This window comes from Streptomyces sp. NPDC002092 (assembly GCF_053593775.1).
In genome coordinates this window covers 336,994-420,272 of record NZ_JBSFDG010000007.1, presented here as the reverse complement: position 1 = coordinate 420,272, position 83,279 = coordinate 336,994, and the positions used below count along the sequence as shown (strand labels likewise).

Here is an 83,279-nt window from a genome sequence, read left to right as displayed (position 1 = left end):
GCAGTGATGACCTCACCGCCGGGAGGTGCCGTGTCCGAACCTGGGGGCGGCCCGTCGTGGCGAGTACGGCGGCATGCCGACGGTCTCCGCGGTCCTCACCGTCTCGCCCGACCTCACCGATCACCCGGTCCTCTGCCCGCCGCGGCCGCAGTGATGACCTCACCGCCGGGAGGTGCCGTGTCCGAACCTGGGGGCGGCCCGTCGTGGCGAGTACGGCGGCATGCCGACGGTCTCCGCGGTCCTGACCGCCTTGCCCGACCTCACCGATCACCCGGTCCTTCGCCTCCCCGGCCGTAACTGATCACCGCACGCCGGAGCGGTCCACAATGGCCGCATGACGTGGATCTCCGGCGTGGCCGGCGGGCTGCTGCTTGCGGTCATGGCCGGCAGCGTGGTGCGGACCCTGGTGGTGCCGCGCGGGCTCTACTCGATGCTGGTGTACCGGCTGTGGTGGGTGCTGCGCCGCCTGCTGCGGCTGGCCGCGGTACGCGGCGGCTACGGCGCCGTCGATCGCGCACAGACCTGGCTCGCCCCGCTGATCCTGATCGGCATGCTCGCGACCTGGCTCGGCGGAGCACTGGCCGGCTTCGGGCTGCTGCTGCACGCCGTGTCCGGGCTGTCCTGGGGCAGTTCCTTCCGGGAGGCGGGCTCCAGCCTGCTCACCCTCGGTTTCGCCAGTGGCGACCGGCTGCGGCTGTCCGTGCTCGACTTCGTCGCTGCGGCCACAGGACCGGTGCTGATCGCCCTGCAGATCGCCTACCTGCCCACGCTCTACGCCGCCTACAACCGACGCGAGCTGGAGGTGACCCTGCTGCAGTCCCGGGCCGGCGAGCCCGCCTGGGGCCCGGAGATCCTGGCCAGGCAGTGGCTGGTCGACACCGAGACCGCGCTGCCGGAGCTGTACCGGGCCTGGGAGCGGCTGGCCTCCGACATCGGCGAGAGCCACTCCACGTACCCGGTCCTGATGGCGTTCCGCTCGCCCCGGCCCTACCGGCACTGGCTGGTGGGCCTGGTCGCGGTGATGGACGCGGCGGCCGTACAGCTGGCGCTCACCCCGCGCACCGCCCCGCCGGAGGCCCGCCTGGTGCTGCGGGCCGGCTTCACCGCGCTGCGTGACATCGCCCGCGTCCAGCGCTTCCCCTTCGACCCTGATCCCCCTCCGGACGCCGCCCTGCGTCTCACCTACGCCGAGTTCGAGGCCGCCGTCGCGATGCTGGAGGCGGCGGGCTTCCATGCCGAACGCAGCGTCGCCGACGCCTGGCCGCACTTCCACGGCTGGCGGGTCAACTACGAGGCGATCGCCTACGAGATGTGCCACCGCTGCGATGCGGTACCCGCCCTGTGGACGGGGCCGCGCGCCTTCGCGTCGACGCCGATCCCGCCCCGCAGACCGGCGGATCGCAGACCCGGCGAGGACCGGCCGGGGCACCCGGACCCGTCAGCCGGCAGCGGTCCCTGAGCACGGGCCGTCCGGAGCGCTTGCTAGCGTGCGGCCGTGCCCACAGAGATCACCCGGCTCGTCGACGAACTCGTCGCCCAGATGAGGTCCCGCTCCGGCCCCGGATACCGCGAGGCCATGCGCCGACTCGGCGAGGCCGCCCGTGCCGGCGGCCCCGGGAGCGCGACCGCGGTGATCGAGGCCCTTGCCCCGTGGCTGCGCGGCCTGCAGGGCGACTACGCCAAGGCGGCCGTGCTGGCGGGGGCCTGTGTGGAATGGGGCGGATCGCCCATGGCCCTGGTCGACGTCCTGCCGCAACGGGCCTCGGAAGCCATGATGCTCAATGCGGCGCTGCCGGAGTTCTGGGCCAGGGCGACCCGCTGGCGACCGCTGCCGGAGCCGGTGAGCGAGAGCACCGACCGGCTGGTGAAGACCCTCGGCAAGCTGGCCCGGCAGGGCGCCGACGAAGGGTTCCTGACCCGCATGGCCATGTCCTGGTTCGACATGGAGGACTGGCTCAAGGCACTGATCACACTCCTCGCCCGCGGCCCTTTCCGGACGGCCGTCGCCGCCCCGGTCAAGGCCGGACTGCGCGAGCACGCCGCCGCAGTCGCAGACCGTTCACAACGCGCTGCCTGGGCGGGGCAGTTGGCCGCGGTCCTCGACGACGAGCCGCTGCTCGCCCTGGACCCCCGCACCCGCAGGGGGTACGCCCTGACGATGGGCGGCATCGGGGACAACTTCCAGTTGCACACCCTCCTCGCCGACCGGTTGATCGGCGATCCCGAGCAGGGGTTGGTGGCGGGGGAGCGCCCGGCACGCACGTGGGTCGAGGCGGCAACCGCGGGGGATCCCGGCCTGGGCGCGGGCGACCCCGCGATACGGCGCTTCCGACTCTTCGACGGCCATGGCGCGTACGTGTACCCCGAGGGCATCCCCGCCGACATCGAACCGCTCGACGGCACCCGCGTGCTCGTCCTGCACCCGCCCAACGGCACCTTCGGCATGGGAGTAGGCCGCGTCTTCGAGCACATGACGCCCACGCTGGAACTGGACCGCGTACTCGAACCGGCGCAGACGCAGCTCTGGTTCGACCGGGTGGCGCCCGCCGTCGAGAACGACCTGATGGCGGGCTAGGCCGGGACCGAGGCCGGCTGCGGGAAGGCCACCCCGGTGAGTTCCTCGGAGACCGTCCACAGACGGCGGGCGGTCGCCGGGTCACTGGCCGCCGGCGAGCGGCCGACCAGGGTCGGGGCGCCGCGCATCTCGCCGAGGCCGTCCGGGCCGACGTAGCTCGCACCGGGCAGGTCCTGCACGGCGGCGTACAGCGTGGGCAGTGCGCCGGCCCTGCTGTCCTGGGCCATGAAACGGTTGCCGACCCGCATGAGGGCGCGGCGCAGTGCACTGCCGTCATGGCTCTGGAGATTCGTCGCGGCATAGCCGGGGTGCGCGGCCAGGGCACGTACGGACGAGCCCGACTCGGCCAGGCGGCGCTGCAGTTCGAGGGTGAAGAGCAGGTTGGCCAGCTTGGACTGGCTGTACGCCGTCATGGGCGCGTACTCGCCGGTGAGGTTGAGGTTGTCGAAGTGGATGCGCGGGCTGCCCGGCATCCTGTGTGCACCGGACGACACGGTCACCACCCGGTCGGTGATGTGCGGCAGCAGCAGGTTCGTCAGGGCGAAGTGGCCCAGGTGATTGGTGCCGAACTGCATCTCGAAGCCGTCCTTGGTGGCGGACTCCGGGATGTTCATGACACCCGCGTTGTTGATCAGCAGATCGAGGCCGCCCTGCCAGCCGGCGGCGAACTCGCGCACCGAGGCGAGATCGGCGAGGTCGAGCCGGCGCACCTCCACGCTCCCTCGCACACCCGCGGCGGCGGCTTCTCCGCGCTTCACGTCCCGTACGGCGAGCACCACATGCGCGCCGGCACCGGCGAGTGCCTCGACGGTGGCGATGCCGAGTCCGCTGTTGGCGCCGGTCACGACGGCGGTGTGGCCGGTCTGGTCGGGGATGTCGGTCACGTTCCACTTGCTGGGTGAAGTAGTCATGACCGCCAATGTAGGCGGCGCCAACAATGCTGTCAATGACAACAATAGTGACGGCGACAACAATGTAGGCGCCACAAACATGACCGATACACTGGCGCCCATGCACACCCGCAACCGCCGCTATCACCACGGAGACCTCCGCGCCGCCCTGCTGACCCGTGCCGAGGACACGCTCCGGGAGAAGGGGCCGACCGCGCTGTCCCTGCGCGAACTCGCCCGTGACCTCGGCGTCAGCCATGCCGCGCCGAGCCGTCACTTCAAGGACAAGCAGGCACTGCTGGACGCGCTCGCGCTGACCGGATTCGAGCGGCTCACCGCCGTCCTCGGGGCCTCGCAGGACGGCGTCGGCGAGACGTTCGCGAAGCGGCTCGACGCGATGGTCCGTGCGTATGTGGGTTTCGCCCGGGACAACGCCGAGCTGCTCGACCTGATGTACTCGATCAAGCACGATCCGGAGGCCTCCGACGCGCTGCGCGAGGCCGAGCAGCGCTGGTCGGACCTGGTGGTCCGGCTGATCGGCGAGGGACAGGCCCAGGGTGAGGTGCGGGAGGGCCCGATGGAGCGCGTCGGCCTTCCGGTGTTCGCGGCCCTGCACGGCTACGCCGACCTCGCGGTGACCGGCATGCTGCCCCCCGAGGCGGACGAGCACGGGCTGGACGACGTGATCGCGTTCATGCTGCGAGGCGCCGCGCCGGCGTGACATGGATCACTAAAGATCTGCCCGCCTGATGCAACTGCCGCCCGTGTCGTAACTGTCTGACAGGGAAGCAGGCCCCTCGGGGCCGAGGAGCGAGAGAGCGGGGCAGGTCGTGGGACGGCGCAAGGGCATAGGGATCGCACTCGTCACAGTCGCGGTGCTGGCGGGTACGAGTGCCTGCGGTGGAGCCGGCAGCAGCAAGGCGAGCGCGGACGACGGGAAGGCGGGCAAGGCGAGCGCGAGTGCCTCGCCGTCACCGACGAAGCCCGCGGGGCCGCCGATGCTGCTGGACACGATCACCCCGCAGACGGGAACCACGGTCGGTGTGGCCATGCCGATCTCGGTGATCTTCACCAACCCGGTGGCGGCCAAGGCGCGGGCCACCGTCGAGAAGCACATGAAGGTGAGCGCCTCGCAGCCGGTGGCCGGTGCCTGGCACTGGATGGGCGACCGGCGCGCCGACTGGCGGCCGAAGACGTACTGGCCCTCCGGTACGAAGGTGAAGATCGACGCCGACCTGAAGGGCATCAGCAACGGCAACGGGCGCTACGGCGTGCACGGGTACACGCACACCTTCACCATCGGCGACGACGTGCGCGCGGACGTCTCGGTGACCGGCCACACCATGAAGGTGACCCGGAACGGCAAGCTGGTGCGCACCCTGTCGATCAATGCGGGCAGCGCCCAGTACCCGACGTGGGACGGCACGATGGCCGTCATCGACAAGCAGGAGAAGGTCCACATGACCTCCTGCAGCGTCGGCATCAGCTGCGACAAGAGCAGCCCGAACTTCTATGACCTGACGCTGCCCTGGGACGTCCACCTGACCCAGTCCGGCACCTACGTGCACTACTCGACCGGCGACCCCAACCCGGGCAGCGGCAGCGCCCGCGGCTCGCACGGCTGCGTCCATCTGTCCATGTCGGACGCCAAGTGGTTCTACGGCCAGGTCAAGCAGGGCGACCCGGTCACCGTCACCGGCTCGCCCCGTGGCAAGGCCTCGGCCGACAACGGCTACGCCGCGTTCAACCTGAGCTGGTCCCAGTGGCTCGCAGGGAGCGCGGCCGGGGAGCAGACGGCCGCACAGCTGTGAGGCCGAGAGCTCGGCAGGAGCTCTAGGGAGAACCGTGGGATGTGGCCCGGCCGCCCAGCAGCCGGGCCAGCACCTCGCGCTGCAGCGGCAGCACCTCGGTGTGCAGGTCGCGGCCCTTGCCCGTGAGGGCGACATACACCCCGCGCCGGTCCTCCGCGCAGACGGAACGCCGCACCAGGCCGTCCTTCTCCAGCCGGCCGATGAGCCGGGACAGCGCGCTCTGGCTGAGATGGACCCGTCCCGCGAGGTTCTGCACCCGGCACTGGTCGCCCTCGCCGGGCGCCTCGGACGCGAGGATGTCGAGCACCTCGAAATCGCTCGCGCCCAGGCCGTGCGGGTGGAGGACCCGGTCGATCTCGCACATCGTGCGGGCATGCACGGAGAGGATGTCGCGCCATCTCTCCTCGAGCCGGGACTCGGCCGTCTTCACTGCCATACCTGCACGGTAACACCGAATCAGCCATTAGTTGACTGTGCAATGAATGCGGGTGCATGCAGCCTGGCGGTGGTCAGGCGGGCGGGTCCTGGAGCAGTCCGACCAGATTGCCGTCGGCGTCCTTCAGCGAGGCGATCAGGCGGCCGTTGCCGACGTCCTGAACGTCCTGCACCACCTCCGCACCCGCGTCCACCAGGGCGGCGAGCCGGCCCCGGATGTCGTCGACGTGCCAGTACGGCACCGGTCCGGTGAGGCCCTTCGCGTGTCCGTTGGGGTCGAGGCCGACGTCCTGTCCGGCGTCCTTGAAGCCGACGTAGTACGGCGCATCCGCGTACGGCTCCGTCTGCAGCAGGGCGCTGAAGAGGGCCTTCGCCCGGGCGATGTCCTTGACGGGGTAGATGATCGTCTTGAGACCGGCGGTCATGGTGTGCTCCTCCGCAGTGGTGGGCCGACGGTTTTCGTCGGTGCTCTCACGCTAGGGCGGGGGAGGGGGAATCGGCTTCTTCGATCCTGACCGGTCGACCGGGCCGGCCGGGGGCGAGGGCGCGCCGGTCGCCGTGTCGCCGACCGGCGCGCCCCCTGCGGAGTCCTTACGTCGAGTCCCGCTTCACCAGCTCCGTCGGCAGAATCACCGCCGCCGGGTCCTCGCCGCCGATCTGCGCGAGCAGCACCCGAACCATCTCGGAGCTGATGCGGTCGTAGGGCTGGCGGATCGTGGTGAGGGCGGGGACGGCCTCCGTCGCCGCGATGGAGTCGTCGAAGCCGCCCACGGACACGTCCTCGGGCACCCGGCGGCCCGCGCGGCGCAGCGCCGCCAGGGCGCCCTGTGCCATCAGGTCGGAGGCCACGAACACGGCGTCCATGTCCGGGGCCTGCGCCAGCAGCCGTTCGCAGCCCGCCTCGCCGCTGGCCCGGCTGTAGTCGCCGGAGACGATGAGCCGCTCGTCGATCTCGACGCCGGCCTCCGTGAGCACCTCCTTGTAACCGGCTAGGCGATCGACACCGCCCGGGGTGTCCAGCGGCCCGCTCACCATGCCGATCCGGCGGCGCCCCCGCGACAGCAGGTGGCGCACCATGTCACGGGCGCCGTCCCGGTCATCGGCGGCCACATAACTCACCTTGGAGCCGAGTCCCATGGGCTTGCCGCACTGGACGAGGGGCACCCCCGCCTCGCGCAGCTGCTCCGCGACCGGGTCCCCGGAGTGGCTGGACACCAGCAGCACCCCGTCGACGTGCCCCGCGGTGATGTACCGCGTGATGCGCCGCCGTTCGTCCTCGGTGCCCGCCAGCATCAGCAGCAGCGGGATGTCGTGCGCGGCCAGCGCCTGGGTGCAGGCGCTCAGCAGGACATTGAAGTTGGGGTCCTCGAAGAACCGCTCCTGAGGTTCCGTCAGCAGGAAGCCGACCGAGTCCGAACGCCCGGTGATCAGCGAACGGGCGTGCCGGTTCACCACGTAACCCGTCTTGCGGATCGCGGCGTTGACCGCCTCCTGGGCGGACGGGCTGACGTAGTGCCCGCCGTTGAGCACCCGCGAGACGGTGCCCCGCGAGACACCCGCCTCGCGGGCCACGTCGTGGATCGTCGGCGGTCTGCGTCGGCCCCCCGAGTTGCTCATGGTCATGACTTTACGGCCCCGGAGAGCAGATCGAGGCTCCAGAAGCGCTGGATGACCAGGAACAGCGCGATCAGCGGGAGCACCGCGAGGAACGCACCCGTGATCACCAGGGTGTACAGCGCCGGCTGGTTGGAACCCTGCTCCAAGAGCGTGTACAGGCCGAGCGTGATCGGGAACTTCTCGTCGTCGCTGAGCATGATGTACGGCAGCAGGAAGTTGTTCCAGATCGCCACGAACTGGAACAGGAACACCGTCACCAGGCCGGGCACCATCATCGGCAGCGCGACCCGGGTGAAGATCCGCCACTCGCTCGCCCCGTCCATCCGCCCGGCCTCCACCACATCGCCCGGGACGGCCGCGGCCGCGTAGATGCGGGCGAGGTAGACGCCGTAGGGGGAGAGGATCTGCGGCAGCATCACGGACAGGTAGGAGTCCGTGAGGTCGGCCTTCGCCAGCAGCAGGTACTGCGGGATGGCGAGGATGATCGGCGGCATCAGCACACCCGCGAGCAGGATGTTGAACATTGTCTCGCGGCCGCGGAAGCGGTAGGTCGCGAGCGCGTAGCCGCTGAAGGACGACACGACCGTGGACAGCAGCGCGCCGAGACCGGCGTACAGGGCGGAGTTGCCCATCCACTTCCAGTACACGCCGTCGCGGTAGGCGTTCAGCTGCTTGATGTTGTCGGCGAAGCCGGTGCCCGGCAGGAACGTGAACGTGGAGAACAGCTCACGGCCCGACTTGGTGGACGCGATGATCACCCACGCCACCGGCAGCAGCGTGTAGACCGCGCCGAGCACCAGCGTGATCGTCGGGACCAGCGCGATACGGCGGCGCAGCGGCGGACGGCCCTGGGCGGCACCGGTGGTGCCTGCCGCCGACGGGGCCTTGTGTACGGCAAGAGAACTCATCGTGCCGCCTCCTGCTTCTGACGACGGTTCGCGGCCCGCAGGAAGCCGAAGGACAGAACGAGCGTGGCGAGGGCGATGATCACGGCCTCGGCGGCCGCCTGGTAGATGTCACCCTTGCGGAACGCGTCCTGGTACACGTTCATCAGCGGACTCCACGTCAGCGGCAGGGAGTTGGTCAGCGGCTTGAGGGTGGTCGGCTCGTTGAACACCTGCAGCGTCGCGATGATCGAGAAGAAGAAGGTCAGCACCAGCGAGGGCGCCACCATCGGAATCTTGATCCGCAGGGCGATCTGCAGCGGCGTGGCGCCGTCCAGCTTCGCCGCCTCGTACACCTCGGCCGGGATGGACCGCAGCGAGGTGTAGATGACGATCATGTTGAAGCCGGTGCCGCCCCATACCGCGATGTTCGCCATGGCGAGATACAGCGGACCGCCGTCGAGCAGATTGGGCTGCGGCACGTGCAGCTTCTCGAGCAGGTAGTAGAAGGGGCTGACGTCGGGCAGATACAGGAAGCCCCACATCAGGGCCGCCACCACGCCGGGGATGGCGTACGGCAGGAAGATCGCGAGCCGGGTGAACGGCGCGAACCGCACCTTGTCCGAGTCGAGCATCAGCGCGAACAGCAGGGCCAGGCCGAGCATCACCGGCACCACGATGCAGCCGTAGCCGAGGACGCGCAGCGCCCCGTCCAGCAACTCGTTGTCGGTGAGGGCGTCGGTGTAGTTCTGCAGGCCGGCCCAGACTTCCTTCCGGGCATTCGCGCCCAGGCCCAGCCCGGAGACATGCACCTTGCGGAAGCTGAGGTAGACCGCGTAGCCGATGGGCAGCGCGAAGAACAGGGCGAAGAGGAGCGAGGCGGGGACAAGGAAGGCGTACGGGGCCCCCTTGACCCCGTACGACCTGCGGCGTGCGGTGGTCACTCGGAGACCTCGAAGCCCTGCTTCTTGAGGTCGGCGACCGTGGCCTCCTGCATCTTGGCCAGGGCCGCGGTGAAGTCCGACTTGTTCTTCGCGGCGGCGCCGAAGGCGTCGTTGAAGGTCGTGTAGGCGACGTTCACGTTCGGGCCCCAGGCGGAGGGCGCCGTCGTCTTCGCGATCGCGGCGGCCTTGGTGTAGAAGTCCGCCTGGTTGGAGAAGTACGCCGGTGGCTGCGCGAAGGCGCCGCTGGTCTGGGCGTTCGTCGCGGCCGGGTAGATGCCGCTGTCCTTGGCCAGCGCCTGCAGCGCACCGCCGTCGGTGTTCAGCCAGGCCGCGAACTTGGCGGCGGCCGCCTGATGGGCGGAGTCCGTGGTGACGGCGGTGGAGGAACCGCCCCAGCTGCCGGTGACGTTCTCGCCCGCGGACCACTGGGGGAGCGGGGCCATGGCCCACTTGCCCCTGGTGTCGGGCGCGGCGGTGGTCAGCGTGCCCGGCGCCCACACGGCGGAGACCCAGGCGATCTGCTTGCCGGTGTCGAGCGCCTTGTTCCAGGCCGGGGTGTACATCGGCTGGTTGTCGATGGCGCCCTCCTTGACCAGGCCGCCCCAGAAGCCGGCGACCTTCTTGGTGGCCGCGTCGTCGATGCCGACCTTCCACTTGCTGCCGGAGGTCGTCCACCACTTGGCGCCGGCCTGCTGGGCGAGGCCCGCGAAGAGTCCGGAGTCGTTGGCGGAGAAGGTGGTGAGGTCCTTGTCCGGGGCCTTCTTCTTCAGCGCGCGGGCCGTCTGGGCGAACTGCTCCCAGGTGGTGGGGACCGTCAGGCCGTACTTCTTGAACAGGTCGGCGCGGTAGTAGAACATCATCGGCCCGATGTCCTGCGGGATCGCATAGACCGCGTCCGTGCCCAGCGTGGTCTGCTGCCACACGCCGTCGGCGAAGTTGCTCCTGGTGTCGCCGACGTCCTTCGATATGTCGGCCAGCGCGTCATTGCTGACCAGGGTCGGCAGCGCCTGGTACTCGGCCTGGACCAGGTCGGGCGCCTTCTTCGCCTTGTGCGCCGTGAGGATCTTGGTGATCAGCGAGTCGCCGGACGCCTGCTTCTTCACCGTGACCGTGATCTGGTCCTTCTTGCCCGGACCCTTGTTCCACAGGTCCACGACCTTGTCCATGCCGGGCGTCCAGGTCCAGTACGTCAGCGAGACCGGACCCGACTCGGTCTTGCTGTCCGAGCCGGACGAGCCACAGGCGGCGAGGGCGGTGGCGCCGAGGGCGACGGCGATGGTGGATGCTGCCACTCGACTGAGCCGGCTGCGCTTCGTGTTGGGCATGGATCTCTCCCCTGACCTGGGTCCCCGCCTGGTGCGGAAACCTGCCATGCGAATCACAAGGAGCCCGGCCCCCGCGCGTCGCGGAGGCCTGAGACGCTCTCTGTGAGCGTTCACAGTAGAGAAACATCCCGGACACTTGTCAATGGTTGTTGCTGTGCGGTTATGTTGGGCTTGCACCGCTGCTCCTGTGTGTGCACGTTCCCAAATGATCGATGAAACGGGAGAGATCCATGCCGGAGACCAGCCCCAGGGGCCTCACCAGGCTCGCCTTCGGCGGGGACTACAACCCCGAGCAGTGGCCGGAAAGCGTCTGGCACGAGGACGTGCGGCTGATGCGCGAGGCCGGCGTCACCATGGTGAGTGTCGGGATCTTCTCCTGGGCGCTGCTGGAGCCCTCACCCGGGGTGTACGACTTCGGCTGGCTGGACCGCCTGCTGGACCTGCTGCACGAGAACGGCATCCGCGCCGACCTGGGCACCCCCACCGTCTGCCCGCCGGTCTGGTTCTACCGGGCCCACCCCGAGGCCCTCCCCGTGACCCCCGAGGGCGTGCGTCACGAGTTCGGCTCCCGCGCCGCCATCTGTCACAGCAACGCCGACTACCGCGCGGCCGCCGCCGGCATCACCACCCGGCTCGCCGAGCGCTACGGCAACCACCCGGCCCTGGCGCTGTGGCACGTGCACAACGAGTACGGCGTCCCCGTCTCGGCCTGCTACTGCGACTCCTGCGCCGCCCACTTCCGCCGCTGGCTCGGGGCCACGTACGGGAGCGTGGCAGCCGTCAACGAGGCCTGGGGCACGGCCTTCTGGGGCCAGCGGTACACGGACCTCGAGCAGATCAACCCGCCGCGCGCCACCCCGACCGCCGTCAACCCGGCCCAGGCGCTCGACTACAAGCGCTTCGCCGACGCCACCATGCGCGAGAACTTCCGCATGGAGCGGGACATCCTGCACCGCCTCTCACCCGGCATCCCGGTCACGACGAACTTCATGACCGCCCTCAGCCAGTGCGACTCCGTCGACTACTGGGCCTGGGGCCGCGAGGTCGACCTCGTCACCAACGACCACTATCTGATCACCGACGGCCGCCGCACCCACGTCAACCTCGCGATGGCCGCCGACCTCACCCGCTCCGTCGCCGCCGGCGCACCCTGGCTGCTGCTCGAACACTCCACCTCGGGCGTCAACTGGCAGCCCCGCAACCCCGCCAAGGCCCCAGGCCAGATGGCCCGCAACTCCCTCGCCCACGTGGCCCGCGGCTCCGACGGCGCGATGTTCTTCCAGTGGCGCCAGTCCCGGCGCGGCGCCGAGAAGTTTCACTCGGCGATGCTCCCGCACGGCGGCACGGAGACCCGGGTGTGGCGCGAGGTCGTCGAACTGGGCGCCTCTCTCGACTCGTTGAGCCAGATCCGCACCACCCGCACCCGGGCCGATGTCGCCGTCCTGTGGGACTGGCACTCCTGGTGGGCGCAGACCCTCCAGTGGCACCCCAGCGAGGACCACGACCCGCGCGAACGCGCCGACGCCTTCTACGAGACCCTCTACGACCGTCACCTCACGGTCGACTTCGCCCACCCGGAAGCCGACTTGTCGGCTTATCCCCTTGTCGTCGTGCCCGCCCTGTATCTGATGACGGAGGCGGCCGGCAACAACCTCAAGGAGTACGTCGAAGGCGGCGGCACTCTCGTCGTGTCGTACTTCTCGGGCATCGTCGACGAGCACGACGCCGTGCACGAGGGCCCCTACCCGGGTGCGCTCAGGGACGCGCTCGGCCTGACGGTCGAGGAGTTCTCGCCGCTGCTGCAGGGCCAGGCGGTGCGCATCAGCGGCCCGGACGGCTCCGAACTCAGCGGCGATGTGTGGACGGAGTTCGTCGTCCCGCGGGGCGCCGAGACCGTGTGGACCTACGCCGACGGCCTGACCGCGGGCCACCCCGCCGTCACCCGCCACCGCCTCGGCGAGGGCACCGCCTGGTACGTCTCCACCCGCCTCGGCGCGCAGGGCCTGGACGCCCTGCTCGGCTGGGCGATCGAGGACGCCCGCATCGCCCCGCGCGCCGACCTGCCCCGGGACGTCGAAGTGGTGCTGCGCACCGGCGAGTCGGGCAGCTACCTGTTCGCCATCAACCACACCGCCTCGGACGCCAAGGTGCCGCTGGAGTCGCACGGCACCGAGCTGCTGACCGGCGAACGCGCCGCGGGCCGCCTCGAAGTCCCCGCGGGAGCCGTCCGGGTCGTCCGGCTCGACGGCTGAACCGACTCCCCTCCGCCCGCGTGTGCCACGAGAGCCGCGGGCGGAGGGGCCCTCCCTCCGCACCCACCGGAGGGACACCCCCATCCCCGGGGACCTCCCCATCCCCATTCGTCGAAGGGACGACGGACGACGATGTTCCATCCCAGACGCACCCTCAGGGCCCTGCTGCTGCCGCTGGTGGCCGCGCTCGCCCTGGTCGCCCTGCCCGCACCCAGCGCGCAGGCGGCCGGCACACTGACCAACGGCGGCTTCGAGTCCGACGGCACCGGCACCGCGACGCCGGCCGGCTGGTCGACGTACTCGGCAGCCGGCCAGAACTCCGCCTCGTACACCGAGTCCGGTGGCCACAGCGGCAGCTACCGTCTGTCCCACTACTCCGCCTCCGCCTACAAGGTCGAGACGTACCAGTACCTGTCGGGGCTGACCAACGGCACCTACACCCTCACCGCCTGGGTCCGCTCCAGCGGCGGGCAGATCTCCGCCTACATGGCCCTGAAGAACTGCGGCAGCTCGGACCAGCGCACCGACCTTCCGGTGTCCACCAGCAGCTGGGTCCGCATCGTCACGTCGATCAATGTGACCGACAACCAGTGCACGATCAGCATCAACAGTGACGCGAACGCGGGCAACTGGATCAATGTTGACGACCTGACCTTCGCGTCCGGCTCGACGGGCCTGTCGATCAAGGGTGCCGACATCTCCTCCCTCGCCAAGAGCGAGGCCCTCGGCGGCGTCTACAGGACCAGCTCCGGCACCACCGGGGACGCGGTCACCATCCTCAAGAACACCGGCATGAACTACGCGCGCCTTAAGGTGTGGGTCAACCCCGCCGACGGCTACAACAACAAGACGCGCGTGCTGGCCATGGCCAAGCGCATCAAGGCGGCCGGCATGAAGCTGCTGGTCGACTTCCACTACTCGGACACCTGGGCCGACCCGGGTGCCCAGAGCAAGCCCGCCGTGTGGTCGGGGCACTCGTACAGTCAACTCAAGACGGACGTGTACAACCACACGTACGACGTGCTGAACGCGCTCAAGGCCCAGGGCACCACCGCCGACATGGTCCAGGTCGGCAACGAGATCAACGCCGGCATGCTCTGGTCGGAGGGTTCCACGGACAACTGGTCGCAGCTCGCCGGCCTGATCAACTCCGGCTACAGCGCCGTCAAGGCCGTCTCCTCCGGCACCCAGGTCGCGCTGCACCTGGCCAACGCCGGGGACGACTCCACGGTCCGCTGGTGGTTCGACAACGCCAAGACGTACGGCATCCACTACGACGTGATCGGTCTGTCCTACTACGGCTACTGGCACGGCTCACTCGCCGCCGCGCAGACCACCCTGGACGACGTGGTCTCCCGCTACGGCAAGCCGGTGTTCATCGCCGAGACGGCCTACCCGTTCCGGCTGGACAGCAAGGACTCACTCACCAACCAGATCGACACCACCGGCGAACTGGTCTCCGGCTATCCGGCCACCCAGGCGGGCCAGCTGGCCTGGATGAACGCCGTCGCGAACATCGTGGAGGCCGTCCCCGGCAACAAGGGCCTCGGCGTCTTCTACTGGGAGGCGACCTGGACCGCGGTCACCGGAAACGGCTGGGACCCGACCGACTCCACCTCCGGCAACGGCTGGGAGAACCAGGCCCTCTTCGACTACGACAACAAGGCCACCTCGGCCACGAGCTGGTTCAGCCACCGCTGAACCTGTGTGGAGAGGGCCCGGTCGCAGGGGAGCGGCCGGGCCCTCGCCCATGTCCCGCCCTAGGAGCGCAGGGCCGACGGCCCCTGCCCGCTGTCCGTCGGTGCCCGTGCCGTCCGGCCGGGCGGGTCCGGCGGCTCGTCGAGATGTCCGAGCCACTCGCAGATGAGCCGCCCCAGCAGTGCACCGCCGTAGACGACGAACCCCACCCCGACCAGCCAGGACTCCACCACCAGGACCGTGCCGACCGGGCCGTAGCTGATCGCGTTGGTGACCAGGAGCGGGGTGAAGACCAGGTAGGAGAAGCCGCGCAGGCCCACCAGGCCCGCCATCGTGGCGAGCGCACCCGGCAGCAGATACCGCCAGGGCACCCGGCGGCCGAGCAGGAAGTGCGGCCCCCACCAGAAGAACAGCACGCCCACCCCCATGCTGAGCAGGATGCGGGACGGTCCCTCCAGCACGGTCCGGGTCTCGACCTGGGCGTACAGGTACGCCATCAGCATGATCAGCCAGACCGCGTGCCGCCAGAGGTGGTGCCACGGAGCGGCGGCCGTCCTCCAGATCCGTTCGTAGCCGTTCTGCACGCTGGAGGCGAAGGACATGCCGAAGAACGCGAGCAGCGCGAGGCTCAGCGCGCTGGTGGTGCTGATCACCTTGCGGGTCGGGCCGAAGACATGCGCGAGCGCGTCGGCGGACCGGCCGTTCAGGGCCATGCCGTCCACCAGCCACAGCGCGAAGCCGCCGTGCCCGAACGGATCCGCCGCGGCCACGACGATCAGCAGCGGCGCCAGCGTGACCAGGGCGAGCGTCGCGAACCCCATCGACCGGTGCATCAACTCCAGCTCATTGCCGCGCCGGTGCAGCTCGGCAAGCCCCAGCCGGTGCCAGGCGGCCAGCCGTGACATGGGGACCACCCCTTCCTCCGGCCGGGACTACCGGTGGTGATGTGCTGAGTGGCCAGAACGCATCCCGGTAAACCTGATCGGGTGACGCGGCACCCGATGGGCATCCCTACACATGCCAGCATGAACTGTCCCGACCTCGACAAGGAGGTTTTCATGGACCGTCCCAGTGAACTCGTCCCGCTCCGGTACGTCGCCATCGGCGGCCGTGGCCCCGAGGACGTCGTCGCCGACGCCCATGGCAGGGTGCTGACCGGAGTGGAGGACGGCCGCATCCTGCGCATCGACGGACTGACCGAGCCCTCGGCCGCCCGTGTCGAGGTGCTCGCCGAGACCGGCGGCCGGCCGCTCGGCCTCGAACTTCTCCCGGACGACGCCCTGTTGGTGTGCGACGCCGAACTCGGTCTGCTGCGCGTCGACCTCCGTGAGGGCATCGTGCGGATCCTCGCCGACTCGGTGGCGGGGGAGAGGCTGCGGTTCTGCAGCAATGCGGTCGCCCTGTCCGACGGCAGTGTCTGCTTCAGCGTCTCCAGCCGCCGCTACCCGCTGGACCAGTGGATCGGCGACATCGTCGAACACACCGGAACCGGCCGCCTGCTGCGCCTCGCCCCGGGCAGTGAGAGTCCCGAAGTACTGCTGGAAGGGCTCCAGTTCGCCAACGGCCTGGCGCTGAGCGCCGATGAATCGTTCCTGGTCGTCGCTGAGACCGGCGCCCGCAGGCTGACCCGCTACTGGCTCACCGGCGAGAAGGCCGGCCAGAGCGAACCCTTCGTGGAGAACCTCCCGGGCATGCCCGACAACCTCTGGCGGGCCGCCGCCGACGGGCCGGTCTGGGTCTCCCTGGCCGGGCCCCGCGTCCCCCCGCTCGACCTGCTGCACCGCACCGCCCCCGCCGTCCGCGCCGCCGCCGCCCGCATCGCCGTCCGCGCCCCCTACCGCCCCACCGGCACCATCGGCGCCCTCGCGGTCGACGACCAGGGGACGATCGTCCACCACCTCGCCCGCCGGCAGTCCGGATACCGCATGGTCACCAGCGTCTGCGAGGCCGCCGGGCAGCTGGTCCTGGGCAGCCTCTGGGAGCGGGGCATCGCCGTGTGCGAGCGACCGGCCCCGAAGTGACCCGGGCCTGGGCCGGGCGCTACCCTGTTGCCCGGCCGCGAGCACCCCTTGCGGCGCGGCGGTGGGGCCCGCCGTACCCGAACCGCGGCAGTGCTGCCGCCAACGGTCCCTACTTGCGAAGGAGCGGCGCCCGCATGCCCAGGGCCCCGGCGAGTAGGAGACGTACGACCATGACAGCCCCGGAAGCCGCGAGCGTCCGCGCCCGCCCCCACACCCCGCGACCGCCTGCCTGGCGCACCCAGGCCCCCGTCGTCGCGGTGGTCGCGCTCGGCGGAGCCCTCGGCGCCACCGGCCGCTACGCCCTGTCCCTGTGGTGGCCCGCCCCGCCCGGCGGATTCCCCTGGGCGACCTTCTGGACCAACGTCGCCGGCTGTGCCGTGATCGGCGTGTTCATGGTCGTCCTCACCGACGTGTGGGCCGCCCACCGCCTGGTACGCCCCTTCTTCGGCACCGGCGTGCTCGGCGGCTTCACCACCTTCTCCACCTACGCCGTCGACATCCAGAAGCTGGTCGACGCCGGCCACCCGCGCACCGGGCTGGCCTACCTCGCCGCGACCCTGCTCGCGGCGCTCACGGCGGTGTGGCTCGCGGTCACCGCGGCCCGCCGCGTCCTGAAGTGGAGGCAGCCATGACGAGGCTGACCGGCAGTGCGCTGCGCGTGACCGTCTTCATCGGCGAGAACGACACCTGGCACCACAAGCCCCTCTACTCGGAGATCGTCCACCGCGCCCACGCGGCCGGGCTCGCCGGCGCCAGCGTCTTCCGCGGGATCGAGGGTTTCGGTGCCTCCTCCCTGATCCACACCTCACGGCTGCTGTCGCTCAGCGAGGACCTGCCCGTCGCGATCGTCATCGTCGACACCGAGGAGCGTGTCCGCGCGTTCCTGCCGCAGCTCGACGAACTCGTCGACGAGGGCCTCGTCATCCTCGACGACTGCCAGGTCATCCGGTACGGAGGCCGCGAGGACGGCTCCGACGAAGCGGGCATGAAGGGTAAGAGATCGTTGTGAACTGGCTGTTGGTCGTCGCGGGCGCCACGGTCGGCGCCCCGTTGCGCTACCTCACCGACCGCGCGGTGCAGTCCCGCCACGACTCGGTCTTCCCCTGGGGTACCTTCGCGGTGAACGTCACCGGCTGCCTGATCCTCGGTCTCCTCACCGGCGCGGTGGCGGAGGGGGCCGCCGGTCCCCATCTGCAGCTGCTCCTCGGCACCGGCCTGTGCGGGGCCCTGACGACGTACTCGACCTTCTCCTACGAGACCCTGCGGCTGACCGAGACCGGGGCGGGGCTCTACGCTGCCGCCAACGTCGTCGGGAGTGTGGCGGCAGGCCTCGGTGCGGCATTCGCCGGGGTGTCGGTCGCCCAGGCCCTGTGGGGGTAGGCCACCGGCCCGACTTCCGCACGTAGTAAGACTGTCTACAGCACTGTCGACCAACTCCTCAGAACTGGATCCCATGAGCGTCATCAACGTCGGTCAGGCCGCCGTCCTCGGAGTCGTGGAAGGGCTGACCGAGTTCCTTCCCGTCTCCTCCACCGGACATCTGAAGATCACCGAAGGGCTCATGAGCATCCCGGTCGACGACAAGGCCGTCGTCGGCTTCTCGGCCGTCATCCAGGTCGGCGCGATCGCCGCCGTGCTCCTGTACTTCTTCAAGGACATCGTGCGCATCGTCTCCGCCTGGGGCCGTGGCCTGCGCAACAAGGAGGAGCGCTACCACCACGACTACAAGTTCGCCTGGTGGGTGATCTACGCGACCATCCCGATCGTGGTCGTGGGTCTGGCCGCCAAGCCGCTCATCGACGGCCCGCTCGCCTCGCTGTGGGTGGTCGCCGCCTCGCTGATCGTCGGCAGTGGCGTGATGTGGGCCGCGGACCAGATGGGCCGGCACAAGCGCGGTGAGGACGACACCACCTTCAAGGACGCGATGCTGGTCGGCTGCTCGCAGATCCTCGCCCTCCTCTTCCCCGGCTTCTCCCGCTCCGGCGCCACCATGTCCACGGCCCTGATCCTCGACCTGGACCGCGTCGCCGCCACCCGCCTCTCCTTCTTCCTCGGCATCCCGGCCCTGACCGGCGCCGGCCTGTACGAGCTCAAGGACGCCCTGGGCGCGGGCGTGGGCGCCGCCCCGCTGGCCGTCGGCACGATCGTCTCCTTCGTCGTCGCCTACGCCTCCATCGCCTGGCTGCTGAAGTTCGTCGCCAAGCACTCCTTCAACGCCTTCGTCGTCTACCGGATCGTCGTCGGCGTGCTGCTGCTGGGTCTGCTCAGCACGGGCGGCCTCAGCAGCTGACCGCGGTCGCGGAGACGGGCGCCGCTCGGGAGCCGACCATCGTTGCGGACGAGTCCTTCGTGCGCGGCGATGCCGAGCAGGCGCCGGATCCGCCGACTTCTTGAGGCGCTGCCCCGGAAAAACGCGCGTGCGTACGGGATCTCCGCCGTGCCACGATGGCGCGGGGAAGCGAGGTCTCGTGGACGAGATGAGGCGATTTCGCCGGGCGCTGATCGCGTGGGCGGCCGGGGGAGCGGGGGCGAGTGCGGCCGCCGAAGCGGCGCGGCAGCTGGCCGGCGGCGGTGTGCGGACGGTCGTGCTCGTCGAGGGAAGCAGTGATCAGGTCGCGCTCGAAGCGCTGGCCGCGCGCCACGGCCGCGACCTCGCCGCGCAGGGCGTTGCGGTGGTGCCGCTCGGAGGCGCGACGAACATCGGGCGTTTCCTGGACGTGTGCGGCCCTGAGGGGCTCGGCCTCCCGCTGTCCGGTCTCTGCGACATCGGCGAGGAGCGGCACTTCCGGCGACATCTGGAGAGGGTCGGGCTCGGGTCCGCTCTCACCCGCGCCGGACTGGAGGCACTCGGATTCCACCTGTGCGTCGCCGACCTGGAGGACGAGCTGATCCGTGCGCTCGGGCCCGAAGGTGTGCAGCAGGTGATCGAGGCCCAGGGCGAGACGCGCCCCTTCCACACCTTCCAGGGCCAGCCGGCACAGCGCGACCGGCCCGTGGAGCACCAGCTGCGGCGCTTCATGGGCACCCACAGCGGCCGCAAGGCGCTCTACGCGCAGGCGATGGTCGAGCACCTGGATCTCGCGCGCGTCCCCCGGCCGCTGGAACGGCTCCTCGCGCACGTGTGACAACAGCTCGGATGCGTGAGGGTCGCCTGGCTGGGGACTTGGGGGTGAGGCCGGGTTGTGCGGCGTTCCCCTGGGGGGCCGGCCCGGCCAGGCTCCTCTGGTTCAGACAACGAGCCGGGGGAGCCGCCGCGTGGTCAGGACACGGTGCCCTGCTCGCAGACCCGTCGGGCGACCTCGTGGAGTTTGATGTTGTTCTCCTGTGAGAAGCGCCGAAGCGTGTCGAAGGCCTGCTCCTCGGTGAGGTGGTGGGCGCCCATGAGGATGCCCATGGCCTCGCCGATGATGTGGCGGGTGGAGACGGCCCGTTCCATCTGGGCGTGCGTTCGGGCGCTGGAGAAGGCGACCGCTGCGTGGGAGGCCAGCAGCCAGCCGGCCAGTTCGCTGGCCTCGGTGAAGACGCCGGGCTTGCGGGAGTAGAGATTCAGCGCCCCGAGCTCCTCGTCCTCGGTGAACAGCAGGAATCCCATCATGCTGCCCACGCCGAGGGCGCGCGCCTGCGGGGCGTACGCGGGCCACTGCGGCTGTTCCCGGGTGAAGTCGGCGATACGGAAGACCCGCTCCCCCTCCACCGTGCGGGCGGCATCGAAGCACGGCCCTTCGCCCAGCCGCTCCTGCAACTGGTCACTCTCGACGACCAGTTTCTCCGTGGGCGCCAGCGTCTCCACCGTTGTGCCGTGCAGCATCAGAATGCCGGCGGCGTCGCAGCCCTCCACCAGCTCGGTCGCCGAGTGGGTGATCCGTTCCAGGGTGGCACGGACCGAATCCTGGGCGAGGAGATCCCGGGCCATCGACGCCATCTGCTGCGCGAACCGACCCCAGTCCATACGGTCCTCCGCGTGTCGGCTCGTTCTCGTCAAGAAGGCGTCTACCCAGCTTCTCCCTCGCATCCCTTGACAGTGCCCGCCCGTCACCCGCAGGATCGCTCCCGTGAACCTGTCAGACAGCAAGACAGCCAGTCAGGGTCCGCGGCGCATCAGCGCCATGGAAGCGGTCCTGGCCCACCTGCGCACCGCCATCGAGAACGGCGAGTACGCCGTGGGGGACAAGCTGCCCTCCGAGGCGGAGCTGTGTCGCACCCTCGAGGTCAGCCGGCCCGTGCTGCGCGAGGCCCTCAGGGCGCTGCAGACGATGGGCCTGACCGTCTCCAAGACGGGCAAGGGCACCTTCGTCGTGGCCAACACCGTCGAGGACCCCACCTTCGGCGACTACGCGGCCAGCGACCTGCTGGAGGTGCGCCGCCACGTGGAGATCCCGGTGGCGGGCTACGCGGCCGTGCGGCGCACGCCCGAGGACCTCGACCACCTGACGCGTCTGCTGGAGCGCATGGAGCGGGAGACCGACACCACCTCGTGGGTCGCCCTCGACACGTTGTTCCACCTCGCTGTCGCCCAGGCCGCCCAGAACCCGGTCTTCCGCCGGGTCATCGAGGAGATCCGAGACGCACTGGCGCGTCAGTCGGCCTTCCTCAACGAGCTGGGCGGACGCCGCGAGCAGTCCAACCGCGAGCACCGGGCGATCGTCGAGGCGCTGATGGACGGTTCCGAACTCGACGCGGTGGACGCCATGGCGCACCACCTCGACCGCGTCGAGACGACCCTCACCGACATCGTGCGCCCCGCGCGCACGGACATCCCCACGGAAGGCGGACCCGAGGCGTGAGCGAGCACCTCAAAGAAGAGACGCGCACACCGGCCGCACATGTCGACGCAGGCGACGCCGGCTACAGCAAGTCGCTGAAGTCCCGGCACGTCAACATGATCGCCATCGGCGGCGCGATCGGCACCGGTCTCTTCCTCGGCGCGGGCGGCCGCCTCGCCGACGCCGGCCCGTCCCTGTTCATCGCGTACGCGGTCTGCGGCATCTTCGCCTTCCTGGTGGTGCGCGCCCTCGGCGAACTCGTCCTGTACCGGCCCTCGTCCGGCGCCTTCGTCTCCTACGCCCGGGAGTTCCTGGGCGAGAAGGGTGCCTACACCGCGGGCTGGATGTACTTCCTGAACTGGGCGACCACCGGCATCGCCGACATCACCGCGGTGGCCACCTACACGCACTACTGGGGCATGTTCTCCGACATCCCTCAATGGTTGATCGCATTGATCGCCCTCGCGGTCGTCCTGACAGTCAACCTGATCTCGGTCAAGATCTTCGGTGAGCTGGAGTTCTGGTTCGCCATCGTCAAGGTCAGCGCCCTCGTGATCTTCATGTGCATCGGCATCTTCCTGCTGGTCACCCAGCACCCCGTCGACGGCGCCCACCCCGGCCCGGCCCTGATCACCGACAACGGCGGCGTCTTTCCCAACGGCCTGCTGCCCATGCTGCTGATCATCCAGGGCGTCGTCTTCGCCTACGCCTCCGTCGAGCTGGTGGGCGTCGCCGCGGGTGAGACCCAGAACCCCGAGAAGATCATGCCGAAGGCGATCAACTCGATCATGTGGCGCGTCGGCCTCTTCTACGTCGGCTCGGTCGTCCTGCTCTCGATGCTGCTGCCCTGGAACAAGTACAGCGCCGCCGAGAGCCCCTTCGTGACCGTGCTGTCCCACATCGGCATACCGGCGGCCGGCGGCGTGATGAACCTCGTCGTCCTCACCGCGGCCATGTCCTCGCTCAACTCCGGCCTGTACTCCACCGGCCGCATCCTGCGCTCCATGGCGATGTCCGGTTCCGCACCCAAGTTCACCTCGGTGATGAGCCGCAGCCAGGTCCCGTACGGCGGCATCCTGCTCACCAGCGGTATCTGTGTGCTGGGCGTCGGCCTCAACTTCGTGGTCCCGGCGGACGCCTTCGAGATCGTCCTGAACTTCGCGGCGATCGGCATCCTCTCCACCTGGGGCATGATCATGATCTGTCACCTCCTCTTCTGGAAGAAGACCCAGAGGGGCGAGCTGACCCGCCCCGGCTACCGACTGCCGGGCTCCCCCTGGACCGAACTCGTGACGCTGGCCTTCCTCGCCTCCGTCCTGGTCCTCATGTACGCCGACGGAGGCGCCGGCCGCACCACCGTGCTGTGCCTGCCGCTGATCGTCGGAGCGCTCGTCGCAGGCTGGTACGCCATCCGCGGCCGCATGCAGCGCACCCAAGCCAAGGCCGACGCGTAACCCGGCGCCGGCTCCAGACAACCCAGAAGTGAACAGGCAGTGATGTACAGCAGCTCCCACGCGGACGCCCCCGCGATCCGCGAACCCCTCCACGCGCCCGTCGCGCACGTCGTCCGCGGCGGAGTGACCGAGGGCGTCCACTACGGCTCCGTGGTCGTCCTGGGGGCGGACGGTGAGGTCGAGTTCCAGCTCGGCGACATCGAGGCCGCCTTCTACCCGCGCTCCTCGCTCAAGCCCGTCCAGGCCGCCGCCATGGTGCGGGCGGGGCTGCCGCTGGAGGGGGAACTGCTCTCGCTCGCCGCCGCCAGCCACTCCGGCGAGGAACGCCACCTCGCCGGGGCCCGGCGGATCCTGGAGCTGGCCGGCGTCACGGTGGACGACCTGCGCAACGTCAAGGACATGCCGTACGACCCGGCGGTCCGCGACACCTGGATACGCGAGGGCCGCGAGCCCTCCCGGCTGGCCCAGAACTGCTCCGGCAAGCACGCGGCCATGCTGTACACCTGCAAGCTCAACGCCTGGCCCCTCGACGGCTACCTCGACCCGGAGCACCCGCTCCAGCAGGCGATCGCCGAGATCGTCGAGGACCTCACCGGTCAGCGGATCGCCCGGGTCACCGTCGACGGATGCGGCGCCCCCCTCTTCTCCATCTCCCTGCACGGCCTCGCCCGGGCCGCCGCCCGGATCACCACGGCGGCGCAGGGCACTCCGGAGGCCCGGGTCGCGGACGCCATGCGCGAGCATGCCGAGATGGCCTCCGGCTCCGGCCGTGATGTCGCCGCCCTGATGCGGACCGTCCCCGGGCTTCTCGCCAAGGACGGTTTCGAGGGCGTGGAGGTCGCCGCGCTGCCCGACGGCAGGGCGGTCGCCGTCAAGATCTCCGACGGCGCGAACCGGGCCCGGATCCCCGTCACCGCAGCCGCCCTCGCCCGGGCCGGCGTCGACCCCGCCCTCCTCACCCGGTTCGCGGGCGAACCCCTCCTCGGCGGAGGCGAACCGGTCGGCGAGATCCGCCCGGTCCGCGCCCTGGAGCCCCTCACGGTCCGGGCCTGCGCCTGAGAGCCGGTGTCACATCCCCGCCCCGGGGCGCCTCGCCGGCACACATGCCTGGTGGCCCTCCACTCTCGACTTCGCGCGAGCGGGCGACCCAGCCGGCCTGCGCTGATCCGACCCGGGATGTGACACAGGCCCTGACGGCTCCGGTGGCCACCGAGTGTGCGCGGTGGCCACCGGCGGACCACCGGATCCGGTCGGGGGACGGCCGGATCCATCAAGCCGGCACACCAACCGCCGGCCCCCGAACCACCGGCCCCGTCACCACCGGGCCGGTGCCTCGACCGGCTCGGGCGGGCGTCACCCCGTACCGCCCGAGCCGGCTCCACCCCACCCCCGACGTCGCCGGCCACCCAACCCTCACCACCCTCAGAAAGAGGACCCGCACCTCATGACCGCCGCCACCCGCAGCGAACACGACCTGCTCGGAGACCGCGACGTCCCCGCCGACGCCTACTGGGGTGTTCACACCCTGCGCGCCACGGAGAACTTCCCCATCACGGGCACCCCGATCTCCGCCTACCCGCACCTGATCGACGCGCTCGCCGCCGTCAAGGAGGCCGCCGCCCTCGCCAACGAGGAACTCGGCCTGCTGGAGCCGAAGAAGGCCGCCGCCATCGTCGAGGCCTGCCGCGAGATCCGCGAAGGCAAGCTGCACGACCAGTTCGTCGTCGACGTCATCCAGGGCGGCGCGGGCACCTCGACCAACATGAACGCCAACGAGGTCGTCGCCAACCGGGCGCTGGAGCTGCTGGGCTTCGAGAAGGGCCAGTACCAGCACCTGCACCCCAATGAGGACGTCAACCTCGGCCAGTCGACCAATGACGTCTACCCGACCGCCGTCAAGATAGCGACGGTCTTCGCGGTGCGTGGACTGCTCAAGGCGATGTCCGTACTGCAGGACGCTTTCGCCCGCAAGGCCGTCGAGTTCCGCAAGGTGCTCAAGATGGGCCGTACACAGTTGCAGGACGCGGTGCCGATGACGCTCGGTCAAGAGTTCTCCGCGTATGCCGTCATGATTGACGAGGACCGCAACCGTCTTGACGAGGCAGTCCAGTTGATCCATGAGATCAACCTGGGTGCCACGGCCATCGGCACCGGACTCAATGCCCCCGCCGGATACGCCGAGTCGGCCCGCCGCCATCTCGCCGACATCACCGGACTGCCCCTGGTCACCGCCGCCAACCTGGTCGAAGCCACGCAGGACTGCGGCGCGTTCGTGCAGATGTCCGGCGTGCTCAAGCGGATCGCCGTCAAGCTCTCCAAGAGCTGCAACGACCTGCGGCTGCTGTCCTCGGGGCCGCGCGCGGGCCTCGGTGAGATCAACCTGCCGCCGGTGCAGGCCGGTTCGTCCATCATGCCCGGCAAGGTCAACCCGGTGATCCCCGAGGTCGTCAACCAGGTCGCCTTCGAGGTCATCGGCAACGACGTCACCATCACCATGGCCGCCGAGGCCGGACAGCTCCAGCTCAACGCCTTCGAGCCGATCATCCTGCACTCCCTGTCGGAGTCCATCACCCACCTGCAGAGCGCCTGCCTCACGCTCGCCGAGCGCTGCGTGGACGGCATCACCGCCAACACCGAGGTGCTGCGCCGGACCGTCGAGAACTCCATCGGCCTGGTCACCGCCCTCAACCCGCACATCGGCTACACGGCCGCCACCGACATCGCCAAGGAGGCCCTCGCCACCGGCCGAGGCGTAGCCGAACTCGTCCTGGAGAAGGGCCTGTTGCCCGCAGAGCGGCTCGCCGACCTGCTGCGGCCCGAGGTCCTCGCGGGCAGCGGCCCCGCCCTTACCTGAGCCACGGCCGCGCACCAGGACCGACCCGGAGGCACAATAGTGATCATGACAACGACGTCGTCCTACGCCTTCCAGCCGGTCCTGGAGCGCATCGCCGAGGAGATCGGGCGCACCCCCGGCCGCGGCCGCCCCGCGGACTACATCCCGGCACTCGCGGCCTGCGACCCGCGCCGCTTCGGCATGGCCGTCGCGGAACTGGACGGCACGGTGTACGGCGTGGGGGACTGGCGCGAGCCGTTCTCCACGCAGTCCCTCACCAAGGTCTTCACCCTCGCCCTCGACCTGGCCCGCGAGGGCGACGAACTGTGGGAGCACGTCGGCCGCGAACCTTCCGGCAATCCCTTCAACTCCCTGATCCAGCTGGAGTACGAGAACGGCATCCCGCGCAACCCGTTCATCAACGCGGGCGCCCTCGTCGTCACGGACCGCCTGCAGACCCGTACCGGAGACGCTGCGGGCGAACTGCTGGCCTTCCTGCGCAGCGAGAGCGGCAACCCGGCCCTGGACTTCGACAAGGACGTCGCCGCCTCCGAGTCCGCACACGGCGACCGCAACGCCGCCCTCGCCCATTTCATGGCGTCGTACGGCAACATCGACAACCCGATCCCGGTGCTGCTCGACCAGTACTTCCGTCAGTGCTCCCTCACCGCGTCCTGTGCGGACCTCGCCCTCGCCACCGGCTTCCTGGCCCGCCACGGCATCCGCGCCGACGGCAGCCGGCTGCTTTCCCAGAGCCAGGCCAAGCAGGTCAACGCGGTGATGCTGACCTGCGGGACCTACGACGCGGCGGGCGATTTCGCCTACCGCGTGGGCCTGCCCGGCAAGAGCGGCGTGGGCGGCGGCATCATCGCGGTCGTCCCAGGACGCTGCACCCTGTGCGTGTGGAGCCCCGGCCTCGACGAGCGCGGCAACTCGGTGGCGGGCGTCGCGGCGCTGGACCGCTTCACGACCCTGACCGGTCTGTCGGTGTTCTGAACCGGCGGCTCGGGCCTGGGCCGAACCGGCGCTTCCGCCCAGGACTTCGGTCGGCGGTGGCACCGGCAGGGACGCGCCGCCGTCTCGGCCGAGTGCTCCCCACGTGGTTCGGCACGGTCATCACCTCCGCACTGCGGCCGGCAAGGGGCGGACATCTCGGATGCGGACGAGACCGGCGGGCTGCGAAGAAGAAGACCTCGCTGTGCCCGTGCGATCACGTGCCGGTCACACGCAGGCCCCCGCCCCGAAGGCGGCGCGTCAACTTCCGGCCACCCGGCGTTGACACGCTTCCCGAGTGTTGGCCATGGCTTTCCCCGTCGATCTCCGCCGCTGCCAGGTGCTGGGCCTGGCCGGCACCGCCTTCCTCGCGCTCGGAGGTGAGACGGCCGGCGCCCTGCCCGTGCGGGATCTCCTGGCCCCGGCGACCGCCCGCGCGGCCCTGGGCCTGGTCGGCGTGTACTTCGGCGTCGTGCTGCTGATCGCCGCCTGGGTGCTGCTCGGACGGCTCGTGCGCAGCGCCGATGCGCCCACTCCGCGCGAACTCCTGCTCGTGCTCGCCGTCTGGGCGGCCCCGCTGCTGCTGGCCCCGCCGCTGTTCAGCCGGGACGTCTACAGCTACCTCGCGCAGGGCGCCATGGTCGACGCCCACATGGATGTCTACGCCTACGGCCCCGCCCAGCTCGGCGGCCCCCTCGCCGACGAGGTCGCCCCGCTGTGGCAGCACACCGGTGCCCCCTACGGCCCGGTGTTCCTCGCCGTCGCCTCCGCGCTGTCCGGCCTGACCCGCGGCGAAATACCCGCCGGGCTGGTCGGGATGCGGCTGGTCGCGCTGCTCGGCGTGGCACTGATGGCGGCCGCGCTGCCCCGGCTCGCCCGGCACAGCGGCGCCGATCCGGCAGCCGCCCTCTGGCTCGGCGCCCTCAACCCGCTGGTGCTGCTCCACCTGGTCGCCGGCGCCCACAACGACGCCATCATGCTCGGCCTGCTCGGCGTCGGCCTGGTCGCGGCGCTCGGCCGGTGGCCGGTCCTCGGCGCCGTGCTCGTCACCCTCGCGGCCCTGGTCAAGGCTCCCGCCGTGCTCGGGCTCGCCGCGGTCGTCGTCCTCCAGGTGCGGGCCGGGCGCCGTCCGGCGAAGGCCGTCCTGTCGACCGCCCTTGCCGCCGCGACCACCACGGTCGTCGCAACGGCCCTCGCCGGCACGGGATACGGCTGGATAGGCGCCCTCGACACCCCCGTCTCACCGCACAACTGGGCCCTGACGAGCCTCCTCGGCCGCGCCACCGGAGCCATGCTGGAACGCCTCGGCAGCGACCTCGCCCCCCTCGCCCTGCCGGTCTGGCACCTGCTCGGCCTGGCGATCACCGCGCTCGTGATAGCGGCCATCTGGTGGCGGCTGCGTCCCCGCCCGGTCTACGCGCTCGGCCTGAGCCTCGCCGCCGTGGCCGCCTTCGGCCCGGCGATCCGCCCCTGGTACGCCCTGTGGGGGCTGTTCCTGATCGCCGCCGCAGCCCCCACCACCTCGGTACGGCACCGGGTGGCGGCCGTGACGGGTGTGCTCGCGCTCGCCGCCCTGCCGAGCGGCGGGCCGGTCGACAGCGGGCAGTTGATGCTGGCCGTCTCCGGCGGGGCGCTGGCCGTGGTGGTGCTCTGGCAGGTCCACCAGGCGGCCCACGCGCCCGCCCTGGGAGAGACCGCATGACCCTGCCCCGCACCGACCGCGGCCGACTGCTCCTGGCCCTCGCCCTCGGCGCGGCCGTCACCGCCTTCACCGCGACCGTGCCGCTGCTGCGCGACTGGTTCGACCTGCGCGTGTACTACGGCGCCGTCAACAGCTGGATCCACCACGGCGGCCGGCTCTACGACTACCAGGTGCCGGGCACGGCATACGGCTTCACCTACCCGCCGTTCGCCGCCGTCAGCATGCTGCCCATGGCCCTTGTCGGCCTGCGCACGGCGATCGCCGGATCCTTGCTGCTCAACCTCGCGGCCCTGGCCTGGGTCCTGCACATCCTCACCGAGGGCGCCTGGCGCCGCTACGGCTGGTTCGGCTGCGCCCTGGGCGCGTGCCTGCTCGCCCTGTTCGAACCGCTCCGCGACACCTTCAGCTTCGGCCAGGTCAACCTCCTGCTGCTGGCGCTGGTCCTCACCGACGCCTGGCTGCTGACCACCGGGCGGGCGCGCTGGGCGGGCATCGGCATCGGCCTGGCGGCCGCGGTCAAACTCACGCCCGCCCTCTTCATCGGCCTGCTCCTGCTCGCCGGCCGCCGACGTGCCGCCGCGGTCGCGACGGCCGTCACCGCGGCGGCGACAGGCCTCGCCGCCTGCGTTGCCCCGGACGCCTCCCGCTTCTACTGGACCGAGGCCCTGTGGGACACGAACCGGGTGGGCCGCCTCGACTACGTCTCCAACCAGTCGCTGCAGGGCATCCTGGCCCGGCTCGGCGTGGCGGACCGCGCGGTGTGGGCCGCGGCGGTCCTGGTGGTCCTCGGCATCTGGGCCTGGCGCACCCGCCGGGCCGTCACCGCCGCCGACTGGCAGGCCGCCTTCGCCCTCACCGGACTGACCGCCTGCCTCGTCAGCCCCATCACCTGGGTGCACCACCTGGTGTGGCTGCTGCCGTCCTTCGCCGTACTGGTCCGCGCCGGGCACCCGCGCGTGACGGGCGCCCTGTACGCGGTGCTGTGCACCAGCGTGGTGTGGCTCTGGTTCCACGACGCGTCCGGCGTCGACGGTTTCCTCGGCAGCAACACCTACACCTGGATCACCCTGGGACTGCTGCTGTGGCTGCCGGTGGGTCAACTCCGCGCCGACAGTACGCCCTTGCGCCGCAGCACCAGCACCACCGCCCCCGCGCCGAGCACGACGGCACCCGAGACGACACCCGCCGTCGGCCACCCCGACCCGCCGTCCGGCGCGACGGCCACTGGCGTGGCACGCGGCCCCGGCCGCGGTCTTTCCAGCAACGCGTCCAGCGAGCCCACCGGTTCGACCCGCCCCGCGGCCTCGAACCCCCAGTCCAGCAGTTCGCGCGCCTCCTCGTAGACGGTGAAACCGCCGCCCGCCTGCGGGTTCATCACGGTGACCACGAGCGTGCGCCCGCCCCGGCGGGCGGCGGCGACGAGCGTGTTGCCCGCGTTGCTGGTGTAGCCGTTCTTGACGCCGATCAGCCCCGGATACGGCTCCACACCGTCCGCCCCGGTCAGCAGCCGATTGGTGTTCTCGATCTCGTACGACCAGCCGCCCCCGCCCGGGAACCTCGCCACCGCCGTACCGCAGTACCTGGCGAAGTCCGGAATGCGCAGCCCCGCCCGGCCGAACACCGCCAGGTCGTACGCCGACGACACCTGGCCCGGCGTGTCGTACCCGTCGGGCGACCGCACCTGCGTGTCGAGGGCGCCCAGCGAACGGGCCCTGGCCTGCATCTGCTCGGCCGTCGTCCGCCAGCCGCCGTTCAGCGAGGCCAGCACGTCCACGGCGTCGTTCCCGGAGTTGAGGAAGACACCGCGCCACAGATCGGCAATCCGATACGTCCGCCCCTCGGCGACCCCGACCCTGCTGCTGCCCTCACCGATGTCCTCCAGCTCCTCCTCCCGCACCGTGTGCCGGGCGCTCGCAGGCAGCGACGGCAGCACGGTCAGCGCGAAGAGGGTCTTCAGTGTGCTGGCGGGCGGCAGCTTGCGATGGGCGTCGTGCGCGGCAAGCACGTCCCCGCTCCGGGCGTCCGCCACCACCCACGACAACGCGGACACGTCCGGAACCCGAGGCGCCCCGTGATGGGGCCGCACCTGAGTGCCCTCGCGATACAGGAACGACGGATCCGGCAGCGCCGCCCGCGGCACGCCGGGCGGGGTGGGCTCCGCGCCGGCGGCGACGCCGACGGGCGTCAACGCCAGGACGCCCGCCGCACAGAGCGCGCAGGCGGTGAGGGCCGTCCGGGACGAGAAGTGGATGATCACACGATCAACGTAGGAATCGGCCCGGCATACGGGACGGTGACCGGGCCGGGGGCGGCACTCCAGCACCCGGATGCCGCAGTGCAGGACCCGCACAGCGGCCGGACCGCCTGCCGCGGCCGGACGGAGCCCACGAACGCGGACACCCACGGTGGCCACGTGGTACCGCGGTACTACGCGCTCCGCACGGGTCAGCCTCCCGGTACCACGGGATCGGGCGGATCGGCTCCTAGCGTTGCCGGTGAGGCGTCGGAAGCGACGGACGCCGTAAGCCGACAGAGAGAACGCGAATGATCGACGCACGGCAGCTGACCAAGAGGTACGGCGACAAGACGGCCGTGGACGGGCTGGACTTCGTCGTGAAGCCGGGTACGGTGACCGGCTTCCTGGGACCCAACGGCGCGGGAAAGTCCACCACCATGCGCATGATCGTCGGGCTCGACGCCCCGACGAGCGGCTCCGTCACCGTGAACGGCCGGCACTACGCCCGCCACCGGGCCCCGCTCCAGGAGGTCGGGGCGCTGCTGGAGGCGAAGTCGATCCACCCGGGCCGCTCGGCGTACAACCACCTCCGGGCCCTCGCGCTCACCCACGGCATTCCGCGCCGCCGGGTCGACGAGGTCATCGAACTCTCCGGCCTCGCCAGTGTGGCGAAGAAGCGTGCCGGTGCCTTCTCCCTCGGGATGGGCCAGCGGCTGGGCATCGCGGCCGCGCTGCTGGGCGACCCGCAGACGGTGATGCTGGACGAGCCGGTCAACGGACTGGACCCGGAAGGCGTCCTCTGGATCCGCAACCTGCTCAAGGCGCTCGCCGACGAGGGCCGCACGGTGTTCGTCTCCTCGCATCTGATGAGCGAGATGGCGCTGGTGGCGGACCATCTCATCATCGTGGGCCGGGGACGCCTGCTGGCCGACACCACCGTGGGGGACCTGATCCGCGAGGCGGGCGGCGACACGGTGAAGGTCGCCACCGAGGACCCGGCGCGGCTGCGGGACGTCCTGGCGGGGCCGGGCGTCGACATCACGGGGCGCGTGGGCTCCGAGGAACTGCAGGTCACCGGGCTGAGCGCCCGCAGCATCGGCCTGAAGGCGGCCGAGCACGGGATACCCCTGTTCGAGCTGAGCGCGAGGACGGTGTCGCTGGAGGAGGCATTCATGGACCTGACCAGGGAGGCCGTGGAGTACCACGGATCCACCACCGGGATCGAGACCCTCGGGAGGCCGGCATGAGCACCCTCACCGCAACCGTCGAAGAACCCCGCACCGCCCCGGCCCGCCCCGCCTACCGGGTGACCGGACGGCGGGTGCTGTCCTCGGAGTGGGCCAAGCTGTGGTCCCTGCGCTCCACCTGGATCACTCTGGGCCTCGGCCTGCTGTTCCTGGTGGCGTTCGGGCTGATCGCCGCGAGCCGGTACAAGTCCGGTATCAACTCCGGCCACATGGACCGCGACTTCGCCACCTCGACGGCCGTGAGCCTGTCCCTCTTCGGTACGAACTTCGCCCAGCTGGCCCTCGGAGTCCTCGGCGTGCTGGTCACGGCGGGGGAGTACTCGACCGGCATGATCCGCTCCACGCTCGCGGCGGTGCCCCGCAGACTGCCCGTGCTGTGGTCCAAGGCGACGGTGTTCGGGCTGGTCGCGCTGGTGGTGGGGACGCTGGGCGCATTCGTCGCCTTCCTGTTCGGCAGCGGTATCGTCTCGGGTACGCCCGCGGCCATGGGCCTCTCGCACGCGGGTGTCCTGCGCAGTCTGCTGGGCGCCGGGCTGTATCTCGGCCTGGTCGCGGTGATCGGCACCGCGCTGGGTGCGCTGCTGCGGTCGGTGGCCGGCGGGATCTCGGTGCTGGTGGCGAGCTTCATGCTGGTCCCGGGACTGATCTCGCTGCTGCCGAGCTCCTGGCAGGACAACATCAGCCCCTACCTGCCGTCCAACGCCGGAGAGTCGATGTTCGCCCTGACCCATGACTCGACGACCCTGTCGCCGGGCGCCGGGCTGCTGGTCTTCCTCTGCTGGACGGCGCTCGCGCTGGGCGGCGCGGCCTACCGGCTCGCGCGCAGCGACGTCTGACGCACCATGGACAGGTGACGTCCGTGACCACCGATGACATCAGCGGGATGGGACCGCTGGTCGCCCGTATGTCCCGGGGCGGCCAGCGGCTCAGGCAGGCCGACCGGAACCGTCCGTGGGTGCTGGACACCGCGGTCGTGGTCCTGGTCTTCCTGATGTTCTGCCTGGCCGACCTGCTGCACGACGGGGGCGGCGACGGCGACGGCCCGCGCCGCTTCCGGCTCGTCTTCACCCAGCTGCCCCTCGCCGGGATGCTGGCACTGCAGGCCGGACTGGTGCTGCCCCTGCTGTGGCGGCGGCGCAGGCCCCTGGCGGCCTTCGGTGTCATCGCCGCGGTGTTCGTCCTGCAGTGGTCCCTGAACGCGGTGCTGCGCGCGGACATCGCCCTCTTCATCGCCCTGTACAGCCTGGCCCTGCACGGGCGGCTGAAGCAGCTGCCGTGGGCCTGCGCCGCCATGGCCGGTGCCATGGTGCTGGTCGCCGTACGGGTGTCCGCGGCCATGTCCGTCTGGGACGCGCTGTTCTTCCTGCTGAGCACCACGACGGCGGCCCTCGCGCTCGGACTGATGGTCCGCATCCGCCGGGCTCAGCTGGCCGGACTGCGGGAGCGGGCCGCCCGCTTGGAGATCGAGCGGGACCAGCGCAGCAGGCTGGCCACGGCCACCGAACGCACCCGGGTCGCCCGCGAGATGCACGACATCGTCGGCCACAACCTCTCCGTCATCATCACCCTTGCGGACGCCGGCGCCTACGCCAGCGACCTCGCTCCCGAACGCGGCAAGGAGGCCCTCCAGCTCATCGGCGACACCGGCCGCCAGGCCCTCGGCGAGCTGCGGCGCGTACTCGGTGTGCTGCGCGAGGCGGCGGACGGTCCGCCGGCCGGGCCCGAACTCAGCCCGCAGCCCGGCATCGCGGACGTCGACGCCCTGTGCGCCAAGGTGCGCGCCGCAGGACTGGAGGTCGTCTACCGGACCTCAGGCGACGTGGACGCGCTCGACAGCGGGGTGCAGCTGACGGCGTATCGCATCGTCCAGGAAGCCCTCACCAACACCCTCAAACACGCCGACGCCGACACCCGGGTACACCTGGCGATCATCGAGGCGGGCACCCGGCTGACCATCCGGGTCCAGGACACCGGCCCGGCGACACCGCCGGGCCCGCACGAGGAAGGACACGGACTGGTGGGCATGCGGGAGAGGGCGGCGCTCTACGGCGGGACCGTCAGCGCGGGACCGGCGGGCGGCGGAGGATGGAGCGTCGAGGCCGTCCTCGACCTCACACCCCAGGGCGGTGTCCGGTGACCACGGTGCTCGTCGTCGACGACCAGCCGCTGCAACGCTACGGCTTCCGCATCCTCCTGGACTCCGTCGCCGAGACCGAGGTCGTCGGCGAGGCGGCCCATGGCGCCGAGGCCGTCCGCAAGGCCGCCGAACTGCGTCCGGACGTCGTGCTCATGGACATCCGGATGCCCGGCATGGACGGCATCGAGGCCACCCGCCGCATCGTCGCCGCAGGCGAGCGTTCGCGCGTCCTCGTGCTCACCACCTTCGACCTCGACGAGTACGTCCACGCCGCCCTGCGCGCCGGGGCCAGCGGCTTCCTCCTCAAGGACGCACGCCCCGAGGAACTCCTCGCGGGCATCCGTGCCGTCTCGATCGGCGACGCGGTGATCGCGCCCGCGCTGACCCGCCGCCTCCTGGACGAGTTCGCCCAGTACGTCCCCGCGCACCGGGGCGACCTCGCCGAGGACCCGAGGCTGAGCTCCCTCACCGAGCGCGAGCGCGAGATCCTCGTCGCTGTCGGCAAGGGCTGGACCAACGGCGAGATCGCCGGGCATTTCGTGCTGTCCGAGTCCACGGTCAAGACCCATGTGGGCCGCGTCCTCGCCAAGATCGGTGCCCGGGACCGCATCCAGGCCGTGATCTTCGCCTACGACCTCGGACTCGCGCGGCCGAGCACGGACTGAACGGCCCGGGGCCGCCCGGACGACGCTCGTCCGGGCGGCCCCGTGAATGCTGCGGGCTCAGCCGTTCGCCCCGGCCGGGGTCGTGGTGGTCTTGAAGCCCTCGGTCTTGTTGGCCTTGAGGGCGAACTCATTGGTGAAGGTCGTGCCGAGGTTCACCTTCGACGTCGCGTGGCCGACGAGTTCCTCGGAGGCCAGAACGGTCTTCGGGCCGCCGGCCGGCATGATGCCGTCCGGGAGGAACTGTCCCTTGTCCTGGTCCAGCGCCTTGATGTAGTCGGCCTTCGTCACCAGCTGGTTCGAGACGTACGACTGCGGCAGCTTGTTGGCGATGTCGGCCGCGCTGTGCGTGTTGATCCAGTGCATGGTGGCGACGAGCGCGTCGACGACCTTCTGCGCCGTGTCCTTGTGCGAGTTGACCCAGCTGGTCTGGGCGAGGACGGTCGCGGCCGGCCAGGTGCCGCCCAACGCCGCCTTGGCGCCCGCCGTGGTGGCCAGGTCGATCGCCGAGGTGCCGATGCCCTTCTTCTCGATCGCGGCGACCGTCGGCTGCGTCGTCATGACACAGGCGGTCTTGCCGTTCTGCAGCGCGGCGATGGCAGTGGCGCCCTGGCCGATGCCGATCCGGCTGAACTGGCTGGCCTTGACGCCCTTCTGCGCGCCCATGAACTGGGTGAGCATGTCGGTGCCGGACCCGATGTCGGTGACGCCGAGCGTCTTCCCCTTGAAGTCCGCGCCGGAGTGGACGCCGCTCTTCGGGACACACATCTCCCGCTCGCCCGGCGCCCCGGACAGCTGGACGAGGCCCTCGACCGCCTTGCCCTTCACCTGGAAGTCGATGGTGTGGACGTACCAGGCGCCCGCCATGTCCACCTGCCCGGAGGCCATGGCGTCCTCAGCGCCGAGACCGCCCTGGCTCTCGGTGCTCAGCGAGACGTTGACGCCGTACTTCTTGTAGAAGCCGAGGTTCTGGGCGAGCTCGTAGGGGAGGTAGATCTGCTTGTCGATGCCGCCGACCATGAGCTTGACGGTCGGCGTGCCGCTGGAGCTGCTGGAGCTGCCCGAGCTGCTGGAACAGGCGGTGGCGGCACCGAGGGTGAGGACGGTGAGGAGAGACGCGGCAACGGCGGCGGGTCGTCTGGACATGGGAGGCCACTTTCCTTGAGGGGAGGATCAGAAGAGGGGGAAACAGAGGGGGGTGACACAGACGGAGTCAGAGGGAGCTGACTTCGGACGGGGCCGGCGGACGCCAGGCGAGCAGCCGGTGTTCGAGCTTGCCGATCAGCCACTCCGCGCCGAGCACGATCACCGCGATGACGACCATGGTCGCGAACACGCCATTGGGGTCGAAGTTGTCCTGCGCGGTCTTGATGACCAGGCCGAGGCCCTTCTGCGCGCCGAGCACCTCGCCGACCAGTGCGCCGACGATGGCGAAGCCGAAGGCGCTGTGCAGGCTGGCGATGATCCAGGTGAGCGCGGACGGCACCGTGACGTGCCGGATGATCTGCAGCTCCGAGGCGCCGAGCACCTTGGCGTTGGCGAGGATGTTGGGGTCGACCTCACGTACGCCCTGGAAGGCGTTGAAGAAGACGATGAAGAACACCAGGACCGCGGCGAGCAGGACCTTCGGCAGCGTACCGATACCGAACGCGATCATGAAGATCGAGCCGAGGACGATACGCGGGATCGCGTTGACCACCTTGATATAGGGACCGAGCACCCCGGAGAGGTAGCGGCTCTGGCCCAGAGCGATCCCGAAGATCACTCCGGAGACGGTCCCGAGGACGAAGCCGATCAGCGCCTCCTGGACGGTGGTCCAGATGTCCGCGTAATAGGACCCGTTCTCGGTGCCCTTCTGGAAGAGTTCGATCAGCCGCTTGGCGATTCCGGTCGGCTGCCCGAAGAAGAACTTGTCGACGATTCCCCAGGTGGTGAACGCCTGCCAGCCGCCGATGACGATGGCCGCGAGGACGATGCGGCCCACCCACTGCAGCGCGATGCCCTTGCGGACCTTGCGCCTGGCGGCGGCTGCCGCGGCCGAGGGCTGTGCGCCGTCCTTGGCCCGAGCGGCGGAAACGGTGGACGTCGTACTCATGCCGTACCTCCTGCGGTGCGTGCGTAGGCGCGCTCCACCTCCTCGCGCAGCGAGTCCCAGATCTGGTGCTGAAGTTCGATGAAGCGGGGCTGGAAACGGATCTCCTGGACCGAGCCGCGCGGGCGCGGCAGATCGATGTCGAAGACCGCCTTGACCGAGCCGGGGCCGGACGTCATGACGACGACCCGGTCGGCGAGCGCCACGGCCTCGTCGAGATCGTGGGTGATGAAGATGACCGACGGCCGGATCTGCTCCCACAGACCGAGCAGCTCGTTCGACATGATCGCCTTGGTCTGCACGTCCAGGGCGCCGAACGGCTCGTCCATGATCAGGATCCGGGGTTCGTTGATCAGCGCCGCGGCCATCGCCACGCGCTTGCGCATACCGCCGGAGAGCTGGTGCGGATAGCGGTCCTCGAACCCGGTGAGGCCCACCCGGCGCAGCCAGTCGCGCGCCGAGGCCTGGGCCTCCTGCTTGGGCACACCGCGGAAGACGGGACCCATCAGCACATTGCCGAGGACGGTCTTCCAGGGCAGCAGCGCGTCGGCCTGGAACATGAAGCTGACGCCGTCGGTGACGCCGTCCACCTCACGGCCGCCCACCTTGACGGAACCCTCGCTGGGCCGGTCGAGCCCGGACACCATGCTCAGGGTCGTCGACTTGCCGCAGCCGGTCGGGCCCACCACCGCACAGAACTGGCCGGGCTCCACGGTGAACGAAACGTCCTGCAGTGCCGTGAACACCTCACCCGCAGGAGTCAGAAATCGTTTGGTGAGCCCGGATATCTCGACTCGTGCGCTGTCCTGGCCGACCTTCTCGGCGACCGGGCTCACCGCCGCATCGTCTCGTGAAGCCATCTGAGGCCTCTCCTTCCTAACCTCGGAGGTCGAGGAAGGCAGACGCTAGAGGCCGCGGAGTATTACGTCGCTGTTTCATCTGTATCTCGCGTTAGCCGTGTTCCCTTGAGTTCTGCGCGTTCTGCTCAACGGACCGGGGGTGGGCATAAGCTCGGTGTCGGGGGCACAATCACGCCACCACGGGTGCGGCGCAGGGGCTGCGCCCGGGTCTCGTACGACAGGCAGAGACACCCGTGACACCCATCCGTATCCCGTTCGGCCGCGGCGGGAAGGGGCGGCTCTCGGCGAGGATCCTGGCCAACCAGCTGGCGATCCTGACCCTCACCGGAGTCATCGGCTTCGTCCTGTTCGCGTTCGCCCAGCGGGCCGAGATCGACGGCGCCTACGAGAAAAGGGCGCTGGCCATCGCGAAGACCACGGCCGCCGAGCCGCAGATCCGGCAGGCCATGGCGCACGGCGGCGGCTACGGCATCGTGCAGACCGTCGCCGAACGGATCCGGAAGGCGTCCGGCGCGTCCTACGTGGTCGTGCTCGACCTGCACGGCGTGCGCCACTCCCACCCCGACCCGGCGCTGATCGGCGTACCGACGGGCGACAAGATCGTGGTCCTCGACGGCCAGTCGCACGTCGGCACCGACCCGGGCGGCCTCGGACGCTCCGCCAACGGCAAGGCCCCGCTGCGCGGGCCCGACGGCAAGCTGGTCGGCGAGGTGTCCGCGGGCATCCCCGAGCACTATGTGCTGGGCGAGCTGTGGCGTGAGCTGCCCACCTTCGCCCTGTACTCGGCGATCGCCGTCGCCCTCGGCTCGGCCGCCGCGTTCCTGCTGGCCAGGCGGCTGAAGCGGACGACGTTCGGACTGGAACTCGAGGAGATCGCCGGACTGCTGCAGGACCGTGAGGCGATGCTGCACGGCATCCGCGAGGGCGTCATCGCCTTCAACCCCGACGGCAGGATCACCGTCGTCAACGACGAGGCCCGGCGGCTGCTCGGTCTCGGCACGGCGCTCGGCAGCACGATCGAGGAGGTGCTGCCCGACGGTCGGCTGCGCCGCGCCCTGGACGGCACCCTGACCGGCGCCGACCTCAATGTGCTGACCGACGACCACTGCCTGGTGGTCAACCGGATGCCGGTGACACTGCACGGCCGTGAACTGGGCGCGGTGGTCACCGTGCGCGACCGCACCGAGCTGATCGGGCTGCTGCGCGAACTGGACTCCGTACGCGGCCTGACCGACGCCCTGCGCGCCCAGCAGCACGAGTTCACCAACCGTATGCACACCCTGGCCGGGCTGCTGGACATCGGAGACCACGACGCCGCCTACGAGTTCGCCGTCGAGTCGGCCGGCGCCGACCAGGCGCTGACCGAGTCCGTACGCGAACGGATCGGCAACCCGCTGCTCGTCGGACTGATCGTCGCCAAGACCACGGTGGCCGCGGAACGCGGTGTACACATGGAACTCAGCGACGACTCGGCGCTCGGCGAGGACCCGCCGCAGCTGCGCCGGCTACTGACCATCGTCGGCAATCTGCTGGACAACGCGATCGACGCGGCGGCCGGCGGACCGCCTCCGGCGGGCGGCCGCGAGGTGCGGCTCTCGCTGGTCGAAGCCGTCGACCAGGTGCTGGTGCGGGTCGCCGACAGCGGCCCGGGCATCCCGCCGGGCGCCGCCGACTCGATCTTCGAGGACGGCTGGTCGACCCGCCCCGACCGGGGCACCGCCCGACGCGGCCTCGGCCTGGCCCTGGTCCACCGGCTGGCCGCGCGGCACGGCGGGACCATCACGGTCAGCGAGGGCCCGGGCGCCGTCTTCACCGTCGTACTGCCGCTGCAGGACGCCACTCCCGTACGACGAGATGCACAGTTCACGACGGCCTCGCCGACCGGAGGTGACCGCGGATGATCAGGATCCTGGTGGTGGACGACGACTTCCGGGTCAGCGACATCCACCGCGACTACGCCTCGCGCGTCGAGGGCTTCGAAGTGGTCGGCCGGGCGGCGACGGTGGCCGAGACCCTGGACGCCGTGCGCACCCTGCACCCCGATCTGCTGCTGCTCGACATCTTCCTGCCGGACGGCAGCGGACTGGATGTGCTGCGGCAGCTCAGTGGGGACGCGGGCGGCGCCCGGCCCGACGCGATCATGATCACCGCCGACCGGGACATCACCTCGGTGCGGACCGCCATGAAGCTCGGTGCCGTGGGCTACCTGGTCAAGCCGTTCGGCGCCGCCGACCTGGCCGAGCGGCTCACCGCCTACCGCGAACTCCAGCACCGCGTGGACGCCCTGGGCCTCGCCCCGCGAACCGACCAGGCCGACGTGGACGCCCTCTTCAGCGCCGCCCGCCCGCCGGCCGTGCCCCGGGTTCCGGCCAAGGGGCACTCCGCGCCCACCCTGGCCCTCCTCCACCAGGTCCTGCGCACCGCCCGGGAGTCCCTGTCCGCGGCCCAGGCCGCCGAACTCACCGGCGTCTCCCGCGCCACGGCCCAGCGTTATCTCTCGTACCTCGTGCGGGAGGGAATGGTCCGGCTCGAACTTCGCTACGGAACCACCGGCCGTCCCGAACACCTCTACCGGATCGTCCGCTGAGCCGGGCGGCCCGGCCTCCTCACGTCCCGGGCAGCGGCCTGACCGTGAGGATCTGCTGGGCGTGTCCGACCGGGCCGTCGATGTCGTGCAGGACGGTGCTGGTCAGGCCCTGGCCGGACGGGCCGAAGGTGACGGTGGTGTCCAGTCCGGTCCAGGGGCCTCGCGGCCCGCGGTGCAGATGGACGGTCAGGTCGACGTTGGGGAACATCCACGCGGTGGGCGGCTGCCGGACGGCGATGCCGTTGGCGGTGTCGACCAGGGCGAGGTACGACGGCATCCGGGGCTACCGGGCCGTGATCGACACGGCTTCCGTGGGCCGTTCCTTCGAGGTCCTGATCGACCTCAGCCTCGAAGCGCAGGACGCGGAGACGGTCGAGCGCTTCGAGGAGACCCTGGCGCAGGCCGAGGAAGTACGGGAGCTACGGAGGCTGTTCGGCAGCCCCGACTATTTCGTCCGCGTGGCCGTCGCCGATCTGCCCGGCTACGAGGCCTTCCTCAGCCGGCGGGTCATGACCATCCCCCGGATCAAGAACGTGACGTCGCATTTCACGATGAAGACCGTCAAGCCCGGACCGTAGTGGGGGCCGGCACCCGTGGAGGGGGACCCTGGGTCCACACCACTCGCAGGCTCGATGCGGAGATCCGCCAGCCCTCGGCCGTCCTGACCAGTTCGGCGTCGGCATGGCCGGCAGAGATGAAGACGCTGTCTGTGCCGTCCGCAAGGACGTGGGTGCTCAGCTGCACGCCACGGGTGGTGGCCCGGTCACCGTCGATCTCGATGACAGGGTTGGTGCCCAGATGCACGGTTCGGTCGAACAATGCCATGCCCTGCCGGACGCGGGTCAGCAGAGCATCGCGACCGTGGACCGTGCCGATGGGCATCTCCGCGGTGACGTCTTCGGTGTGGAACGCGCGCGCCCATTCCTCGTCGAAGACCCCCTCGTCCAGGGAACGCAGGTAGCGGTCCAGCAGATCGGTGATCTCGGCGCGGTCGGTCAGGGTCTGCAACTGCCGCTGCATCTCTTCGATGTCCATGCCTGAAGGCTCGTCCCTCAAGCGCAGTTGAGGTCAAGTGGTCGGACGGGATGCCGTGATGCCGATGAGTCCACATGGACTACCACCTGGGACCCGGGCGGCACCGTCCCAGGCACCACGCTCCGAGGCGGGTCTGCGTAAGATCACGAAGGTCTGATTTCCGGTTGATGAGGAGGCCCGACGGCCATGACGGACAAGCGTGTTGTGGTGGTCACCGGCGGCGGCACCGGCATCGGCGCCGCAACCGCCCGGCTGCTGCGGGCCGGCGGACACGAGGTCGTCATCGCCGGCCGACGGCCCGAGCCGCTGCAGCGCGTCGCCGACGAGACCGGCGCCCTGCCGCACCCCGCTGATCTCACGGACGCGACCGCCGTGGATGAGCTCGTCGAGGCCACGGTCTCCCGCTACGGCAGGCTCGACGGAGTGGTCCTCAACGCGGGCGTCGGACGCAGCGGCGCGGTGGGAGATCTCTCGGACGAGACATGGGAGTTGGTGATGCGCACCAACCTGACGGGCCCCTTCCTGCTGCTGCGCGCCGCACTCCCGCACCTGCTCGAGACCCGCGGTTCGGTCGTTGCCGTCGCCTCCGTCGCGGCGTTGCGCAACGGCGTCGGCAACGCCGCGTACGCCACCTCCAAGGCCGCGCTGCTTCAGCTGTGCAGCTCGCTGGCCGTCGACTACGGCAGCCAGGGGCTGCGCGCCAACACGGTGTGCCCCACCTGGGTACGGACCGAGATGGCTGATCGTCGTATGGCCCGCTTCGCCGAGGAATCCGGACTGGGCGACGGTGTGGACGAGGCCTATGAGGAGGCGACGAAGCTGGTGCCCGCGGGGCGCCCCGGCGACCCGTCCGAGGTCGCCGAGGCGATCGCCTGGCTGCTCTCGCCCGCCGCGTCCTTCGTCAACGGCGCGGTCCTCACGGTGGACGGCGGGGTCTCGGTACGCGACGCGGGGACCCTGGCGTTCGACTTCAGCGTCGAGCGCCGCGACGCCGGTCGATGACCGGCAGCTCTCTCGCGCCGGCGATCGCGTGAGCGGGACGATCAGAGGAGGAGGGCGCGTGAGCACTCAGGACAACGCGCCGGACGCACGGTCCGGCGTACTCGGCGGAGCCACGCAGGGCGCGCTGGCGGGTCTGCGCATCGCCGACTTCTCCCGGGTCCTCGCGGGGCCCTACGCCACCATGCTGCTCGCCGATCTCGGCGCCGACGTGGTGAAGGTGGAGCGGCCGGGCACGGGGGACGACACCCGGGCCTGGCTGCCCCCGGCGGACCGGGACGGAACGTCGACGTACTTCCTGAGCGTCAACCGCAACAAGAGGTCCGTCACCCTGGACCTCGCGACCGAGGCCGGCCTGGAGCAGGCCCGTGCCCTGGTCGCCGAGTCCGACGTCCTGGTGGAGAACTTCCGTCCCGGCACGATGGAACGGCTGGGGCTCGGCCACCGCGAACTCCTCGCCCATTCCACCCGCTCGGTCTCCTTCGCCGTCCGGCGTGCGTCGTCGAGAATCTCCTTTGCCGTATCGCGCGCGTCTTTCAGGACCCCCGCGGCCTCCTCGGCGGCTTCTGCAGCCGCCTTCTCGCGCAGGGCGGCGGCCTCTGCCTCGACCTGCCGTACGAGGCCGGCGACCCGTTCGGCATCCAGCCCCTGAGTCCTGGTGATCCACGCCCGCAGCTCTTCGGCCTCGGACACGGCATCCGCACGACGCCGCCCGAACAGCCCGCCCTTTCGCGGTGCCGGCACCGCCGTCGTGCTTCCGGGAAGGGTCGCGTCCGGCACCGGGAAGGCGCCGGTGGCGATTGCATCGGCGGAGGGTTCGGACTCCGGAACCCACAACTGCCAACCGTCCGGCATCGGGGGCCACGACGGATCGGGCCGCCAGTCCGGCGGCGGCATCCATCCCGCAGGCGGCACGGGCCAACCCGGCGGCGGATCGAAGCGGTATGCAGTCATTCCCCATCCCCCCTTGCTCCTGGGGCGTCCCCAGCACCCAGGCCGCCGGACAAGTCCGGCAAAAAACGGAGAGCGACATTCTGTTCATGAGCCGTCACTGGGGGCACCCGCATATTCCACCTCGTGACCCGTTTGTGACCATCGGTCAGGTCGCCCTTGCGGTCAAGTGCACTCCAAGTCCTAGAGTCACGCTTCCGACCCGCCCCCACCTGCGACGGAGCACCGCAATGCGCTATCGAGTACTCGGCAAGACCGGCATCGAGGTCAGCACGCACTGCCTCGGCACGATGATGTTCGGGGCCGTCGGCAATCCCGACCACGAGGACAGCGCCCGCATCATCCATGCGGCCCTCGATGCGGGCATCAACTTCGTGGACACCGCCGACATGTACTCGGCCGGCGAATGCGAGGAGATCGTCGGCAAGGCTCTCAAGGGCAGGCGCGACGATGTCGTGCTCGCCACGAAGGTGCACTTTCCGCTCGGGGAGGGACGCAACCGCAGCGGCAATTCACGCCGCTGGATCCTCAAGGCCGTCGAGGACAGCCTGCGGCGGCTGGACACGGACTGGATCGACCTCTACCAGGTGCACCGCCCCGACCACACCACCGACATCGAGGAAACGCTGTCCGTTCTCACCGACCTGGTGAGGGCGGGCAAGATCCGGACTTTTGGCTGTTCCACCTTCCCGGCCGAGGACCTCGTCGAGGCTCATCATGTGGCGGAGCGGCGCGGGCTGATGCGGATGCGCACGGAGCAGCCGCCGTACTCGATTCTCGCGCGCGGCGTCGAACGTGCCGTGCTGCCCACCACCCAGCACCTGGGCATGGGCGTGCTGACCTGGTCGCCGCTGGCCTCGGGATTCCTTTCCGGGGCCTACCGCGCGGGCAGGCCCGTCGACCTCACCACCGGCCGCGCAAGACTCACCCCGCACCGCTTCGACCCCGAAGCCCCGGGCAACCCGGCGAAGTTCGCGGCCGTCGAGCAACTCCTCGCGCTCGCCGAGGAGATGGGCCGCACCCTGCCGGAACTGGCCGTCGCCTTCCCGCTGGTGCACCCGGCCGTCACGTCGGTGATCATCGGTCCGCGCACCATGGACCAACTCACCTCATTGATCGAGGGAGCCGACCTGCTGCTCGACGACGCGGTGCTCGACCGTATCGACGAGATCGTGGCCCCCGGCACCGATCTGTACCGGGCCGACGGTGTCTGGCAGCCGCGGTCGCTCACCGAGCCCGCATTGCGCAGGCGCCCCGCCGGGGAGCGGGCGGCCGCGGATTGAGAGGGCCGGACGTGAGCCTTGGGTCCGTCGGCGACGGCCGGGAGTGGTCGGTCCATGCCGAGGCCCTGGTCGACGGCTTCCGCGTGATCGTCCCTGATCTGCGCGGTCACGGCCGCTTCGAAGTGCCGGGACAGGGCAACACACCGCTGGACACGGGCGGAGGACCTGGCCGCCCTGGTCGAGGCCCTCGGCCACGGCCCGGCGACCGCAGCCGGCACTGACGGTGTGGACATCGGCGGAAGCCCCGACTGGGAGCGAAGCACGCTGCATGTGTCCGGTTCGCGTGTGGAGCACTGGCCCGGAGTCGGGCACTACCCGCATGAGGAGTGCCCCGAGCACGCCACACGGCTCATCCGGCAGTGGTCACGACGACTGCTGAGCGCCGGGAAGTCGAATCATGACGACAAGGCCGCCGGTGGGGCGGGGGGTGAGGTCGAGGGCGCCGTCGTGTGCCCGGACGATGCTGTGCACGATGGCCAGGCCGAGGCCGACGCCGGCGTGTTCGTCGGTGCGTACGCGTTCCGTTCCGCGCTGGAAGGGTTCGGTGAGGGTCGGTACCAGCTCCGAGGGGAGCAGCGGGCCCGTGTTCTCGACCCGCAACACGCCGGCATCGTCCTGCGGTTCGGTGTGGACCGTCACGGTGCCGCCGACCGGCAGATTGTGCACGATGGCGTTCTGGACGAGGTTCGTCACCATCCGCAGGATGAGCGCCGCGGAGCCCATGGTCCGGGTCGGCTCGCCGGTGACGTCGAGCGTGATCCGGCGCTTCTCGGCGAGAGGAAGCAGCGTTTCGGCGGCTTCTTCGGCCATGAGGGAGAGATCGACGGGTTCGCGGGTGAAGCTCCTGGCGTCGGCGCGGCTGAGCAGCAGGAGGGACTCGGTGAGGTTGATCGCCCGCGTGTTGACGGTGTGGAGGCGCTCGATGAGTTCGCCCTGATCCCGCGAGGGGTCGTTGCGGGCGGCGTCGAGGAGTGTCTGGGAGATCGCCAGCGGGGTGCGCAGTTCGTGGGAGGCGTTCGCGGCGAATCTCTGTTGTTCGGCGACGTGGGACTCGAGTTGTTCGAGCATGGTGTCGAAGGCGTCGGCGAGTTCGCGGAACTCGTCCTCGCGGCCTTCCATGCGGATCCGGTGGGACAGCGATCCGTTCGCGGCCGTCCGTGCCGCGTCCGCGATCCGGGTGAGCGGTACGAGCATCCGGCCGGCGAGGATCCATCCTCCCACCAGGCCGAAGACGAGGAGGAAGGCCAGTGCCACGGCCGCGGCGGGGACGAAGCCGCGCAGGGCGTCGGAGCGGTTGAACCCGGTGATGATGACGACGCCGACCCTGTGCTGGATGGCTTTGGGGTCGTCGGTCCGGAGCCAGCGCAGCACGAACACCCACATCACGGTCAGCAGCAGAGCGCCGGCGAGGAGGAGGAATCCGGCGTAGCTGAGGGTGAGTTTGAGTCGGGCGCTGAGCCCTGGGCGTCTATTCATGAGTACCGCCGGGTGGGCTGCCGGTGTCGATGCGGTAGCCGACGCCCGGCACCGTGGCGATGAGCCATGGTTCGCCGAGTCGTTTGCGCAGGGCGGAGACGGTGATGCGGACGGCGTTGGTGAAGGGGTCGGCGTTGTTGTCCCAGGCCCGCTCCAGCAGCTCTTCGGCGCTGACGACACCGCCTTCGGCGGCGACGAGGACCTCGAGCACGGCGAACTGTTTGCGGGTGAGTGCGACATAGCGTCCGTCGCGGAAGACCTCCCGGCGGAAGGGGTCAAGGCGTAGGCCCGCGATCTCGCGGACGGGGGGCCGGGCGTGCGCGCGTCTGCGGTCGAGCGCCCGCAGCCGCATGACGAGCTCGCGCAGCTCGAACGGTTTGGTGAGGTAGTCGTCGGCGCCGAGCTCGAATCCGGAGGCCTTGTCGTCGATCCGGTCGGCAGCGGTGAGCATGAGGATCGGGATACCGCTGCCGGAAGCGACGATGCACCGGGCGACCTCGTCGCCGGACGGGCCGGGGATGTCCCGGTCCAGGACCGCGAGGTCGTAGGAGTTGACGCTGAGCAGTTCCAGGGCGGAGTCCCCGTCGCCGGCGATGTCGGCGGCGATCGCCTCCAGCCGCAGACCGTCACGGACGGCTTCGGCCAGGTAGGGCTCGTCCTCCACGATCAGCACACGCATGCGTGCAGCCTAAGCAGCGGAACATATCGCCGACGTATGCAAAGCCGTGTGCACACGGGTCGCACGCCCAGGGCTGTCAGGTGAGTTCCAGCAGGCTCAGCCGGACCGCCTCGGCGACCGCCGCCCTGTTGTCGACGCCGAGTTTCGGGAACGGCGCCTCACCGCCGAGGGTTGCAGTCGTAGAGCGCGAAGGCGCCGGAGGTGCGGCGTCCGTAGGCGCTGGGCCGGATGCGGGTGCAGTGGGACTTCACCCAGGTGGTGGCGGGAGTGGTGGGGCGCTGGGTGGTGAGCAGCGCATAGCGCAGTTGGTCGGTGGTGACGAGGCTGCCGAGCTGCTGGGCGGTGGGGAAGGGGGTGCTGCCGGTGAAGCCGCCCATGACGAGAATGGGCTCGGACTTCGCGCGGAGCAGGGGCTCGGCGGTGTAGGCGGCCTGGGTGGCGAGCAGGTACTTCTCGCCGTGGCGGTGCGTGGTGAGGTAGTCGAGCAGAGCGGTGTCGCGGGCGTTGGGCTCACCGAGCCCTCTCCTTCGCGGAGCGTGGCGGGGATGCGCGGCGTACGACTTGCCGACCGGACCGGCCATCGGCGAGGTGGCTGCGCCCGCGTAGAGCGGGTTGAGGCCCGAGACGGCCCAGCCGGCCGGTACGACCAGGGTGGCCGCGATCCCGGCGGTGAGGGCGGCGTGGACCATCCGCGGGGAGGTGCGCGGCCCGCGGCTCCACAGGCCCACCACACCGCACAGTGCGAGCATCACGGCCACCGGCAACAGCCAGGAGACGAAACGGCTCGGCCAGTCGAGCACCAGCGCCCACACCGCCGTCAGAGTGATCGCCGCCGGGAGCGCCAGGTGCCTGCGGTCGCCCGCCTCGTACTTCGCCGCCAGGCCCAGTTCGTGCTCCACCCCCAGCCCGGGTTCGTACTGTTCGTACTTTGCCTCCGGCGGCGGCTCGTATTTCAGCTGCAGCGTCAGTTCGTACCTCGCCTCCTCCAGTGCCGTCTCATATTTCGCCTCCAGCTCCGCATCGTGCTCCGCCTCCACCCCCGCCTCGTACTTCGCCTCGTACTCCGCTCGGAAGAGCGCGAGCCCGCCTCCGGCCAGCGCGGCGAGCGCCGGGGCGATGACGGCGGTGTAGTAGGCGTGGTTGCCGTTGGAGGTGCTGAACACCAGGGTGTGTACGGCCAGCCAGCCGCCCCACATCACAAATCCCGCGCGCAGCAGGTCGGTTCGCGGTTGACCGGCGCGCCAGACGACGCCCAGGACCGCGGCGAGGACGGCGACCGGCAGGAACCAGGCGACCTGCGGGCCGACGGTGTGGTTGATCAGCATGTTCCAGCCGGTGTTGCCCGTGGTGCGGCTGGCGGCGGTGCCCGCGACGGCACCGAAGGCGGTGGCATCGCTGCTGAACCGGCTCAGGCCGTTGTAGCCGAAGACCAGGGTGAACGGATCGTTGTTGGACGTGCCGTCGAGGTAGGGGCGGCTCGCGGCCGGCGTCACCCAGGCGATCAGCACCCAGGAGCAGGAGACCGCCAGGGAGACGGCACCGGCCAGCAGGACGCGCAGGGCCCGGTTCAACCGGGTTCCGGGCGCGGCGAGTTGGTACACGGCGGCGAAGACCGGCAGCACCAGCCACGCCTGCAGCATCTTCGCCTGGAAGGCGAGCCCGACCCAGATCCCGCAGGTGATCAGCGGCAGCAGCCGCTCGGTGCGCACCGCCTTCTGCAGGGCGCCGGCGGCCGCCACCAGGAGCAGGGTGAGGGCGGTGTCCGGGATGGTGGCACGGTTGAGGACCACGGTGACCGGGGTGAGGGTGAGCGCCAGCGCGGCGATCAGCGCGGCGAGGGGACCGGCCCAGGCCCGTACGATCCGGTGCAGCAGCCATACGGTGAGCACGCCCTCGACGACCTGCGGAAGCGCGGCCGCCCAGGTGTGCGGGCCGAAGAGCCAGACGGAGACGGCGTCGGGCCAGAAGGCACCGGGCAGCTTGTCGATGCTGATGGAACCGCTCGCGTCGAGCCCGCCGAAGAAGAAGGCACGCCAGCTCTCGGACATCGACCGTATCGCCGCGCCGTAGAAGGGGTGGAGGGCGGCGTTCCCGATGCCCCAGGCGTACAGGACCGTGGCGACGACCAGTACCGCGGCGAGCGCCGGGCGCTCCCAGCGCGGGGCGTCTTCCGGCGGGCCGGAGCGGCGGCCGGCCGTCCGGCGGCCTCGGTGTGCTCCGGTGGGCCGGGCGTCGGGGATGGCGGTCATGGCAGTGGTCCTCGGATCAGCTGGTCAGGTGAGGCGGCGGTGCACAGGCGGCGGGATCGAAGCCGCAGGATCAAAGGCGGCGGGCCGCCCGGAAGCCGCGGGCGTAGAAGTCGGTGCCGTCCAGCAGCGCGTGGCCCGACATGTCGCCCATGGTCGGGCCGTTGGCCGCCGAGCGGCTGGAGTAGAAGCGGTGCCGGCCCTGGTTGTCGAGGCCCATGTACATGCCGCAGTGGTCGATGAAGTCCGGCCGGTCCTTGATGATGGCGAAGAAGACCAGATCGCCGGGTTGCAGGACGCTCAGGTCGGTGGCCTGCTGCTTCCCGGTGTGGGGGATCACCAGACGGCCGGGACCGTCGGCGGCGATGGCGTACGCGCGGCGCGGGAGGCCGGCGCCCTTGGTGTTGGTGTTGTGCAGGGGGATGCCCATCCGGTAGCCCCACACCAGCCGCTGGAAGCCGGAGCAGTCGGCATCGCCGTAGCGGGCCTTCTCCGGCTGCACGCGCGTGCCGTCCGGGAAGGTCCAGGGCAGCCCCAGGTAGTCGTAGAAGTCGGACTGTTCGTCGTGGAAGGCGAAGTCCAGCGGGTTGTTCACCGCGGCGTTGCGCGGGCCGAAGTGTGCGGTGCCCGCGTAGCGCACGCCGGAGGCGTTGTGCTTGTCGGGCGCCCCGGCGCTGCTGTACTGGAACGCCACCGCGAAGACGTCCGGGCTGGTGTCGCCGAGCGCCTTGCGGAACCAGCTCCTGAACGAGGCGGACTTCTCCGTGCCCCGCTGCCACTCGTGCGGCAGCACCCGAACCCAGGCGTCCGTGGTCACCTTGGCCTCGGTGGTCCGCGGCTCGCTGAAGGTGCGGGTGGGGCCGGTGAGGACGGCCGTACGGGCTCCGTCGGTGAACGTGGCGAGCGTGCCGCCGTCGGCGGCGCGGACCACGGTGCGGGCGGGGGCGGACAACCGCTCGAAGGTGTGGGCGCCGGTGGCCTGCGCGCTCGGGCCGGTACCCGTTTGGTCGGCGACCGTACCGCCGTGGCCGTCGCTGCCCTGCCTGAGGTGGTCCCAGGCGTACCCGCCCGCCACCCCGGCGGCCGCGAGGCCCGCGATCGTTCCGAGCACGTTGCGGCGAGTCGGATTGCCGCGTGGGCCGACAGGTTTGGAGTGCATGGCGATCCTCCTTGAAGTGTGAGGTGAGAGGGGGCTGGGCAGGTCAGCCCGTGGGCAGGGCGCCCATCAACAAACCGGAGACCAGCACCACATACGTGGCCAGCGTCACCGCCGTGGTCGAGATGACCGTGGCCGCCATGGGCTGCCGGACCATCTGGTAGGAGACCAGGCCGGGGACGATGAAGCCAAGGGTCTGTGACGTGTACAGCAGCGGGAACTCGTGGCTGAGGGCGAGCATCACGGTGGTCTGCATCACCACCGCGCACAGCACCACGGCGGCGAACAGCCGCTTGCCGTAGAGAATCACCGTGCGCTGCAGCAGCTTGGTCATGAAGTACGTGGCTCCCGCCACGACGACCATCAGCCCGGCCATCCGCACATCGGTGAGGAGTGTGAGGGCGATCCAGCCCGGGGTGATCATCCCCCCGGGGGACAGGTTGGTGGTCAGATAGCAGACGAGCGAGAAGACCAGCCCGAGGGCGATCCCGAGCGCGGCGGTCTGTGCGGTGAGGTTGGCGGGGATCACGGGTTCCTCGTGGACTGGGGCGGATCGTAGGAGTGGTGCCGGTCGCGGGAGTGGTGCGGGTCGTCTGCGGTGCTCTGGTCGTCCGCGCGGCCGTGGCGGGCGGCGAAACGGCGGGCGAGGTCGCGTTGTTCGGGGATGCGCAGGGCGTACGTCGGTGTCTCCAGCGGTGCCACCCAGCTGTACGGCTCCGGCTCGGGCGGCCGGGCCACCGAGACCCGCGGCCGGGGCAGGGCGATCTGCATGGTCTCCTGGTCCAGGCCGTCGCCGTCGGGAACGGCGTCGAAGAGCGGGTCCTCGGAGTCGTCCAGCGGCAGCTCGGCGAGGCATTCCAGGAACAGCTCGCCCTGACCGTGGATGTTGCCGATCGCCACCAGCGAGGAGGCCGGGCCGAGTTCCGCGAGCATCGCCGCGGTCAGCTCCTCGGGGTCCCGGCGGTCGCCGCCGAGATCCACCACCCGCCCGGTGAAGTCGGCCGGAATCGCGTCGCGGGCGCTCCTGGTCGGGTGGCCGATCAGGAACACCGTGTCGGCGGCGAGGTCGGGGACGATGGCGCCCATCTGGCCGTTGCGCTCCACCCGGTCCGGGCGGCAGTTGATGACCACGTTGATCGGCCGTCTGATCGCGCCCAGATCCTCCAGCTGCTTCACGTTCATCAGCGTCGACTCGGGGTCGTTGGCCGCGAAGACGTTGGCGAACCGCAGCTTCTTGCCCTCGGGTGTGACGTAGCGCTCCACCGACAGCACGCCCGGGTCGGGCGGCGCGTCCCACATGCCCTGCATCGCGGTCTGCCGCTCCACGCCGAGCAGTTCGGCGACGGCGAGCGCGATCGCCACGTTCTCCTTGAAGGTGAACCAGCTGAAGCCGCGCAGTTCGGCGTCGCTCACCGACTCGGGATCGACCGCGATCAGACGGCAGTTCCGCTTGTCGGCCTCCTCCTGGAGGATGTGCAGCCGGTCCTTCTCCGCCGTCACGCACACCCCGCCCACCGGCATCGAGCGGGAGAGCGAGCGGGCGACGTCGTCCAGCGTCGGCCCCATCTCCTCCAGATGGTCCTCGCGGACGTTGCACAGCACGCCGATCGTGGAACGGATCAGCTTCTCCTGATTGGTCTCCTGCAGCGCCGGCATCACCGCCATGCACTCGATGACCAGCGCGTCCGGCCGGTAGGTCGCCGCCCGCCGCACGATGCCGATCTGCTCGACGATGTTGGAGATCCCGAACTTGCGGTAGATCGGTTCCTCGGTGGCATCCGGGTGGATGAACCGGGCCGCGGTGCCGGTGGTCTTGGCCACCGTGACCAGGCCGCCGCCACGCAGCGCCCCCGCACACAGCCGGGTGATCGAACTCTTGCCGCGGATGCCGTTGACCAGCACCCGCGTCGGTATCTGCTCCAGCGAGGCGAAGTGCCGCCGCTGCTCCAGGATTCCGGCGATCCACAGGCCGGCGCAGCACGACAGGACGATGACATAGAGGAAGAGCACGCCGATTCCGTCCTTCTACCGCTGGAGGGTGTTCTCACGCAGGGGCTGGGAGGGCACGGCGGCGGGGCCGGACCTGGCCGCCCGGTCGCGCTCCGCCAGGGCCTGGCGGATCAGCTCCAGGCTGCGGGTGACCGAGCCGATCTCGTCGTGGTTGACCGGATGCAGCACGGTACGGCGGTCTCCGCCGGCGAGCCGCTCGACGAGGACGGCGACCGCGCGCAGCGGCCTGACCACGACGACGTGCAGCCAGCCCAGGCAGGCCGCGCCCACGGCGAGCCCCAGGATGCCGGCGAGCATGGTGCGCTGCTCGGCCTGCACCGCGGGGATCTGGAGTGCTGCCGCGGGCTCCGCGGTCACCACGTGCCAGCCGAGGCGGGCCGTCGGGCCGCTCTGCGCCAGCGGCGCGGCGGCGTCGACCGAGGGACCGGAGGACGTGAGGTGCACCGCCGAGGTCGCCGTACCCGCGGTCCCCGGTGCGCTCTGGGTGGAGCGGGCGAGACGGGTCAGGCCGGGGTCCGGCAGCGACTGGAAGGCCTGGTAGCCCACGCTGGCCGCCAGCACCTTCTCGTGGCCGTCCGTCACCCAGACGCTGCCCAGCTTGGGCCTGGGCAGGACGGAGTTGAGCGCCTTCACGTCGATCTCGCCGAACAGGACCACCCCGGCCGCCCTGGCCTTGCCCTTGACGGCCCGGACCTGGGTGTAGGCGGCGATCGCCGGGATGCGGCCCGAGGTGTTGACGGTGGTGATGCCGCCGCCGTCGGGCACATGGACGCGGGTGCGCAGCGGTGTGCCGCCCACCCTGAGCGTGATGCCGCCCGAGCGGTCCAGGAGATACAGCGAGCGGTACTGCTTGTGATCGGCGAGGGAGTGCCGCAGAACCTCGGCCTGGGCGGCACGGCTCCTGCCCGGCAGGCCGGCGGCCGCGGCGGTCAGATCGGTGTACGACTGGTCGAGGGACTGCCGGATCCGGTTCGTCGCGATCTCGGTCCGTGCCTGCTGGTCGGCGAGGACCGCAGCGGGAACCGCGGTCGCGGTGTCCGCCCGGTTCAGCAGAGTGATCATCGGTACCGCCCAGAAGCCCACCACGAGCACGCCGACCACCGCGAGCGCCCGGTAGCCCGGTCCGCGCCGGGCCGGAAACTCCTGCGGGCCGCTCTCGCCGAGCAGTTGCAGGCGCAGTGAGTCCAGCGCCCGCCCGATCCGGGCCAGTTCCCCGAAGCCGTGCACCGGAACAGGCCGGGACAGCTCCGCCGACGCGGTCGGCCAGTCCTGGGTCGCACCCCGGGCCAGGCGGCCGGCGGACAGATACAGCCGCAGCAGTGGCTGCTGCACGGAGAAGTACAGCGCCAGTCCGAGCAGCAGCGCGACCCCGGCCAGCGATCCGGCGGCCTGGAGCGCGAAGCGCGAGTAGTCGGCGGTGGTGGTCGTGGCGGGCACCGCGTGGGAGGTGAGCACCACCAGACCGAGGTGGTCGGTGTCGCCCGGGCCGGTCGTCGAGGCGACCTGGGCCCAGCCGGCCACGATGCGTCGGCTGCCGGTGGTGTCGCCCAGCAGGCTTCCCGAGGCGTCCGTGTCGGCCCCGGATCGGTGCGCCGCGCGGGCCGCCGCCGCGGACAGGCCGCTGTCGGCGGTGCCCGGCGACGCGTTGCCGTGGACAGCGGTGGCGAGTGCCGTGCCGCTCGCGTCCAGCACTTCGGCGGTGCGTCCGTCGCCGTGAGCCGTCAGGGAGGGGAGCGCCTCGGAGACCACCAGCAGCCACTGCCGCTCGGGCCGGTTCGGGGTCTGGTAGTCCTGGTCGGGGTCGTCCTGCTGGGCGGGCAGCGTGACCCTGGCGAAGTACAGCAGTTGCGGGCTGCCGCCTGACGTCACCATCCGGGGCGGGAGGGCCCCGGACGCCGTCCTGGCGACGTCGACCCCGGCCAGCGGCACCATCCGGCCGCCGGCCGCCAGCAGCTTGCCGGTGCGCCGCTCGAGCAGCGCACTGCCGAGGACCGCTTTCCTGGCCGAGGTCAGCGCCTTGAGCGTGGTCACGGGGGTGGATGTGCTCGTTGCCGGATAAGCGCTCGCGGCACGGCGCACCGTGCTCGCTTCGGCGTCGATCGCGGTGCGCATCGACTGCGCGGTGTCCGCGGCGATCTGCTGCTCCCCGTTCAACACGGCCTGCGGGACGGTCTCGGCGTGGACACCGTCGAGGCCGATCAGGGTCAGGGCGGCGACGACCAGCAGAAGTATGACAAGTGAGGCTATGGGCGGGCGCACCCCGCCAAGCATCGGCATATCGGCGCGGCGGCGGATGCGGTGTCGGCGCGGCGACCGGGGTGCGGAGGGCAGGGGAACGGGTCCTTCCTCAACTGGCGTCGAGCGCCCAAATGTTCGATAGAGCGAACATCCTAGCCCCCGCCTGTCACGTAACCATCACACTTTCGCCCCATGTGACGTACGTGTTAATTCGAATTCACGGGAACGACCGAACGGCGGCCATATGTCCCGTCTGGGCAAGCCGAAGGGCGGACCTGCAAGCAGGCCCGGCCCTTCGAACGCGGGGTCAGCTGACCGGTCAACGCCGGTCAGCGGACGAAAGAGATCTCCGGGTACTTGGTGGTCGGCCCGTCGAGCAGGGTGCTGTGCTTGTGACGCAGCGTCTGGTCGAAGAAGGCGGCGAGGTAGTCGCGCTGGACCTGGACCGCCCGAGCCGGGTCGATCGTGCCGTACTGCTGCTCGATCTGATCCTGGGAGAGCCCGAGCAGGCCCGCCTCCTGCGGCACCATCCACTCCTGGTCGCAGAACGACAGGTGCGCTGCGCCATGAAGCTTGATGTCGACCTTGTACCCCTTCAGATGCGACCACAGCGTGCGCCACGAACCGTCGTTGTTGCGGTTGTGGGTGCCGGAGCTGAAGAGCATGAAGGGGCGGTCCAGGTCCTTGCTCGGCGCCGTCCCGAAGAACTGGCCGTCCAGGTCGGCACCGGCGGCGATGCGCTTGTCGAGCTGCATCGCGGTGTCGACCGCCCCACCGCCCAGCGACCAGCCGAACATCCCGATACGGGACATGTCCACCGATTGCGTCAGCCCGGCGGGGAGTGTCGCATGGCCGGCGTCCGGGTTGCCACCAGTGCTGATCTTGCCGAGCGCGTTGATGACGAACTTGATGTCGGCCGCGCGCACCTTGAGCGTGTCGGAGGAGTGGGTGCCCGCCGGCATCGCGTTGAGCTCGAGCCTGTTGCCGGGGAACTGCACCTCGTTGGCGTCGTGGGTGTGGTCGACGGTGACGACGAGGTAGCCGCGGCTGGCCAGATCCTGGGCGAGCGCGGTGCCCTGCGCACGGTCGGAGTGCAGCCCGGTCGAGTACAGCAGGACGGGCAGCTTGCCGAGCGACGTCTTCACCGGGGCGAGGACATGGCCCGCGGTCTGCGGCAGGGTCACCTGCTGCGGCGACATCCCGTGCGTGGTGAGGTAGTGGTTGCCGGAGATCGACGGCATCCACGGCGCCTGGTAGTGCCCGGACGTGGCGGTGGCCGGGTACCAGAGCGAGACCATCACCTCGCGCTTGCCGCCCACATACGGATCCGTACGGGACGAGTCGACGAGGTGCAGGCCGACCATGCCCACGCTGTTCGGCCCGGTCGGCGCGGGCATCTTGAGCTGCAGAGCGGACGCGGCCGTGCGGTTCGACGTGAACGCCTCCGGGTGTACCGACTTCTGGGCCAGCGGCCCCTCGTCGTTCTCGGGCGCCCAGTCCGTTTTCGGCTTCGGCTCGGGCTCGTCGGGCGAGAACCCGGTGGCCGTAGGCGTGTCGGACGTCTTCCCGGCGGCCACGGCCGGCGTGATCCCCACGCCCAGCGCGACGGCCAGCGCACCAGCCGAACCGACCGCTCTGGCGACGGCTCTACTACGGGGCCGCGGGCGGCGGTGTTTCATGGAACCCCCTTGTTCGTCAGCGATCGTAGAACGCGCGATCGACTGCCGCATACCGTACAGCCACGGCCAGGGGCGCACTCACGCGCCCGGCTTACTGCCGGGCAGCAGGGCGGCCGGCACGGCGCGGCAAGCGGGGAACGGCATCACGGGATGGGCCATCCTGCTCGAACGTGAGCCTCACTGTGCGGCGGCGCTGCCGGACGCCGGCACGTTCTGGTCGGCAGCCCAGGACGCCAGGAGGCGCAAGCCGTCGTGAGAAGGGGTGCCGGGTGCGGCGGTCCACACGATGATGTGCTGGTCGGTGTCGGTGGCGCAGGTCAACGTGTGCCAGTCGAGGGTGAGTTCACCGACCACGGGATGGCGCAGCCGCTTGGTTCCCGTCGTCCGCAGGGCCACGTCGTGGGCGGCCCACCACTGGCGGAACTGCGGGTCCCGCGCGGAGAGTTCCTCGACCAGGGCGGCAAGCCGCGGGTCGTCGGGATGGCGGGCGCTCTCCATGCGCAGCTGCGCGATGGCCAGCCGGGTGACCTCTTCCCAGTCCGCGTACAGCCTGCGCATGGCGGGCTCGGTGATCAGCAGGCGGAGGTAGAGCCGTTCCGGCTCCGGGATCCTTCCGAAGTCGGCGAACAGGGCGGCGGCCAGGCGGTTCCAGCCCACGACCTCGGTACGGCGGCCGATCACGAACGCGGGGGTGTTGGTGAGATCGTCGAGCATGCGCTGCAGCTGGGGGTCCACCTGCCGGCGGTCGTTCCCGCGGTGCGGCACGTTCTTGCCCGCGAGCTCGAAGAGATAGGCACGCTGGTCCTCGCTCAGGCGGAGCACCCGCGCGAGCTCGCTCAGCAGCGGGACGGACGGCTGCAGGCGGCCCTGCTCGACCCGGGTGTAGTAGTCGGTGCTGATCGCTGCCAGCACGGAGACCTCCTCGCGGCGCAGGCCCGGTACCCGCCGCGACTGACCGCTGTGGGGCAGCCCCAGCTCGGCGGGGTTGATCTCGGCACGGCGAGCCTTGAGGAATTCCCCGAGTTCGTGCAGATGAGGGTCCCTGCTCATGGACGACAGCCTGGCACGGAATCGCGGACCATGGGGAGGGAGGGATTCCTCCCTGGACACACCTCGCAGCGGGCCCCGGTGGTCCGAGGACCGGTGTCCCTGGACCACCGCGTGTCCCCGTGGGCGCGCCACCCCTCAGCCCAGGGCCTTGGCGACTTCCCGGGCCAGCGGGACGGCCGAGTACGGGTTCTGGCCGGTGTAGAGGGTGCGGTCCACCTCGACGTGCGGGGTGAACGGCTCGCTCTCGCGGTAGTCCGCGCCCAGGTCGGCCACCAGACGGTCCTGAAGCAGCCACTTCGCCCGGTCGGCGAGGCCGTTCCGGGTCTCCTCGGCGTTGGACAGGCCGGCCAGGCGGTAGCCGTGGAACGGGGACCTGCCGTCGGCGTCCACGGTGGACAGCAGCGCGGCGGGCCCGTGGCACACCAGCGACACCGGCTTCCCGGACGCCAGCCACTCGGTCAGCAGCCGACCGGTCTCGGCGTCGTCCGACAGGTCCTCCATCGGGCCCCAGCCACCGGGGACGAAGACGGCGTCGTAGTCGGCGGTCCTGACGTCCTCGATGCGCATCGGGTTCGCCAGTTCCGTCGCCTCGCGCAGCGCGGTCCGCATCCGCTCGGCGCCCTCCTCGCCGCCGTTGAACTCCGGCGTCAGGCTGAGCGCGTCCGCGGTCGGCGGGACGCCGCCCGGCGTGGCCGCGGCGATCTCGTACCCGGCCTCCTTGAAGACGGCGTACGGGCCGAGGGCCTCCTCGGCCCAGAAGCCGGCCGGCTGCCGGTGTCCGTCGGCCAGGGTCCAGTGGTCGGCGGCGGTGATGAGGAAGAGGATCTTCGCCATGGTTTCTCCCTGAGGTGGGCGCGGTCAGGCGGTCAGGGCCTGCTGGACGGTGTGGCTGTCGGCGGCCTGGAACAGGTGGGTGAGCGTGCCGTCGCGGACGGTCCACAGATGGATGAAGCGGGCGTCCGACTCATGACCGGACTTGGACACGGCGTGGTAGTGACCGCGGACGAAGACGTGCTCGCCGGCGTCGTAGAACTCCTCGGCGACCCCGCCGAAGGCGGTGAACTCGGGAGCGAGCCGGCCGAAGAAGTCGCTGCCGGCGCTCGCCCAGGTGTGGTACACGCCGCCGTAGGGGAAGCCGGGGGTGATGTCCCAGACGATGGCGGGGTCGATGACCTCGGCGACCACGTCCGGTGCCATGCCGGAGTCGTAGAGCCGGCGGACGAGGACGACGTTCGGGGATTCGGGCATGACCGGGCTCCGTACGGTGTCTGGTGGTTCGGGCTGCGCGTGTGTGGTTCAGGCCGTGAGGGCGGCGCGGCCGGCGCGGAAGAACGCGGTCTGCCGCGCGACGCGGGCGCCGAGGCCCTCGGCGGTGGCGATGTCGGACTTGTGGACGGCCTCCGGGCCGGCGTCGACGGGGGTCTGGGCACCGGCTCCGACGAAGTAGCCGAGGCGGTTGATGTCGTTCTCGCTGCCCTCGGTGGAGGCCCAGCCCGGCTGTACGCCCAGGCTGATCCAGTGCATGCCGTGCTGGGCGGCCATGGTGAAGAAGTAGCCGAGGGTGGAGGACTTGTCGCCGTTCTTGGCGCCTGAGTTGGTGAACCCGGCGGCGATCTTGTCGGCCCAGGTCTGGGTGTACCAGCGCTTGCTGGAGGCCTCGGCGAAGGTGTGGAAGGCCGCGGATGCGGTGCCCATGTAGGTGGGCGCGCCGAAGATGATCGCGTCCGCGGCGTCGAGCTGCGCCCACTGCTCCTCGGTGATGGCGTCCACGGGGACGGCGATCACGTCGGCGCCCGCGTCCGCCGCGCCGCGAGCAACGGCCTCGGCGATGACTGCGGTGTGGCCGTAGCCCGAGTGGAAGGCGACGGCGACAGTGGGTCGGCCGGAATCGGACATGCTGATGGTGCTCCTCGAAAGGCGAATACGGGGGATGGCAGCCAGCCTGGCACCGGATGCGCACCTTGTGAGGGGGAGGAAAATTGCCCCGGTACGGGATTCTCCGAGGTGACCGGCCATGACACCCACGAAGAACCGCCAAGGTTGTGCACTCCATTGACGGCAGCAAAAAAAGAGCCCTACATTCCTCAATGTGTTCGCTCAGTGCACTGAGCATCTGCTCCGGCCCCGCCCCGCACGCCCGCATCCGCCCCGAGGAGCCGCACCATGCCTGCCGGAACCCGTACCCGCATTCCCCGCACCCGTCTGCGCATCGCCCTGACCGCCCTGGTCACGCTGGCGTCCGCGGCGCTCACCGCCGTCCCCTCACCGGCCGCCCAGGCGGACACCCCGGCTGCCGGCCACCTCACCGGCACCCTCTCCGACGGCGCCACCTGGATCGCGGACGTACCCGACCACTGGAACGGCACCCTGCTGCTGTTCAGCCACGGCTTCGGCCCCACGGTCGCCAGGGACGCCCCCACGGACGCCGTGCGCACCGAGCTGCTCGCCGAGGGCTACGCGATGGCCGGTTCGTCGTACGACCCCCATGGCTCGATGTGGGCCCTGAACAGCGCCGAACGCGACCAGTTCGCGACGCTCGGCGCCGTCACCGCGAAGATCGGAACCCCGCGGCGCACCCTGGCCCTCGGCCAGTCCATGGGAGGACTCGTCAACGCGCAGCTCGCCCGCGACGGCGGCGGCCGCATCGACGGCGCGCTCGGCCAGTGCGGTCTGGTCGCGGGCGGCACGGATCTGGACAACTACCAGCTGGACGCCGAGTACACCGTCGCCCGCCTGCTGCTGCCCGGACAGGACGTGAAACTCGTACGGTTCGGCACCTCCGCCGAGGCGTCCGCCACCGCCGACCTGCTCACCAAGGCGGTCACCGCGGCGCAGTCCACCCCGCAGGGCCGGGCCAGGGTCGCGCTGGCCGCCGCCTTCCTCAACCTGCCCGCCTGGTCGCCCGGGAAGGACCGGCCCGCGGCGACCGACTGGGCGGGCCAGGAGGAGCAGCAGTACGACTGGTTCGCGCAGGGCATCCTGTCGTTCGTCGAGGGCGGCCGGTACGCCATAGAGCAGTCCGTCGGCGGCAACAACTCCTGGAACCGGGGCGTGGATTACGCCGGTCTGCTGGCCGGCTCGGAACACGCTTCCCAGGTGCGTGCCCTCTATCGGGCGGCCGGTCTCGACCTGCGTGCCGAACTGCGCACGCTGACCGAGGGCGCCGCGATCACCGCCGACCCCGCCGCCGTCAGCACCGCGCAGCGGACGTCCTCCGCGGGCCAGGGCCTCGAGGTGCCCTTGCTCGACGTGCACACCACCGCCGACAACCTGGTCCCGGTGCAGCAGGAGAACCGCTTCGCCACCCGCGTGCGTGCCTCCGGCGACGGCGCGCTGCTGCGCCAGGCGTACGTCGAGCGGCAGGGGCACTGCACCTTCACCACCGCCGAGACCGTGGCCGCCCTGCACGCTCTCGAACACCGCGTCACCACCGGTCGCTGGGACGACGCCGCGACCCCGGCGGCGCTCCAGCGGTCCGCCACCGCGCTCGGTCTGGACGGGGCGGCGTACGTCCCCTACCGTCCGGCCCGCTTGACGGTCGGCCGCGACCGCCCGGCGTACCCCACCGGGCGCTGACCTACGGATCGCTGAGGCCGCTCGGGGCACGACCGCGGTCGTGCCCCGAGCGATGGCGTCCTCGGAGGCGAGGCGGCCGCGCTCCCCGGCGGCTGACCACATCGATGTCCCGCTCCCGTTTGTGGTGGAGCCGTGACCGCGCTGCGCGAGCAGTACGAGAATTGGGCAGCGGAGACCTCCGCACGGCGGCTGTTCCACCTGGCCGTGACCCACCTCGGTGGCGGGATGGGACAGCATCCGGACGACGACCTGGCCCAACCGCTGGGCGGCATCTGGGCGGGGCTCGCCAAGACCCTGCACCGGGAGTTCCCCAACTGCAACGCGCGCGTCGTCGACACCGCGCTCTCGGCGGCGGAGGACCTGCCCGGCGTCGTCGTGAGCGAGCTGGGCCGGACCGGCGAGATCGAGGTCGGCCACCGCGACGGACGGCGCCTGACCCTCTCTCCCGTGGCGGCCCCGGTCGGTCCCCCCCGCCGTGAGCCTGGGCCCCGAGGACTGCGTCCTGGTCTCGGGAGGCGGGCGGGGCATCGGCTGGGAACTCGCCCGCACACTCGCCGAGCGGCACGGTACGCGGGTGGTCGTGACCGGCCGTGAGCCCTTTCCCTCCGCGGACGAGGCGTGGTTCGGCGCTGACGCGGACGAACTCAAGGCGTACGAGCAGGAGTTGTGGTCCGGCAGCCGCCGGGGGCGCCCGCTGCCCGAGATCCGCCGCGACATCGCCCGCGTCCGCCGCCTGTGGGAGCTGACGGGCAACATCACCGGCGCGCGGGCGCGCGGACTGCGCATCGAGTACGTCCCGTGCGACTTCACCGACCTGGAGCAGGTGCGCGCTCTGCTGGCGCGGGAGGGCGACGCGCTGACCGGCGTCGTGCACAACGCGGGCGTGGACACTGCGGCCAGGCTGCCCAAGAAGATTGACGACGACATCCTGCGGACCGTGGCGACGAAGATCGACAGCTTCGTCCATCTCTTCGGTGAACTCGCCGACAGCAGGCTGAAGTTCTTCTGCAACGTGGGCTCGCTCACCGGGCGGCTGGGCGGCTGGGCGGCTGGGCGGCTGGGCGGCATGGTCGGCCAGCTGGAGTACGCCGCCGCGAACGAGGCGCTCGCCCGGCTGGGCCGGTGGGCGGACCGCCGGGCCGCCTACCCGGTGATGACGCTCGCCTGGCCGACCTGGGACCGTATCGGCCTCATCGCGAACTTCTCGGCGACGCGGCGCTACATGGCACCGCTCGGCGTCGCGGACGGACTCGCCAAGTGGCAGGCCGAGCTGCTGGCGGGCTCCGCCGGTGAGGTCACCTTCGTGGGACCGCTCGGCGACGCCATCGACCCCGGCCAGGCCACCGGTTACCCGGTCGTGCCCGACCTGCCCGGATACGCCGAGGTGTACCCGAAGATCCACCACCTCGGCGAGGTGACCTCCTACGAGCCGCACGCCCGGCTGGTGTCGAGGGTCCGCTTCGACCGGGACACCACCCCGGTGCTGACGGACTTCCTGGTGGACGGCGCCGAGGCGGTCCCGGTGAGCCTGCTGCTGGAGAACGCGGTCCGGGGCGCGGAGTGGGTCGTACCCCCGGACTTCCAGGAGCTGCGCCTCGACTGCCTGGAGGACGTCGTCGTCCCCCTGGACCTGTTGCGGCTCGACGGGCCCGTGACGGTCTGGGAGCGGGAGCTTCGAGGCGTTCACGACGGACGGTCCTGGACGGTCGAGGCCCGCTTCCGGCGCCCCGGTGGTGCGGGCCCGGAGGCAAGGGCGCGCATCGTGTACGCGCCGGGGGACGCCCGCTCGCCCGCCCCGCCTCGCGGCGAACTCACCCGGATGACCACCTGGCGCTCGGGGCCCGAGTTGTTGAGCTGGCGTTCCACGGTCGTGCCCCGCGCGCGGTGGACCCGTACCGCGGAAGGCCGCTGGACCAGCGAGGTACCCCCCTGCGCGCCCAACGACCTGTGGGCGACAGCGGCCGTCCCGCGCACCACCCTGGCCATGTCCGCGCTGGAGAACGTGGTGCGGCTGTGCGCGAGACAGAGCGCGGGGATCTCGGTCGCGGTCGACCCGCTGACCGTCGGACGCATCACCGTCCACGCCGAGGAGAACGGAAATTCCGTCATCCAAGGAGATCCCGCGCTCGGCACCTGGAAAATCACGAGCGCGGCCTCCGGCGCCCGCGTCATGACGATGACCGGATTCGAGGGCCCGGTCAGGGGCGATTGACGAGCCGATCGTTCACCGACACCGCACAGAACCCCACGGAATGGGAGTGGAGCCAAATGTCGAACACCTTGAAGAACAAGGCAGTTCTGGAGCGCTACTACGAGGAATGCCTCAACAAGGGAAATCTCGACGTCATCTACGAGGGTGCCGCCGACGACCACATCAGCCACGGCACGGCCCCGAACGGCGAAGAAGGTGTGGAACACCTCAAGGAATGGGTGCGGATCCAGCGCGCCTCCTTCCCCGATCTTTACGTCACGGTGGACGACTGGATTCTGGAGGGCGAGAAGGTCGTCAGCCGTTTCACCGCGCGGGGCACCCACACGGGCGAGCCCTACGAGGGAATCCCGGCCGTCGGGCGGGAGTTCGCCGTCCCCAGGATCGTCATCGACGAGTTCCGTGACGGGGTGATCGTGGAGAGCTGGTTCTCCCTGGACGCCTTCGACCTCGCGAAGCAGCTGGGTGCCTTCGGCTGAACGTGCGCCGGCACCGGCACCCCGTGGGTGCCGGTGCCGGTCGAGGGGGCTAGCGCTTGTCCGTGATGGGCTCGGCGTGGGCTTCGGAGTTCCCCGAGGCGGCGATCCGGTCGAGCGCCCGCTGCAGGACGACGGTGTCCTCCAGGGTGTGGATCTCGGTGATGCGCCCCCACTTGAGATACATGAACTGGGTCATGACGTTGTCGTAGCGGGTGCCGTCGGGCAGCGGGCCGCCGATCCGTACCCGGGCGGCCACCCCGGTCAGCCAGGGGCCGCCGGAAATGATGATTTCCTGCGGTTCGAATTCGGCCTCGGGAATGAGCCGGAAGACACGCTGCCACCACAGGCGCATGGATTCGACGGTATGGCGCTCGCCGGAGAGTGCATGCTCCCCGTAGAAGACGTAGGTGAATTCGGGTGCGAGTGTCTCCACCATGGACTGCCAGTTTCCGGAGTTGATGTCGGAGAACGCTTTGCGTAGCTTCGCGGCCACGATCCGGTGATACATGCCCGGCACCTTTCCGTAACGGCCCGCCCTAAACCGTGAAGAGGTAGATCGTGAACAACCGATCGAATCCCGTGCTGATCACGGGCTGTTCGTCCGGCACAGGCCGGGCCTGCGCGCTGCGGATGCACCGCGGCGGAATGCTCGTGTACGCCACCGCGCGCAGGCCGGAAAGACTCGCCCCGCTCGCCGCCGAGGGCATCCGCACCCTGCGGCTGGACGTCACCGACGAGGACAGCATGCGTGCGGCCGTCGACGCGGTCGAAGCGGAGCACGGCGCGGTCGGCACACTGGTGAACAGCGCCGGGTTCGCCGCCTCCGGCGCCGTGGAGGAGATCGAACCCGACCGGATGCGGCAGCAGTTCGAAACCAACGTCTTCGGACTGGCCCGGCTCAGCCAGCTGGTCCTGCCCGGCATGCGGGCCGCCGGCAGCGGGACCGTCGTCAACATCTCGTCGATCTTCGGCCGTTACGCGGTCCCGGGCGGCGGCTTCTACCAGGCCTCCAAGCACGCCGTCGAGGCCCTCAGCGACGCACTGCGGCTGGAGACGGCCGGCTTCGGCATCAGGGTCGTCGTCATCGAGCCGGGTCCCGTGCGCACCACCAACTTCGGCTCCACATACGTCGACAACCTCCCGTCCGCGGGTGACGTCTACGACGAGTTCCGCGAGCGCACCGCCGAATACTTCGAGGCGATCTACACGGGCAGCCGCCGCACCCTGGCCGGCACCTTCACCGTCCACGCCGACGACGTGGCCCGCGTGGTGGAACGCGCCGTCCACAAGCGGCGCCCCCGCGCCCGCTACACCGTCGGCTTCCTCGCCCGAAGCACCATCGCGCTGCGGCGGCTGGCCCCGGACGCGGTCTTCGACCACCTCGTCGTGCGCCGCGCCTTTCCGGTACCGCACCACACGGCCCAGCCGCGCAGCCTGACCAGGTAAGGACCCCCGATGACCACCACCTCCACGACCACGTCCACAGCCACCACAGCCCTGCGCACCGCCCCCGGCCCCAAGGGCGCCCCCCTCCTGGGCAGCCTCGGCCCCTGGCGCCGCAACACCGCCGAGTTCCTGCTCGGACTCCAGCGCGACTACGGCGAGATGGTCCGCATGCGGCTGGGGCCGATGACCGTCCATCAGGTCACCGACCCCGAGGCGGTGCGCAGGGTGCTGGTGGAGAACAACGCCAACTACGTGCGCGGACCGCTCTACGAGCAGTTCGGCGTGGTCATGGGCAAGGGCCTGCTCACCTCGGACGGCGACTTCTGGCGCGGACACCGCCGGGCCGTGCAGCCGGTGTTCCTCAAGAACGCGGTCACCGACATCGTGCCCAACATCGTCGCGGCCACCGAGGAGATGCTCGACGAATGGGAGGCGAAGGCCGCCCGGGACGAGCCCGTGGACCTGATGACCGAGATGCTGCGCCTCACCCTGGTCACGCTCAGCCGCTCACTGTTCGCCTACGACATCAAGCCCGCGTCGGCCGTGCTGAAGCGGATCGTCGACGACGTCGTGGAGGTCATGTTCCGGCGGGGCACGCCGTCCGAGATGCTTCCGTCCTGGCTGCCCACGGCTCGCAAACGCAAGATCGACCACATCCACCGGGTCTTCGACAAGGTGGTCGCGGACGTCCGCGAGAACCACGCGCGGACCGGGGAGGGCCCGCTGATCGCCCTGATGGAGCAGGCCGAGGACCCGGCGACCGGTGAGCCGTGGACCGACCGGCAACTGCGTGACGAGCTGCTCACCATCTATCTGGCGGGCCACGAGACCACCGCAGTCTCCCTGTGCTGGACCCTGCTGTCCATCGCCAACCACCCGCGTGTGCAGGCCGAGTTGGACGAGGAGATCAACGGTGTGCTGGGCGGCGCCACTCCTGACGCCGACAGCGCGGCCGAGCTGACGTACACGCGGATGGTGGTGGACGAGAGTCTGCGGATGTATCCGCCCATCTGGATCTTCCCGCGGGCCGCCGTCGGCCCCGACACCCTCGGCGGCTACGGCATCGAGGCCGGGTCGTCGATCCTGCTCTCTCCCCTGGCCTCGCACCACAACCCGCGCCACTGGGACAACCCGGTGGCCTTCGACCCGTACCGCTTCACCCCGCAGGCCGTACGGGAGCGGCCCCGCATGGCGTATCTGCCCTTCGGGGCGGGCCCTCGGCAATGCGTCGGGAACAACATGGCACTGCTCGAACTGCGGATCATCGTGGCGATGATCAACCAGCGGTTCCGGCTCAACCTCGTCCCGGGAGACTCGCGGCAGTACGGCTCACCGGTGATCTCCCTTCGCCCCCTGCGGGACGTGATGGTGCGGCTGCGTCCACGCGAGCGCAGCACCGGCGCCGTCTACACGTCACCCGCCGGTATCGGCGCACCGGCGGCCGAGCCGGCGTGCCCGTACCGCCCGGAGGGCAGTTAGGCACACCCGTTCCGGGAAATGCCGAACGTCAGCGACCTCGGCGGGTGTTGAGCCGGGCCGCCTGGCGGGTGAGATAATCGCGTTCGGCCAGGTTCGGAGCCTTGTGGGCCGCCTCGGCGTACAGCCGCGCCGCCGTCGCCAGGTCGCCGTCGCGTTCGTGCAGGTACGCCGCCACGGCGGTGTGGCGGGGCAGCGCGTCGTCGTCGAGGGCTGCGAGCGCTGCCAGGCCGGCGCGCGGTCCGTCGGCCTCGCCGACGGCGACCGCGCGGTTGAGGCGGACGATGGGACTGTCGTTCAGGCGCGTGAGCTCGTCGTACCACTCGACGATCTGCACCCAGTCGGTCTCCTCGGCGCTGGGTGCGTCGGCGTGGAGTGCCGCGATGGCGGCCTGGGCCTGGAACTCGCCCAGCCGGTCGCGGGCCAGCGCGGCCTGCAGGATCTCGATGCCCTCGGCGATCAGCTGCGTGTCCCACCGGGTGCGGTCCTGCTCGGCGAGCGCCACCAGGCTGCCGTCGGCCGCGGTCCGTGCGGCGCGCCGGGCGTGGTGGAGCAGCATGAGGGCGAGCAGCCCGGCCACCTCGGGGTGGTCGAAGGCGGCTGCGAGCCGGCGGGTGAGCCGGATGGCCTCGGCGGCGAGGTCCACGTCGCCCGAGTAGCCCTCGTTGAAGACCAGATACAGGACGCGCAGCACGGTGGCGACGTCACCGGGCTGGTCGAACCGCAAGCCGGAGACGGTGCGCTTGGCCCGGCTGATGCGCTGCGCCATGGTCGCCTCGGGCACCAGATAGGCCTGGGCGATCTGACGGGTGGTGAGTCCGCCGACGGCGCGCAGCGTGAGCGCGACCGCGGACGACGGCGTCAGCGAGGGGTGGGCGCACAGGAAGTACAGCTGGAGCGTGTCGTCCACCGCGGACGCGGGCCCGGGAGCCGGCTCCTCCTCGATGCGGTCCTCGCGCCGACGCCGGGCGGCATCCGCCCGCCTCGCATCGAGGAACTTCCGCCAGGCCACGGTCACCAGCCAGCCCTTCGCGTCCCGCGGAGGGTCGGCCGGCCAGACGCGGAGCGCCTCGACGAGCGCGTCCTGCACGGCGTCCTCGGCCGCGGCGAAGTCGGCTCCGCGGCGGACGAGGACGGCCAGCACACTCGGCGTGAGGTTCCTGAGCAGGGCCTCGTCGATCTGAGTCACTTGAAGGTGCACTCCGTGGTGGAGGGCTGCGCGCCCAGGAACGGGCGCAGCTCCAGCCACTCGTGGATCGGCTTGCCGCCCGCACCCGGTGCGGCCGACAGCTCCCCGGCCAGCTCGACGGCGCGCTCGTGGCTGTCGACGTCGATGATCATCCAGCCGGCGATGAGGTCCTTGGTCTCGGCGAACGGGCCGTCGGTGACCGGGGGGCGCCCCTCGCCGTCGTACCGGACGAAGGTTCCCTCGGGGGCGAGCGCCTGGCTGTCGACGAACTCGCCGGTCTCCTCCAGCCGGGCCGCGAAGTCGCGCATGTACTGCACATGGGCCGAGATCTCCTCCGGCGTCCACTGCTCCATCGGCACGTCGTTGACCGCAGCCGGGGCGCCACGGTAGTGCTTGAGCAGCAGATACTTGGCCATCGTGGTTCTCCTCGGTGGGGTGCGACCCATTGTGGTCGCGTTCACCCCGGGGACGGAGCCGGACGCGGGTTCTCGACATCGCCGTCCGACTGTTTTCCGCCGAGTGAACAGTTCGCCCGGCGTCAGAGCGGGTGCCTAGGATCACCGGCATGGCACTGCGACCTGTTCAGGTGAACATCAAGGCTGTCGACGCCCCGGTGGTCGGCCGGTTCTGGGCGGAAGCACTCGGCTGGCATGCCTACAGCCCCGGCGTGACCACTTACGTCGGACCCACCGGCGGCCTCGTCTGGCCGCACCCGACCGCTGTCGGCATCGACGTCGTTCCCGTCCCGGAACCCAAGGCGAGGACGAAGAACCGTGTACACCTCGACCTCGCCACCACCTCCGCGGCCCATCAGGCGGAGCTGATCGCCCGCCTTGAGGCTCTCGGCGCGACGCCCGCCGACGTGGGCCAGGGCATGGTGCCGTGGACGGTTCTCGCCGACCCGGAGGGCAACGAGTTCTGCGTGCTGGAGCCCCGGGAGATCTACCTGGACACCGGGCCGGTCGCCGCGGTGGTGGTCGACTGCGTGGATCCGCGGGCCATGGCCCGGTTCTGGGACGAGGCGCTGGACTGGACGCTGCACGAGGTGAGCGACGATCATGCGTCGCTGCGCTCCGCCGAGGGTGTCGGCCCGTATGTCGAGTTCCTCCGCACGCCCGACGTGAAAACCGTGCCGGACCGTGTCCATCTCGACCTGCTGCCCCACCCCGGCGACGACAAGGCAGCGGAGGTGGCCCGGCTGCGGGCCCTCGGTGCCACCGACCTCGACGTCGGCCAGGGCGACGTCGCGTGGACGTGCCTGACCGACCCGGAGGGCCACGAGTTCTGCGTTCTCGCCCCCACGGTCTAGCTCGTGGCGTCGGGCTTCCAGTCCTTGACGAGCAGCCCGAGCAGCACCTCGTCCAGGAACTCGCCCATCACCCAGGCCGAGGAGCGCAGAACACCCTCGCGGACGAAGCCGTTGCGCTCGGCGGAGCGCAGCATCGCCGTGTTGTCCGACAGCGTCTCGATCTGCAGCCGCTGCAGGCCGAGCACGACGAAACCGTAGTGGCACAGCACCGCGACCACGTCGGTGCCGTAGCCCTTGCCGCGGCAGGACGGCCGCAGGCCCAGCCCGATGTGCGCGGACCGGTTGTGGTTGTCGATGCCCCACAGCGTCGCGGTGCCGACCAGGGTGTCGCCCTCCAGCGCCACCACGGAGAACGTGACGCTCCCCTCCTTCGTGCCGTCCACGACCAGCCGCGGGTCCTTCGAGCCGGGCGCGATCGGCCGCCACGGCCCGCTCTCGGCCCGCGAGGAGTTGACCACGTCGTCGTAGAGTTCGGCCCGGAGTATCGGGATGTCGTCCTCGTGCCGGGCCCTGAGCCCGACCTTGCCACCTCTCAGCACGCACGCTTCCTATCCGATCCGGCCGGTCGGCGGCAAACCAATAAGGGCCCTCAACTACCGGGTTCGGGCCATGCGTTGGCGCCCTGGCGGCCGTCGATCGCGACGCTAGCGCCGGTGGCCACCCACCTCGGCGCCAAGGACGTTCAGCAGAGCCAGGGCGTCGGCGCCGGGGGAGCCGGGCGGCGCACTGTAGAGCACGAGGTGCTGGTCGCGGTCGGTGAGGGCGAGCGCGTCGCAGTCGACGGTGATCTCGCCGACGACAGGGTGGCGGAAGGTCTTGGTGAGTGTCGGCGCGGCGTGCACGTCGTGCCGTTCCCAGAGCCGGGCGAAGTCGGGGCTGCCGGCGCGCAGTTCGTCGACGAGGCCGGTCACTGCGGGGTCCGCCGGATAGCGGGCGAGGGTGGTGCGGAGCTGCATGACCACGTGGTGGCGGAACTCGGCGGCGTCGGAGACCCCGTACAACGGCGCATCGGCGGACGTCGGCCGGAGGAATGCCCGGCGTGCGAGATTGCGGTCCTCTTCGGTGAGTGCTGCGAAGTCCTCCATGAGCGCGGCCGCGAGGTCGTTCCACGCGAGCACCTCGAACACGGCGGATACCACGAAGCCCGCCGTCTGCGGCAGCCGGTCGAGGAGCGCGAGGATGCTCGGGCGGACGTCGCGCCGGTGCAGCCGCGCACGGGTCGGCGCGGTCCCCGCGAGGAGGTGGAGATGGTCGGTCTCGGCGTCGGTGAGCCGCAGCGCGCCCGCGATCCCCCCGAGGACCTCGGCGGACGGCTTGGGCGCCCTGCCCTGCTCCAGCCGGACGTAGTACTCGGTGGAGATGTGTGCGAGGACCGCGGCCTCCTCGCGGCGCAGCCCCGGTGTCCGGCGTCGCGGGCCGGCGGGAAGCCCCACGTCCTGCGGCTTGAGCCGCTCACGGCGGCTGCGGAGGAACGCTCCGAGTTCCTGCTTGTCCATACGGCAAGTGTGCCCGCGGCGTGGCCGCGGATCCTGGTACTGGCTGTGCCTGTATCCGGCCGGCAGCCGGGCCGACGCTGCTGTCATGACGAACACCACTGACACTGACATCGCCACCATGGGCCTGCTCACCGGCAAGGTTGTCCTGATCACCGGCGCCAGCCGCGGCATCGGGGCGGCCGCGGCCCGGCTCTTCGCCTCCGAGGGCGCCGCCGTCGTGCTCGCCGCCCGCAGCACCGGCGCCCTCGACGCGCTCGTCGCCGAAATCCGCGCGGACGGCGGCGCCGCCGAAGCCGTCCCCCTGGATCTCGCCGACCGGGCGAGCATCCGGGCCGCCGTCGACCGCGTCGAGAAGCTGCACGGGCGGCTGGACGGCGCCTTCAACAACGGCGCCGTCATCCAGCAGCAGGTCGGCCCGGTCGACACCACCAGCGACGAGGACATCGACGAGCAGTTCGCCATCAACTTCCGTGCGCAGTGGACCGCCATGACCGCCGAGGCCGCGCTCATGCGGCGAGGCGGCGGCGGGGCGATCGTCAACACCTCGAGCATCGGCAGTCGCCGCGCGAACCCCGCCCTGCCCGCCTACGGCGCCATGAAGCGCGCACTCAACAGCCTCACCGAGACCGCGGCGGTGAACTGGGCCGGTGACCGCATCCGGGTCAACGGCATCACGCCCGGCGGCACCTCCACGCAGATGATCGACACCTGGGAATCGGCGACTCCCGGCATCGTCGAGCAGATCACCGCGAGCATCCCGCTCGGCGGGATGGCCGAACCCCGGCAGATCGCCGAAGCGGCCGCCTGGCTGCTCAGCGACCGCGCCTCGTACGTGACCGGAGCGATCCTCCCGGTCGACGGCGGCGCCGGCGCCTGAAGGAGCAGGCCGGGCACGTTGCGTCAGGCTTCGAATTGGCGCCGGGCTGACTCGATGTGCCGGAAGCGGGACGCGCCGCAACCGCGGCTGGACCTGTTGTCTGCCGCGGCGGCGGGCGCGAGCAGTGGTCCCGCCCGCGAGCTGGAAGAGGCAGCCCCGCTCGTCGGCGTCCAGGTGGAGGACGCGGGCGAGGGTCTCGAGCGCCGGAGCGGACGCCTGCATACGGCCCTGTTCGAGTCTGGTGCAGTAGTCGGTGCTGATCGAGGCGAGCTGGGCGACCTCCTCTCGGCGAGTCCGGCGAGTCCGGCGAGTCCGGCGAGTCCGGTGAGTCCGGCGACCCGGCGGGGCCCGCCCGTCTCCGGCAGTCCGACCGTGCGCGGCCGCAGCTCCGAACGGCGCTTCTTGAGGAATGGCAGCCCGGCCGCACCCCGCAAGCTGCCCTTCGTCGACTCCCGGCGCCGGGTCAGTCGGCCGGCAGCGTCGGCTGGATGCGGCGCAGGAACGTCGCGTTGTCGGGGGTGTCCCGCATGCGCTCCAGGAGGGTTTCCAGGCCGGCCTGGCCGTCGCGGGACTGCAGGACGCGGCGCAGGCCGCGTACGGCGGTCAACTCGGCCGCGGACAGCAGGAGTTCCTCGCGGCGGGTGCCGGACGGGATGATGTCGACAGCCGGGAAGACACGCCGGGCGGCGAGGTCGCGGCTGAGGCGGAGCTCCATGTTGCCGGTGCTCTTGAGCTCCTCGAAGAAGTAGTCGTCGGCACGGGAGCCTGTCTCGACCAGCGCGGTGGCGAGGATCGTGAGCGAGCCGCCCTCCTCGGCCAGCCGGGCGGCGCCGAAGAACCGCTTGGGTCCGAGCAGCGCGGTCGCGTCGACGCCGCCGGTCAGCGTGCGGCCACCGGCGGCGGCCGCGTTGTTGTGGGCCCGGCACAGCCGCGTCAGCGAGTCCAGCAGGATGACGACGTCCTCGCCGGCCTCGACGAGCCGCTTGGCCCGCTCGATGACGAGTTCGGCCAGGGCGATGTGCTGCTTGGCCGGTCGGTCGAAGGTCGAGGCGTACACCTCGCCGCGCACGGAGCGCCGCATGTCGGTGACTTCCTCGGGGCGTTCGTCGAGCAGGACCACGATCAGGCGGCACTCGGGGTGGTTGCCGGCGACGGCGGCCGCGATCTGCTGCAGCAGCACGGTCTTGCCGGTCTTGGGCGGGGCCACCAGCAGGCCGCGCTGGCCCTTGCCGACGGGCGCGATCAGGTCGGCGACGCGCCCGGTGAGGCCGGCCGCCGGGTGTTCGAGGCGCAGGCGGTCGCGCGGGTGCAGCGGGGTGAGGTCGCGGAAGTGGCGGCGGCCGCGCAGTTCGTCGGGCGTGCGCCCGTCGACCCGTACGACCTCGGTCAGGGCGCGCCGGCCGTCGCGTACGCCTTCGACGAGGTCGCCCTTGCGCAGGCCGTGACGGCGGATCAGCGCGGGGGAGACCGATACGTCGGAGGGCGAGGCCAGCAGGCTCGCGGCGCGCAGGTGCCCCTTGCCGCCCGCATCGATGTCGAGGACACCGGTGGCTTGCTGGGTCGTGGGCTCCTGCTTGACAGGGGGGTGTTCGAGAGTGGTGGTCATGGGGATCGGTCCTTTCGAGGACGGATGGCATGAGACATGCGGAAGGAAGGGGTGGGAGGCCGCGGAACGGAGGCGGACCAAGCGCCTTCGGCGGCAGAAACAGCACCTCGGGTACGGCACAGCCGTGCCGGTCGCGAGGCGGTGCTGGAAAGCCGGTGCGCCGACCGGGAACGGCGGGCGATGCGGCGAACTGAAGAGGAACTGGCACCGGCGCCCTCAATGGGGGCGTACACAAGTGCTAGCAAGACCGTACCACAACATGTACGGCGCCAAACCGCTTCTCTGCACCGGTCAACGCGTTGACGGCCTCGCTTGTTCCGCGCATCCGGCGCACTCGACGAGATGTGGTCGGCCGCCGCCCGGCGCAGGCGGGAAGAACTCCGGATCGGCCACAGTTGGCGTGGGACGAGTGTCCGACGACGAGAAGGGCAAGTCATGCGCGCACTGATCGTGGACCCCGGGGCACCCGGACGACTGCGCCTGGGGGAGGCCCCTGATCCGAGGCCCGCGCCGGGCCAGGTGCTCGTCGAGGTCCGGCACACCTCGCTGAACGCGGCCGAGTTGTGGTTCGCGCAGCAGGCGGCGCCGGGCGAGGTGATCGGCTTCGATGCGGCCGGCGTCGTCGTGGGCGCCGCGGCGGACGGCACCGGGCCCGCGCCGGGCAGCCGGGTCGTGGGCTTCGCGGAGGGCGGCGGATTCGGGGCGCTTCGGGCCATGGACGTGGCCGATGTCGCCGTCGTTCCGGACGGCGTCGACCTCGGCGAGGCGGCCGCGCTGCCGGTCGCCGCGGGCACCGCACTCAGGGCGCTCGACCAGGCGGGGGCGCTGCTGGGCCGCCGGGTGCTGGTGACCGGGGCCTCCGGCGGGGTGGGCGGGTTCGCGGTACAACTTGCACGGCTCGGCGGGGCGCAGGTCGTCGCGGTGGCCGGGTCCGAGGACGGGCGGCGGTGGGTTGCCGAACTCGGGGCGGACGAGGTGGTGGGCGGGGCCGGTGAGGTGTCCGGGCCGCTCGACGTGGTCATCGACACCGTGGGCGGCGAGCAACTGGCCGCCGCCTACGGCCTGTTGGCGTCCGGCGGCAGTGTGCAGAGCATCGGCTGGGCGTCAGGGCGGGAGGCCGTGCTGCCCGTCGGGTCGACGCTGGGCAGCCCGGCGCCCAAGGCGATCGTGTCGGTCTACAACGGCGGCGGACTCACCGACCGGCAGGCCCAGTTGGGGCGACTGCTGACCCTGGTCGCCGCCGGGAAGCTGCGGGTGCCGGTCGGCTGGCGCGGCCCCTGGGACAAGATCGCGGATGCCGTGGAGGCGCTCGGCAGCCGCAGTCTGCGCGGGAAGGCGATCCTCGACATCGAGTGATTTCGGTTCGCCCCGCATGCCGTCCGTACGAACCCCCCGATGGCCCTTCACTGACCTGTTTCTTGTTCCGGCCCGGCAAGCGGCATGGCGGCCGCCGTGGTGATCTGCGGCTGCTGGGCGCCCTGGTCACGCTCCTGCTGGTCCGTGGGAACACCGCATGCTCGGCGGTGGGCGGGGCGAGCCGACGGTGCAGACGGCGGCGTCGGCGTAACGGCACGTGGAGGCCTCCCCCATGTGCCCGACCTTCCGGTCAGGCGTTGGGGTCGAACGGGATTTGGGCGGGCATGGAATGGGCCAGGGCGTACGAGAAATCACCGTCCTTGATCTTGATGGTGGCGGCTCCGAAGTCCGCGCTCAGGAGCTTGTCGCGGAAGCCGTCGGGATAGCCGTTCCAACCGACCAGACGGGGGTGGAACCAGCGGCCGGTGGCGTTCTCCGGCGGCTCGTCGTTGGTGTTGGCGAAGCGGAAGCAGTGAGTCGAGACGCCGTCCTTGTGATAGACGATCTTCGGGTGGGTGCCGTCGAAGCGCACCGACGAGCGGGCCGCCACCTGATAACCGCTGTGCTGCGACACCGACACGTACCGGACCTCGTTGTCGCTGATCCACACGACCACGTGCTCCCAGTCGTGCCGGTGCCCGATGGCGGCCGGTCCCAGGGTTGCCTGGTCCTTCTCGAAGTAGCTGGCGTACATCACGGCGCACCAGCCGTTGTTGCACTTCGCGCGTGAGTAGGTGTTGGCGTTGTCCAGCTGGGCCAGGTCGTGACAGTGGCCGTTGACGTCGCCGCCCAGCTTCAGACCGGGGTTGATGGTGCCGTCGGCGCCGATGGCTGCGGTGGCGTAGCAGCCGTCGCGGTCATAGTCGTAGGCCGGGGAGAAGGTCTGCTCCAGGCCGTCGGCGTTCTGCGGCAGCAGCTGCAGGACGTTCGCGTGGGCACTCGCCGGGATCGTCAAGACGAGTGTCAGCGCGCCGAGAGCACCGACGACGGCTTTCGTGACGGAGGTCAACTTGCCCATGGCAGCTCCTGGTTGGAGGATCGCGTCAGCCTTGACGGCTGGTCCAGACCATGACAGGGTCCGCCGCATCCGTCAATGCTTAAGGAAAGGGGTGAAGCTGCCGGCTGGAAGGGTGGGTCTCATCGTGAGACTGGCTATCGTGAGTTCATGAAGCGGACGTCGTTCTCGAACTGGCCGTGCTCGATAGCCAGAACCATGGACCTGGTGGGTGACGCGTGGACGCCCCTCGTGCTGCGCGAGGCCTTCTACGGGATCCGCCGATTCGACGAGTTCCAGAAGGAGCTGGGCATCGCCCGCAACACGCTGGCGGACCGGCTGCGCCTCCTCGTGGACGAAGGTCTGCTCGACAAGCGGCCCTACCAGGACGAACCCGTGCGCCATGACTATGTGTTGACCGAAAAGGGACGGGACTTCTTCGGCGTACTCGCCGCAATGTCCCGGTGGGGCGACCGCTGGCTGGCAGAAGAGGCGGGCGCCCCGGTCGTCTACCACCACGACGCATGCGGCCACGACACCGAGGCCGAGGTGGTCTGCGCCGAGTGCCGGGAGCCCCTGCGGGCCCAGGACACCTCCATGCGGATGGGTCCCGGCTATCCCGAACGGCTGCGGCAACGGCCCGACATCCAGCGCCGGTTCGGTGCGGCCTGACGGCGCCGGCAGTCCCAGCGGAACGCCCGGGTCCCTCTTGACAGCTCAAGTTCTATAAAGCAACTCTGGTGGTCAGACCCTTAAAGGCGAGGAGGCTGACCGGTGTGAAGTGGACCGGCGCGCACTACACGGACAAACCCACCGTCGAGGTCCGGACCTGGATCGGCGCCCCGCCGGAGCCGGTGTGGGCGCTGGTCACCGACATCGGGCTGATGCCGAGCCTGAGCGACGAACTCCAGTCGGTCGAATGGCTCGACGGCGCCACCGGTCCGGCGCTCGGCGCCCGCTTCCTCGGCCGCAGCGAACACCCCGCGTTCGGCGAATGGGCCACCACCTCGTACGTCATCGAGTACGAGCCGCAGCACGTCTTCGCCTGGGCGGTGCAGGACCCCGCCGAGCCCTCCGCGATCTGGCGCTTCCGGCTGCACGAGGGAGGCGGCGGCACCGAGCTATCGCAGTGGATGCAGCTGGGACCCGGCCGCTCCGGTCTGTCCGTGGCGATCGAGCGGATGCCGGAGAAGGAACAGAAGATCGTGTTCGTGCGGATGCGGGAGTTCGAGCACAACATGACCGTCACCCTCGAGCACATCAAGAAGCTGGCGGAGGCCCGCTGATGCGTACCGCGACCACGATCGAGGCCTCCGGCGGTGAACACTGGTCGCAGCAGGCCGACTTCCTCGTCGAGGCCGAGAAGCTCGGCCTCGACATCTGCTGGGTGGCCGAGGCATGGGGCTCCGACGCGCCCTCCGCCCTCGGCTACTACGCGGCCCGCACCGACCGGGTCCTGCTGGGATCCGGCGTCATGCAGGTGGGCACCCGCACTCCGGTGGCCGTCGCGCAGACCGCGATCACGCTGTCCAACCTCTCCGGCGGACGCTTCCTGCTGGGCCTCGGGGCTTCCGGCCCGCAGGTGATGGAAGGGCTGCACGGGGTCCCGTTCGCCCGGCCGCTGTCCCGTGTCCGGGAGACCGTGGAGATCGTGCGCCGGGTGCTCGACGGCGGCAAACTCTCCTACTCCGGACGGGAGTTCACCATCCCACTGCCCGGCGGCGACGCCGTCCCCATGCGGCTGTCCACGCGGGCCGAACACGACATCCCCCTCTACCTCGCCGCCCTCTCACCGGCCATGCTGCGGTTGACCGGCGAGATCGCCGACGGCTGGCTCGGCACCAGCTTCGTGCCCGAGGGCGCCGCGAGGGCGTACTTCGCCCACCTCGACGAAGGCCTGGCCCTCGGCGGCCGCAGCCGCGGCGACCTGGACGTCTGCCAGGGCGCCGAGGTCGCCTTCGCCCCCGACGAGGAGGCACTGGGCGCGATGGTGGCGGGCCGCAAGAAGGAACTGGCCTTCAGCCTGGGCGGCATGGGCTCGGCGTCGACCAACTTCTACAACCACGCCTACAGCCGCCAGGGCTGGGCGGAGGTGGCAGCCGAGGTGCGCGAGCGGTGGCAGGCGGGCGACCGGGACGGCGCGGCCGGCCTGGTCACCGACGAGATGGTGCTGGGTACGACACTGATCGGCACCGAGTCCATGGTGCGCGCACGGCTGCGGGTGTGGCGGGAGGCGGGAGTGGACACCGTACGTCTGTATCCGGCCGGGCGGACCCTGGACGACCGGCTCGCGACCCTGGGCCGGGCGATCGAACTCGTGCGGGAGGTGGACGGCCCCGGGTGAGCCCGTCCAGGGGTTCGTGCGGGGTGTCGATTGCGGCGGACCCCGTTCGTCGGTGGGGTGCAGGAAGCTCATGACGACCGGGAGGACCCATGAAGTACATGCTGCTCGTCTGCGGCGACGACACCGCCGACGCCTCGGGCATGGCACCCGTCGAACCCTGGGTGGAGGAGCTCGGCGACCGCAGCGTCCGGCTGCACGGCCACCGGCTGGCCCTGCCCTCCGAGGCGGTCACCGTGCGGGTGCGCGGTGGTGAGGTGCTGCGCACCGACGGCCCGTTCGCGGAGACCAAGGAGTACGTCGCCGGATTCGACGTCCTGGAGTGCGACAGCCTGGAGGAGGCCGTGGAGGCCGCCGCCAAGCATCCGGTGGCCACCATCGGGGCCATGGAGGTGCGCCCGTTCTGGCCGATGTGGGACGAGGAGGACGAGGAGACCTCGGTCCGTCGGCTCGACGCCGAGCTGACCGAGGCGGCCCGCGAGCGCGACGTGGAGCGGATGCTGGCCTGCTACGCGCCGGACGTCGAGATCTTCCACCTCGCCGACGGCGGGCAGCGGCAGGGCCCGGACGCCTTCCGCAAGGCTGTGGAGGACGAGTTCGCCGCCTTCACCGGGCCCGTCACCCGCGAGGTCCTGGAGCTGCGCATCCACACGGACGAGAGCATCGCGTTCGCCCACGCCCTCGTGCGGACCCGGGCCACCCGCACGGACGGCACCCCGGTGGACGAGGTGCTGCGCGTGACCACCGGCTACCGCAACGCAGGCCTGCGCTGGCTGATCACCCACGAGCATGTCTCGGCCGCCCCGGACGCCCGCCCGGCGAAGGACAGGCCGTGAAGTACGTACTGTTCGTCTGCGCCCCCGCGGGCGAGGAGGAGCCCGTCCCCGCACGGGTCACCGCCCGCCTGCGGCCGCCCTCCGATGCCACCACCGTGTGCGTCGCAGGCGACGAAGTCCTCCTCGGTGACGGGCCGTTCGCCCGCACCGAGGAGTACATCGCGGGCGTGGACCTCGTGGAGGCCGACGACCTCGACGAGGCCATCGCCCTTGCCGCCAAGCACTCCGCCGCCCTGGGCGGCGGCACCGTCGAGGTGCGGCCGGTACGGGAGTGAACGTGCCCGATGTCGAGGAGGCCGTCGCCGCCGCCTTCCGTGAGGAGTGGGGCCAGGTCGTCGCCACCCTGATCCGGGTGACCGGCGACTGGGACCTCGCCGAGGAGTGCGCGCAGGACGCCTTCGCCCAGGCCCTCGACCGGTGGCGGCGCGACGGAGTACCGCGCCGCCCCGGAGCCTGGCTGACCACGACCGCCCGCCACCGCGCCCTCGACGTGCTGCGCCGGGAGGCGGTGGGGGCGGCGAAACTACGGGAGGCGGCAGTGCTGGCGCGCGACGAGGGACCGTACGACCCGGACCACGACCGCGAGGACAGCGGTGTCCAGGACGACCGGCTGCGGCTGATCTTCACCTGCTGCCATCCCGCGCTGGCCATCGAGGCGCGGGTCGCCCTGACCCTGCGCACCCTGGCCGGACTGACCACTGGGGAGATCGCCCGCGCCTTCCTGGTCCCCGAGGCGACCATGGCGCAGCGCCTGGTGCGCGCCAAGAAGAAGATCCGCAACGCGGGCATCCCGTACCGGGTGCCGCCCGCGCACCTCCTGCCCGAACGCACCACGGGCGTGCTCGGGGTGCTCTACCTCCTGTTCAACGAGGGATACGCGGCCACCACCGGCGGTGACCTCGTGCGTACGGACCTGTGCGCGGAGGCGATCCGCCTCGCGCGCGTGCTGGCCCGTCTGATGCCCGACGAGCCCGAGACGCTCGGCCTGCTCGCCCTCCTGCTGCTGCACGACGCCCGTAGGCACACGCGCGTGGACGCGGCCGGCGAGCTGGTGACCCTGGAGGACCAGGACCGCACCGCCTGGGACCGCGCCGAGATCGACGAGGGCGCCACCCTGCTGGAGACGGCACTGCGCCGCGGCAGCCCCGGCCCCTACCAGATCCAGGCCGCCATCGCCGCCTGCCACACCACCGCCGCCACGGCCGAGGGCACCGACTGGGCCGATATCGCCGGACTGTACGGCGAGCTGGCCCGCTTCGTGCCCTCCGCCGTGGTCCGCCTCAACCGGGCCGTGGCCGTCGGCATGTCCGAGGGCCCCGACGCGGGACTCGCCCTGGTCGCCGAACTGGAACACGAAGGCGACCTGGCCGGCTACCACCTGCTGCCCGCCACCCGCGCCGATCTGCTGCGCCGCAGCGGACGTACGGCAGAAGCCGCCGAGGCGTACGAGCGGGCGCTGGAGCTGGTGGAGAACGACGCCGAGCGGAGGTTTCTGGAGAAGCGGCTCACGGAGTGTCGATCCGCGTAGGGGCCGTTCGTCGGTGGGGTGAAACAACCCCACGACACCGGAGGCCACCATGACCGCCCCCGCCCCCAGCCCCAGCAGGCTTCGCCGCCTCCTCGCCTCGCTGCGGCGGGCGCGCCCGACCACCGGCAGGCCCGACGTCTGGCTGGCCGGTCTCCGGCTGGGAGGCTGACCATGATCGCCGACAACGCCCGCCGCTGGTACGCGCTCACACTGCTCTGCGTCGCCGGGTTCATGGTGATCCTCGACGCGCAGATCGTCCTGCTCGCCCTGCCGTCGATCACGCGCGGCCTCGGCCTGTCCGCGGACGGTGCCCAGTGGGTGATGAGCGCCTATCTGCTCACCTTCGGCGGGCTGCTGCTCCTCGGCGGCCGCACCGCCGACCTGCTGGGCCGCCGCCGTGTCTTCATGACCGGAACGTTCCTGTTCGGGTTGTCCTCGCTGCTGTGCGGATGCGCCTGGAGCGCCGGAGTGCTGATCGCGGCACGCGCCGTGCAGGGCGTGTCGGCCGCTGTCATGGCGCCCAGCGCGCTCTCCCTGCTGGTGGACACCTTCGAGGAGGGCCACGACCGCAACAAGGCGCTCGCCATCTGGTCCGGCAGCGGCGGCTTCGGCGCCACCGCCGCCCTGCTGATCGGCGGACCCCTCACCGACGTCCTCGGCTGGCAATGGGTCTTCTTCCTCAACGTCCCCGTCGCACTGCTGCTACTGACCCTGAGCCCTCTGCTCCTGCGTGAGAGCCGCACCGGGGCACGCTCCCGCGCCTACGACCCGGCCGGCGCACTCACCGCCACCGCCGCGCTCGTCGCCTGTGTGTACGCCGTCGTCGAGGCGCCCCGCGCCGGGTGGCTGTCGGCGGGCACGACGGGACTGCTGGCCGCGGCCGTGCTGCTCGCCGCGCTCTTCATCCGTATCGAGGCCCGGTCCACGGCGCCCCTCGTCCCCCTGCGCCTCCTGCGTGCGCGGACGGTCAGCGGCGGCAACCTGGTCGCCTTCCTGCTCGGCGCCGCCGCCTTCGGGATGTCGTACACGCTGTCCCAGTACGGACAGGGTGTCCTCGGCTACTCGCCGCTGCAGTTCGGCCTCGCCAACGTGGTGATGCCGGCCGGCGCCGTCGTCGGTTCCTACGCCGGGCAGGCCCTGGTCACCCGCATCGGCGCCCGCCCGGTCGCGGTCGGCGGACTGGCCCTGGTCGGCGCGGGCAGCCTGCTGCTGGCCGGAGTCCCGGTGGACGGCGCCTTCGTCCGCGATCTCCTTCCCGGCCTGCTGCTCTTCGGACCGGGCCTGGGTGCCTGCGCGGTGGCGGGTTCCATCGCCGCCCTGACCGGCGTGGGGGAGAGGGAGTCCGGGGTGGCTTCCGGCATCAACACCGCGGCCTTCCAGATCGGCGGCGCATTCGGGGTCGCCGTCGTCACCTCTGTCGCCCTTTCCCACGGGGGCGGTCCGGAACGGCTCGCGGCTCTGACTGAGGGCTACCGGTCCGCGTTCACGGCATGTGCCGCTCTTGCGGCGGCCGGGCTGGCCTGCGCGCTGGTGCTGCTGCGGCGAGCTCGGCCAAGGCCCGCGCCGGGCCGGCCTGTTGAGCATGGGCATGGCGGAGCAGTCGTCGCCGGGGAACCCCGGCGGTGATGCGAGACGTCATCACGCCGGGAGGTGCGGCATGCGGAGATTCCTGCCGGGCGAGACGGCGGTTCGACGTGACGTGTTCCGCGACAGGGTGTGGAGTGCACTCGCGCTCCGGGTCGTCGCGGACGCACCCGAGGCGCTCGTCCTCGGCTGTCGGCCGGGCGCGGAGATGCGCGCCCCGACGAACTGGATCGACCGGCTGCTGACCGGCGACGCGACCGCGCGCTCCCGGGCGGTGGCGGATCTGGCGTGCGGACAGTGGCAGTTGGATCGTTGGCCGTGGCGGGACACGGCCCATCTGCAGTGGGTCCCCGCGGACGCCTGGTTCAGCGTGAATGCCTTCTACGATCCGGCCGACGGCCACCGGCTCACCCATTGGTACGTCAACTTCCAGCATCCGATGCGTCGCACCGCCATCGGCTTCGACACCTTCGACCTCCTCCTCGACCTGGTGATCTCACCGGACCTGTCGCAGTGGACGTGGAAGGACGAGGACGAGTACGCCCACGGCCGCCGGCTCGGTGTCGTGAGCGAGAGCGACCACCTGGCCGTGGAAGAGAGCCGGGCGGAAGCGGTCGCGATGATTGAAGCGCGCCTGGGGCCCTTCGCCCCCGATGCAGGCTGGCGGGACTGGGACTCCGCCCCCGACCAGTCGGCTCCCGAACTGCCCGCCGACGCCCTCAGCGTCGTGTCTGCCCCGCGTCGAGAGTGTTCGTGATCGCCTTCACCCCGCCTCCGCCCTCCCGGTAACGATCTGGGCGCCGATGACGGCCTGGCTGCCGGGCCAACCGGGCAAGGCCTCCTCCCCCTTCTCGGTACATCCCATGTTTGGCGGGCTGCCAGTCAGCGGGTTGGTGCTCATCCTGCAGCGCAAGGAATCTGTGTCACAAGGCTAGACACAAGCAACGTTCATATCCGTTAATCCATCCCATGTGTCACTGGACAGGGCCGATGGGTCCGAGAACCCTGCGGATCCCGGGCCTCCTTGCCCGGCCGCGCTGTCGCTCCGACGATCGAACAGGACGAACCACATTGCCGGATCAGTCTCACGCGGAACAGTTCTTGTCGGCTTGACGACCCGGACGCACACCGCGCCTCAAGCACTTGCTCTCTGATCACGGAAAGCGTTCAACATGTCTTCCTCCCTCAGTAGACGGCGTCTCCTGCAAGCAGCCGGAGCCACCGCCGCCGCCACTGCCACCGGATCGCTCATCGGCAGTTCTCCCGCCCAAGCCGCCGTGTCTCCCGCAAGGACCGACATCGGGGTCTTGGCGAACCCCTTCGAACTCGGCCAGGTCCGGCTCACCGCAAGCCGGTGGCTGGACAACCAGAACCGCACCCAGAACTACCTGCGGTTCGTGGATGTCGACCGGCTGCTGTACAACTTCCGGGCCAACCACCGGCTGTCCACCAACGGTGCTGCCGCGACCGGCGGCTGGGACGCGCCGACGTTCCCCTTCCGCACCCATGTCCAGGGGCATTTCCTCACGGCATGGTCACAGCTGTACGCCGTGACCGGGGACACCACCTGCCGGGACAAGGCCACCTACATGGTTGCGGAGTTGGCCAAATGCCAGGCCAACGACAGCGCCGCCGGTTTCAACACCGGGTACCTCTCCGGCTACCCCGAGTCCGACTTCACCGCTCTGGAGCAGCGGACGCTGAGCAACGGCAACGTGCCGTACTACACCATTCACAAGACCCTCGCCGGCCTGCTGGACGTATGGCGCCACATCGGCAGCACACAGGCCCGTGATGTGCTGCTCGCCCTGGCCGGATGGGTCGACTGGCGCACCGGCAGGCTGACCGGCCAGCAGATGCAGGCCATGCTGGGGACCGAGTTCGGTGGCATGAACACCGTGCTGACCGATCTCTACCAGCAGACGGGCGACCCGCGGTGGCTCACCGCCGCCCAACGGTTCGACCATGCCGCGGTGTTCGACCCGCTGGCGGCCAACCAGGACCAGCTCAACGGAATTCACGCCAACACCCAGGTGCCCAAGTGGATCGGGGCCGCCCGGGAGTACAAGGCCACCGGCACCACCCGCTACCGGGACATCGCCACCAACGCCTGGAACATCACCGTCAACGCGCACACCTACGCCATCGGCGGCAACA

Annotated in this window: 79 protein-coding genes and 4 pseudogenes (1 of these 83 running past the window's edge); 48 read left to right on the top strand and 35 right to left on the bottom strand. The window is 70.7% G+C overall.

The annotated features are described in order from the left end of the window. Positions 1–25 precede the first annotated feature (25 nt). The 3 genes from ACWCRD_RS19190 to ACWCRD_RS19180 all read left to right on the top strand — a co-directional run bounded on the left by ACWCRD_RS19190 (position 26) and on the right by ACWCRD_RS19180 (position 2,575). Positions 26–154, top strand: a complete 129-nt coding sequence (locus ACWCRD_RS19190; RefSeq protein WP_450966984.1) for a hypothetical protein — start codon at positions 26–28, stop codon at positions 152–154. A 180-nt stretch (positions 155–334) separates the two neighbouring features. Next, a complete protein-coding gene (locus ACWCRD_RS19185; RefSeq protein WP_450966983.1) occupies positions 335–1,459 on the top strand; it encodes a hypothetical protein in 1,125 nt (374 codons plus the stop codon). A gap of 36 nt (positions 1,460–1,495) precedes the next feature. Next, positions 1,496–2,575 (top strand): hypothetical protein, encoded by a 1,080-nt coding sequence (locus ACWCRD_RS19180; RefSeq protein ID WP_450966982.1) that lies wholly within the window; start codon positions 1,496–1,498, stop codon positions 2,573–2,575. Here the strand turns inward: ACWCRD_RS19180 and ACWCRD_RS19175 are convergent. Continuing rightward, positions 2,572–3,486, bottom strand: a complete 915-nt coding sequence (locus ACWCRD_RS19175; protein WP_450966981.1) for an oxidoreductase — start codon at positions 3,484–3,486, stop codon at positions 2,572–2,574. The two genes, ACWCRD_RS19180 and ACWCRD_RS19175, sit on opposite strands and share 4 nt — an antisense overlap. A 100-nt stretch (positions 3,487–3,586) precedes the next feature. On the opposite strand from ACWCRD_RS19175, the gene ACWCRD_RS19170 reads away from it, so the two are divergent. Then, a complete protein-coding gene (locus ACWCRD_RS19170; protein ID WP_450966980.1) occupies positions 3,587–4,186 on the top strand; it encodes a TetR/AcrR family transcriptional regulator in 600 nt (199 codons plus the stop codon). Between the two features lie 109 nt (positions 4,187–4,295). Continuing rightward, positions 4,296–5,276, top strand: a complete 981-nt coding sequence (locus tag ACWCRD_RS19165) for a L,D-transpeptidase (protein WP_450966979.1) — start codon at positions 4,296–4,298, stop codon at positions 5,274–5,276. Between the two features lie 22 nt (positions 5,277–5,298). On the opposite strand, the gene ACWCRD_RS19160 is transcribed toward ACWCRD_RS19165, so the two are convergent. From ACWCRD_RS19160 to ACWCRD_RS19135, 6 genes are all read right to left on the bottom strand, one after another. Next, positions 5,299–5,712 carry a MarR family winged helix-turn-helix transcriptional regulator gene (locus ACWCRD_RS19160; RefSeq protein WP_450966978.1) on the bottom strand — a complete coding sequence of 138 codons (414 nt, stop codon included), beginning with the start codon at positions 5,710–5,712 and terminating at the stop codon, positions 5,299–5,301. Between the two features lie 73 nt (positions 5,713–5,785). Next, positions 5,786–6,136 (bottom strand): VOC family protein, encoded by a 351-nt coding sequence (locus tag ACWCRD_RS19155; RefSeq protein WP_450966977.1) that lies wholly within the window; start codon positions 6,134–6,136, stop codon positions 5,786–5,788. Between the two features lie 166 nt (positions 6,137–6,302). Beyond that, the gene (locus tag ACWCRD_RS19150) at positions 6,303–7,334 is read right to left on the bottom strand and encodes a LacI family DNA-binding transcriptional regulator (protein WP_450966976.1); all 1,032 of its coding nucleotides are present in this window, start codon (positions 7,332–7,334) and stop codon (positions 6,303–6,305) included. Continuing rightward, a complete protein-coding gene (locus ACWCRD_RS19145; RefSeq protein WP_450966975.1) occupies positions 7,331–8,236 on the bottom strand; it encodes a carbohydrate ABC transporter permease in 906 nt (301 codons plus the stop codon). The genes ACWCRD_RS19150 and ACWCRD_RS19145 overlap by 4 nt, the downstream gene beginning before the upstream one ends. Then, positions 8,233–9,156 carry a carbohydrate ABC transporter permease gene (locus ACWCRD_RS19140; protein ID WP_450966974.1) on the bottom strand — a complete coding sequence of 308 codons (924 nt, stop codon included), beginning with the start codon at positions 9,154–9,156 and terminating at the stop codon, positions 8,233–8,235. The genes ACWCRD_RS19145 and ACWCRD_RS19140 overlap by 4 nt, the downstream gene beginning before the upstream one ends. Continuing rightward, positions 9,153–10,481, bottom strand: a complete 1,329-nt coding sequence (locus tag ACWCRD_RS19135; protein ID WP_450966973.1) for an ABC transporter substrate-binding protein — start codon at positions 10,479–10,481, stop codon at positions 9,153–9,155. Before ACWCRD_RS19135 ends, ACWCRD_RS19140 begins: the two co-directional genes overlap by 4 nt. Positions 10,482–10,711: 230 nt before the next feature. On the opposite strand from ACWCRD_RS19135, the gene ACWCRD_RS19130 reads away from it, so the two are divergent. Together ACWCRD_RS19130 and ACWCRD_RS19125 are read left to right on the top strand one after the other, a co-directional pair. Next, on the top strand, positions 10,712–12,733 hold the full coding sequence (locus ACWCRD_RS19130) for a beta-galactosidase (RefSeq protein ID WP_450966972.1): 2,022 nt from the start codon (positions 10,712–10,714) through the stop codon (positions 12,731–12,733). 132 nt (positions 12,734–12,865) lie between these two features. Continuing rightward, a complete protein-coding gene (locus ACWCRD_RS19125) occupies positions 12,866–14,434 on the top strand; it encodes a glycosyl hydrolase 53 family protein (protein ID WP_450966971.1) in 1,569 nt (522 codons plus the stop codon). Between the two features lie 59 nt (positions 14,435–14,493). Here ACWCRD_RS19125 and ACWCRD_RS19120 read toward each other — a convergent pair whose 3' ends face one another. Next, complete coding sequence (locus ACWCRD_RS19120) at positions 14,494–15,336, bottom strand: ribonuclease BN (protein WP_450966970.1); 843 nt, start codon at positions 15,334–15,336, stop codon at positions 14,494–14,496. A 153-nt stretch (positions 15,337–15,489) separates the two neighbouring features. Between ACWCRD_RS19120 and ACWCRD_RS19115 the strand changes: the two genes are divergently transcribed. From ACWCRD_RS19115 to ACWCRD_RS19090, 6 genes are all read left to right on the top strand, one after another. After that, the gene (locus tag ACWCRD_RS19115) at positions 15,490–16,452 is read left to right on the top strand and encodes an SMP-30/gluconolactonase/LRE family protein (protein WP_450966969.1); all 963 of its coding nucleotides are present in this window, start codon (positions 15,490–15,492) and stop codon (positions 16,450–16,452) included. 170 nt (positions 16,453–16,622) lie between these two features. Then, a complete protein-coding gene (gene crcB, locus ACWCRD_RS19110) occupies positions 16,623–17,084 on the top strand; it encodes a fluoride efflux transporter CrcB (RefSeq protein WP_450966968.1) in 462 nt (153 codons plus the stop codon). After that, positions 17,081–17,461: a DUF190 domain-containing protein gene (locus tag ACWCRD_RS19105; RefSeq protein ID WP_450966967.1), complete on the top strand. Its 381-nt coding sequence runs from the start codon at positions 17,081–17,083 to the stop codon at positions 17,459–17,461. The genes crcB (ACWCRD_RS19110) and ACWCRD_RS19105 overlap by 4 nt, the downstream gene beginning before the upstream one ends. Then, positions 17,458–17,832 (top strand): fluoride efflux transporter CrcB, encoded by a 375-nt coding sequence (gene crcB / locus ACWCRD_RS19100; protein ID WP_450966966.1) that lies wholly within the window; start codon positions 17,458–17,460, stop codon positions 17,830–17,832. The genes ACWCRD_RS19105 and crcB (ACWCRD_RS19100) overlap by 4 nt, the downstream gene beginning before the upstream one ends. 73 nt (positions 17,833–17,905) lie before the next feature. Continuing rightward, positions 17,906–18,742, top strand: coding sequence for an undecaprenyl-diphosphate phosphatase (locus ACWCRD_RS19095; protein ID WP_450966965.1), 837 nt, complete (start codon positions 17,906–17,908; stop codon positions 18,740–18,742). A gap of 178 nt (positions 18,743–18,920) precedes the next feature. Further along, entirely contained in the window at positions 18,921–19,577 is a 657-nt protein-coding gene (locus ACWCRD_RS19090) for a TOPRIM nucleotidyl transferase/hydrolase domain-containing protein (RefSeq protein ID WP_450966964.1), read from the top strand. Positions 19,578–19,711: 134 nt separating this feature from the next. Here the strand turns inward: ACWCRD_RS19090 and ACWCRD_RS19085 are convergent, their stop codons facing one another. Then, on the bottom strand, positions 19,712–20,401 hold the full coding sequence (locus ACWCRD_RS19085) for a GAF and ANTAR domain-containing protein (RefSeq protein ID WP_450966963.1): 690 nt from the start codon (positions 20,399–20,401) through the stop codon (positions 19,712–19,714). Between the two features lie 157 nt (positions 20,402–20,558). On the opposite strand from ACWCRD_RS19085, the gene ACWCRD_RS19080 reads away from it, so the two are divergent. The 7 genes from ACWCRD_RS19080 (at position 20,559) to ACWCRD_RS19050 (ending at position 29,540) form a co-directional block, all read left to right on the top strand. Beyond that, positions 20,559–21,236, top strand: coding sequence for a FadR/GntR family transcriptional regulator (locus tag ACWCRD_RS19080; protein WP_450967028.1), 678 nt, complete (start codon positions 20,559–20,561; stop codon positions 21,234–21,236). Then, positions 21,233–22,669 (top strand): amino acid permease, encoded by a 1,437-nt coding sequence (locus ACWCRD_RS19075; protein WP_450966962.1) that lies wholly within the window; start codon positions 21,233–21,235, stop codon positions 22,667–22,669. The genes ACWCRD_RS19080 and ACWCRD_RS19075 overlap by 4 nt, the downstream gene beginning before the upstream one ends. A 42-nt stretch (positions 22,670–22,711) precedes the next feature. After that, entirely contained in the window at positions 22,712–23,728 is a 1,017-nt protein-coding gene (locus ACWCRD_RS19070) for an asparaginase (protein WP_450966961.1), read from the top strand. Between the two features lie 385 nt (positions 23,729–24,113). After that, positions 24,114–25,523: an aspartate ammonia-lyase gene (gene aspA, locus ACWCRD_RS19065; protein ID WP_450966960.1), complete on the top strand. Its 1,410-nt coding sequence runs from the start codon at positions 24,114–24,116 to the stop codon at positions 25,521–25,523. Between the two features lie 45 nt (positions 25,524–25,568). Beyond that, positions 25,569–26,498, top strand: coding sequence for a glutaminase (locus ACWCRD_RS19060; protein ID WP_344398574.1), 930 nt, complete (start codon positions 25,569–25,571; stop codon positions 26,496–26,498). A 304-nt stretch (positions 26,499–26,802) separates the two neighbouring features. Beyond that, positions 26,803–28,197, top strand: a complete 1,395-nt coding sequence (gene mptB / locus ACWCRD_RS19055) for a polyprenol phosphomannose-dependent alpha 1,6 mannosyltransferase MptB (RefSeq protein ID WP_450966959.1) — start codon at positions 26,803–26,805, stop codon at positions 28,195–28,197. Continuing rightward, positions 28,194–29,540 (top strand): glycosyltransferase 87 family protein, encoded by a 1,347-nt coding sequence (locus tag ACWCRD_RS19050; RefSeq protein WP_450966958.1) that lies wholly within the window; start codon positions 28,194–28,196, stop codon positions 29,538–29,540. The genes mptB and ACWCRD_RS19050 overlap by 4 nt, the downstream gene beginning before the upstream one ends. A gap of 83 nt (positions 29,541–29,623) precedes the next feature. On the opposite strand, the pseudogene ACWCRD_RS19045 reads toward ACWCRD_RS19050, so the two are convergent. Next, positions 29,624–30,202: pseudogene (locus ACWCRD_RS19045) on the bottom strand (D-alanyl-D-alanine carboxypeptidase family protein); the annotation flags it as partial. A 539-nt stretch (positions 30,203–30,741) separates the two neighbouring features. On the opposite strand from ACWCRD_RS19045, the gene ACWCRD_RS19040 reads away from it, so the two are divergent. Genes ACWCRD_RS19040 through ACWCRD_RS19025 form a run of 4 tightly spaced genes read left to right on the top strand, consistent with a single transcriptional unit; the run spans position 30,742 to position 34,482 of the window. After that, positions 30,742–31,680 carry an ABC transporter ATP-binding protein gene (locus tag ACWCRD_RS19040; RefSeq protein ID WP_450966957.1) on the top strand — a complete coding sequence of 313 codons (939 nt, stop codon included), beginning with the start codon at positions 30,742–30,744 and terminating at the stop codon, positions 31,678–31,680. Continuing rightward, positions 31,677–32,516: an ABC transporter permease gene (locus tag ACWCRD_RS19035; RefSeq protein WP_450966956.1), complete on the top strand. Its 840-nt coding sequence runs from the start codon at positions 31,677–31,679 to the stop codon at positions 32,514–32,516. Before ACWCRD_RS19040 ends, ACWCRD_RS19035 begins: the two co-directional genes overlap by 4 nt. Before the next feature lie 23 nt (positions 32,517–32,539). Beyond that, positions 32,540–33,817 carry a sensor histidine kinase gene (locus ACWCRD_RS19030; protein ID WP_450966955.1) on the top strand — a complete coding sequence of 426 codons (1,278 nt, stop codon included), beginning with the start codon at positions 32,540–32,542 and terminating at the stop codon, positions 33,815–33,817. Then, entirely contained in the window at positions 33,814–34,482 is a 669-nt protein-coding gene (locus ACWCRD_RS19025) for a response regulator (protein WP_450966954.1), read from the top strand. The genes ACWCRD_RS19030 and ACWCRD_RS19025 overlap by 4 nt, the downstream gene beginning before the upstream one ends. A 57-nt stretch (positions 34,483–34,539) precedes the next feature. Here ACWCRD_RS19025 and ACWCRD_RS19020 read toward each other — a convergent pair whose 3' ends face one another. The 3 genes from ACWCRD_RS19020 to ACWCRD_RS19010 form a co-directional block, all read right to left on the bottom strand. Beyond that, positions 34,540–35,625: an ABC transporter substrate-binding protein gene (locus ACWCRD_RS19020; protein ID WP_450966953.1), complete on the bottom strand. Its 1,086-nt coding sequence runs from the start codon at positions 35,623–35,625 to the stop codon at positions 34,540–34,542. A 67-nt stretch (positions 35,626–35,692) separates the two neighbouring features. Beyond that, positions 35,693–36,574: an ABC transporter permease gene (locus tag ACWCRD_RS19015; protein WP_450966952.1), complete on the bottom strand. Its 882-nt coding sequence runs from the start codon at positions 36,572–36,574 to the stop codon at positions 35,693–35,695. Beyond that, on the bottom strand, positions 36,571–37,431 hold the full coding sequence (locus tag ACWCRD_RS19010) for an ABC transporter ATP-binding protein (protein ID WP_450966951.1): 861 nt from the start codon (positions 37,429–37,431) through the stop codon (positions 36,571–36,573). The genes ACWCRD_RS19015 and ACWCRD_RS19010 overlap by 4 nt, the downstream gene beginning before the upstream one ends. 233 nt (positions 37,432–37,664) lie before the next feature. Here ACWCRD_RS19010 and ACWCRD_RS19005 point away from each other — a divergent pair, with 233 nt between their 5' ends. Together ACWCRD_RS19005 and ACWCRD_RS19000 are read left to right on the top strand one after the other, a co-directional pair. Next, the gene (locus tag ACWCRD_RS19005; RefSeq protein WP_450966950.1) at positions 37,665–39,332 is read left to right on the top strand and encodes an ATP-binding protein; all 1,668 of its coding nucleotides are present in this window, start codon (positions 37,665–37,667) and stop codon (positions 39,330–39,332) included. After that, entirely contained in the window at positions 39,329–40,018 is a 690-nt protein-coding gene (locus ACWCRD_RS19000; RefSeq protein ID WP_450966949.1) for a response regulator, read from the top strand. Before ACWCRD_RS19005 ends, ACWCRD_RS19000 begins: the two co-directional genes overlap by 4 nt. A gap of 19 nt (positions 40,019–40,037) precedes the next feature. On the opposite strand, the pseudogene ACWCRD_RS18995 reads toward ACWCRD_RS19000, so the two are convergent. After that, positions 40,038–40,295 (bottom strand): annotated as a pseudogene (locus ACWCRD_RS18995) (thioesterase family protein); the annotation flags it as partial. Positions 40,296–40,311: 16 nt separating this feature from the next. Between ACWCRD_RS18995 and ACWCRD_RS18990 the strand changes: the two are divergent. Further along, complete coding sequence (locus tag ACWCRD_RS18990; RefSeq protein WP_450966948.1) at positions 40,312–40,596, top strand: Lrp/AsnC ligand binding domain-containing protein; 285 nt, start codon at positions 40,312–40,314, stop codon at positions 40,594–40,596. On the opposite strand, the gene ACWCRD_RS18985 is transcribed toward ACWCRD_RS18990, so the two are convergent. Further along, positions 40,580–41,053, bottom strand: a complete 474-nt coding sequence (locus ACWCRD_RS18985; protein WP_450966947.1) for a nuclear transport factor 2 family protein — start codon at positions 41,051–41,053, stop codon at positions 40,580–40,582. The two genes, ACWCRD_RS18990 and ACWCRD_RS18985, sit on opposite strands and share 17 nt — an antisense overlap. A gap of 186 nt (positions 41,054–41,239) precedes the next feature. Here ACWCRD_RS18985 and ACWCRD_RS18980 point away from each other — a divergent pair, with 186 nt between their 5' ends. The 3 genes and pseudogenes from ACWCRD_RS18980 to ACWCRD_RS18970 all read left to right on the top strand — a co-directional run bounded on the left by ACWCRD_RS18980 (position 41,240) and on the right by ACWCRD_RS18970 (position 44,286). Further along, positions 41,240–42,055, top strand: coding sequence for an SDR family NAD(P)-dependent oxidoreductase (locus ACWCRD_RS18980; protein ID WP_450966946.1), 816 nt, complete (start codon positions 41,240–41,242; stop codon positions 42,053–42,055). Between the two features lie 124 nt (positions 42,056–42,179). Next, positions 42,180–42,512, top strand: a pseudogene (locus ACWCRD_RS18975) (CoA transferase); the annotation flags it as partial. 721 nt (positions 42,513–43,233) lie between these two features. Beyond that, positions 43,234–44,286, top strand: a complete 1,053-nt coding sequence (locus ACWCRD_RS18970; RefSeq protein WP_450966945.1) for an aldo/keto reductase — start codon at positions 43,234–43,236, stop codon at positions 44,284–44,286. Positions 44,287–44,649: 363 nt separating this feature from the next. Here the strand turns inward: ACWCRD_RS18970 and ACWCRD_RS18965 are convergent, their stop codons facing one another. From ACWCRD_RS18965 to ACWCRD_RS18910, 12 genes are all read right to left on the bottom strand, one after another. Further along, a complete protein-coding gene (locus tag ACWCRD_RS18965; protein ID WP_450966944.1) occupies positions 44,650–45,762 on the bottom strand; it encodes a sensor histidine kinase in 1,113 nt (370 codons plus the stop codon). Beyond that, positions 45,755–46,441, bottom strand: coding sequence for a response regulator transcription factor (locus tag ACWCRD_RS18960; protein ID WP_450966943.1), 687 nt, complete (start codon positions 46,439–46,441; stop codon positions 45,755–45,757). The genes ACWCRD_RS18965 and ACWCRD_RS18960 overlap by 8 nt, the downstream gene beginning before the upstream one ends. A gap of 158 nt (positions 46,442–46,599) precedes the next feature. Then, the gene (locus tag ACWCRD_RS18955) at positions 46,600–48,690 is read right to left on the bottom strand and encodes an ArnT family glycosyltransferase (protein ID WP_450966942.1); all 2,091 of its coding nucleotides are present in this window, start codon (positions 48,688–48,690) and stop codon (positions 46,600–46,602) included. A gap of 70 nt (positions 48,691–48,760) precedes the next feature. Continuing rightward, the gene (locus tag ACWCRD_RS18950; protein WP_450966941.1) at positions 48,761–49,846 is read right to left on the bottom strand and encodes an NlpC/P60 family protein; all 1,086 of its coding nucleotides are present in this window, start codon (positions 49,844–49,846) and stop codon (positions 48,761–48,763) included. 43 nt (positions 49,847–49,889) lie between these two features. Then, on the bottom strand, positions 49,890–50,372 hold the full coding sequence (locus tag ACWCRD_RS18945; protein WP_450966940.1) for a poly-gamma-glutamate biosynthesis protein PgsC/CapC: 483 nt from the start codon (positions 50,370–50,372) through the stop codon (positions 49,890–49,892). Next, positions 50,369–51,853 carry a poly-gamma-glutamate synthase PgsB gene (gene pgsB / locus ACWCRD_RS18940; protein WP_450966939.1) on the bottom strand — a complete coding sequence of 495 codons (1,485 nt, stop codon included), beginning with the start codon at positions 51,851–51,853 and terminating at the stop codon, positions 50,369–50,371. Before pgsB ends, ACWCRD_RS18945 begins: the two co-directional genes overlap by 4 nt. Positions 51,854–51,868: 15 nt before the next feature. Further along, positions 51,869–54,112 (bottom strand): HAMP domain-containing protein, encoded by a 2,244-nt coding sequence (locus tag ACWCRD_RS18935; RefSeq protein WP_450966938.1) that lies wholly within the window; start codon positions 54,110–54,112, stop codon positions 51,869–51,871. Between the two features lie 308 nt (positions 54,113–54,420). Continuing rightward, complete coding sequence (locus tag ACWCRD_RS18930) at positions 54,421–55,770, bottom strand: alpha/beta hydrolase family protein (RefSeq protein WP_450966937.1); 1,350 nt, start codon at positions 55,768–55,770, stop codon at positions 54,421–54,423. Between the two features lie 177 nt (positions 55,771–55,947). After that, complete coding sequence (locus ACWCRD_RS18925; protein WP_450966936.1) at positions 55,948–56,820, bottom strand: helix-turn-helix domain-containing protein; 873 nt, start codon at positions 56,818–56,820, stop codon at positions 55,948–55,950. Between the two features lie 135 nt (positions 56,821–56,955). Further along, positions 56,956–57,654 carry a type 1 glutamine amidotransferase domain-containing protein gene (locus ACWCRD_RS18920; protein ID WP_450966935.1) on the bottom strand — a complete coding sequence of 233 codons (699 nt, stop codon included), beginning with the start codon at positions 57,652–57,654 and terminating at the stop codon, positions 56,956–56,958. A gap of 24 nt (positions 57,655–57,678) precedes the next feature. Further along, positions 57,679–58,068 (bottom strand): nuclear transport factor 2 family protein, encoded by a 390-nt coding sequence (locus ACWCRD_RS18915; RefSeq protein WP_450966934.1) that lies wholly within the window; start codon positions 58,066–58,068, stop codon positions 57,679–57,681. Between the two features lie 48 nt (positions 58,069–58,116). After that, positions 58,117–58,716, bottom strand: a complete 600-nt coding sequence (locus ACWCRD_RS18910) for a flavodoxin domain-containing protein (protein WP_450966933.1) — start codon at positions 58,714–58,716, stop codon at positions 58,117–58,119. 267 nt (positions 58,717–58,983) lie between these two features. Here ACWCRD_RS18910 and ACWCRD_RS18905 point away from each other — a divergent pair, with 267 nt between their 5' ends. The 4 genes from ACWCRD_RS18905 (at position 58,984) to ACWCRD_RS18890 (ending at position 63,084) form a co-directional block, all read left to right on the top strand. After that, on the top strand, positions 58,984–60,396 hold the full coding sequence (locus ACWCRD_RS18905; protein ID WP_450966932.1) for an alpha/beta hydrolase: 1,413 nt from the start codon (positions 58,984–58,986) through the stop codon (positions 60,394–60,396). 132 nt (positions 60,397–60,528) lie between these two features. After that, positions 60,529–60,990: a hypothetical protein gene (locus tag ACWCRD_RS18900; RefSeq protein WP_450966931.1), complete on the top strand. Its 462-nt coding sequence runs from the start codon at positions 60,529–60,531 to the stop codon at positions 60,988–60,990. Next, complete coding sequence (locus tag ACWCRD_RS18895) at positions 60,872–62,608, top strand: KR domain-containing protein (protein ID WP_450966930.1); 1,737 nt, start codon at positions 60,872–60,874, stop codon at positions 62,606–62,608. The genes ACWCRD_RS18900 and ACWCRD_RS18895 overlap by 119 nt, the downstream gene beginning before the upstream one ends. Positions 62,609–62,664: 56 nt before the next feature. After that, on the top strand, positions 62,665–63,084 hold the full coding sequence (locus tag ACWCRD_RS18890) for an ester cyclase (protein ID WP_450966929.1): 420 nt from the start codon (positions 62,665–62,667) through the stop codon (positions 63,082–63,084). Positions 63,085–63,133: 49 nt separating this feature from the next. On the opposite strand, the gene ACWCRD_RS18885 is transcribed toward ACWCRD_RS18890, so the two are convergent. Continuing rightward, on the bottom strand, positions 63,134–63,592 hold the full coding sequence (locus ACWCRD_RS18885) for a nuclear transport factor 2 family protein (protein WP_450966928.1): 459 nt from the start codon (positions 63,590–63,592) through the stop codon (positions 63,134–63,136). Positions 63,593–63,642: 50 nt separating this feature from the next. Between ACWCRD_RS18885 and ACWCRD_RS18880 the strand changes: the two genes are divergently transcribed. Beyond that, positions 63,643–64,530: an SDR family NAD(P)-dependent oxidoreductase gene (locus tag ACWCRD_RS18880; protein ID WP_450966927.1), complete on the top strand. Its 888-nt coding sequence runs from the start codon at positions 63,643–63,645 to the stop codon at positions 64,528–64,530. Between the two features lie 9 nt (positions 64,531–64,539). Beyond that, positions 64,540–66,009 (top strand): cytochrome P450, encoded by a 1,470-nt coding sequence (locus tag ACWCRD_RS18875; protein WP_450966926.1) that lies wholly within the window; start codon positions 64,540–64,542, stop codon positions 66,007–66,009. A 28-nt stretch (positions 66,010–66,037) separates the two neighbouring features. On the opposite strand, the gene ACWCRD_RS18870 is transcribed toward ACWCRD_RS18875, so the two are convergent. Beyond that, positions 66,038–67,186 (bottom strand): RNA polymerase sigma factor, encoded by a 1,149-nt coding sequence (locus ACWCRD_RS18870; protein ID WP_450967027.1) that lies wholly within the window; start codon positions 67,184–67,186, stop codon positions 66,038–66,040. A 5-nt stretch (positions 67,187–67,191) separates the two neighbouring features. Continuing rightward, complete coding sequence (locus tag ACWCRD_RS18865) at positions 67,192–67,611, bottom strand: YciI family protein (protein WP_450966925.1); 420 nt, start codon at positions 67,609–67,611, stop codon at positions 67,192–67,194. 149 nt (positions 67,612–67,760) lie between these two features. Here ACWCRD_RS18865 and ACWCRD_RS18860 point away from each other — a divergent pair, with 149 nt between their 5' ends. After that, positions 67,761–68,504, top strand: coding sequence for a VOC family protein (locus ACWCRD_RS18860; protein WP_450966924.1), 744 nt, complete (start codon positions 67,761–67,763; stop codon positions 68,502–68,504). On the opposite strand, the gene ACWCRD_RS18855 is transcribed toward ACWCRD_RS18860, so the two are convergent. Together ACWCRD_RS18855 and ACWCRD_RS18850 are read right to left on the bottom strand one after the other, a co-directional pair. Next, the gene (locus ACWCRD_RS18855) at positions 68,501–69,043 is read right to left on the bottom strand and encodes a GNAT family N-acetyltransferase (RefSeq protein WP_450966923.1); all 543 of its coding nucleotides are present in this window, start codon (positions 69,041–69,043) and stop codon (positions 68,501–68,503) included. The two genes, ACWCRD_RS18860 and ACWCRD_RS18855, sit on opposite strands and share 4 nt — an antisense overlap. A gap of 105 nt (positions 69,044–69,148) precedes the next feature. Further along, complete coding sequence (locus ACWCRD_RS18850) at positions 69,149–70,000, bottom strand: helix-turn-helix transcriptional regulator (RefSeq protein WP_450966922.1); 852 nt, start codon at positions 69,998–70,000, stop codon at positions 69,149–69,151. Positions 70,001–70,085: 85 nt separating this feature from the next. Here ACWCRD_RS18850 and ACWCRD_RS18845 point away from each other — a divergent pair, with 85 nt between their 5' ends. Next, positions 70,086–70,877, top strand: a complete 792-nt coding sequence (locus tag ACWCRD_RS18845) for an SDR family NAD(P)-dependent oxidoreductase (RefSeq protein ID WP_450966921.1) — start codon at positions 70,086–70,088, stop codon at positions 70,875–70,877. 69 nt (positions 70,878–70,946) lie between these two features. On the opposite strand, the pseudogene ACWCRD_RS18840 reads toward ACWCRD_RS18845, so the two are convergent. Both ACWCRD_RS18840 and rho read right to left on the bottom strand, forming a co-directional pair. After that, positions 70,947–71,311, bottom strand: a pseudogene (locus tag ACWCRD_RS18840) (helix-turn-helix domain-containing protein); the annotation flags it as partial. A gap of 29 nt (positions 71,312–71,340) precedes the next feature. Then, positions 71,341–72,483 carry a transcription termination factor Rho gene (gene rho / locus ACWCRD_RS18835; protein ID WP_450966920.1) on the bottom strand — a complete coding sequence of 381 codons (1,143 nt, stop codon included), beginning with the start codon at positions 72,481–72,483 and terminating at the stop codon, positions 71,341–71,343. Positions 72,484–72,918: 435 nt separating this feature from the next. On the opposite strand from rho, the gene ACWCRD_RS18830 reads away from it, so the two are divergent. Then, on the top strand, positions 72,919–73,839 hold the full coding sequence (locus ACWCRD_RS18830) for a zinc-binding dehydrogenase (RefSeq protein WP_450966919.1): 921 nt from the start codon (positions 72,919–72,921) through the stop codon (positions 73,837–73,839). Between the two features lie 250 nt (positions 73,840–74,089). Here ACWCRD_RS18830 and ACWCRD_RS18825 read toward each other — a convergent pair whose 3' ends face one another. Continuing rightward, complete coding sequence (locus tag ACWCRD_RS18825) at positions 74,090–74,857, bottom strand: NPP1 family protein (RefSeq protein WP_450966918.1); 768 nt, start codon at positions 74,855–74,857, stop codon at positions 74,090–74,092. Positions 74,858–75,004: 147 nt separating this feature from the next. Between ACWCRD_RS18825 and ACWCRD_RS18820 the strand changes: the two genes are divergently transcribed. The 9 genes from ACWCRD_RS18820 to ACWCRD_RS18780 form a co-directional block, all read left to right on the top strand. Then, on the top strand, positions 75,005–75,505 hold the full coding sequence (locus ACWCRD_RS18820; protein ID WP_450966917.1) for a winged helix-turn-helix transcriptional regulator: 501 nt from the start codon (positions 75,005–75,007) through the stop codon (positions 75,503–75,505). A gap of 104 nt (positions 75,506–75,609) precedes the next feature. After that, a complete protein-coding gene (locus tag ACWCRD_RS18815) occupies positions 75,610–76,119 on the top strand; it encodes an SRPBCC family protein (RefSeq protein WP_450966916.1) in 510 nt (169 codons plus the stop codon). Further along, the gene (locus ACWCRD_RS18810; RefSeq protein WP_450966915.1) at positions 76,119–77,177 is read left to right on the top strand and encodes an LLM class flavin-dependent oxidoreductase; all 1,059 of its coding nucleotides are present in this window, start codon (positions 76,119–76,121) and stop codon (positions 77,175–77,177) included. Before ACWCRD_RS18815 ends, ACWCRD_RS18810 begins: the two co-directional genes overlap by 1 nt. An 89-nt stretch (positions 77,178–77,266) precedes the next feature. After that, on the top strand, positions 77,267–78,010 hold the full coding sequence (locus ACWCRD_RS18805) for an SgcJ/EcaC family oxidoreductase (RefSeq protein ID WP_450966914.1): 744 nt from the start codon (positions 77,267–77,269) through the stop codon (positions 78,008–78,010). Continuing rightward, positions 78,007–78,285, top strand: a complete 279-nt coding sequence (locus tag ACWCRD_RS18800) for a YciI family protein (RefSeq protein ID WP_450966913.1) — start codon at positions 78,007–78,009, stop codon at positions 78,283–78,285. Before ACWCRD_RS18805 ends, ACWCRD_RS18800 begins: the two co-directional genes overlap by 4 nt. After that, positions 78,282–79,538, top strand: coding sequence for an RNA polymerase sigma factor (locus ACWCRD_RS18795; protein ID WP_450966912.1), 1,257 nt, complete (start codon positions 78,282–78,284; stop codon positions 79,536–79,538). The genes ACWCRD_RS18800 and ACWCRD_RS18795 overlap by 4 nt, the downstream gene beginning before the upstream one ends. 171 nt (positions 79,539–79,709) lie before the next feature. Next, a complete protein-coding gene (locus ACWCRD_RS18790; RefSeq protein ID WP_450966911.1) occupies positions 79,710–81,164 on the top strand; it encodes an MFS transporter in 1,455 nt (484 codons plus the stop codon). Positions 81,165–81,195: 31 nt separating this feature from the next. Continuing rightward, positions 81,196–81,879, top strand: a complete 684-nt coding sequence (locus ACWCRD_RS18785) for a DUF402 domain-containing protein (protein WP_450966910.1) — start codon at positions 81,196–81,198, stop codon at positions 81,877–81,879. A 415-nt stretch (positions 81,880–82,294) separates the two neighbouring features. Continuing rightward, a protein-coding gene (locus tag ACWCRD_RS18780; RefSeq protein ID WP_450966909.1) for a beta-L-arabinofuranosidase domain-containing protein crosses the window boundary here: on the top strand, positions 82,295–83,279 show its 5' portion. The gene runs 1,325 nt beyond the window's last position; 985 of the gene's 2,310 nt are visible here — the first part of the coding sequence; the start codon lies at positions 82,295–82,297; its stop codon lies beyond the right edge, outside the window.

What these genes read in the sequence shown, in the direction of transcription:
- ACWCRD_RS18930 (WP_450966937.1), bottom strand. Translation starts at nt 55,770, where the DNA reads ATGAAACACCGCCGCCCGCGGCCCCGTAGTAGAGCCGTCGCCAGAGCG.
- ACWCRD_RS19155 (WP_450966977.1), bottom strand. Translation starts at nt 6,136, where the DNA reads ATGACCGCCGGTCTCAAGACGATCATCTACCCCGTCAAGGACATCGCC.
- ACWCRD_RS18820 (WP_450966917.1), top strand. Translation starts at nt 75,005, where the DNA reads ATGAAGCGGACGTCGTTCTCGAACTGGCCGTGCTCGATAGCCAGAACC.
- ACWCRD_RS18845 (WP_450966921.1), top strand. Translation starts at nt 70,086, where the DNA reads ATGACGAACACCACTGACACTGACATCGCCACCATGGGCCTGCTCACC.
- ACWCRD_RS19050 (WP_450966958.1), top strand. Translation starts at nt 28,194, where the DNA reads ATGACCCTGCCCCGCACCGACCGCGGCCGACTGCTCCTGGCCCTCGCC.
- ACWCRD_RS18810 (WP_450966915.1), top strand. Translation starts at nt 76,119, where the DNA reads ATGCGTACCGCGACCACGATCGAGGCCTCCGGCGGTGAACACTGGTCG.
- ACWCRD_RS18910 (WP_450966933.1), bottom strand. Translation starts at nt 58,716, where the DNA reads ATGTCCGATTCCGGCCGACCCACTGTCGCCGTCGCCTTCCACTCGGGC.
- ACWCRD_RS18955 (WP_450966942.1), bottom strand. Translation starts at nt 48,690, where the DNA reads ATGACCGCCATCCCCGACGCCCGGCCCACCGGAGCACACCGAGGCCGC.
- ACWCRD_RS18785 (WP_450966910.1), top strand. Translation starts at nt 81,196, where the DNA reads ATGCGGAGATTCCTGCCGGGCGAGACGGCGGTTCGACGTGACGTGTTC.
- ACWCRD_RS18860 (WP_450966924.1), top strand. Translation starts at nt 67,761, where the DNA reads ATGGCACTGCGACCTGTTCAGGTGAACATCAAGGCTGTCGACGCCCCG.
- ACWCRD_RS19105 (WP_450966967.1), top strand. Translation starts at nt 17,081, where the DNA reads ATGACGAGGCTGACCGGCAGTGCGCTGCGCGTGACCGTCTTCATCGGC.
- ACWCRD_RS18905 (WP_450966932.1), top strand. Translation starts at nt 58,984, where the DNA reads ATGCCTGCCGGAACCCGTACCCGCATTCCCCGCACCCGTCTGCGCATC.
- ACWCRD_RS18915 (WP_450966934.1), bottom strand. Translation starts at nt 58,068, where the DNA reads ATGCCCGAATCCCCGAACGTCGTCCTCGTCCGCCGGCTCTACGACTCC.
- ACWCRD_RS19060 (WP_344398574.1), top strand. Translation starts at nt 25,569, where the DNA reads ATGACAACGACGTCGTCCTACGCCTTCCAGCCGGTCCTGGAGCGCATC.
- ACWCRD_RS18970 (WP_450966945.1), top strand. Translation starts at nt 43,234, where the DNA reads ATGCGCTATCGAGTACTCGGCAAGACCGGCATCGAGGTCAGCACGCAC.
- ACWCRD_RS19115 (WP_450966969.1), top strand. Translation starts at nt 15,490, where the DNA reads ATGGACCGTCCCAGTGAACTCGTCCCGCTCCGGTACGTCGCCATCGGC.
- ACWCRD_RS18790 (WP_450966911.1), top strand. Translation starts at nt 79,710, where the DNA reads ATGATCGCCGACAACGCCCGCCGCTGGTACGCGCTCACACTGCTCTGC.
- ACWCRD_RS19150 (WP_450966976.1), bottom strand. Translation starts at nt 7,334, where the DNA reads ATGACCATGAGCAACTCGGGGGGCCGACGCAGACCGCCGACGATCCAC.
- ACWCRD_RS18920 (WP_450966935.1), bottom strand. Translation starts at nt 57,654, where the DNA reads ATGGCGAAGATCCTCTTCCTCATCACCGCCGCCGACCACTGGACCCTG.
- ACWCRD_RS19175 (WP_450966981.1), bottom strand. Translation starts at nt 3,486, where the DNA reads ATGACTACTTCACCCAGCAAGTGGAACGTGACCGACATCCCCGACCAG.
- ACWCRD_RS19015 (WP_450966952.1), bottom strand. Translation starts at nt 36,574, where the DNA reads ATGAGTACGACGTCCACCGTTTCCGCCGCTCGGGCCAAGGACGGCGCA.
- ACWCRD_RS19080 (WP_450967028.1), top strand. Translation starts at nt 20,559, where the DNA reads ATGGAAGCGGTCCTGGCCCACCTGCGCACCGCCATCGAGAACGGCGAG.
- rho (WP_450966920.1), bottom strand. Translation starts at nt 72,483, where the DNA reads ATGACCACCACTCTCGAACACCCCCCTGTCAAGCAGGAGCCCACGACC.
- ACWCRD_RS18890 (WP_450966929.1), top strand. Translation starts at nt 62,665, where the DNA reads ATGTCGAACACCTTGAAGAACAAGGCAGTTCTGGAGCGCTACTACGAG.
- ACWCRD_RS19085 (WP_450966963.1), bottom strand. Translation starts at nt 20,401, where the DNA reads ATGGACTGGGGTCGGTTCGCGCAGCAGATGGCGTCGATGGCCCGGGAT.
- ACWCRD_RS18980 (WP_450966946.1), top strand. Translation starts at nt 41,240, where the DNA reads ATGACGGACAAGCGTGTTGTGGTGGTCACCGGCGGCGGCACCGGCATC.
- crcB (WP_450966968.1), top strand. Translation starts at nt 16,623, where the DNA reads ATGACAGCCCCGGAAGCCGCGAGCGTCCGCGCCCGCCCCCACACCCCG.
- ACWCRD_RS18830 (WP_450966919.1), top strand. Translation starts at nt 72,919, where the DNA reads ATGCGCGCACTGATCGTGGACCCCGGGGCACCCGGACGACTGCGCCTG.
- ACWCRD_RS19135 (WP_450966973.1), bottom strand. Translation starts at nt 10,481, where the DNA reads ATGCCCAACACGAAGCGCAGCCGGCTCAGTCGAGTGGCAGCATCCACC.
- ACWCRD_RS18865 (WP_450966925.1), bottom strand. Translation starts at nt 67,611, where the DNA reads ATGGCCAAGTATCTGCTGCTCAAGCACTACCGTGGCGCCCCGGCTGCG.
- ACWCRD_RS19125 (WP_450966971.1), top strand. Translation starts at nt 12,866, where the DNA reads ATGTTCCATCCCAGACGCACCCTCAGGGCCCTGCTGCTGCCGCTGGTG.
- ACWCRD_RS19160 (WP_450966978.1), bottom strand. Translation starts at nt 5,712, where the DNA reads ATGGCAGTGAAGACGGCCGAGTCCCGGCTCGAGGAGAGATGGCGCGAC.
- ACWCRD_RS19120 (WP_450966970.1), bottom strand. Translation starts at nt 15,336, where the DNA reads ATGTCACGGCTGGCCGCCTGGCACCGGCTGGGGCTTGCCGAGCTGCAC.
- ACWCRD_RS18950 (WP_450966941.1), bottom strand. Translation starts at nt 49,846, where the DNA reads ATGCACTCCAAACCTGTCGGCCCACGCGGCAATCCGACTCGCCGCAAC.
- ACWCRD_RS18965 (WP_450966944.1), bottom strand. Translation starts at nt 45,762, where the DNA reads ATGAATAGACGCCCAGGGCTCAGCGCCCGACTCAAACTCACCCTCAGC.
- ACWCRD_RS18805 (WP_450966914.1), top strand. Translation starts at nt 77,267, where the DNA reads ATGAAGTACATGCTGCTCGTCTGCGGCGACGACACCGCCGACGCCTCG.
- ACWCRD_RS19010 (WP_450966951.1), bottom strand. Translation starts at nt 37,431, where the DNA reads ATGGCTTCACGAGACGATGCGGCGGTGAGCCCGGTCGCCGAGAAGGTC.
- ACWCRD_RS19000 (WP_450966949.1), top strand. Translation starts at nt 39,329, where the DNA reads ATGATCAGGATCCTGGTGGTGGACGACGACTTCCGGGTCAGCGACATC.
- ACWCRD_RS19095 (WP_450966965.1), top strand. Translation starts at nt 17,906, where the DNA reads ATGAGCGTCATCAACGTCGGTCAGGCCGCCGTCCTCGGAGTCGTGGAA.
- ACWCRD_RS19040 (WP_450966957.1), top strand. Translation starts at nt 30,742, where the DNA reads ATGATCGACGCACGGCAGCTGACCAAGAGGTACGGCGACAAGACGGCC.
- ACWCRD_RS19130 (WP_450966972.1), top strand. Translation starts at nt 10,712, where the DNA reads ATGCCGGAGACCAGCCCCAGGGGCCTCACCAGGCTCGCCTTCGGCGGG.
- aspA (WP_450966960.1), top strand. Translation starts at nt 24,114, where the DNA reads ATGACCGCCGCCACCCGCAGCGAACACGACCTGCTCGGAGACCGCGAC.
- ACWCRD_RS18960 (WP_450966943.1), bottom strand. Translation starts at nt 46,441, where the DNA reads ATGCGTGTGCTGATCGTGGAGGACGAGCCCTACCTGGCCGAAGCCGTC.
- ACWCRD_RS19035 (WP_450966956.1), top strand. Translation starts at nt 31,677, where the DNA reads ATGAGCACCCTCACCGCAACCGTCGAAGAACCCCGCACCGCCCCGGCC.
- ACWCRD_RS18885 (WP_450966928.1), bottom strand. Translation starts at nt 63,592, where the DNA reads ATGTATCACCGGATCGTGGCCGCGAAGCTACGCAAAGCGTTCTCCGAC.
- ACWCRD_RS19070 (WP_450966961.1), top strand. Translation starts at nt 22,712, where the DNA reads ATGTACAGCAGCTCCCACGCGGACGCCCCCGCGATCCGCGAACCCCTC.
- ACWCRD_RS18825 (WP_450966918.1), bottom strand. Translation starts at nt 74,857, where the DNA reads ATGGGCAAGTTGACCTCCGTCACGAAAGCCGTCGTCGGTGCTCTCGGC.
- ACWCRD_RS18875 (WP_450966926.1), top strand. Translation starts at nt 64,540, where the DNA reads ATGACCACCACCTCCACGACCACGTCCACAGCCACCACAGCCCTGCGC.
- ACWCRD_RS18925 (WP_450966936.1), bottom strand. Translation starts at nt 56,820, where the DNA reads ATGAGCAGGGACCCTCATCTGCACGAACTCGGGGAATTCCTCAAGGCT.
- ACWCRD_RS18985 (WP_450966947.1), bottom strand. Translation starts at nt 41,053, where the DNA reads ATGGACATCGAAGAGATGCAGCGGCAGTTGCAGACCCTGACCGACCGC.
- mptB (WP_450966959.1), top strand. Translation starts at nt 26,803, where the DNA reads ATGGCTTTCCCCGTCGATCTCCGCCGCTGCCAGGTGCTGGGCCTGGCC.
- ACWCRD_RS19170 (WP_450966980.1), top strand. Translation starts at nt 3,587, where the DNA reads ATGCACACCCGCAACCGCCGCTATCACCACGGAGACCTCCGCGCCGCC.
- ACWCRD_RS19020 (WP_450966953.1), bottom strand. Translation starts at nt 35,625, where the DNA reads ATGTCCAGACGACCCGCCGCCGTTGCCGCGTCTCTCCTCACCGTCCTC.
- ACWCRD_RS19145 (WP_450966975.1), bottom strand. Translation starts at nt 8,236, where the DNA reads ATGAGTTCTCTTGCCGTACACAAGGCCCCGTCGGCGGCAGGCACCACC.
- ACWCRD_RS18850 (WP_450966922.1), bottom strand. Translation starts at nt 70,000, where the DNA reads ATGGACAAGCAGGAACTCGGAGCGTTCCTCCGCAGCCGCCGTGAGCGG.
- ACWCRD_RS19185 (WP_450966983.1), top strand. Translation starts at nt 335, where the DNA reads ATGACGTGGATCTCCGGCGTGGCCGGCGGGCTGCTGCTTGCGGTCATG.